Below are 115343 nucleotides of genomic sequence, written 5' to 3' on the forward strand. Positions count from 1 at the left end.
GGCATACCGCGCAAGCGGGTGTTCATGTTGGCGCCTGACACATTGTAGATACCGGTAATATCGATTGTACCGGTGTAATACGTGCCTTCAGGAAAATACATGTTACGATTATTGTCACGGCAAAATTTTGCACATTTGCTAATGGGTGTAGTGTCATCGGTGTCATCACCTTTGGCGCCAAACCATCTGACGTTGACAGTGTCCGTAATGATTCTTTTCCATCGTCCGACTGACGTGTTGGTCTCTTTAATAATGGTACCACAATTCTCTGTGTCCTGGGAAGTGCTGTCCCAGTAAAATTCTCCGCCGCCGCCGTCGCTGGCGGTATAATAGCCGAGAAGGGTTGCCGTAGGGTCATGAGTACCCTGATTCGCTTTCATGTCTGAAATGGATGCAAATACCATGGTTACATTTTTTTTAGGGTTAACTGCGATATGGTTACAGCACAAAGATGCTTATGCATCACGCAAGGGATATGCGTAATGGGGTACTTATAAGAGTATATTCTGGGGTTATTATTTAAAGCCGTTTATTTCGGTATCGGCGTCGTAATATCTATCCTGCTCTTCATCACCTTCTGCAAATTCCTCGCAGAATCCAGATGTGTGTACAACAACGGCAGACTATTACTCGCAAATGACTTTACATCAGGATCTGTGGCATACTTCGCTGCCTTTCCGAAATCCCTGATATCCTTGTTGTAGTCATTCACCGTAAGGTCTACATACGACCTGTCGAACTCAATGCCTTCTTTTTTCAGGAGCCCTTCTTTCTGTTTCTGCTGATGATTGGATATCTCAGCTGGAAGCGTCACATTTTTAGCGGCGGCGAGCTTTTTCAGTTTTGCCTGCGCTTCTTTATGATCCTTAACGATCATTGCACCCAGTTCCTTTACCCGCTGATTACCGGATCGATCCCTTGCTAATTGTCCCATCTCGGATTCCAGCATAACTCCGCTGGCCGTATTCACCAGGAAGTCAGCATCATCCTTTGTCAGAACAATAGCCGATGAATCGTCCGGACGGCTCTCCGAATCAATTCTTCTGGCATTTACTTCTTTTGCGCTTTTTACACTATCGGGAGTTCTGCTGTTGCAGCTAAGGAGGAAGGAAATAACGATAAGACCCGAATATAATTTGGCGAAATTTTTCATGGTCTTTTTTCTATAACCGGATCAAATTGCATGCCACGGAACGGGACAATACGATCTTAGCCATCTTTAGAATGACTTATATCACAGTTAAAAAAACATTAAATGCCAAACGGATATGTTTCCGGCATCTTTTCATCATGGGGTTGCATATGCAACGGATGCAGGGCACTGGTCTCATCCAGGTATATCAAAGCATCATAGCGTTCAGGGAGTATAGAAGGCACATAATTGCCCCTCCTCTCCGCCCCCGGATGATAGACCACACCAATAGCCCGGTGCCCAATACGCATTCCGAATACCTCTTCCTGTTTATCGCTGAAAAGTATATAGCAGTTCCTGCCATACTCATTGTGCAATACGGCTTCTATGCTCTCCTCCCTGGCTTCCGGCACATCCATTTCCTGCATGGGCGCTCCCCATTCAGGACCTGCTATTACGGTCCCCCTGTAACCTGCAAAGCCAGCCAGATAAACCTGCTCTCTACCATAATGATCTCTTGCCAGCTGTCCTATATTCACCATGCCTGCTCTTGCCATATCTGTAGCCCTGGCATCGCCGATATGCGTATTATGCTCCCATATAATCCCTTTGGACAGGACACCATGAAATTCCAGCAGCCGTTCAAGGGTTTCCATCATATGTGTATCCCGTATATTCCAGCTCTCATTACTAAACCCGATCATACTCCTGTAATACTTTTCCGCATTAACGGCTATCAGGGCATTCTGCTCTGTATTAAAGCCGGCTTCTATATCACCGTCCAGGAACTGCGCTTTCAGCCTGATCTCCCGCAACATAGCCAGCACCTCATTACTGCAGTCGTGGTCTGTAAGAGAATAGCGGGCGTATTGATGCTCATCTTCATTAAATGGCTCAAAGCAGGAAATAGCCTTCCTCACCGATTCTGCCGTTTGCCGGTCTTCTTTTTCCAGGTAACGCATGATGGTGTTCATGGAATCCCATAAACTATACACATCCAGCCCATAAAAGCCTACTCTCTTTTCCAGCGGCAGTTTACTGTTATATTCCCTTAGCCAGTTGGCCAGCGCAGCTACTTCCCAATTTGCCCACATCCAGGTTGGCCAGCGGTCAAAGCTCTTCAATATGGCGCTGACATCAGTACCGGCATCAGCATATCCCTTTACATACCGGTTTATACGGTAACAATCCGGCCAGTCGCCTTCTACCGCAATAAACCGGAAACCCTTTTCCTGTATCAGTCTTTTTGAAATGGCAGTACGCCAGGTGTAATATTCATGCGTGCCATGTGATGCTTCGCCCAGCATTACGATACGTCGTTCATCCATATCCTTCAGCAATGGATCCAGACTCTTCATATCTGTGAGAAGATGCATAAGGGAAGGTTTAATGTATGAACAGCCACAATAATTATACCCCGGAACCGGCTGCCCGCTTATGTTCTGCCCGGTGGATACAGGTATGGTAATTGTGGCCTCACAGTATTGTTTCACCTATAAAAACTTCTTTATGGCTATCGTAAAAGTAATTGAGCTCATCGCTTCTTCCGAAAAAAGTATAGAAGATGCTATACAAAACGCAGTTGCAGAGGCATCTAAGACTATACATAACATAGACTCAGTTTTTGTAAAGGATATTAAAGTGCATGTACAGGATGGGAAAATAAGCACTTATGGACTGATCTGTAAAGTATCTTTCAGAATTGATGAGAAGGTGAAGGAACATGAACATGCATAAACGTTGATAATACATCATGCGGCAACTGGTAGATACCGGTTACCGCATGATGATCATATTATGCATTCAATGTTGTACCACAGCTTTCTCCTGCGGTATCATATTTCTTAATCACTTTGGCCATATGGCTGGCATCTGTAAATCCTAATTCATAGGCAATCTCCTTCGCACTCTGATCAGAATGCCGGAGCCGGCTCTGTGCCACATTTACCTTTGACTTCAGCACGTATTCCTTCAGGGTCTCCCCTGTCTTCTTTTTAAAATATTCACTTACGTAGGTAGCGGACAAATGGAATTCGTTCGCCAGCGCTTCTATCCGTAGTTTCTCGTTGTCGAACAAGTTGAACTGGATATATTGCAGAATATCGCTGATCTGTTTATCCGTTGCAGGATGATCGTTTTTGAAGGTCTGCTCAAAATTGCGCCGGAGAATATTCAGCAGGGCGAACATGTGACCGCGGATAATAGAATCCGAATGCTCACGCTTATTGGTATACTCGTCGTAAATACCTCTTATGAGGTGGGCCAGCATACTCTTGTCTGAAGCACTATGGATGATATCTCCCGGCTGCCTGTTGTAACTGCTCAGTATATAGTGCAGGTTCTGAAACCATTCCGTATAATCCATCATCTGCATACTGTCCTTTTTAAAGAACAGGCCATTGAAGCGGATAAAAATGAAGGTGGTCGGTGCTGTTATCTCAAACGAGTGACAGTCATAAGGCGGCAGCAGGAAGATGTTCTCCTGCTGATAGGAGATCGTACTATGATTGATACACTGCCTGCCGCTGCCTTTCTCTATATAAACAAGTTCGAAAAAATTATGTTTATGTGGCCGCTGGTTCCATTCCTGTAATTCCTCTCTCGTAATGAAAAAAGGCTGAGATGAATTTTCTACCTGCATTTATATCGCTGATTTACATTAAAAGTCCTGATTCAGCCGTCAAGTTAATGCAAAAACATATGTCTTTATCTACCATACAGCAAGTATCAGGCAATGGTCAGCACAATCCTTCCCCGGGTAGTACCTGATTCCTGCTGCTGATGAGCCATATCCATCTGGGAGAAATCAAAATGGTTGACATATGGGCTGATAATCCCCTGTTCAAGCAAATCTGCCACGGCTTCCATATCAGGCCTGCTGGACTCGACCAGGAAGAAAAAGGCCCTTACATCCTTTTGCTTTGCAGCTTCCGCCACCTCTTCCGGAACACCGCCGGGAATACTGATAATCATGCCTCCGGGCTTCACTACCGCTATAGATCGTCTCACCGTGTCACCCCCTACACAGTCAAATACCAGGTCTACATCTTTTACCACTTCTTCAAATGGCTGGTTTTTGTAATCTATGTGCTCGTCGGCCCCTAATCCCAATACAAAGTCCTTATTTGCGGCGGAAGAAGTACCGATCACATACGCTCCTGCGTGTTTAGCCAGCTGTACCACAAAATGCCCCACACCTCCGGCAGCGGCATGTACCAGTACCCGTTGACCTTTTTTCAGACCTGCCTGCTGGAATAGGCCCTGGTAGGCTGTCAATGCGGCCAGGGTGCTGGCTGCTGCCTGCTGATGCGTAATACTGGCAGGCTTTTTCGCCAGATGAGCTGCCGGAGCGGCTACATACTCCGCATATGCCCTGCCATGCCCCGGAAAATTAACCATGCCAAATACTTCATCTCCCACTACAAACTCCTTCACTTCACTGCCTACTGCTGTTACCACACCTGAGACATCCCAGCCTAAGATAAGCGGCATCTCATTTTTAATACGGCCCGCAATACCTTTCCCTAGTCTTGTCTTCACGTCTACCGGGTTAGTGGCAATCGCATGCACCCTTACCAGCACTTCATTTTCCTTAATAACCGGTTCTGCTAAGGAAGTATATTCCAATTTGTCTGTGCCGCCAAATTCATTGATAATGATCGCTTTCATTGTTTTTACGTTCTTCGTTTAATATTCAGTTTGACACCCCAAAATTGCGGCAAAGCATTCCCCGGAAAGAGTATTTATTTGGGTAAGACAGGTATTTTTCAAGGTTTGGGGCACGGAAACTATATATATCCTCAAAGAATATATCAGGGGCATAACTGCGGAGATAAAAACTAGTTAATACGTTTATCAAATCCCAAACCGACCAATTCAGTATAGGCTACCCAGACATCCTCCGGTATTTCCTGTGGTATCTGAAATCCTTTGCTGCTGTATGTTTTTATTCTATACAGATCACCTGCCAGCGTATCGAGAAATGTCTCATAGGGAATAATACCGCTGGAGAGATATTCAGCCATTGATATCTGCGGAGATGTTACAGAGATGGGAACTTCTTTAAAATGATTCCTGAAAGTAGCATAGGTACGCCGTTCCATATAAGGCTTGTGTACAAGTATGAGGCTCGATGGATGGATATTGCGTTCCTTCAGTAACTGCATACTGAAAACAACATTTTCGCCTGTATTGGTCGATTTGTTTTCCAGGAGGATAGCCGACTCCGGTACGCCTCTTTTGATCGCCAGTTCTGCAAATGTTTCCGCTTCACTTACTTTCCAGGTCTCCTGTGTCAGATATCCGAAACCGCCTGAGAATACAATCAGCGGAGCAAGGCCTTCCATGAAAATATCCGCAGCTCTTTCTGCAACACTGGTATCATGACTACCTAATGCCAGAATACAATCCGATGCTTTAATCTCCTGGTGCAGGCAAAGATAGTCCCATATTTTCTGGGCCAGTCCGAAAGTCCTGTTGTCTGATTGCATAAGTTAATTCCCGTTGAGAACAATGATCCACTATATCCGCAAGGTATTCATAGAATAGCCTTGCCTGTCGTTTGTAATAATACTAATTATACTATTTATATGCAACCCTCATAGTGGAAAAGGGGTAAGCATCATACCAACCTGATGACCATGGTCATACTGGCACATTTTTAATGAAATCCCTTTGAATGGAAAAACCAGCGTCCATGATATTCACAATCACAATGAACCCAGCACCCGACAAAAGCAACAGCCGGCTACCACTTGCATTACAAGGTGCTATAACGATATAGGTAACAGCTCAGAGAACAGTTTATTTATGCAGATCATTCAAACTTTAGGACTTTAATAAGTGTTATTACCTGTAGCTCCGTGGACCGGGCCAATATGCCAGCTACTTATGTGTGATGATGCGGTCATCAGACTGCCGGGATAGTATCTTTTCCACGGAGGACGTCGCCTAACTTCTGAAAACAACTATGTATGTTGCCACCGTCCAACAGGTAGCAGCATTCATGTGCATTTCAGGTTTCGTATTTGCCTGCACCCGGCCAAGGCCGGGAAGATCATCGCTATGCCACTGGCAAATGAACTGATTGATGCTGATGTTCACATCAGAAGGATCAACCTGGCTGAAAAGGTAATTTTTTGTATTACCTGTCACTGAAAAACATGTGCCATGAAAAAGATACTTGCTGTTATTGATGCCGTTAATTACAAAGAAGAACAACTGGATGCGATAGAATATATTTCCGGTATGTTAAAAAGTGATCTAACCATTGTGATGCCGGAAGATATGGACGGTATCCCTCTTTTTACAGGCCCTGATTTTGCAACTGGCGTACCTGAATACTATGATGAGACAGTTATAAAAGTCTGCGAGGAAAAAGGCAGAATCATCAAAAATAATATAGAAGCCATCCGTATGGCCTGCCAGTCACGCAACCTGTTCTGCGCTTTACATAGTGACAGAGGATCTGCTACAGAAGAAATCATTCTCGAAAGCCGCTTTGCCGACCTCCTGCTGCTGGAAAAAAACGCGTCCCTTCCTCTCCTGTCTGACGCGGCCCCAACAGATTTTGTTAGAAATGTGCTGGCCAGTGCACAATGCCCGGTGCTTGCAATACCGGAAGATATGTCTGTAATAAAAGGAGTTGTTTTCACTTACAATGGCGCATTTTCCTCCATGTACGCTATAAAGGCATTTGCTGATATATTCCCTGAAATCGTAGCCAAAGAAGCAACAGTGATCTATGTATCTGAAAAAGGGGACAACACCATACCTCATGAAAAACTACTGAGGGAATACCTGAGCCGTTATAACAGGAACATTTCCTACAAGATACTGACCGGCAAAGCCGACACATTAATACAGTCTTACCTGCAACAAAAGCAGGATCATATCAGCACCTTCGGCGCCTATGGCAGAAGCAGATTATCCCGTTTCTTTAACAGCAGCTGTGCAGAAAATGTACTGCGCATGGCGAAAGGACCACTATTCATCACCCATCCATAACATAGTGAAACAATGAACCGGTATCTCCATCATTGCAGGAGGATTGCAGATTCCGCCTCTTCTCATCACTTATCCGGAAATGTTTCAATCTCCGACATCTAAAGATGACTATAAACATCTTTTAAGGCAACCATGATCATATTCCAGCTCTTTCTCCTACAGTACATTTATGGCAAAAAGCCGTATGCTGAAAAGAGCCTGTCTGCTGACCCTACTCTTAGGACAATATTTCCTTGTTAACGCCAGACAACAAATGTGCTGGCTACCTGCAAATTGTGCGGAGAACAGGCAGCTACTTTTTAGCTATTTCGAACAGTCTGCATTACTGGGACTTGATCAACGTGATTATGCCTACACACTGGTACAGCAACTGAAAGCTGGTAAAGCGCCTGTAGATTCAGCAGAAACGGATAAACAACTGTCAGCGGCCGCAGTGGCCTTCTTCACAGATGTGACTTATGGTACTAAAGTGACCCGGGTAGAATATGACGGGTTGAAATATACACCGGACTGCATGGACATCCCCAATTTGTTACATCAGGCCCTTTCTGACGATACTTTCGGCCAACTGCTCAACAAACTGGAACCCACCTGCCCCGAATACAGGGGCGTAAAAACTATGATCTCTCAATACACACAGCGTTTACAACATAGCAGTTACCATCCCGTAAAGGTCAGTTCTGACCTCATAGACAGCACTAATCATCCCCTGATAGACAAGCTATTTCAACTGGGTTACCTGGATACTATCTCTTACAATATACAGGAAGATACCTTGCGAAATAAGGTCCGCGCCATGCAACGCCTGTTTGAATTCCTTGAAGACGGCGCCCTGAGACGCGGGGTGCTGGAAGAGCTGAATATTCCGCTTGAAAAAAGACTATTGGAATTAAAACATGCGCTGAATACCTTCCGCTGGCTGAACTGCATACGCAAATACCAGTCAGTTGTTGTTGTGAACATCCCAGCTGCAGGACTTTATCTCTACCAGGGCGACAGCCTGCTGCTATATTCCCGTACTATTGTAGGAAAGGAAAGCACTCCTACCTCTCCCCTTACCAGCAGGATAGACGAGATTATCATGTATCCTTACTGGACAGTGCCTTACCAAATTGCCACCAGAGAGTTGTTGCCAGGCATAAAAGGTAATCCGGTGGCATACCTGGATGCCGGCAATTACCAGGTACTGGACAAGTCGGGAAGAATACTGGATCCTTCTGCCATCGACTGGCAATCGCTCAGCAGGACCAATTTCCCTTATACCATCCGGCAGATGAACGGTTGTGACAACTCATTAGGTATTATTAAGCTGAATTTCTTTAACCCTTACAGTACATACCTGCATGATACGCCCGCTAAAAGCTATTTTATGTTCAACAAACGGTATTTCAGTCATGGCTGCATCCGGGTGGAGGACGCAATTCCCCTGGCCATGCAGCTACTGCCTGAGGAAGCGCAACGTATAGACAGTCTGGCCAGAGTGGCTGCTGCGCCACAGAAAGGACCTGTTGTTATACCTGTTAAACAAAAAACGCCAGTGTTCATACTGTATGAAGTGGCCTGGCCCGATCAACAGGGTACTATCAGATTCTATGACGATGTTTATAACCGGTTCAGATAACAGTTTATAGGAATTATTCAAACATTAGGGCCCTGATAAGTGTTATCAGTTGTATCAATGCTCCGTGGACCGGGGTTAATATGTCAGCTACTATATTTATGAGATGAAGGAGTCATCAGACTGCCGGGATAGTAATTTTTCAACGTGAAGCTGTCACCCAACTTCTGAAAAACAACTATGTATGCCAACACTGTTCCACAGGTCAGCAGCGTTCCTGTGCATTTCAGGTTTGATATTTGCCTGTACCCGGCCAACGCCGGCAGACAGTCGCGTAACATCGCAGGACAGTCTGCAAAAAGCTGCTACAGAGTCTTCAGCTGTATTTTCAGATGCAATGAAGGATACCACACGCTATCAACGGTGCCTTCTTCATCTTGTACATAACAATCCATCGGAGAAGTGGCCTGTATACGGAGCAGTCCCTCCTGCAGGGGCACTGCTTCCGTATCACAGGATAGTCGCTTTTTATGGCAATCTTTATACACCGGCAATGGGGATACTCGGTATACCCGAAGAAGAAATGCTGGCCAGGTTAAAAGAAGAAACAGCTAGATGGCAGCAGGCAGACACCATGATCCCTGTATTGCCTGCATTGCATTACATTGCTGTTACTGCCCAGGAAAACCCAGGCCCCTCAGGTAAATACCGTCTGCGTATGCCGCAGGAAGAACTCGAAAAAATGGTCGCAATGGCCAAAGAGCAGCATACCTTGCTGTTCCTGGATGTACAGGTAGGTCTCAGTACCCTGCAGGATGAACTGCCACTCCTGGAAACATATCTGCAGCTGCCGGAAGTGCATCTTGGGATAGATCCTGAATATTCCATGAAGAATCTGCAGGTACCCAGTTCCAGTATTGGCACCTTTGATGCTGCTGACATTAACTATGCCATTACCTTTTTGTCGGGCATCGTAAAGAAATACAATCTGTCCCCCAAAATACTGGTAGTACATCGCTTTACACAGGCCATGCTAACCAACTATAAGGATATTAAGAAAGTACCTGAAGTACAGATAGTGATCAATATGGATGGTTTTGGCTCACCAGCCAAAAAGATAGATAGTTATACCGGCTTCGTTGCGAAGGAACCAGTACAGTATACAGGCTTCAAGCTATTTTATAAAGTAGATCCGAAAACAGGCAAACGGATGATGCGGCCGGAGGAAGTGCTGGCGTTGTATCCAAGCCCTGTTTATATACAGTATCAGTAAAGTGAATCCCCTTGTCATGTCTGCACAAGCCCTTCCTCCTCCTGTAAGGGGACAATATTCCTGACCAATGGCATAAGTAATCTGAACATGACGACGATCATCTTCGCAGATAACAATGTTCATCTCCGGAACAACTATCGTCATAGGTAAGCGCTTACAAAGGAAATAGCTTTGTTATATCACCCCTCACAATAAAACAAGAAACTATGAAAAAGATACTTGCCGTTATTGATGCAGTTAATTACAAGGTAGAACAACTGGATGCAATAGAATATATGGCCGGCGTGTTAAAAGGCAACCTTACCATTGTTATGCTGGAAGAGGTAAATAGTATCACGCCCCTGATGGCCCCTGACTTTGCAGAAGGCGTACCCGGACGGTACTATGAGATTGTTATAAAAGCTTCAGAAGAAAAAAGCAGAATCGCCAGAGAAAATACTGAAGCCCTGCATAAAATATGTACGGAACGTGGACTTGCCTGTGCTATACATAATGATAAAGGCTACGCTGCAGAAGAAATTATCTTCGAGAGCCGGTTTGCCGACCTGGTACTACTTGGAAAAGAATTATCCTTCCCATTCCTGTTTGATACCGAACCAACGGAATTTGTCAAAAATGTACTATCCAACGCACAGTGCCCTGTACTTGTAATACCTGAAGATATATCTGCAGTGAAGGGCGTTGTCTTTACATACAACGGAACCTTCTCATCGATGTACGCTATAAAAGCATTTGCGGGCATATTCCCGGAACTGGTAGCAAAAGACGCTACAGTGGTTTATGTATGCGAAAAAGGGCATGATACCATACCGCATGAAAAATTGCTGAAAGAATACCTGGACAGCTACAATAAAAATATTAACTACAAGATATTTTCAGGCAAAGCAGATGCTGTACTGCAAGCTTACCTGGAACAAAAACAGGACTACATCACTACATTCGGAGCCTATGGCAGAAGCAGGTTATCGCGCTTTTTCAACAGTAGTAGTGCTGAGAATGTACTCCGTACGATGAATGGACCGCTTTTCATCACCCATCCATAAGATTGCCAATTCAAATACCAAACAAAAAGATAGCGACCGTAATCGCTATCTTTTTTATTGACAATAAGAGAACCGCCGGCCAACGCTAATATGGCAATACCGGCGGTCCTTTTAATAAAGTTCCAAACAGTAAAATGCGGTAATTACTGATGAGCAATAAATACCGGTTGCGCTGCCAGTTTTAATATAGGAGCAGCATGGCTTGGGGTGAAGAGCGTAGAAAAAGCATTCCGGCCATAAGCCCCCATTACGATAAAATCTCTGTTATGCAGCAGCAGGCTGTCCAGCAGACCTGTTTTCACATTACCATCCATAATGATAAAATCCACATCACTATAGTGATCATGCAGCCACTCCTTCAGCTTATATCTTTCTTCCGGAGAAGGTTTATTCTTTTCCTCCATAATGGTAATCACTACAGCTGCATGTTCTTTCAGCTCGGGAAACAGGTAGGTGAATTGTTTAATGGCAAACACAGAGGAAGCGCGTCCGTCATAGGTAAAAACGATCTTGTTGAGCCCTTCAAAGCTCTCGGGCAATATCACGACAGCACATTCTGCATCAGCCAGTACATCCGTCACAAAGCGTGTTGGTACACCTTCCTTTGTCGCAGAGAAGGAAGTCGATGCATCTATCAACACCAGATCAGCGTACCTGCTTTCAATGATCACATCGTCCAGCGGCACTCCCCTGTCGCGGTGAACAATCCCTGTTACGCCCCGTCTTTCACAGCTATCTTTAAACAACTGAATATTGTCGGCCAGGCATTGTTCCTTTAATTCTTCAACATTCTCCGTCTGCACATGTATGCCACCCTCTATTGCGGTCTCCTTTAACATTTTTGCCGGTCTGCTTTCATTCACCAGGTTTTCGAGGAAAACACCCGTCAGCTTCGAATGAGACAGCTCACACAGGTAGCAGGCAAAATCAAGCGACGATGGGTCCAGCTTTACCACATCTGTTACATATAGTATCTTTTTCATGGAATTATTATTTACAGTGATGAGTAATGATAACAATCTTTCAATGCAGCTTCACCTTTGCGTTCGCCGCAGCTGCCTGCTTGAAATGTTCTACATCTTCCCAGTGCCGGGTATTCAATACATTCTCTCTGCTGCACCATCCCCGACGCGCCATGATGATGCCCATCTGCATGTAGTCATAGTGACTGCATAACTGGGCGCTGCTGTTGATGACGATCTTTACCCCTTTTTCAGTAGCTCCCTTGAGAAGGTGATCCGTAAGATCCAGGTGCTGCGGCTGCGCATTTACCTCCAGAGCAGTACCTGTCTGGGACGCTTTCTTAAAGATCTGGGACCAGTCAAGGGAATCTGGTTCCGGCTGACCTATGATCCGCCCGGTTGGATTCGCAATACAATTAATATACGGATGTTCACAGGCCTGTATAAGCTTGTCCCTGTAATGATCTGCATCTGCCCCTGTAATCACTGCTGTTACCCAATCCGCCTGCCGTAGCAGCTCGTCAGGAATAGAAGTACTGCCATCTTCCATAATAGCAACGACAATACCTTTTTTCAGGAAGGAGAAGCCAATGATCCTGTTCACCCGGTCTATTTCGGCAAATTGTTTAGCGTACATGTCAGCCGATAGCTGGTCTGATACAACAATATATTCATAGTGAGGAAATGCATTCAATGCATAATGGGCAATGCAGGGAATATCATCTTCTCCCTTCCCATAGGCAGTCTGAATCCTCATGTCACCTTTGATCTGGCTGGCATTGATCAGTTCCGGCAGCATGTTACGCGCAGCCCGGAACATTTCCCGGCCGCCTTCACGCAGTTCTGGAGGAATATGGGAAAGGCCCAGCCGTCTGTATACATCTTCCTCTGTACGGCCAGCCACCCAGGCCCCGGTTTCTCCATGAAAGAGCCCTTCAGCACTCAGATTAAATCCTTTCTTCTGCGCTCTTTCGCTAAGCTGACTTACATGCTCCAAAGACCCCGTATAGTACAACAAAGTAGCTCCATAGGAATGCCCATCGGCAATCCTGATATCGAGCTGTGTATCATTGTACAACACCACAGAGACCTTTTTTCTGCCGGCGACTGCAAGGCTTTGTACCTGAGGGATCTGCATTAAATGCTGTAAAAAACGTTCCCTGTCCTCTTCTGCTACATCCACTACCATATCGATATCTCCCACCGTTTCCCCACCTCTTCTCAGGCTGCCTGAAAGAGACGCAGCTTCCACTTCCGGGATCAATCTTACCACACGTAGTATTTCATTTCCCTGGAGGATGGCATCCCATAACAATAAGCGGGAGCCTTTGGATTTATAAAGTTTCAGACTGCGTTTCAGCTGATCGATCTTTGCATTGCTGATACCGCGTACCCTTTTAAGCCTACCTGATAAAATGAGCGATTTCAGCTGTTCAATGGTATCGATGTTTAGTTCTTCATGTAGCTTTCTGACCAGGCCTGATCCAAATCCGTTCACATCCAACACTTCCAGTAGCGCAACAGGCACTTTCTGAATCAGGCGCATGTATTTTTTCAATGTGCCCGTAGCTGTAAATTCTGTCAGATCGTTCTTTATATCCTCAGACAGATGAAGCAGCTTGTCACTTTCTGATGCCGTTAAATAACTGCCGATATCATCTTTTACCTTACTCACTTCAATGGCCATTTTTTCATACGTCCGGGATAAGGTTGTACGGCCCTGATACTTGTAACAGGCAGACATATGATAATAGATCTCAGATAAGCTCAATTTACAGTATGATGATATTGCAGGACTAATGGTGGTCATACGATATTAATTTTTCGGATGATTTAATATGTAGAATTGTTAGTGGCCAGGGTATAATCTTCTTCTCCCTCATCAGGAGGAGGCATGCGACAGCCAATATTACCGAACAGGGGAAAGAAGAGCCCGCGCCCAACGGCGCTATTGCGAGCAGGAAAATAATAGCTCCCCCAAGGGCAACTTTCTCTACAGGACCTTTCCACAGCAATGCCAGACCTATAGCAAACTGCCCTGCAGCTATCGAAAGCACAAAACTGGCAATGTGCCTCCCAAAAAATCCGTTAATGAACTGTTCATACGCAGGCAGAGCAGCAATACTGGCATATGTCCTGTAAATCTCCGGATGTGAAATAGAAATAACCGTATTTACCACGGCAGCAGCAATAAACAGCAGGGACATGCACATCCTGCCGAAAACAGGTTTTATTATACAGAGATATGCGATCATCACCGCAACAAAATTTGACAACATATAAGCCTGGGAAAAAATATTGCCTCTCATAACCGGATGTTTTTATAGTGGGGAATGTCTGATAATCTGTTTCAAAGTTATACCCAATACACTGGCTGTCCAATAACCATCATTACTGCATTGGCATATTATAATCACCCTTTGTGATGATGAAGGTCACTGTTCGGGGACCTCCTGCAACTTAATTTTGGTTCACTTAAACTTTATGTTATGAAAAAGAATATGGGTCAGTTTGACCGGATTATCCGGACCGTACTAGCACTGGTAGCCATCTTCCTCATTTATAATAAAATAGTAACCGGCACTGCCATTATTGTGCTCATGGTCTTTGCTGTTGTATTCATGCTGACAAGCCTTGTAGCTGTCTGCCCCTTATACACAGTTTTTGGCATCAGAACATGCCACGCAAAACACGCATAATCCTCTTTTAATATATCCCCTGTCATCACTTTAAAAACCACAATTATGAGAAAAATATTATTATCATTTGACGGCACCCACTACTCAAAAGGTGCTTTTGACTTTGCCCGCAGAATGAATGAAGATGAACCTATTCTGCTCACCGGGGCATTCCTGCCACAGGTAGATTTTGCCAGCTCCTGGAGTTATGCAGACGGCGGCGGCACAGTGTATATTCCCCTTATAGAAGATTATGATGCAGATATTGTTGACGCCAACATAGCAAAGTTTGAGGCCGATTGTGTAAGGCATAATATAGAACACCGCGTACACCGGGATTTCAGATCTTTTGCCTTGCCTGAACTGCAAAAGGAAAGCCGGTATGCTGATCTCATGATATTAGGGAGCCAGCGGTTTTATGAAAACCTGGGTACAGAAAGTCCCAATGAATATCTGCGGGATGCATTGCATGATGCGGAATGTCCCGTGCTCGTGGCACCTGAAGAATTTGAGTATCCTGAAAGCGTAGTACTCGCTTATGACGGCAGTAGTTCATCCGTCTATGCCATCAGGCAGTTTGCCTATCTTTTTCCTGACCTATGCAGGGCCAGTACCATACTGGTGTATGCAGCCAAAAAGCAAGGAAAGGGCATCCCTGACGAAGATTATATCAGGGAACTGGCAGCCCGTCATTTCAGCGATCTGACTTTCTACGAGCTGGAAACAAATCCACTTGACGACTTCTCCACCTGGATGGAAGATCTGGACAGCCCGGTACTTGTAAGTGGCGCCTTTGGCCGCTCCGGCTTCTCGCAGATATTCAAACGTAGTTTCGCTTCCGATGTGATAGCGGAGAATCAATTTCCAGTTTTCATCGCTCATAGATAACAATAATAATAATAAGTAGTCGTTAACACCAAAATGACAAGGTCTGCTATTCAGCAGACCTTCTTCATCAAAACATATAAAACACACAATATCATCATGCAGATTCGAAGCGCCCGCTTACACTACTTAACCTTATCCGGTACACAACAGGGCGTATCTCAACGGGAACATCATCCGCCACATCTCCCTCTATAGCCATATGAGGTAACTTCGCTGTCTCACTTATTTTCAAATGCTTCAAACGGCTTACCAGGAATTTCATTGCATAGTAGCGCTCCCTTTCATCAGTAATTTCTTCATAGGTTCCCTGAGCAATCACACACTTCCAGTTACTGAGATCATAGATCTCATCCACTTCAAAACATACCTCAGGGTTCTTCCGCATCATCTCTATCTTCAACCCTTCCCGGGAATGGGCAATGATGTATTTCTCATTATATGCATAACTCACAGGAACGACATAGATACGATCCCCATCATGGCAACCGATCCGGCCTGTTACATTCCTGTTCAGCAATTCATCCATCTGTTGTTGCGAGAGTGTTCCCAACATATATATGTGGTTTAGATGTAAGCAATAAATAAACAGTACAAAGAGACTATCTTTACAAAGGCAGGACAATGATGACAATCATTACCTGTATTATCCTTCATCATTCTCCCGCAATCACCCCTTCATTAACTTGGCTAAAAACAAACGCTATGAAAGCACTCGTATATCATGGCCCGGGCCAGAAAGCTTTTGAAGAAAAGCCCCAACCTGTAATAACGGCCCCTACCGATGCCATTGTGAAAATACTTAAAACGACCATCTGCGGTACAGACCTTCATATCCTCAAAGGAGATGTCCCTGAAGTTACCGATGGCCGCATTCTGGGTCACGAAGGCGTAGGCGTAATAGAAGAAACAGGCAGCAACGTCACAAACTTTAAGAAGGGCGATCATGTACTGATATCCTGTATCACCTCCTGTGGCAAATGCGAATATTGCCGGAAAGGCATGTATTCCCATTGCGAAAATGGCGGTTGGGTACTTGGACACCTGATTGACGGTACACAGGCTGAATATGTCAGAATTCCCTACGCAGACACAAGTCTTTATCATATACCACCCGGCGCCAATGAAGAAGCATTGGTGATGCTCAGCGATATACTCCCCACAGGTTATGAATGCGGGGTACTGAACGGCCGGGTACAACCCGGTAGTACAGTGGCAATAGTAGGTTCCGGCCCTATCGGACTGGCAGCCTTATTGACAGCAGCATTTTATTCACCCGGCGCTATTATTATGATAGACCTCGACGACAACCGGCTGGAAGTATCAAAGAAATTTGGCGCTACACATACGATCAACAGTTCAAAGGAAAACACGGTGGAAAGGATTATGGCCATTACCGGCAATCGTGGCGTAGATACCGCCATTGAAGCAGTAGGCATCCCCGCTACTTTCGAACTGTGTACCTCTATCATCAGTCCCGGCGGTTGTGTAGCCAATGTAGGAGTCCACGGAAAACCCGCCTCCCTGCACCTGGAAAGCCTGTGGGCAAAGAATATCACGATCACTACAAGACTGGTGGATACCGTTACAACTCCTTTATTGCTGAAAACAGTGGTATCTGAAAAACTGGACCCTTTAAAGCTCATCACGCACCGGTTCCGGCTGACAGACATCATGCAGGCATATGAAACATTCGGACAGGCAGAAAAAGAAAAATCACTTAAAGTAATATTATCTAATGATTAACTGATTTGCCATGTTACCAGGATGGATATGGCTTTCTATCGCCATCGTTATTGCTTTTATTCTTCGCTACAGTTATGTACGTTTCTATAAAATACTGGAAGCAGACCGTGAGACATTATTTATTCAATGCAGCTCACGGCGTCCTGACATACTAACTGAAGCGTCTATCCGGCATCTCCCTCCTGCCGTGCGGCTATGGCTGACACGCAGCGGCGTATTGAACAAAGCCTTTAATAGCACTGTACATCTTTATCAGCAGGGAGAAATGAGGACCGCCACAAACAGCAAATGGATGCCTGTGAAAGCACAGCAATGGTTCAACTCCGCTGCTCCCGGTTTTCTCTGGGTAGCAGATGTAAAAATGTTCCCTTCTCTGTACCTGGCAGGTAAAGACAGTTATGTCAACGGTAAAGGTCATATGCTGATCAGCTTTCTTTCAATGTTGCCCATTGTAAATGCCAAAGGACCTGAAATTGACCAGAGTAGTATGATAAGGTACCTTGCAGAAATTGTATGGTTTCCTTATGCAGCAGTAAGTCATTATATCAGATGGGAGGAAGTAGATGAACTAACAGCCAGGGCCACCATTACCTACGCCGGTATTTCTGCATCAGCCCTGTTCCGGTTTAACGAAGAGGGAGATTTTATCAGCCTCACCGCAAAAAGGTATTATTCGGCAAAAGGCAGGACAACGCTGGAAGACTGGCTGGTGGAAACAGAGCCGGGGGCCTGTCAGATATTTGAAGGCATACGCATACCCGATCGCCTCCAGGTGACCTGGTTGCTCAAAAGTGGCAGATTTACATGGTTCCTGCTGAAGGTAACCGATATAAAGTATCACGAGAACAGGAAATATCAACTCATTCAATCGCCACAGCATGAGTATCTCTGAATAAAATAAGCCTCACGAAATACACTGTTTAAGAAATTCTTACTGTTAGGTGAATAACTCCATACTCCGATGAGTGATCATATCTCAAATACTATAGTAATAAAAGGTCTTCGTACCGCAGATATCGATACCCTGAGACAACGGTACGGCAAAAACATTTTCACGCAGCAGACAGGAAGACGCCTTCCTGCTATACTGAAGAATGTTGTAACTGAACCCATGTTCTTACTACTTGTATTTGCTGCCGGATTATACTTCCTCTTAAACAGCATTACAGAAGGCATGATGATGCTGACAGCAATATTGCTGGTATCCGCTATTTCAGTTTACCAGGAGATGAAAAGTGAGCATGCCCTGGAGGCACTGAAACAATATACGGCCCCCTCAGCAACTGTGATAAGAGATGGAAAGGAAATATCTATCGCAACAACAGAACTGGTACCGGGCGACATCCTGCTGCTGCATGAAGGAGATATGATCCCTGCAGATGCAGTCATCCTGAACGCCAATGATCTTACCGTCAATGAATCTGTGATCACCGGCGAATCTTTTCCGGTAGAAAAGCAGGCAGGGAATAAAGCACCGCTCTACCAGGGCAGTACCATCAACTCCGGCGCATGCACAGCAGTTGTAACCCATACAGGTAATAACACCACTCTCGGAAAGCTCGGTAAAGCCATTACCTCCACACCCAATGAAAAAACCGCACTCCAGCAACAGACGCAGGTCTTTGTAAAACAACTTGCCTTTTTTGGTGTCGCAGGATTTGCCATTGTATTCACTGTCAACTTTATCCGCAGCGGCGACTGGACTGCCAGCCTGCTATTAGGCCTTACACTGGCTATGGCCGCTATTCCGGAAGAGATACCAGTGTCTTTTTCCTCCTTTATGGCGCTGGGCGCCTACTATATGAGCCGTATGGGTATTATACCCAGGCAGGCGCAGATCGTGGAAAACCTGGGCGCCGCAAACGTGTTATGCCTCGACAAAACAGGCACGCTGACCGAAAACAGGATGAAGGTAGTGATGCTGTATGACCATATAAACGGCCAACTGCATAACCTGGAAGAAAACAATCCTCCCGGCAACAACCACCTGCTTTATATTGCTGCACTCGCCAATGAACGGCATCCTTTCGATAATATGGAATGCGCCATTATGGATTCCTTTCTGGCAGACAACAAACAGCAGATCGTCCTTCCGGATATGATACATGAATATCCGCTTGAAGGCAGACCTCCCATGATGACACACGTATACCCTCAGGGAGGAACAATGCTGGCCGCATCAAAGGGAGCCGTAGAACGTATTCTCCGGGTATGTCATGCCGACCGGGCCACCAGAGAAAAGATCACCGCTTACGTCGACGACATGGGCCGTAAAGGGTACCGCGTACTTGGGGTAGCCAGCGCTGTTATAAAAGATGAAATGCTACCGGCAGTGCAGGATAATGCAGACTGGCAGCTGGAAGGACTGATCGCGCTATACGATCCACCAAGAGCTTCCGCTGCAGATGTAATATCCCGCTTGTACAAGGCCGGCATCAGGGCGATGCTGCTGACAGGCGATCATCTCAGTACGGCCGCATATGTTGCCGCAAGGGTAGGCATTGCTGGTTATCACCGGGGCATTACAGGAGATGAAGTAATGCAGATGGACACTGAGACACTTCAGCGTACAGTAAAAGACGAATCCCTTTATGTACGGATGTATCCTGAAGCAAAACGGAAAGTAATAGAAGCATTGAAGGCAAACAACTGTATCGTTGCGATGACAGGCGATGGTGTGAATGACGGTCCGGCAATAAAGGCCGCACATATCGGCATTGCAATGGGTAAAAAGGGCACTGAAATAGCGAGACAGGCAGCAGACCTCGTCATTACTGACGATAATCTTGCGCTGATACCCATTGCTGTTGAACAGGGCCGCAGGATCTACAGCAATCTGAAGAAAGCCATACGTTATATCATTTCCATCCACATTCCCATCATACTTGTTGCCACTATCCCACTATTATTGGGCTGGCGTTATCCCAACATATTTACACCTATACACGTAATTTTCCTTGAGCTCATCATGGGGCCTACCTGTTCATTATTTTATGAAAAAGAACCTGTGGAAGATAATATCATGCAAACGCCTCCCAGACAAACGACCAGCAACCTTTTCAATAATAAAGAGCTTTTCATCAGCATCATACAGGGACTGATCATCACAATCGGGATACTGGCATTATATCGTATTTACATGCAGGAGCACACTCTGGAGAAAACCCGCACAATGGTTTTTACAACACTGATCATCAGCAATATTTTCCTGACATTCGCTAACCGCTCCTTTACAGAGACCTTCATCAAAACAATCCGGTCCCGTAATCCCCTGACCCCGCTTATCATAGGATTATCGGTGTTATTCCTTGCGGTGATACAACTGGTACCTGGCATCAGGCAGGCTTTCGGCCTCACCGCTGTAAATATTTCAGATTATGGTATCTGCCTGATAACCGGATTTGTCTGTGTTGCCTGGTTCGAAATATATAAGCAGTGTCTGCCAGCCCTGAGCAAGCGCTGATACTACTCCTCCTGCCGCCTGTGCCTCAACAGCCAGCTGATACTCTGATAATAAGCAATCGCTTCATCCGCCAGCCCGCTCTCCACCTGCACAGCAGTCTCATTACCATTTTTAAAATCAGCCAGGTATTCATGTATACTCTTCACCGGCGACTGCACCAACAGTTTCCCATCCCGCAGATATCCCAGTCCCTGATAAGTACTGATAAAAGCGCGTTGCTTATCAGCCGGCATATGCAGCACATCCTGTCCGAAGAACTTGGAACGATAATGCAGATGCATCAATCCAAGAATAGTAGGCGCCACATCTATCTGCGCCGTCAGTGTATTCACCTCCCTTGGTTCCACTACCTTTGGCGCATAGATCAGCATGGGAATATGATACCCGGTCACTGGCAACTCCACACTACCCGCACTGCCTGCGCAGTGATCAGCTACAATCACAAAGATGGTACTGTCAAACCAGGGCTTATTTTGTGCATCCCTGAGGAATTTATTGATAGCATAGTCTGTATACTTCACAGCCCCTTCCCTCACCTGCCTGGCAGCGGGAATATCTATCCTTCCATCAGGATAGGTGAACGGGCGGTGATTGCTCACCGTCATGATATGTGCGAAGAAAGGCTTTCCGGCCTTATTATCCTGGTCGAGCACATGTAAAGACAAGTCAAACAGGTCTTCATCTGCTACCCCCCAGATATTCTGATAATGCACCTGGTCCGCCGGTATGGCCGACCTATCGATCACGCTGTAACCATTGTGACCAAAAAACTCCTTCATATTATCAAAATAGCTGTAACCACCATAAATGTATTGGGTAGTATATCCGTGGGAACGCAGCACACTGCCTAAAGAGAACAGATGCCCATTGTCAGGCCGCTTTACGATACTCTGTCCGGGCGTAGGCGGTATAGATAAAGACAGCGCCTCCAGTCCGCGCACTGTCCTCGTACCTGAGGAATACAGATTCGTAAATAACAGGCTATGATGCGCCAGGGAATCCAGATAAGGCGTAATATTCTCATTGCCGCCAAAGGCATGCATGAAGCTCGCACTCAGGCTTTCCACACTGATCAGTACTACGTTCAGTTTCCGCTCCGGCTCTGTATAAGTGATCTCTCTTTCAATATTATAAGGATCATTACTTACAAAATGACTGTTAGGCGTTTCCAGCTGTTTTCTCAATAAGCGGAATGCAGTAACATCGGGTAAGGTCTGATAGAATTTATAAAAATCCAGCTCATTCTGTGTAAAGGCAACAGCAAATTCATACAGGCCGTTACCAGCTAATGAATTGGCATACTCATTCCGGCTGAAATGCCGCCATTTCTCCTGTGTAGCATAATATGCCAGCAAGGGCATCAATAAGAGGCTTATTGCCACCGCAGAACGCCTCACAAAGGGAGATGGGCTGATCACACTGGCCCGGATCTGTTTACGCAGCAGGAATACAATGACTATAGTCAGCACGCCTACAATACTCAATATTGGTACCAGCGGATATGATTCGGTGATATTTCCCAACACCTCCGTAGTATATACAAGGTAATCCACCGCAATAAAATTGTAACGGGTAGAAAACTCCTGCCAGAAGAACCACTCAGCCACAGCATTAAACAATAGCAGGAAAACAACCAGTGTCATACTCATATACAGTATCGCTGTACGCCAGCGTATACGGAAAGAATAAGGCATGAAGAAAAGAAAGAGATAAATAACAAACCGCGCCGCTATATAATATATCAGGATATTATACACGTCGGTATTATAGTCCTTCGGCACTATATTGGTAAACAATAGCAATGCAAGCAGGCCTGCAAAAAACAGGCAGACAAAAGGCATTACACTTCTCCGGTAAATAAAGTTGTTCTGTAACCATACATGTAATACAAAAGGTATGATCGCAAAAGAAGCTACTGACAGATCATATAATATTCCAATGAAAAGTGAGCCGGCAAATTGTGTTACGGACACACCGGAAGCATGTGTACTTAAAAGAAGTATAACGCGGGTAAGCGCAGATAGCGATAAAAGCAGTGCTACAATCAATACAATCACCGAGAACTTCCTGTTCCATTCCTCTTTGGCCATAGGTTGCTGTTTTAATCCGCCTGCAAACTTAATAGCCAAATCTGTCGTAAATTGGAAGAAATTCTGTCGCAAATCAGAAGAGGAATGCTTTCTTCAGAATCTATTCAGAATACATCAATACTTTCAACGGATGAAAATTTTAATAATAGAGGACGAAACAGCACTGGCCAAAAGTATAGGCGCCTACCTGTCAGATGAAAACTATCTGTGCGAATATGCTACCACCTTTGCACAGGCAATCGACAAGATCAATATTCACGATTACGACTGCATATTACTCGACCTGATGTTGCCCGGTGGAGATGGATTAAGGATATTAGAGGAGATCAAGGAACAGAATAAACAGGATGGCGTTATCATCATCTCTGCCAAGAACTCATTAGAAGATAAAATAAAAGGATTGCAGATAGGTGCGGACGACTATCTTACAAAACCCTTCCACCTGCCCGAACTGGCCGCACGCATTTACTCTATTATCCGCCGCAAACAATTTGGCAACGTCAATATCGTAGAGCAAAACGAACTCAGGATCAACCTGCTTGCCAAAACTGTCACCGTACATGATAAGAACGTTACGCTGACCAGGAAAGAATTTGACCTGCTGCTTTACTTCATCAGCAACAAAAACAAAGTAATTTCCAAGAGCGCATTGGCAGAACATCTTTCGGGAGATGTAGCAGACATGTTCGATAACTACGATTTCATCTACGTACATATCAAGAACCTGAAAAAGAAACTGACGGAGGCCGGTTGTGATAACTACCTGAAAACATTGTATGGTACCGGTTATAAATGGGAAATATGAGTAAACTGCTGAACCTTTCATTAAAAAGATTCATGATCTACGCCGGACTGGTACTGGTTTGCAGCATCCCGGTCTATTATTTCATCCTCAGTAAACTATGGCGTTACGAACTGGATGAACATCATATAGAGCTCACTCCGGCCGCAGGAAGAGAAGATCGTTACCTGATCATCATGATCGTCACCACCCTCACCATGTTATTCTTCCTCATGCTGATAATAGGCTTTGTGCTGATCAACAGGAGGATCTCCAAACGTTTATGGCAGCCGTTTTATAACAGCCTGGCAAAGATCAAGAGCTTCAACCTCGACCAGCAGCAAACAGTCATTTTTGAAGATACAGAAATCAATGAATTTGCTGAACTGAATCAAAGTCTCAACAAGCTGATTGCAGGGAATGTCGCTGTATATAAGCAGCAGAAAGAATTTGCAGACAATGCCTCGCATGAATTACAAACACCCTTAGCCATTATACAATCCAAGCTGGACCTGCTGCTGCAAAGCAAACTGCTGACTGATGATCAGTATGAATTGATCGAAGACGCTAACAAGGCATTGTCAAGAGTGGCGCGTATTAACAAGAACCTCTTGCTCCTGACTAAAATAGAGAATAGTCAGTTCATGGACCGGGAGCTTATAGACCTCTCTGGACTGTTGCAAAGCACATTGAACATCTTCTCTAACTTCTCTGAAAACAAGGACCTGGAATTAAAGAGGGATATCCCGGCAGGAATAACAATAGAAGGCAATAAGATTCTTGTCGAGATCCTGCTCAATAACCTGATCACCAACGCTATCAGGTACACGGCTAATAAAGGTACCATCGCTGTTACCCTCTCAGACAAATATCTCTCTGTTGCCAATTCAGCCACAGAAGCCTTACAAAACGACCAGCTGTTCAAACGTTTCGGCACTACCACTTCTTCGATTACACGTGGCACAGGCCTTGGACTATCGCTGGTGAAGCAGATCAGCAGCAGATATGGATGGAAGGTAGATTATACCTTTCATAATTCCTATCATATCTTCTCTATACATTTCTGACTTTAGATTTCCTTTCGAATCAGGTAGTAACTATGCAGAAATAAACTACTGCATGAAAGGGAAATTAGTCCTCCTTATTCTTTTATTGTTCGTAATAGCTGCGGCAAAAGCACAATCACCTAAAGTAACTGTAACAGGTGTCGTAAAAGATGCTGCAGGGAAAAACCCGCTCTCATTTGTCAGTGTTACACTGAAAACCCGCGACAGCGCATTTGTAGCTGGTACCATTAGCGGTGACAACGGACGTTTCTCTTTACCGGATATCAGCAGCGGAAATTATCTGTTGGTGTTTTCTTATGTCGGTTATCAACCCAGGATTGAACAGTTCAACGTAGGACAGCTCAGTAAATTCCAGGATATAGGAAATGTGACTTTGACGCAGAATGCAAAATCGCTTAACGAAGTGACAGTCACCGGCAGACAGGAAGAGATCAGGATGGACAAAAAGACTTTCAATGTAGCTGCTAATATCAGTCAGGCGGGAGGCTCCGTACTGGAAGCCATGAAAAACCTGCCAGGCGTTACTACACAGGATGGGCAGGTGCTGCTGAGAGGTAGCAACAAGGTGATGATCATGATTGACGGCAGACAAACCGCACTGACCGGTTTCGGAAGCCAGACAAGCCTGGACAATATCCCCGCTTCCGCCATTGAAAAGATAGAGATCATCAATAATCCTTCTTCAAAATATGATGCCAACGGCAATGCCGGCATTATCAACATTGTCTATAAGAAAGAAACAAAAGAAGGCTTTAACGGTAAGGTAGGTCTTAGCGGAGGCTTAGGCGCCCTGTGGGTGAAAAAGGAGAACTATCCGACTATCAGGCCCCAATATGAACGTACGCCCAAGATCAATCCTTCCCTGTCATTGAACTACCGGAAGAATAAAATCAACTGGTTCCTCCTGGCGGATGACCTTTACACCAAAACACTGAACAAAAACGAATTTGTAGACAGATTTTATAATAATGGCGATACCGTCAGACAACAGACCAAAAGGAACAGAACGACCAACTTTTCAACGGTGAAAACAGGACTTGACTGGGCAGTTAACAGTAACAACCTCATTACAGTGTCCGGCCTCTTTGGCACTGAAAAGATCCTCGACAGAGGTGACGAGCCCTTCTTTAACGGCAGCCTGACTGAACGACAACGCCTGTGGCAGTTCCTGGAAGATGAATTGAAAACGACCGCCACCTTCTCTGCTAACTGGCAGCATAGTTTCAAAGAACCCGGCAGAACGCTGAACGTAGGACTGAATGCCACCTTCCACCGGGAAAATGAAAAATACTTCTTTACGAATATAATGCCTGAATATACCGGCCTGGATTCGTTCAGGGTACTGTCTGACGAGCATGTTACAGATCTGAACGTCGACTATGTACATCCCCTGAAACATGGCCGTTTTGAAGGTGGATTGAAATTCCGGTACAGGTATATCCCCGTGACGATGGACTTCAAGCCAGGTATCCACTCCGTACTGGATGCTGATGCCGGCGGCTGGGCAAAGTATAAGGAAATCATTCCGGCGCTTTACGGCAATTATGTGTACGAGAGCAACAAGGTGGAGATAGAGGCCGGTCTGCGGATTGAATATGTGAACCTCGCGTACAAAGTCAATCCCACACATCCTGTTTACAAAAGCGATGGCTACAACTATACACAGCCCTTTCCAAACCTACGACTGGCTTACAAGCTGTCTGACAATAACAAGTTGTCATTTTTCTACAACCGCAGGGTAGACAGGCCTAATGAAGGTGATATCCGCATTTTCCCCAAGTATGATGATGCGGAGATCATTAAAGTAGGCAATCCTGCCCTGCGTCCTCAATTCACCAATACCTTCGAACTGGGCGATAAGACCAGCTGGAACAATGGCTACCTGTTCTCATCCGTATATCACAAACGGATGGATGCCACTATCACCAGGATCGCCAGCACCGTTCCGGGCAGCACGCTGATCTATAACATCTTCCAGAATGCCGGTAAGAGCTACAATACAGGTATTGAACTGGTCATCTCCCAGAAGGTATCCAATTGGGCAACCTTCAATCTGAATCTGAACGGCTACAGGAATATCATTGACTCCTTCTCCGTAGTGAATAAATATCCGGTTGAAAATGTGTTCAGTGCCTCCAGGGAAGATCTCTATTCCGGTAATATTAAGCTGAACGGCCAGTTCCATTTCCCCCGACAGGTGGAAGCGCAGTTAACGGCTATTTACCAGGCACCGGATCTGGTACCACAGGGAAAGACCTTCGCCCGTTTTGGCGTGGACGCAGGTATTAAAAAGGGCATTCAGCAAGGTAAAGGTGAGGTGTTCATCAATGCGACAGATATCGCCAATACGCTGCGGATAAAGAAGGAGATCAAAGGAACGGATTTCAGATACACCAGTGTTGACTACAATGAAACACAGGTGATCCGCATAGGATACAGCTATAAGTTCTGATAGCTGATATTTGCGGCCTCCACTATATTGTACCACGATTACCTATTTTTGCAGGGAATTCAGATCACGCTGCGCATATCAGCTGCGTAATCGCTGTTTTATCTTTGCAAAAAATATCTGATGAAAATATTGCATACTGCGGACTGGCATATCGGGCAAACCTTTTATCAGTATGACAGGACGTATGAGCACCAGCAATTTCTGAACTGGCTGGTGAATACCATTAAGGAAAAAGACATTGAGCTGTTGATTATCAGTGGTGATGTGTTCGACGTAGCAAATCCTGCTGCGGGCTCCATTAAACTATTTTACTCTTTTCTCAATAATGCCGTAAAGGCACAACCTGACCTGCAGGTTATCATCACAGCAGGTAACCATGACTCTGCTGCCCGCCTGGAAGCGCCTAAGCCCCTGCTGGAATCATCCAACATTCATATTGTCGGTATGATAGAGCGCCGCGAAGACGGCAGCATCGACTACGAAAAGATGATCATCCCTGTGAAAGACAAACAGGGTAATACCGTTCTTTGGTGCCTGGCCATTCCCTTCCTGCGTATGGGCGACTATCCCTCGGTAGCAGAAAGCGCGGCCCTTTATGCCGACGGCGTATCGGCCCTGTATAAGGAAGCCTATGAATATGCGCTGACTAAAAAGCAGGATGGTCAGGGTATTATTGCCATGGCACACCTGCATACACTGGATGCAGAACTGTCAGACCACGACAAAACAGAAAGAGTGATCATGGGAGGGATAGAATTTGTACCGGCAAAGGCCTTTCATGAAGACATCCTCTATACAGCCTTAGGTCACATACATAAAGCCCAGAAAATCGGCGGAAAAGAAAATATACGATACAGCGGTAGTCCGCTGCCCATGTCATTCTCCGAAATGAACTACCGGCACCAGGTAGTCACCTTCGATATTACGGAAGGTAATATCAGCGATATTGAGTTGTGCGAAATACCTGTCACTACAGAACTGCTTCGCGTGCCATCCAAACCACTGCCGTTACCGGAAGTGCTGGAACAATTGTCGCAATTGCCAGAAGCAGGGGAAGATATTGATATCGCGCCCTATCTGGAGGTACGGGTATTGCTGGAAGGCCCTGAGCCAGCCCTTCGTCATAAGGTGGAGACGGCCCTGGCCGGCAGGCACGCACGACTGGCAAAGATAGACGTTTCGTATCCTTCCGGTAAAGCAGAAAATGGAACAGAGACGACCATCAGCGCCAATCAGCTGCAGGAACTGAATCCGCTGGATGTTTTTAAGCAGATCTACCGGGCCGATTATAACAGCGACACCCCGGAAGAACTGGTTGCCCTGTTCAACCAGGTATTACAGGAAATCACTACAAAAGAGCAGTAAGGATGAGAATATTAGCCATTCGTTTTAAGAACCTGGCTTCACTGGAAGATACCAACGAAATAGACTTCACGAAAGAACCGCTTAGTCAGGCGGGTATCTTTGCTATTACCGGGCCTACAGGCGCAGGTAAATCCACCTTACTGGATGCCCTCTGCCTGGCGCTCTACGCCAAGACACCACGCTACCAGCAGGCCAAAGAAACCGGTATCGAGATACAGGACCTGGCCGGCAATAAACTGAACCAGGGCGACATCAGGGGCATCCTGCGTGATGGTACGGCCGACGGATTTGCAGAAGTGGAATTTGCCGGTACCGATGGCAACAACTATAGGGCTACCTGGTCTGTCAAAAGGGCCCGAAACAAGATAGACGGGAACCTGCAGACAGACACCGTTGACTTATTCAATCTCAGCGCCAATATTGCTGTTCCCGGAAAGAAAACAGAAACCCTGAGGGAGATAGAACGACTGGTAGGACTGAACTTCGAACAGTTCACCCGCTCAGTATTGCTTGCACAGGGCGACTTCACCGCTTTTCTGAAGGCAGACAAAGACGCCAAAGCTTCCCTGCTGGAGAAACTCACAGGTACTGATATCTATTCAGAAATTTCAAGAACTGTATTCGATAAATACAAACTGGCTGACCAGGAGCTCAAAAATCTGAACAACCAGGTAGCAGGCATTGTCAGCCTTACAGAAGAACAGCAGCAGGAACTGAGCGCACAGCGGGAGGAGCTGCTGAAAAAGACAGAAGAACAGGAAAAGATCCTTGCCGGCCTGACGAACGAGATCAACTGGCACCAGTCACTCGCAGGATTGATCGCCAGCAGGGATCAGGCAGCACAGCATTATCAGCAGGCGCTGACAGCCATGGAAAATGCTGGTGAAAGGATCCGCACCTTCACCCTGGTGGAAAATGTGCAACCCGCAAGAGGACTGATAGCAGCTAAACAGGCATCGGCATCTCAACTGGCAGATAAAGCTACTGCATTACAGGAACTGTCCTCCCGTATACAACATACCACAGAAAGCCATCAGGCAGCCCTTAAACAGCTGGATATCGCCAGCCAGGAACTGTCCACCAGACAGCAGGAAGCAATGCGCTATCAGCCGGATATTGACACGGCAAAGAAACTGGATACACTGATCGTTGAAAAAGGTAAGCAGGTACAAACAGCGGAAGCTGAATCAAAGACTGCACAACAACAACATGATGCGCACCTGGAAGCGCTGGTAAAGAAGGAACAGGAGATCAATACGGTAAATGCCGGCATCGCCCGACTGGAGGACTGGCAGAGAGAACATGTAAGCAGACAGGATATTGCGGAGAACATCATCGAAATCACTACCCAGCTGGGGCACGCCTCCAAATGGCTGCCCATGCAGCAACGGCTGACAGAGAACCTGCAAGCTACTACAGCATTCATTACTGAAACGGATAAAACGATCGCTACCCTGCAGGAGCAGGTATCTAAATACCAGCAGCAGGCAACAACCCTGCATACCGCTTATGAGCAAGTGAACACTACACTGGCTGCTATACCAATTGCTGAAATAAAAGCCCAAGAAAGCAGTCTGGCCAGCAATATCCGTGAAGCAGATGCTGCCAGGGCTCACTGGGCATTGCTTTTTACGAACCTGCGTGAAAAAGAACACACTGCGCGTCAGCATGATACCTGCCAGCAGGAACTCACCGCAAAGACGACCACACTGCAAGGGAAACAGGAGCTACTGAAAGAAGCACAGACAAAAAAGGAACTGGCAGACAAACTTGCGCATCAGGCGAGACTGCAGGTAGCAGAGAATGTAGAATCCCTGCGTGCGCAACTGCTACCCGGCGAACCTTGTCCCGTATGTGGCAGCAAGGAGCATCCCTTCTCTGAAGAGAATCCGCTGGCACATAGCATTCTCAAGGGACTGGAAGACGAAAGCCTGGCAGCCAACCAGGCATATAATGCCCTTTCAGGTGAGATCAGCAGTCTGAAGCAATTGATCAGCAGGTTACAACAGGAAGTCACTACGCATGAAAATGCGCTGGCAGACAGAAACCAGCAGATAAGCACACTGGAACAACAATGGCAATCCTTCCAGCTGGCTACAGCGAGTGCATCAGTGTCCATAGCAGAACGGGCAGCCTGGCTGGATGCACATGTACAACAACTGTTATCCGCTCAACGGGAGAATAATGCGCAGATCACCTCTCATGAAGATAAAAAGCGGGAAGCCGATCAACTGAAATTGCAGCTGGATACGTTGAACAGTAATCTATCTACCGCCAGTGAGCAGCTGAAAGATAAACAGTGGGAAAAGGCCGGCAAACAGGAAGCACAAGTACAGATACAACAGCAGCTCGATAACATTGCACAGGACTTAGAAGTAATGACAGAACAGCTGGCGCCCCACTTCAACAATCCCGCCTGGATCGATAACTGGAAGAAAGATCCGCAGGGATTCGATGACAGCATCCGCTCCTTTGCCAAACGTTGGAAAGAGAATGTGCAGGCTATTACGGACAATACCGGGCAACTACAGGTGCTTCAATCTGCATTAGGCGAAATGCGCAGGCAGGCGCCTTCCATTGCTACGGATGTCACCAATAAGGTCAATGCGCTCAATGGCCTCAAAGACCAGTTACAGGCACTCAGCACCGAAAGGAACGGCCTGCTGAACGGAGAAGAAGTCAACAGCTTTGAAACTAAACTCAAACAGGCCTGCGACACGGCTGCCACTGTACGACAAACAGCTCATGAAGCAGTAACTGCCCTGAAGGACGAACTACTCACGTATACAACTAATAAAACACAGACAGAGAAAGACATCACCCAGCTCCGGAGCAATATTGACAAACAACAGCAGGAGATCGCTGCCTGGATCGCAACATATGCGACAGAACATGGCATGCCGCTGTCTGAAGAAGAGCTTACACAACTCCTCACCTACACCACCGCATGGATAGACAAAGAAAGGAAAGACATCCAGGCAATCAGACAGGCGGTTACCACCAGCAAGGCTACCCTTGACGAAAGGACCCTGCAGGTAACCAATCACACCAACAAACGCATTACCGACCGCTCACTGGAAGAAGTGATGGCGCTTTCAGACGATACACGTAAAGTACTGAGAGACATTACCAACGATAGGAATAACATCGAATACCAGCTCCGCCAGGATGCAGAGAACAAGTCAAGGATCGGCGACCTGCGCGCAGCTATCACCGCTAAAGCTGCCATACACGAGAACTGGAGCAAACTGAATGAACTGATCGGATCAGCAGACGGTAAGAAGTTCAGGCAGATCGCACAGGAATATACGCTGGACATGCTGCTGGGATATGCCAACATGCACCTGCAGATGCTGACCAGTCGTTATAAACTGTTAAGAATACCAGGCAACCTCGGATTACAGGTGCTGGATAAAGATATGGGAGACGAACTGAGAACGGTGTTTTCCCTCTCCGGAGGCGAATCCTTCCTTGTATCCCTCGCACTGGCATTAGGATTAGCATCATTATCCTCCAGCAAAATGAAAGTAGAATCGCTCTTTATTGATGAAGGTTTCGGCGCACTTGATCCCGATACCCTGAACGTAGCCGTAGATGCGCTGGAACGCCTGCACAACCAGGGACGTAAAGTAGGCGTGATCTCTCACGTACAGGAAATGACAGAACGTATACCCACACAGATAAAGGTGATCAGGCTGGCGAATGGAAAGAGTAAAGTAGAAGTGGTGGGCGGCTAAGATCCTCTCCGCTCCCACTGCTTATGCGTCCACAGCCAGTATTCGGGGGCATGCATGATGTCGTGTTCAAGGTACCAGGCGAAAGTCCTGGTGATCTCGTATGACTCCACATCCACAGGATCTTCTGTGATGAGCGAGAAGTATACATCCCAGCCTGTTCCTGTTGCACGTTTTCTTACAGAAGCATAGATAACCACTGCATCCAGCGACTTAGCCAACTGTTCTGCACCAGTAAATAAACCCGTCGGCTGATGCAGAAAGTCTGTCTCATACTTTGCCCTTACCGACGGCGACTGATCTGCAATGAAAATATACGCATTAGGGTGATCCCGGTGCGACAACATGAAACGCGCCGTTTCATTGATAGCCAGCAACTTGATACCAAACCTTGAGCGGATACGGTATAAGAGCTTGTTGATGAATTGACTGCGTTCAGGCTTATACACCGCATATACGTCGAAAGAAAGATACTTTGGTAAAATATTCAGGCACTCCCAGTTACCATAGTGCCCCAGCACAATAATGATATTCCGTCCCTCCTGGTGACAATGTTCCAGCACTTCAGGATTATGGATGTGTACCTGTTTGCGATGCTCTTCCTCTGACATAGACAACAACTGCAATGTCTCGATTGTCAGTTCACTTAAATGCCTGTAAAAGAGTCTTGTAATGGCCTGTATCTGCCTGTAACTCCGTTTGGGGAAGGAACGGGAAAGATTCTGCACCACTACATCATAGCGATACCTTGCCACTTTGTACAGTGACCAATACAGTAATTTCCTTAAAATTTTCAATATACCTGCAGGCAACAGACTTATCAAATACACAAGAACAAATAACAACTCATAAAGCAGATTGCGGCGCCGGACCACAGTTGTATCTTTTATTTCGTGGCGGGCAAATCCTGCGGGTCTCTTCATAGAATTAGCAGCGTCATACATAGGCAGTTCTCTTTGACCTTTTGAGGGCTCTATACCGGGCGTCCTCCCCATTTAGCAATCATTATCCGGACTATATGTACAATCCTGATAGTCCATTAACGCAAATTTAGAACCGATTTATATGAAATATCAAATCTTAACTTTTCTTTGCATAGCAGATGTTTACCCGATACAGTTATCCTATTGAACATCAGTAGCAAGAATAAAAAGAGATGGAGTCTTACTATCGAAAAAATGAGTAAAGGATGTCGTAGTAAATACACAGACTGTACCGGAGGTATTTGCCGGTGAACAATTCTAAAGAGAATCTAAACAATAACATACAGGATAATGTGATCATCCACGACAATAGGACTTCGCGTAGGAGTCCCGTTGTTTGTAACGGGTTGTAACCCCGTTGTTTGTAGCCTGTGGTCCCCCCGGAATTCGAATTGAATCATTCGCATTAAATCATCCGCGACAATAGGACTCCGTAGGAGTCCCGTTGTTTGTAATGGGTTGTAACCCCGTTGTTTGTATCCGGGTGCAACCCAGTTGTTTGTAGCCTGTGGTGCAACCCGGGAATTCGAATTGAATCATTCGCATTAAATCATCCGCGACAATAGGACTCCCTAGGAGTCCCGTTGTTTGTAGCCCGGGGTTTTTAAACCCCGGGGACGGCGTGCAACCCGGGGACGGCGTGCAACCGCGGGTGGGGTAGCCGGATGCCCCGGGTGCGCCCCGGGATTAATCCCCCCCAAACATCACGCATTAGGATGTTTACAATCCCGCCAGTAATCCAATATCTGCTTCACCTGTCTCTCCACCTCACTCATTACATTCTTTTTGACAAAATAACCTTGCACGGTTAATTCATACACTTCCTCAACCACCTCTTTTGATTCGACAGTACTCAGGAAAACAAAAGGAATACTCTTTCTTCTCAGGAACTCGTCAGCATCTATCTGCCGTCTCAATTCGAGACCGGTCATCCGGGGAAGGTTGATATCAGACAGAATAATAAATGGTTGTTCACGCGTTACCTGTAAATAGCGAAGCAGGTCGTCCCCTCCTTCAAAGAACCTGATCTCATTTTTAACACCCAGCGAAGCCATTATTGTCTCATAGATCTCCCGGTCGTCCTGATCATCTTCCAATATTAGAATGGGGCCTGTTTTAGCCATAAGAATAGGTTTATTGGTGAAACAAAATACCCGCATTAGTCATGCCAGTTTTGGCATCACTTCATTACACCAATTCACATATGGAAAGCGACATTTAGTGATCAGGCAAATATCCCGGCCAGGTTAACCATATCCATGGTATTGACAGCTATTTCACAGCAGCGCTGCCATTACTGCCTCCTCCAAGGTTCATGGTAGGTATTGGCAGTCTGAAACCGATGAACACATAGTTCGCTCCCTGGAAAAGATTATACGCCCATCCTACCTGCAGATAATCCTTCAATGCAGACGCTACTACGCCAAGCCCCAGTTCCGGCACATCATCCTTATCAAAATCAGGTGAAGAAACATGCAGACCAAAGTTCAGGTCCAACAGATTATTAGGTAATGAGGAATTCCTTTTCCATTGCTGGCTCATACCAAAAATACCTTTGAACAGCACATTGTAATAAGGCGCCATCTGCACATCCTTTTCTATTTTGGTAGCAGTGAGCGGATGCGCAAAAATAACCCCTACCGTGGCTTCCAGGTGAGGCAGAATGCGGTATAATGTCACGCTATGCGTTTCTTCCAACAGACTCTTTTTGGTGCTGGTATTGGTCACCACCATTTTGATCACTACCCTGTCGCCCGCCTGGCGGAAACCGGCATATAAGAGATCGGTAGTTGCTTCAGATGGTATGTCTCCTAATGCCAGCGAATACACTTTATCAGAAAAACTCAAGGCCAGTCCCTCAAGACGTCTGCGTTCCTGACCAAAACGCAACAGGTCATCCGGTATCAGCAGGTTAGCCAGTTCTGTGACCTTACCACCAGCCATTGTTATCAGATTAGCACATTGCGTTCTTACTTCAGCAGTGGCAGCCGGAACATGCGACTGGAAAGCGGTGAGCAGTGCTTTCATTTCACTGAACTCACCATTGATGGTAGTGACATCGGTCTGCAGGCGTGATATAAAAGCAATGCCATCAGCAGGCAGTGTATTATTCGAAATCGCCTGATAATATTTCACCTTCTCTGTCAGCAGTGTTTTTATCTGGTCACCCTGCGCCAGTATCTTCTTTACATCAGTAACAATCTGCTGATCCTGTAAGGTAGCCAGCACCTTCTCCCCTTCTTTCTTAAAATCTTCAAAATCGGTCTTTAGTCTTTGCTCCAGGATGCCAGTGAACTGTCTTACATACTCACCGCGTAATATTTCATCCACATTCAGTTCCCGCTGCTGACTATTCTTCACCCATTTCTGAATATCTTCCAGCTGCGCTGCCTGTGCATCTGTAAGCGTAAACTTCCAGCGCTCCACTTCATAATATTCTCCCAGCGGATTCTCGTCAAGACCATTGAAGTGCAGGGGCGACGGCTGGTTATTGTGCATCAGCCATCCACCGATCTGGACGCGGACGTCATTGTAGACAGGGCTTTGAGACAATTGCGCATCAAGATCAGCGAGCCTTTTATTGAGCGCATATAAAAGGCCTTCCCAGGTCTTGCTGTCGTCACCAAAATATTCTTCATGGCCATTAAAAAAGGCTTCGAAATAATCACGGGTTTGCTGATCACGGTCAAAGAGTGCGGCAATTTCGTTCGTAATAGCAGAAGTACGTTGTATGAACGTGTTCAGGCTGGCTTTATCCCCCCTGACATAGTTCTTAATCGCATCCTCCATTCCTTTCGACCATCCGTCTACTTTCTGCGTAGCATCGTAGAGGACATTGAGCAGGCTTACAGCATCAGCAGGTAAAGGACTACCCATACCGGAGGTATTTACTTTCCTGATAAAGGCCGCACGATCAAAGAGAACTGTCAGCCGGCTATTGATGTCGGCATTCGCTTTATCATCGTATGGTTTATTATTCTGATCAATTTCCCTGACCTTAATGATGGATTGGGAAAAGACAGGACACACAGTACACAACAGGAACAGGATAGCACATGGCAATATAAAGAGTCGCATATTATATTTCGCATTAAGGTAAAACGGGAGGATCATCCATTGGCAAAAGCCAGCATCACAGCAGTATTCATACTGCCGCTGCCCTTCATAAAACGGGCTTTGGTAACGCCTTCAGAAATAATATTCCTGAACGGAGAAATAGAAAGGAGTACAAAATCGTTATAATCCGCAAGCGTTACCCGCTCATGGATCTTCAGTGTTTTCAGCAATGGTAGAATAGTCATTGGGGCAGTTACCTTTACGAATACCACTATATCGAACATGCTGACCCCGTTCTTTCCTATACGTGAACGGATAAAATTAGCGGTATCCGTGGCTTCATCTGCTACGTCATCGTCCCCCAGTATCAGTAAAAGCAGCTGATCCGGCTGATCCAGCAGCTCCTGCAATACTTTTTGTGCCTCGGATCCTTCTGTTGGTAGTGCTACGAAGTTTTGCATTTGCATCTGTTATAAAGTGTCAGAAGTAGGCAGAAAAAATATGAAAGTACTCAATTATAACTGAATTCCAAGATTATAGCATAATTTTATTAATATATAAATACTACACATGGTTAAAGTATACAGACAAGGAGCGAAGGGCGCATTGCTTGATGAATATGAAAAAGCGATCACTGAACTGCAAAACCTTATTGCAGATATTTCAGATAAAGACCTGGTCACTATTATAGACACAGTAACTACTGATGAAAATTGCCGTTCAATACAGACCATACTATCGCATGTAGTCAGCTCTGCTTACAGCTATGCCATTTACATTATGCATTATTACGGCTATCAGATGGTGCGGCCCGAGAAGACCTTTCATACTACCGTCAAAGACTATGTCAGAGATCTGACGGAAGCCTTTCAGTTTACAGAGACGGTATTCAGGGATATCAAAGACAGCGAACTGGAACAATTAGAACAGGAAAAGAAAATTGCCGCCCGCTGGGGCCAGTCATACGACATAGAACAGATGATGGAACATGCCATTGTACATATCCTCCGCCACCGGCGACAAATAGAACGATATCATTCTCCATCTATCCCAAACACCATTAACAAAACATAATAGGACTCCGCCAGGAGTCCCATTGTTTGTAGCCCGGGGTTTTTAAACCCGGGGGGCCCGGGGGATGGGTGCAACCCCGGAACCGGTACGGAGATGGGGTGTGGCCCCGGGATGTTTCCCCCCGGGCACACCCGTCGGATATTTGCATCAATATTCATCCAACCTCGCCACAATCCCCCATCCAAAAAAGCTATTCGCCACCCCGATCAGCAATTCATTATCCCCTTCCTTCAGCGGAACACTAAAAGAAGAATTCTCAATAGAACAACGCCCATCAGGGAACTTAGACAATGGCTGACCATACAGGTTCTTATCTACATATACATACTTTCCGTTGATGAACACCCATACTTCATCACTGAAGCCCAGGTTCAATTTGCGTGACTGCTCCTTCATCGTATGAATGTTAGCCTTCAGCCATACAATACGGCGCTCCCTGCTTGGGCCGAACTTCCTCGTCAGATCCACCAATCCTCTTCTCTCTGCCCAAATGCCTTCCCAGGCGGCATCTTTACCAGGCATAAAACTATTACTGAAGTCAACATCCTTCGTGTCAACAGGCTGACTCACCTTCCACTCCCTGAGATAACGGGGATCATTGTCGGTAGGATCAGGACCTTCCAGTGGAGAAAGCCCTTCTGTCTGTCCGGGTTTGATCACCAGGTTAGAAAAGATAGCGCCCTTTCCTTCAAAGGAGATACTGCCATGTGTTGAATTACCTTCCAGGTGGGGAACTTTCAGTGCCGGGCGGGACATATCGTTGACATACACCCACATCTGTTTACCGGAGATCACCAGCTTGACATGATTCCATTTTTCGCGCTGGAAACTGGCATTTCCCTGGTAATAAGGAAGCATATCCCACATGTTGACACTCGCGATGTAAGGCGCATACTGAATAGCGTCTATCGCAGCATCATTACCGGCAACATAGGTGCGGAAGTAAAAGCACTCTCTTTCTTCAGGAGAAGCCTGTCTAAAGAAAATGGTGGCAAAGCCGTTTTCAACAGGCTCCATATCATATTCAATGGTACCGTCTGTAAAATCAACATCCTTAAGTACTGCCGATCCTTTTCCTCCCAGGCCTTTCAACGCCGGAACGGAGCGCCAGGTGGTGAGCTCCGCTACAGTGGGAGCGATATCCCAGTTATCTGCTGTCATGGCTACAGTAATAGTAGCAGGTGTTGACATGGATTTGCCGGGACGTTTTCCGTCTTTCTGCTGTGCCATCAGGTGTATGGAAAACAGGAGCAGGCTAAGGAGGGTGAATGTCTTGTACATGGTCTGTTGTTTTAAGTTTTCAAATGATAATGGGGCAAAACTGAATAATAAGTAACTTGATGGCAATTCAGCGGGAGTTCAAGTTGGTGCAAGTCTGTGCAGAAAGCTAACAAACTCATTATCAAATGGAAAACAATTTAGAAACAGATTACATACAGCGATGCCTGAAGCTGGCGGAAATACGGTTTGACCGGGGAACGAACAGCGAGTGGAGCAGCTACGATTTTGAAAAACTGAGTGAAGCCATCCATGAGGCAACTGGTGTTGTACTAAGCGTTACAACATTAAAACGGCTTTGGGGGAAATTATCCTACACCAATACCCCTGCCATCACCACTTTAAATACATTGGCGCAATATGCAGGGTACGAGGACTGGGGCAATTTCAGGCGCAAAATATCTGCCGGGAATAACAGCCTTGTTACACAACCTTCCGCCGCAGATCAGACCACCGGTGTGACTAATATCACCAGCATAAACAATGACAATGGTAAGGCGATCGGGGAACAATTACTGACTACCTCACAGTCAGCCGCCACCTTAACCAGTGAGGCAGGCGGCATTGCCCTTACAGGCAAACCCGAAGAAGTTTCCGGTAGCGGTGCTGCATCTGCAAAAGGCAAGGTAAGCCGCTCCCGCAAATGGCCGTATTGGGTACTAGGTCTCTTATCATTAGCCATCATACTCTATGTAACGCTGTTATCCAACGGGCGCTCGAAGCAGGCCTCCATGGACCCTGCAGCATATCAGTTCAGTAGCAATAAAACCGTCCTGGCAGGCGTACCCAATTCTGTGATCTTTAAATACGATGCCAGGGCTGCCGGTGATGACACGGTATTTATCTCGCAGTCATGGGATATCAGCCGGAAATTTGCTGTCCCGAAAGATAAACGGGAGTACTCCTCCATCTACTATCATCCGGGTTATTTCCGGGCAAAACTGATCGTAGGCAAACAGATCGTGAAAGAACATGACCTCATGATCAGCTCCAACGGCTGGCTGGCAGCAATAGAACAGGATGATGTACCGGTATATTTCAAGCAGAAAGAATTCCTGAAGGGACACAACGTAGAAGTCGATAAGGCTACCATGGAAGCCTATAACATCTCCTTACAACCCACAGTTCCCAGTCTGCGCTTCTATAACGTACAGGACATGGGCAACCTGCGTACAGACAATTTCAGCTTTGAAACAACCATAAAGAGCAATTTTAACCAGGGTTCCGCTGCCTGTCAGCGGGTACAGATATTGATCCTCTGCAAGAATGACGTATTTATTATTCCCATATGTGCGAAAGGTTGCGTAGGGGACCTCAACCTCTATGCCGGCGGAAAATTCATGGAAAGCAAAAATACCGACCTCTCAAAGTTTGGCCGGGATATGAACCAATGGGTACCATTAAAAGTGGAAGCGAAAGACAAACATATCCGGATACTCGTAGACGGTGAGGAAGCGACTGCATTCACCGGGGAATACGAACCTTCGGATATCGTAGGCGTACAATACCGCTTTGACGGTCCGGGAGCAGTGAAAGATACCCGTTTTACAAAAGGAGATAAAGTGATCGCTTTATAATTTCCGGAACACTTTATGCTGTCTGTTACCGGGGGTATCCTTTAGTACACCGCTGAAAGGTGCTCTCAGCGGATTACATTATTTTTAGCCTTTCAGCCCGCCTGTGCGGACTGCCTGTTTGTAAACCCGGTAACAATCCGGGTATACCTCATACATTCACATTTAAACCCTTTCACGCTATGTTGACTACCGATGAGATTATCCACGCGCTTTCTTCCTTCGAGCCCAATGGGCGCTCCGACGATGAGAACATCTCATATTTCTACGACCTGATGGAGGATCTGAAACATCATCCCGACAGGGAAAAAGCCATAGAACCTATCTTCCGGCTCATTGAAAAATATCCTCATCTCGATTATGGATCTCCGGGACCGTTAGCGCATACACTGGAATCCTTCCATGATATTTACCATGACTACCTGTTTGCATCACTGGACAGGATCCCCACACCCTTGACGGTTTGGATGCTGAACCGGCTTACGAATGCAGATCAGCGTTATCTTGAGCACAAGGCGTTGACCGAAAAGATGCATGCCTTATTAAAACATCCTTTACTGGATGAAGAAACCAAAGGGGCTATCGAAGACTTTGTAGATTTCCAGGATCATCCCGGCGAGGAATAAATACGGAAACTGATCAGAAGATAAATTCACTATATCCCTCTTTTTCTGTTATGATGCCCATCACTAAAACACCAAGAAAGTGGAGGACAATCATTTCCCATTGCATTCTCGTATTGCAGATAGGATTTCTTATCTACTACCAAAGGTAACAAAACAACGGCAAAGGCAATCCATACCTACTTATTATACCGAATTTAAAGGACAATAAAAAGACTTTTATTTTCCCCTGCATTTTTATTTTATCCCAACCCTTCCTAATTTAGGTAATACGAGTCATGTAATGTTCCACTCACTGAATAAAAGAATGTTCCCCTGAATAACGCCAGATTCATGAAAAACTTTTTATACCACTCCTCTTACCCATTCCGTATTCTCATTTCGTAATGTTTATTATTTCACCCAAAACTCCACACTTATGGCAGATGGTTATATCGGCGAAATCAGAGCCTTTGCTTTCAATTTTACCCCCCGGGGATGGCTGCCCTGTAATGGTGCGGTCTATCCCATCCAAAGCAATTCCGCGTTGTTTGCCATACTGGGCATCCAGTACGGCGGTAACGGCACTACGAACTTTGCAGTCCCCGACCTCCGCGGCGTAGCGGCGCTGGGCATTAATCTTATGCAGCCAGGCTATAATACGCCCGGCAGTACGGGCGGCTCGGAAACCGTTACTTTAACGACGAACACCATGCCCGCACACATGCACAATGTAGAAGCGGTGGTCCGTACAAGTCAGCCGCAAACAGCCGCCGCTATTTCACAACCCGGCAGCAACGCCTATCTGACCAATGGCTATTCTATTACTGCCAATAAAGGCATTGTGGTCTATTCCAACAACAAAGGGAATATCACACTGAACCCGCAGACAATAGGCGTAGCCGGCAGCAGTACACCACATGCAAACATGGATCCTTATTTGTCAATGACCTATTGTGTCTGTTCAGAAGGTGTCTTCCCTCAAAGACCCTGATCTTTAAACCTTATTTTTTTACCTTATCTTATCTCAAATCATTATGGAAAATTATCTCGGAGAGATCCGGTTATTCCCTTATACACAGATCCCCAGGGGATGGGTAGTCTGCAGCGGACAAACACTGCCTATCGCGCAGAACCAGGCATTGTTCTCCCTGCTGGGTGTCTACTACGGTGGCAACGGTACCACTACTTTCATGCTGCCTAACCTGAACGGCAGAACAATCGTCGGTACCGGCACCAGTAAAAGCGGTAGCAGCTATCAGATCGGCCAGGCGGCCGGTACTGAAACGGTTACACTCACTACTCCCAATCTGCCTGCACATACTCACCTGGTGAGCGCAAATACATCGTACGACACAGGTAGTCCTAACACCAATTATTTCGCTAATCCAAATACGCCTACCAGCCCTTCTCAACCCGGGCAGAACACAGGCACTGTTAACCTGTTTGCTCCAGCCGGTGGCCCGCTGGTGAACATGGCTCCCTGCATTACCAATACCGGTGGCAGCCAGCCTCACACCAACAGGATGCCCTACCTCGCCTTGAACTTCTGCATTGCAACACAGGGCATCTACCCATCAAGATCATAAACGCTATTTGAAAACATCTAAAGCTCTTATATGGATAATTATTTAGGCGAGATCAGGATATTTGCCGGCAACTTCGCTCCTGTAGGATGGCAGCTCTGCAATGGCGCCCTGCTCGCCATCAGTCAGTATGAAGCATTGTTTACACTGCTGGGTACACAGTATGGCGGCGACGGACAGACTACGTTTGGATTGCCCGACCTGCGACAAAGAATTGCAGTAGGCACAGGGCAGATATCTCCCTCCGGCGGTTCGCAAACCTATATGCTGGGACAGGCGGCAGGTACTCCCAATGTAACACTGCTGCAAACCAATATACCCTCGCATACCCACAACCTTGTTGCTACCAATACCACCGCTACAACCGGCGATCCTACCAATAATCTGCTCGGCGTCAGCAACGGCAACAACAATACAGGGCCTACAGCATATCCTGACGTAAACCTGTACACGACCCTGCCATTACCTGCAGGAGGCACGACCGTTCCCAACGCCTTACTGGACCCGGGCACAATAAACCCTTCCGGCGGCACACAACCACACGACAATCAGATGCCCTATGTGGTCATCAATTATATCATCGCTACAGAAGGTATTTATCCTTCTTCTTTTTGAGTAAACAGCATGCGTATAGGAATTATCTCCAACAGCGATCAGTTTATTCCAATGGCATACACACTTGCAAACCAGGGTTTGCAGGTGTGTATCTTTTATGCCCCTTCAGAGGATATGATCGCCAACCAGAAAGTAACAGGTTTTATACAGGCCACCAGACTGCATCTCACGCAGGAAATAAATCAGGCAGACGATGTATATCAATGGCTGGAAGATGTAAAACCGGACACAGTATTTGTATATGGGTACCGCTATCTGCTGGATGTACCCCGCTTTAATGGCATACCTGCTTTTAATATTCATCCCGGCCCGCTTCCCTCCTTCCGCGGACCATCACCTGCGTTCTGGCAACTGAAAACGGGACAGCCTACACTGGGTTTTACTATTCATGAGCTGTCGCCCCGCTTTGATGCAGGAAAGGTGGTATGGACAAGAAGTATCGCTAATCTGCCGCAGTACCATTACGGCATGGTTCAACAGTTATGCAGTCAGTTATGTGTAGAAGGAGTGGCTATTATCTTAAACGCCATACAGCAGCTGGCGCCATATCCCGAAGTAGCAACAACAGGTGTTCGGGCAGCCTATCACAAACGGCCGCAACTGAAAGATGTACTGATCGACTGGGATAAAATGGATGCAATAGAAATATGTAACCTTATCAGGGCTTGCAATCCCTGGAATAAAGGAGCGCTTACTGTCTTTCAGGGACAGGAAGTAAAGCTGATGGATGGCATGGTAACAGAATTGCAGACAGCCCATCCACCAGGTACCATGATGGTCCGGGGAGATGGGTTGTACATTGCATGTGCCGGCGGCAAAAGTATTAAATCCAATATGCTGTATATGCATGACGGCTACCTGCCATCCTATCATACAAGTATATACGGACTAAACCATGGCGCCAGACTGGGCGCCTGATCAGGGAGCGCTGATTTCAGAACCGAAGTCAGTACCTGCGGCACCGCCACCTAAAGTAACTTCGTTCACTGCAAGGATTGTCATACCTGGAGTTTCCCAATTGGGCTTGGATTGCATTTGCTCGTTTTTCATGTCTGGATATTTGAATTTGGAGTTTGGAATTTTGAGTTCGGAGCTACAGTTTATAATATATGAGTAACTGTAAGTTAAGAAAAATTATTATCAAAAACATATCCCTTTTTTTCTAAAGCAGCCACTACCACACTACTGATTACTCCCTGTGTCATTCTGATCATAGCCAGTTCATCCTTACTAACGCAGGCCTGTAAACTATCCCGGCACAGATAATATCTGAAGCCGGTATCATAATCATTTGACGCAAGAACAGCTGTTACATTCTTTCTATTGTTTTCAATACGACTGAAAAAATCAGGTGAATACATCCCTTTATCAGTTCTCCACTGTACCTCCGGAGGCAACACACCCTCCATGGCATGCCGCAGCAGGCTTCGTTTATAGCCCCCATGCACAAACAATTGATGAGGCACATCCATCATAAACTCCAGCACATTTTTACTCAATAAGGGAACGGCTGAACGCATCCCATATGCCTCATTGCGATTAGCCAGCATGGAGGGAAATAATCCCGTACGCCCGCTGCTGATATTCCTGAGCATAGAAGCTGTAATGTTCTGTATAGATCCGAAAACCAGTGTGTCCCGGTATTTCCTGTAGAAATCATCCTGCAGACCAAGACCAATATAATTGGATGGGGCCTTATTCCTTTTTTTATACCAGGGTGTATGACTGATATATTCCCTTTTCACAAGCGGCCAGAGGCTCTTCCCTTCTGTCTTTGAAAAGGTCTTTAATAAACGCCAGGCACTGCCCAGGGCGCCTTTTTTAATCAGGTTATATATAACAGGGTTCCCTTTCCAGGATACCCAGTGATCGCCTCCATAGCCGGTAAAGAGAACACCGATACCTTTACTCCGGGCTGCTTCCAGGATGGCATGATCCATATAGTAAAACACATTGGGAAATACTTCGTCTCTTTCAAATGCATACAATGTATCCTGGAACGGTCCGCTATCTTCTGCGTGTATATATGTCTGTATGATATTGGGACAGACCCTCCCGATAATATCAATATACTTTCGCTCGTCCTCCCCCTCCGCATCTTCCTGCAATACGGATGAAAAAGCATACAACGGCTTGTTTATCTCAGCCAGCAGCGGAGCCAGTATACATGCCACAGAGGAAGAATCCAGTCCCCCGCTCAGCGTAATGCCCACCGGCCTGTCCGTCCGGATCCTGTTCCTGACCGCCGCCCTTAGCAGATCCTGCAGACAGGCGGTCCATTCATTGAATTGCTTAAAATGATATTTGCCGGGAGCCGGCGTCCAGTACTTTTTAATATTGACAATATTATTATCCAGCATGAGTCTATTACCAGCGCATAGCGCATACACGCCTTTCGTGTAAGTAATAGCAGGATCTGACTGGCGGAAATAATATTCGATCAGGCTTTCTTCATTGAATACATGCGGACCGGGTTTGACGGCCAGTACGCCTTTTTGTTCAGAACTGAAAATGAATAGCTCCGGGGAATCATAATAATACAGGGCCCGGCATCCCATATGATCTGTAGCGATCAGCAACTGCTGCTGTCGCTTATCCCATATACAGAATACGAACTCCCCTTCCAGGTGCTGCACGCAATTACTTCCCCATTTGCGATAAGCGTGTAACAATAACAGTTCGTCTGATACCTCATCCTGCATACCAGTCTGCCGCAACAGGTAATGCCTGTTGTCGAATTGGACATCTGCAGCGATAATAACATCTTCCGCAATTAAAGGCATCATGTAGGTATCGCCAGTCAATAGTCGCAGGGTACACTGGCCAATGAACACGTTACTTTTCCCCCATGCATGCAGGCCATCTATAGCGCGGTGTTGCATGGCATGGCTGATCCGTTCCTTAGTTGTATGGTCTACCGGCTGGCCGGTCTTATTGATTATACCGAATATGGCGCTCATCGGATTAACTTTGAAATCGTGCTATAACAATAAATTGATCGGCCTCTCTTCCCCCGGTGATGATCACGCCTTCGCTTTCCAGCCAGGCATGGGCCTTCAGGTCATCACCCACTTTATTGATACCAAAGAAAACAATGCCGGACATATGCTTGTAAGTGAGCATCATCTTACCGGCCAGCGCCTGTTCAAAACATTTTGCCCGCCAGGGTGAACAGGCAGCCGCTCTCCTGATGGCTGCCCGGATCCTTTCAGGACGGGATGATCTCCTGGTACTGAAAGGGTCTACGGCAGCAACGCTTTTACCCAGTAAGGGCGCTATCTTTCTGAAGGGCATAAAGACAAGCATACAGCGGGCAATGGCGATACAGACCCACGCCTGTATAAAGAGCAACAGCGCTGAGATTTTCCTTTTCATTATAATATTGACGTTACTACATCCAACAATGAATCAGGCTCACATACAGCGGGGCGGGTGATCTGATATACTTCTGAGCATTTTACCATTTTGGTGATCACATCGAAACATAGTGCACGCATAGCAGGTTGTCTGAATAAAACGGCTTTATAAACATGCTGCACCACGCCTGCAAAGGCCTCGCTTCCCCACAATTGTTTCTGACGGATCTTATCAGTTTGTCCCGCTTCCAGCAGGATAATCCGCTCAACAGGATATTGCTGTGTATCAAAAGCCCCATGAAAGAAAAACCCATACTTCTCGAAACCCGGCATAACCGGGAATGAGCGGTCATCCAGCTGTAAGGTTTGCAGGGATTGCTCCCATAATTTGATCATCGGGTAAGAAGCCACACCACTGATACGGTCATCATCAGGCAGTTCTTTCAGCACGGTGATGTCATCACTGAAGATCCTGTATTGCCTTTGCTTCAGCCCCGCCAGTGTAGTAGATTTACCAGCACCCGATTGTCCGGCAATGAGCGTCAGCCTGTCATTCACAATAACAGCGGATGTATGCAGAGGCACCTGTCTTCTTTGCTGCAGGATACCCGCTATGCCAGCACCGAGTAAAAACAGGCGGATCACCCTGTCTTCCACATTGGCCCTATGACGATGAATAATGATCTGCTTACCATCGGCAACATAATAGCTGGCAACATCCTGCACGGAGAAGACCAGCTCATGATCGTTCACCTGGTAGGAAATATGGCCGATGTCGAAGGCTGTATCAGCACTGATGGCGGGTACTTCACCGAGGGTAATGCTTACATCAGAACACTTAAAATCGAATGGCAACAATTCAGGGAATTCAATTCCGGAAGTAATATGCAGGCCAAAGCCCCAATATTTATACATGGATAGCGAACTATTTGACGTTTAATAATGTTACAATAATTATACACTCAAGTCATCACTAATGTTTAAACATATGTCAGAAAGCGTACAGATTTCCCTATGCAGAGAGACCATCGTTCGGAGGAACGAACGAAATTTCCTGATCAGTCATATCGGAGAAGAAGTTGTATTAATGGATATTCATAATGGTCAGTATATCGGTCTCAATGCCATAGGCAGTGCCATATGGGAGAAATTGGAGCAGCCTGTGCCTGTTCATGAAGTGATACATGCACTGACAGAAGAATATGCTGTCAGCATGCAATTATGCGAACGGGAAACCCTCCTTTTTCTTGAAAAAATGATGCAGCATCAAATGTTGATCGTCCAGTAATATATGCGCCAACCTGAGGTTACTATTCTATTGTTATGTTGCCGGGTATACCTGCAAACTAGTTCCATTTCTACGCTCAGCACTTTTATATCCGGCCATTCTATTGACTGGCAGGTATTATATAAGTTGTGTGTAAGGCACCGGATAAGGCCTGTGGTTTATGCTGTATTAAACAGGTTGAAGGGCATTGTGCCACCGGAAGCCCTGCAGCTGTTCAAAGCTTATTGCAGGGAATTCTCCGTGTTCGCCTTCGACAGGAAGATGGTGACTGAATACATCATTGACCGCTTAGGACAACAGGGCGTAACAGCTCGCTTCTATAAAGGCATGGACTTCGCCCAGCTGGTGTATGGCGATATTGCCATGCGGGAATTTACTGACATGGATATTATCATCCCGGAAGATCAGGTATCAACAGTCGTGTCTGTCATGCAGGCCGAGGGATATGAGATGCACCAGGAACAATATTTCAGCAGTTACCCCAACCACTTCAAAGATCATATCAAGGAAGTAGTTTTCGGTAAACCCTGCAGCCGTGGCAAGTGGCTGAGTTTTGAATTTCACTACCGGCCTCCCGAAACCCTGACATCTGCTCAATATCAGTTTGACCAGCTGCTGGGTCGTGATTATTTAACAGGTGTACCTTTTACGCATGAAGATTATTACCGGCTGATGCTGGTAAACAACGGGGCCAGCGACTTCTACCCCCATCTGCGTTCTTTACTGGATATGGCCTTACTCTACCGTCAGGGGCCTCATAAAGTACCTCCCGAACTACAGGGATTTGAAGACCTGTGGATGCAACTGGCGGCTGAGCTGCTGGGCGTTCCGGCCATCGCAGGCCGACCCGTACCCGGGAAGACCTGTCAGCTGCTGATGAAGCGCTTACTCCAGGAACCTTCCCCGGCAGAAAACAAGTTCCTGCAACTGGCATTCATCCGGCTTTCCTTCATGACAAGCCTGAAAGCGAAATATGCGGTCTTCATCCAGTACATCGGCTTCCTGCTCAGGCCCAACGGAGAAGATATCATGAGCCTTCGCCTCCCCTGGTTCTTCCTCTATTACTTTACCAAACCTTTCCGGCTAACACTTGGCTTGTTCAGAAGGTCAAGATAAGCATCAGGATATGCTTTTGTTTACATTTCTCAACTCCACCTCAAAGCCATGGCAAAGCCGTACCAAAGCCGCTCCTAAGGCCAGGGGAAGCCTGCTTTTCTCCCTCTGTTACCCTCAATTTGGTCTTATCAGGTTAATACACGCCAATAGACCCCGCCAGCGGCCTTATTGTTTGTAGCCGGGGTTTTCAACCCCCGGGGGCGAACCATATCTAACCTTCCGCCCAGGCACAACCCGTACCACAGGCGTCCCCCAAAAAGCCGGCATCTTGTTACGCAATTTCTTCCTCCGCCTCTCCTTCTTAACAACTACCACCGGCGCCTGCACACTAATAACATCCAACGCCGATGCCATGTTGCTCTGCGACAAACACAACTCACCATTCACCTCATAATACGCCTGCACCTGCAACAGGATACAGGTAATATCCCCACTGCTGGCATTCAATGTAAACGTCACCCCACGCCTTTCATCACGTTGAATGATAACCGCTTCGCTTGCCGTCTGCTGACAGGTAAGCCCTGCAAAATCAACAGACAATGCAATAGCCCTGATACCCAGATGTGTAATACCATTAAAAGCTTTACGCTTACTGAAAACTATCTCAGGTAAGGAAACAGTCACACGGTTCTCTTGTCTTGTAATCACCGGCCTTGTATTCACCAGTCTTTCAATATTCGTTTCATGATTGAAGCAGAAGCCTTCCAGCAAATGCATATGCTGCGCCAGCACCTGTCGCTGGCCGGGTGTGTGATTATCATCAGCGCGTACCACTTCTCCCATTACTTTATTCAGACTGTTGATCAGGGTACCGCTATCATATAACTGCGTATACTCCTTCAGTGCATGACGCATCACTTTCGCACACCTGCTGGCAGTGCCGAAATCTGACGCCGTCCTTTTAGTAGCGGTAGTCTGCTTTACTTCATCAGGGGCCTGTCGGACGAAGTAGTTTATCCTGCCGCGTTTATCTTTCCGGAAGTAATAGATCTTGTCTCCCAATTTTCCGGACAAAGGGAGGAATCCTTTTTGTCTTGCCATTTGTGTTGTTATTTTGAGAAATATTAATTTACGAAAAAAAAATATGATCCGGATTCACACGAACCTCTTTGTTGGAAATACTGCGGATTGTGCATCACACACACCCGATCTGGCAGTCATACATGCCTGCAAAGAGCCTTGTCACCGGAAGGCGCTTGGTTATAAAGGAAATTTATCCTCTGATCACCCCCATTACCTGGTGCATGAAGCAAACAATCACCTCTATCTGAATATGGTGGATATGGAGCATGAACTGGCGCCACATTTTACCGACCCCATTATGCTGCAGGCCATGACCTTTATTGAAAGAAATATAACAACCAGGCCTGTACTGGTGCATTGTAATCAGGGATGGTCACGTTCGCCTTCGATTGCATTGTTATATATGGCGCGCAAGGGTTATATAGGGAATCAATCATATACTATAGCCGGAAACGATTTTAAGGCCATTTATGCACCGTATAACCCTGGCAGAGGTATTGCTGCATACCTGAACCGCAATTGGGAGAAATTGCTGGCTTTTTAATTCTATTTTTCTTCAAATTATCAAAATATATTACCTTCGTTATCAGATAGCTATTTACAATCCCCAATTAACCACAATGCTTCTTTTTTGAATTGACAGGTAATCAACATTAAGAATGGAATACACCTTTTATCACTCAATGACCAAAATATTTTCATGAAAAGCTGATTCTTATTGTTCAGGTAATCTCAATTAATCATTTATTTCCATATCCATGAATGAACATCATGCGCTGTGAGAGTTGTGCCCTTTCATCACCAGAAAGGATTGCACACAGGCATCACAGTGATCATCGGCAGGCCTGAAAGTAGTACCATGGCCATTATGGAAAACTGATTACTTTGATAGTTCCCTTCATGTGAATATTTAATTCCCATTCCGGTTCCCACAGAAAACGATTCAACATTATGCTGTATCATTTCTGTTATAAGCAGAATGATAATCCTGGCAAAAAGAGCATGTACCTGTTTATCCCTACCAGCAACTATTTCAGGGGCGCGTGGCTCAGGATATATATAACGAGGAACTAAAGATGGGAGCCGTTAATGGAATAAAGTATCCTCCTTAATGAGAATGCAATAAGTATATTGTGCGCAGCATGTACAGGCACATTTACGCAACCTGACCTAACCTCCGGGCAACATTCCCGGTCTGCAACTTTTTTACCCTGACAATCTTAAAAACAACAATATGAAAAGAACATTTATCCTTTTCGTTGCCTCATTAACACTGGTATGCCTGGCAACCAGCACACAGGCGCAGGAAACCGCTTCGGCTACCGCAACAGCCACCATTGTGACTCCCATCAGCATTACCAAAGATGTTGACATGAACTTCGGGAATGTGGCCGTAAGGTCTTCTGCTGCAGGTACAGTAGTATTGACACCCGCCGGTACCCGCTCAGCTACCGGTGGAGTAACATTACCCAACACCGCCGGAACAGTGACTGCTGCTTCCTTTACGGTAAGCGGTACTTCCGGCTATACGTATACTATTACCCTGCCAAGTACTGCATTGAACATTACCAGTGGGTCCAATACCATGACCGTTACCAATTTCACCAGTTCTCCTACTCCCACAGGTACACTGACGGGAGGATCAGAAACATTGACTGTTGGCGCTACGCTGAATGTAAGTGCAGCACAACCAGCCGGTACATACGTATCAGCTACTCCCTTTAATGTAACTGTCAACTATAACTGACCCTTAGCTCATTTTATCCCAGAAGGCCCTCCCGGTAAGTATTTCATATACCGCCGGGCGGGAACTTATTGGGGCAGTCCTTAACTCTGTTTATGCGTCGATTTTATTATCTGATATTCATTACTATTCTATCGCCCCTCTTTTCGCCTGCTCAGGGCAATCTGCTGATTACGCCCATGAGGGTTGTTTTCGAGGGACAAAAGAAAGTGCAGGAACTTAATCTTGCTAATACCGGGCAGGATACCGCCCGGTACCTGATCTCTCTTATTGAGATCCGCATGAACAGCAACGGCTCCTTCGAAACAATCAGTGAACCGGATTCAGGACAATTGTTTGCAAGCAAATTCCTCCGCCTCTTCCCCAGAAGTGTGACCCTCGCCCCCGGCGAAGCACAACTGGTGAAAGTACAACTCACAAAAACAGGACAGTTACAGGAAGGCGAATACCGCTCACATATCTATTTCAGAGCTGCTCCTGACATTAAGGTGCAGGGAGAGTCTTCCCGCAATAGCGACACTTCGACTATCTCGGTAAAGCTGACCCCTGTTTTCGGCATCAGCATCCCCGTGATCATCAGGACCGGCCCAGCGGAACTAAAGGTAAGCCTGACAGATATCTCACTCGAAACAAAGGAAAATGTTCCTCCCCATCTGAAGATGACATTACGCCGTACAGGCAATCATTCATCATATGGCGATATCAACGTTGACCACGTTTCAGAAAAAGGAAAAGTAACCACTATAGCTACTGTAAAAGGACTCGCCGTTTATACCCCGACTCCGTACAGGCAATTCGATATGGAACTCGAAAAGAAACCAGGCATTAACTATCACCACGGCAAACTAAGGATCACATATACTGCACAATCGAAAGGAACAGTGTCCGATCCATTGGCTGAAGCAGAATTACAACTACATTGATCAGTCGCGGGTGTTTATCCGGCATACAATGACAATGCCGTCAGATAATATTCGAATACATGAATACTGATAGACTATTTATACGTGTTTGTTTTACACTCCTTATCTTATTGTCAGGCCTGCCTGTTTCCCTATGGGGACAGACAAGCTGGAAAGGTACTGTCAGTACTGCATGGAACAATGCGGCCAATTGGACGGCAGGCATTCCCACGGCGACTGTTGATGCGGTGATCGGAGACGCCTCTTTCACAGGCTCCTTTCAACCCACCATCAGCGCCAGCGCCAGTTGTAATTCCCTAACACTGGTAACAAGTGCTCAGAACCCCGTATTGACCGTTTCCAAAGGCCTGACGGTATCCGGTACGCTCACCATCAATAGCGGCTGTACGATCTCACAAAAAGGCGTTACACTCACTGTAAAGGGCAACTGGGTGAACAATGGCACCTACACTTTTACCAGCAATAACTCAAAAGTCATCCTGGGCGGTACGACCCAAACAATCAGTGGTACTGCTACTACTGCTTTCAGACGGCTCACTATTGCTGCCGGCGCCGCCGTTACCCAGAACGTGAACTTTTCTGTAGCAGGTATTTTTACCATAACCGGCACTTTTATACCATCAGAAAGTACTACGCCCATAGTTTCAGGGGGTGGTTCCACCACTGTCAGCTCCACCGGCATACTGCGTGTAAATGCCAGTACCTTTGCGGGCAACTACACCATATCAGGTTCCATCACACTCTCCGAAGGCAGTACAGTCGACTATAGTGCAACACTCATCAATCAGACTGTCCGTAATGACCTTACTTATTCCACGCTCAGGATCAGCGGGGCATTGGTGAAAACGCTGGGTGGTAACCTCAATGCGCTCAACTCAACTACCAGTGCAGCGGGTCGGATCAACGTAGTGGCGGGTACGCTCGACCTGTCTACTTTTACGGCCAATCGTGGCACAACGGTGGCGGGTGGAACCTTTACCGTAGCTAATGGCGCCACCCTGAAGATTGGCGGAACGAATACTTTTCCTTCCAACTACGCCACACATTCGCTTTCCCTGACCAGCACCGTGGAGTACAACGGCGCTGCACAAACAGTATCTGCAGACACATATGGCAATCTTACCCTCTCCGGCTCCAGCGGCGCTGTAGTAAAAACAATGTCTGCTACCGCCTTTACAGTGGCAGGCACCCTTACCAGTACTGTGGGAACAGCCACCAGTGTGAGTTATACAGCAGCGTCCAATCTACTCATCAGCGGCGGCGTTAATATCGGCGCTTCCACCACATTTAATGGCGGCAGCTTTACACATCAGGTAGATGGTAACTGGGTGAACAACGGCACATTTACCGGATCCACCAGCACCATTAATTTCGGCGGTCCCGGTTCATCTATCAGTGGTACCGGTACACACAATTTCAATAACATAGGCTTCCTGGTTACCAATATCACAGCTGCCGCTACCAGTGCCCTAACGGTATCAGGCAACCTTTCCACTTCCGGACCAGGTACCTTCACCCATCTCACCGGAGGTACGCTCACCATGACGGGAACATCAAAGACTATTACAGGTACGAACTTCATCTTTGACAACCTCACCATCTCCGGTAGTGTCAGTGTCGGCACCAGTATTATCGTAACGGGCAATTTTGCTGTCGGCGGCACCTTTAATGGCCTCGGAGGCACTGTTACCATGCAGGGAACGTCCAAGACCATTTCCGGCGCAGGAACCATCAGCTTCGGTACACTGATCATTTCCGGTACTGTCTCTACAGCAGTATCCTTCTCTGCTATCAATACTTCACTTGACGTCAGCGGTTCCCTTACCGCCACCGCTGGTACTGTCACCTTTACCGGTACCAGTACATTAAACGGAACGGCTAACCTGTTCAATGTTACACTGAACGGAACATCCCTGCAACTGTCGGCCAACTCTGTACTGGGCATAGCCGGTACATTCACCGTTACCGCCGGTACACTGAATGTTACGTCCACACCGCCTAACACCGTCAACTTCAACGGCACAGGCGCACAGACCATCAATGCCCTTACCTACGACAGATTAGTGTTATCCGGCGGTGGTACCAAAACGGCCGCAGGCGCTGTTACTACCAACTATTTTACGCTCTCCGGTAGTACTACCTTTGCCGCAGGTTCCTTCACCCACCAGGTGCAGAACGACTTTGTCAACAACGGTACGTTCACAGCTGGCAGCAGTACAGTATCCTTTACAGGCGCCAATCCATCCAGCATTACCGGTGCAACCACCTTTAATATCCTTACACTGAATAAGACCGCAACAACAACACACGTCGACATCAATAACAACGTTCAGGTGGCCACAATCAACATGACCAGTGGCACCATGAATACCGGCAGCAATACGCTGACTATGACGGTAGACAGGACCGGAAATGGCATCATACTAGGTAACGTTCGCAGATCACACTCTTTCAGCCTGGGCGTTGCCTATACATTTGAAAGTCCCAACACTTCAGTAGCCTTTTCACTGGCGGTACCACTGACCACTTCTATCACTGTTTCTGCAGCTGTGGGACCTGTAAGCGATTTCCCCCGGGGCGGCGCTATTAACAGGGTATATACTGTAAGCGGCGTTTCAACATTGGGCCTTGTCGCGATACGCCTGCATTATGAAGATGCGGAGCTGAATGGTAACAACGAATCTACCATGGGACTATGGTTCAATGGCGGCAGCAGTTGGGGCGCTTCAGGAAAAACAACTAACAGCACTACTTCCAATTATGTGGAACTGGGTGCCCAAACAGCGCTCGATGGACGATGGAGCATCTCAGACAATGCCAATGTTGTACGCTGGAACGGATCTGCCAGCAGTAACTGGTCAACCGCGGCCAACTGGACATCTGTTGCAGGTACTCCTTCCCTGCCTCCGGGCGTCAATGACATCGTGGAGATTGGTACTGCGGCATTCACCAATCAACCTACCATCAGTAGTGCAGTCAACGTAAAGGCTATACAATTTGGTAGTACACAGGCAGCTACCCTCACGCTTACAACAGGTGGCAGTCTTACTACTCAGGGTAATATCAGCGGCTCCTGGTCTGGCAATGCAACACATACCATTAACACTGGCAGTCAGACGCTGACAGTAAACGGCGACCTTGTACTGAGCGACGGTACCAGCGGTCATGTAATCAACCTGAATGCAGGCGCAGGTACCCTCACTGTTGCAGGCTCCCTCACAGAATCAGGCGGCGCTAACGTCACTTTCACCGGCGCGGGCACGCTCAATATAGGCAGCAACTATTCTTATACCAGTGGTACCTTTACAGCCGGCAGCTGCACCATCGTTTACAATGGCGCCAGTACACAAACGGTAGCAGGACTGGCCTATAATCATCTCCAGGTGAATAAGACAGCCGGAGCTGCATCCATGAGCAGCGCAGCAACAGTAGCCGGCGATCTCACTGTTACTGCAGGAACGCTTTCACTGAACGCTGCCATGACCGTAAGCGGCAATGTCAATATATCTTCCGGCGCTATTATCAACAGCGATGCCGTTACATTAACAGCAGGCGGTAACTGGAGCAACAGCGGCACATTCAACGCGTCCGGTGGTACTGTTACACTCAATGGTTCCGGCGCCCAGAGTATTTCAGCCACTACCTTCAACAATCTTGTTATTGACAAAACCGCGGGTACAGCCACGCTTAGCGGCAACTGTCCTGTGAATGGCAATCTTACAATTACCAACGGCACCTTAGATCTTTCAACCTTCAGCGCCAGCAGATCAGCGACAGGTGGTATTTTAACGATCTCCAATAGTGCTACTTTACTCGCCGGCGGAGCGAATAATTTCCCTTCCGGATTCTCCACCTATACACTCAGCAGTACCAGTACGGTCAACTATAATGGCGCTGTTGCACAGACGGTGGCAGGCGTCTCTTACGGCCACCTTACCTGCAGTAACGGCAGTACCAAAACACTGGCTGCTACCTGTACTGTAAACGGAGATCTCACCATAGGAAGCGGCGCTACTTTCAATGGGTCTACATTTACCATCAACCTTTACGGCAACTGGGTCAACAGCGGTACTTTCACTCCCGCCAGCAGCACTATAACACTAAACGGAACCAGTAAAACCATCACCGGTACCACCACATTTAACAGGATGACCGTATATGGGAGCTATGCAGTGAGCGGCAGCGATATTACTTACAATGGCCTGCTCACTATTGCCACCGGCGGTTCCTATGATGGTGGCAGTGGTAATGCAACAGTAAACGGGGATCTTACCAATAATGGTTCTTTGATCAGTAATGGTGTTACAACCTTCACTGGGACTGCTGTACAGACGATACGCTTTATAAACGCTGTTGTCTCCAATTCAAGCGGCGTTATTAATTTCAACGGTACTGTTCCACCTATTCTGAATTCAACCAGTACACCCACTTACGCTACCCTGAATATCAATAATACGGGAGGTGTCACTGCCAGCGTGGGCTGGAGGGTTATCATCGCATTCAATATCAGCAACGGCGCTACTTTCAATGGAGGTGTCTCTACCCACAATATATTCGGATCTTTTACCAACAATGGTACGGTGACCAGCAGTGGTAGCATAAACTTCACGCCGACGGCTGCACAAACCATCCAGCTCGCCGGCACCGGCTTTACAAGTACCGGCACTGTTACCTTCGGCGGCAGCGCTGCAATGGCAGTAACCGGTACGCCTACTGCCCTGAACAATGTTATTATCAGTAATACTGTCGGCGTTACACCATCCTCCAACTGGACAGTGAATGGCGATTTTGCCATCACCAACAGTGCCATATTCAATGCGGGCAGCTTTACTTACACCATTGCGAAGAATGTTGAATGTAACGGTACATTAAACGGAGGAACATCAACTTTCACTATGACAACAGCAGATGGAACACTTACCGGCACCCCGAATACAACGTTCTATGACCTGACCATTACCGGAACAGTAGCCGCATTATCAGATTATCGCGTCAGCCATAATTTTACCAACAACGGCACTTACGACGGTACCATCGGTACGCTGATCATGACAGGCAGCCAGGCATCCACCATTACAAGTTCAGCCGCTTCATTCGCCCTTTCCCAGGTAACGAACCAGAAAGACGCCGGTGTAACCACTACACTGGCTAAGGCAATCACCGCAGTAGATGATATCACCATTACCACCGGTATATTTGATGCAGCAGGTTTTGCTATTACACCTTCCGGCACCAGTTCATTAACCATTGAGGATAATGCAAAGCTTGTACTCAAAGGCACACAAACACTGCCAGCATTCACGACGTATGCACTCGATACTTTAAGTACGGTTGAATATGCAGGAAGCACACAGGCTGTCTCCTCCGCTACATCATACGGCAACCTGGTGATATCTGCCACAGGCAGTAAAACAGCGTCCGCCATATTGAAAATACTGAACGACTTTACCCTGACTAACGGCACCTTTGTACAAGGTAGTTTTACAGATACTATTGGTGGCAACTGGACCATGTCCAGCGGTACTTACACGAACACCGGCGCTACCGTTTACTTTAATGGCACGAGTACACAAACCATCACATCCACCGGTGCCTTTAATAATCTGACAGTAAATAAAACGGCGGGAATCGTTGCCCTGGGTTCCAATATCACGGTGAATGCTGTGCTGAGTTTCGTACTGAATAAAATACGTACCGGCACTACATTCGCCGTCATTCTGCCATCAACGGGTTCCGTTACCGGCGCCTCCCAGAGTACCGGATGGGTATCCGGAAGACTGCAAAAAGCGGTAGCCACCGGTAGTAACGTAACGAGGACTTATGAAGTAGGCGACGATCAGTATTATACACCGGCTACTGTTACCATGCCGAGCGTTACCACTGCCGGCAATCTGTTGACAGGCGTTACAGCAGGCGATCATCCCAACATTAGCAACTCAGCCGTCAACCCCGCTAAAAGTGTAAACCGTTACTGGTCATTTACCAATACCGGTACAGTTTTCACCACGGCCTCCGTTACGCTCAACTGGAATGCTGCTGATGTCGATGCGGGATCTACTACTGCTAATTTCAAAGTTGGCAGCTATGACGGCAGTACATGGACAGCGCCTACCACTGCCAATCCGCTGTCCACCTCCATACAGGCCACAGGACTCACGAATATGAGTGTTGCACTGGCAGTAGGTGAACTGGTTTCGAATAATACCTGGACCGGCAGTGTAAGCACCAACTGGTTTGTGACCGGTAACTGGTCTACCAACGCGGTGCCCACCAACACCATGAATGTTATTATACCAACAGGCCTTAGCAATTATCCATCTGTCAGCTCAGGCACTGCCACTACTGCCAATGTCACTATACAAACAGGCGCCTCCCTTACAGTAAGCGCCGCCACATTGCAGATCTACGGTACGATCAGCAACAGTGGCACATTCACCGCTACCAACGGCACAGTGGAGATGGCTGGTAGTACAGCGCAAACTATACCAGCAAATACCTTTGCGACGAATACGATATTAAACCTTACTGCCAATAACAGCAGTGGTGTTACCCTATCCGGTGCACTAAATGTATCCGGCGTACTGAAAGTTACAACAGGAACATTTGCAGCAGGCAACAACCTGACGCTGCTTTCTACCGCAACGCGTACCGCATTGATCGATGGCAGTGGCAGCGGCACAGTGACCGGCAATGTAACCATACAACGATACCGGCCTACAGGTTTTGGTTATGTCTATCTCAGTTCTCCGTTCCAATCAGCAACAGTGAATGAGTTCTCAGATGACATTAATCTCAGCGCCACCTTCCCTACTTTCTATTATTACGTAGAGAACCGTACCTCTTCCGGCTGGACTTCCTATACTGCCACTTCAGGTGCGCTCACGCCGATGGTAGGATATGCAGGGAATCTGGGCACTTCTACTTCCCCGGTAACACTAGATATGACGGGCGTTGTTAATAACGGCACTATCGTCTCTCCTACCCTTACAAACAACAACCGGCCTTATACTCTCGGCTTCAATCTGGTGGGCAATCCATATCCATCACCTGTAGACTGGGACGCCAGCGGCGGATGGACACGCAGCAACGTGGATAATGCCGTCTATTACTTCAACGCCGGCGTTACCAATCAATATACAGGTACCTACAGCTCTTATATCAATGGCGTTTCCAGCGATGGTATTGCCACCAACATTATACCGGCTATGCAGGGATTCTTTGTACACGTTACCAATGGCAGTTTCCCGGTATCAGGCTCCCTCACGGTCAACAATACTGCGCGGGTAAATAACCTGACACCTAACTTCCACCGCGAAAGACCGTTGACAGAACCCTTGTTACGTCTGGGCGCCGGCTTCACTGACGAAGGACACCATTCAGACGCAGCAGTCATCTACTTCGGCAGTACCGCCTCCCGTGATTTTGAACAGGAAACGGATGCCCTGAAACTCCTGAATACAGATCCGACAGTCCCCAGCCTCTATGTGCTGGCAGGTAGTCAGCGGCTTTCCATAGCCTCCTGGCCGGATAATGTAGACAGTACAGAAACGATCCCTCTTGGTCTGACTACTGAGCAGGATGGCTACGTCAGCTTCACAATGCCACTTATCGAGCGTATACCCGCAGGATGGCATTTTTATCTCTATGACAAGGAGGCTGCTATCACCCATGATCTGCATACAACAACACCTTACAGATTATTATTACGGAAGGGTATTTATGATAAAAGATTCTTTCTGGTGTTCAAAGCCGATGATGATGTTGTTCCGGGCAATACGGCCTTCTATCATGCATTCTATACAGGCAATAACCTGTATGGACAATTTGACAAGGTACCCGGTGAGCAATGTACCATCACCGTCAGCAATATAGCAGGACAGGTCATTTTCCATAAAGACTTCAGGGGCAATGGCCGTTACCTGCTCGGATCACAATATAGCGGCGGTATCTACCTTGTTACATTCCAATCGGGTAAGGACAGAATATCGAAGAAAGTGTTTATAAGCAATCAATGATCATTACATGCGATCAGCGCGCTCAAAATATTACCTCCTTTGTATGGGCCTGATGGTCCTGCTGCTCCATGTCACGTCATCAGTGAAAGCACAGGAACCTCCACCACGTCCCATATCAGTGTATGTGAATCCTGCACAGGGACTCATCTTTGGCGCCTTCTTCCAGGGCGTAACAGGTGGCACGGTGACTGTTTTCCCCGATGGCTCCCGTTCCGTTACAGGCAGTATTGTACAGGCGAATCTTGGCTTTCCTTTCTCTCCGGCTATTTTCGAAGTAGATGCAAATCCGGGTACCCTGATCCAGATCCTGAACGGCCCCGATGTAACACTGACAGGCAGCAATGGTGGAACGTTATCCCTGCACATCGGATCATCAAGTACAGGAAGTCCTTTCGTTGCCACGGCCACCTCTCCTGCCAGGACACTGGTGCGCATCGGTGGTACGCTCACGGTAGGGCCTCCACTGGCGAATCCTTCAGGGAGTTACAGCGGTTTATTCTCAGTCACATTTATCCAGGAATAACAATTAATGACAGGCCATATCACACATATCACTTCTTTACTCCGGTACTGCTGCAAGGCGGTCTGTATTTTACTACTGGCCTGCTGTGTGAGTCCTGTTTTTGCAAAAGACGGAGACAAGGATGGCGACAATGATGAAGAGCCGAAATTTGATGAGACTTCCATCATGGTGATCCTCCAGGGTGTAGGTGGTACAGAGATCCCAGCAGTAGTGAAAGATCAGACAGCCTATCTATCCATCACGGATGTATTTAATTTCCTGAAGATCCGGAACTCCCTGTCAGAAACCATGGATACCGTTTCCGGCTTCTATATCACCCAGGATGCGGTTTTCCTGATCGACAAAAAGAACAACAGGATACAGTTCCGCGATAAGGTATTCAACCTGGGGCCGGAAGATTTGGTTAAGATGGAAACTGGATTATACCTGCGTACAGACTATTTCAACAAAGTATTTGAGCTGAATTGCCGGTTCAACTTCCGCAGCCTGTCAGTGAATGTAGTATCCAAAGCTGAACTACCCGCTATCAGGGAAATGCGGCAACAAACTATTTACCGTAACCTGAATAAACTGAAAGGACATATCGAAGCAGATACTACCATCGGAAGAAGCAAACAACTCTTTAAATTCGGGATGGCCAATTGGTCAGTAGTATCCACCCAACGCCTGCAGAATGTCAATGATACCTGGTTCAACCTCACCATGGGCGGCACACTGGCTGGCGGCGAAGCTACCGTATCATTGAACTATAACAATTTCGCAAAGCAGCAGTTGTCCGGCACTCACCCGGACAGTAATATCGTCCGCCCGTTTGATCAGCGGCAGCAATATTACCGTTTACGTTTTGTGAACAACGACAGACCCTGGTTACGGCAGATCATTCTCGGAAAGATATTTACCCCTACTATTGCATCCCTGTTCGCTCCTATCGTAGGCGTACAGATCACCAATACACCTACTACACATCGCCGTACCTACGGTACTTATACACTGAGTAATTTCACGGATCCCGGCTGGACGGTGGAACTTTACATCAATAATGCACTGGTGGATTATACAGTAGCAGATGCCGCCGGCTTTTATACATTCCAGGTACCTTTGGTATATGGCAATTCACAGATCAGGCTCCGGTTCTATGGGCCATGGGGAGAGGAACGTTTCCAGGAAGAGAGTATCAGTGTTCCTTTTAACTTCCTGCCCACCGGCGAGTTTGAATACACCGCAAGTGCAGGTGTAGCGGAAGATACCATGCATAGTAAACTGGGAAAGGTACAGCTTAATTATGGCGTCTCCGGTGGACTTACTATCGGCGCAGGTCTCGAATATCTTTCTTCTATCCGGTCGGCCAATACACTGCCTTTTGTAACGGCCTCCATGCGTCTTGTATCAAACCTGTTGCTCTCCGGAGAGTATACATACGGCGTCAGGGCTAGAGGTATCCTTAGTTATCGTTCACGTTCAAATCTGCAGGCAGAGCTCAATTACACGAGATACCGGAGGGATCAGAAGGCGATTATCTATAACTGGCTGGAGGAGCGCAAAGCGATCATCTCGAAACCATTCTATACGAAGAATTCTTCCTTGTTCACCAGATTGACAGTTGACCAGATCATATTACCCGGCTCCTACTATACAACCACAGAATGGCTAATATCAGGCGCCCTCTATAAAGTGGGCGCCAGCCTTTCGACTTACTCCATCTTTATAAAGGATGAAAATCCCTTAGTATACAGCAACCTTGCACTGACATTCCGCATACCGGGTAAGATTATGTTGACGCCGCAGGCGCAATATGAATACAACAGCAACCGTTTTATCGCCATGCGTTGTGAGGCAGGTAAGTACCTCTTTAAAAATGGCTATCTGAATGTCTCTTATGAAAAGAATTACCGTACTGATATTACCAACTATGGTATCGGACTGCGGTATGACTTTTCCTTTGCACAGATCGGCTTCTCAGTATGGAAGAATAACAACCTGACTACGCTGGTGGAATCAGCCCGTGGCAGCATGATCTATGACGGGAAAGCAGGTTATACCGGCGTCAGCAACCGCAGCGTTGTTGGCTCCGGAGGCGTTGTATTTGTACCATTCCTCGACATCAACAACAATGAACGCTATGATAAAGGCGAACCACGGGTAGAAGGATTGCAGCTGAAACATAATGAAGGAAGACAGATCCGTAATCTGCGGGACACCAGCATAGCGATCCTTGATATGGAACCCTATGCCGACTATCTGTTTGAACTGGAACCGAATGGTTTTGAAAGTATTTCCTGGAAGATCATGAAGCCTGCTATCCGCGTGATCATTGAGCCCAACCAGTTACGTAGAATTGACGTGCCTGTTGCTGTCATGGGTGAAGTCTCAGGCGTCGTATATCTGAAAGAAGATAGCCTGCGGAAGGAACAGGCCGGTATCAAGATTTGCATCTACAGATCAGACAGTACACTGGTTAAATGTCTCATTACAGAGACTGACGGGTATTTTAACTATATGGGACTGCCTCCGGGCGATTACGTCATCCAGCCCGATCCTGCCCAGCTGAAGAAACTAAAATTAAAAACATTGCAACCCGCCTATAACCTGCATATCAGCAGTCGGAAAGAAGGCGATGTGATCGATGATATTGAGTTTGTACTGGAGAAGAAATAACTGTAAAAAAGGACAACTTAAGAGGCCGTCTGACGGACTGATGCTTGACTTTTCTACCCAAAAAAGCGTTATAACACAAAAATTATGGCGGACATGGCAGCAATGTTTTGCAAGCTAACAAAAGGTAAGTTTATTAACATGAAGATGGGATAGTGATCTGACAACTTAGACAAATAGTAGAAAATTTCCCTCCCAATTCACGCCGAAGTCAGACTGTGCCATACTTTGATGACCTCGCCAGTATTATTTTTTTTCAGCACTGAAATATCCCCACACTCATTTTTTTTCTAATTTCGTTTAAGAGTCATGTATGTAAACGCCGGAGAACCCTGTTCGCTGAGCAAGTCGATAAATCTTATTTAAATTGTTTTTTAGGGAAAAGAGAATGTGAATTATTCCTGTGAAATAATGAACCTTTTTCTGTTACCGATCCGCGATGAAAGCATTATATATATATTGTTTGAAAACTTTAACCATATAAACTATGAACCGTTTTGTCAGGTGGTGCCTACAACCCATTCTGAAGTAACTCTTCAATTAATAATTTAAAAAAGAAAAGAATGAAAAGAACAAAAATGCTTTTCGTTGCCTTGTTTGCGATGGCATGCTGGGCAACCACAGCCAGTGCACAGGAAACAGCGTCGGCAACGGCAACGGCGACCATTGTAACACCTATTGCTATCACTAAAGATGTTGACATGAACTTCGGTAACGTAGCCGTTCAATCAACAACAGGCGGTACCGTAGTATTGGCTCCGGCAGGTACACGTACGGCCACAGGAGGTGTAACATTACCAGCCACCGGTGGAACAGTAACAGCTGCATCCTTCACGGTAACGGGTACATCAGGATACACCTACAGTATCACGTTACCGACCACTGCACTGACTATTGCCAATGGCGCAAACACTATGACTGTTACAAACTTTACAAGCGATCCATCAGGAACGGGTACACTGACCGGTGGTACTGAAGTGCTCAACGTAGGAGCTACACTGAACGTTAGTGCAGCACAGCCTGCAGGCACATACGTATCAGCAACTCCCTTTGATGTGACTGTTAACTATGACTGATTGCGAGGCTTTTTTCACCCGGTGATTCCTTCCGGTGACAGATACACCGGAAGGAATCGTCGGGAGTTTTAAAATTGTTAAACCTATTATGCGTTCAAATTTTTACCTGACTATCTTTTTTATTCTGTTACCCTTATTCTCCTTTGCACAGGGCAATCTTCTGATCACCCCAATGAGAGTAGTGTTTGAGGGACCCAAAAAAATACAGGAACTTAATCTTGCTAATACAGGGCGTGATACAGCCCGGTACCTGATCTCGTTCATCGAGATACGAATGAACAGTAATGGCACTTTTGAAAAGATCAGTGAACCTGATTCCGGACAGCTGTTTGCCAGCAAGTTCCTGCGTTTCTTTCCCAAAAGTGTTACCCTCGCTCCCGGCGAAGCACAACTTGTTAAAGTACAGCTCACAAAGACAAGCCAGTTGCAGCAAGGTGAATACCGCTCACATATTTATTTCAGAGCAGTGCCCGATACAAGGGTACAGGGAGAACCGGAAAAGCTTAAAGATACATCCAGCATCGCTGTCAAACTTACACCTGTCTTCGGTATCACTATACCTGTGATTATCCGGACAGGACCTTCGGATGTACATGTCAACCTGAGCGACGTTTCTCTTGAGTTAAAGGATAGTATTAAACCCCGCCTGAACATGGTGTTGCAGCGTAGCGGCAATCGCTCTGTTTACGGTGACATCACTATTGAACACGTTTCTGAAAAAGGAAAAGTGACAACAATCGGCAATGTAAGAGGACTCGCTGTCTATACACCCAATCAACTTAGAGAATTCCATATGGAACTGGACCAAAAACCAGGTGTCAACTATCACCACGGCAGATTAAGGATTACGTATACAACTGCATCGAAAGATGCTTCACCGGATCTGCTGGCACAGGCTGAGCTGCAATTGCACTGATAACAGATTTATATCTGCGATGCACTGTGCACAGGATATAACATTTTAAGAAATGATAACCAACGGGAAACCTGTAACTGTTCGTGTAACACTTTTTATCATATTGTTTTCCCTGCCTGCCACTGTATGGGCACAGGCGCAGACTAGCTGGAGGGGCACATGGAGCTCTGCATGGAAGAACTCCTCCAACTGGACGAATGGCGTTCCTAATGCTTCGGTTGACGCAGTAATAGGTGATGCCGCTTTTACGGGCCCATATCAACCAACCGTCACTTCATCTGCCAGCTGCAGATCACTGACGCTCCTGACGAGCGGAAGAAATCCGCTGCTGACAATATCAAGAAGTTTAACAGTATCCGGCACGCTGACTATCAATAGCGGCTGTACTGTTTCCCACAGAGGAGTTACGCTGACTGTAAAAGGGAACTGGATCAACAACGGTACCTATAGTACAACCAGCACCTCCTCTCAGACAACATTTACGGGCACATCCCAATCCATTGGAGGAACAGCTACGAGCGCTTTCAGACGCCTTACCATTGGCGCGGGAAGCACCGTTACGCAAAATGTCAATTTCTCCGAGAGTGTTTCCTTTACCGTCAACGGTGTTTTCATACCTGCAGAAAACACTACGCCCTATCTTGTATCAGGAGCCGGCCCTTTAACAGTAGGTTCTACGGGCATACTGCATGTTAAGGCAGCCACCTTCAATGCCAACTACGGCATGACGACAATAACACTGAATGCAGGAAGTACCGTTGACTATAGTGCAACACTTACTAATCAGACAGTCCGTAACAACCTCACTTATTCCACACTCAGGATAAGCGGAGCGCTGGTAAAAACGCTGGGAGGTAATCTTAACCTCCTCAACTCTTCAACAAGTACAGCAGGCAGAATAGAGGTAGCAGCCGGCACACTGGACCTGTCTACCTTTACCGCCAACAGGGGTACAAGCATCGTAGGAGGGTCCGTTTCTGTCGCTAATAATGCCACACTCAGGATAGGCGGATCTAATAGTTTCCCTGCCAATTATAGTTCGCATTCGCTTTCATTAACGAGCACTGTAGAGTACTACGGACTGACGCAAACGGTAACGCCGGAGAATTATGGCAATCTTACCCTGTCGGCTTCCAGTGGAGCAGTTGTAAAAACAATGCCTACCGCCGACTTTTTCATCTATGGAGACCTGAAGAGCATTGTAGGATCGGGAACAAGTGTAAGTTTCACAGCAGCCTCCAATATTCATATCGATGGTAATGTAAACATTGGCGCTTCCACTACATTTAATGGCGGCAGTTTCACTCATGCAGTGGATGGGAACTGGGTGATCAATGGCGCCTTTACAGGCGCTTCCAGTACCATCAGTTTTGGAGGTCCGGGGTCTACATTGAGTGGCACAGGGGCACATAACTTTAATAACGTCAACATCCTTGTATCGAATATCACTGCGGCAGGCAACAGCCCTATCACCATAGCAGGCAATCTGGCCACTATCGGATCGGGAACATTTACGCATTCATCCGGTGGCACACTTACTATGACGGGAAGTACAAAGACCATCACCGGTACGAATTTCATCTTTGATAACCTGACCATCTCAGGTTCCGTCAGTACCAGCACCAGCATCATCGTTAATGGTAATCTGAATGTCAGCGGCGGCTTTACAGGGACTAACGGGACGATCACCATGCAGGGTACTTCGAAAACGATATCCGGTGCAGGCACGATCGCTTTCGGAACTCTCTTTGTTCCCGGCACTGTTACTACCAGCAGTTCCTTTTCTATCAACAATGCGCTGAACGTTGACGGCACATTTACCGCCAGCGCAGGTGCGGCTACTTTCGCAGGCAGCAGTACACTGAACGGTACTGCTAACCTGTTCAATGTAACATTAAATGGTACCTCCCTGCAACTGACTACCAACTCAGTATTAGGCATTGCAGGTGCCTTAACCATTACAAGTGGAACACTGAATCTATCTTCCACCGCACCTAATACAGTCAATTTTAATGGCACAACAGCACAAAATATCAACGGACTGGCCTACAACAATCTGCTATTATCAGGTTCTTCCGTGAAGACTGCCGTTGGCGCTGTTACCGCTACTAATTTTACACTCTCTGCCGGCACTACTTTTACAGCAGGTTCCTTTAATCACCAGATACTGGGGGATTTTTCCAACAGCGGAACTTTCAATGCAGGTTCAGGTACTGTTACCTTTGCAGGCAACGGTAGTTCTACAATAACAGGCGCGACTACCTTTAATATACTGACGCTGAATAAAAGCACAACAACCAACAATATTGATCTTGCAAGCAGTATCACGGCAGCTGTGGTGAACATGACCAGCGGCGCTATCAACACCGGCGCCAATACAATCACTATTACGAATACCAGGAATGGCAATGGTATTATCCTTGGAAACATCCGCCGGCAGCACACCTTTACAGCAGGTACAGCATATGCTTTTGAAAGTCCCAATAATACTATAACTCCCGGAACCAGCGCTACGGGAAGCATTACCGTCTCTGTAACTGTTGGATCAGTGAGTGGCTTTCCACAGGGAGCATCCATCAACCGCTTATATACCATCACTACCCCACTGGCACTTGGCACGAGCCCCCTCCGGCTACATTACGAAGATGCAGAGCTGAGTGGTAATATCGAATCTACCATGGCCCTGTGGCGTAACACAGGCAGCACCTGGGCACTGGTCGGTAAGACAGCTAACAGCACCACCAGCAATTATGTGGAACAATCGGGGCTTTCTTCAATTACAGGAAGCTGGACATTATCAGATAATTCAAACGTTGCCCGTTGGATTGGTTCGGTTAGTAGTGACTGGTCCAACCCCGCAAACTGGACCACGGTTGAAGGTGTACCTTCTCTCCCTCCGGGTGTCAATGATATTGCTGAAATAGGCACAGTAGCATTTACCAATCAACCAGTGATCAACAACGCCGCTTCAGTGAAATCAATCATACTGGGCAGCACACAGGCCGTTACCCTTACACTTGCAACGGGCGGTAGCCTCATCACACAGGGAAATATCAGAGGCGAATGGTCTGGCAATGCCACACACACTATCAACGTAGCAGGCCAGACACTAACCGTAAACGGCGATCTTCCTCTCAGCGACGGTACTGCGGGCCACGCTATCAACCTGAACGTCGGCACAGGAACGGTAACAATTGTTGGATCACTCACACAGTCAGGAGGCGCCAACGTGATCTTCAGCGGCGCGGGAACACTCAACATCGGTAATAATTACAATTATACGAATGGTACTTTTACATCAGGCACAAGCACTGTCAATTATAACGGCGCCGGCACACAAGCCATGGCAGCAATCCCCTACTACAATCTCCAGATAAACAAAGCCGGAGGCAGTGCCCTGCTTTCCGCCACAACCACTATAGGAGGTAACATGAGCGTTATACTCGGGACCCTGAACCTCGGTGGCAATACCACAATAACAGGAGCTGTTACTATTTCCTCCGGCGCCGCCTTAAACAACGGTGGTATTATCTTAAGCGTCGGCGGCAACTGGAATAATAGCGGGACCTTCATTTCCTCCGGAGGTACGTTTCAATTAAACGGCGCCGGCACACAAACGATATCATCAACAAACTTCAACAACCTTATTATCAATAAAACCGGTGGGACAGCTACGCTTACAGGCAACTCTACCATCAATGGTAATCTCACTATAAATACCGGTACGCTGGACCTCTCCACATTTACTATCAACCGGTCGTCCGCAGGTGGTACCTTTACACTAGCGGATGGCAGTACCTTGCAAACCGCCGGAGCAAATAACCTGCCTGCCGGATTTTCTACCTATAACATCAGCCCGACAAGCACCACACACTATAACGGGAATATACCACAAATGGTGGCAGGCGTACCTTACGGAAACCTGATATTAAGTGGAAGCGGTGTAAAAACAGTGACCGGGCCTACTACTGTAAACAGCAATCTGACTATCAACAGTGGCGCTACATTGAACAGCGACATTTATACGATCAACCTGTATGGTAACTGGATCAACAATGGCACCTTTGTGCCTTCCAGTGGCACAGTAACGTTGAATGGCGCCAATAAAACCATTACCGGCAATACTACATTTAACCGGTTCACCGTCTATGGCAGCTATGCTGTAGCCGGCAGTGATATTACATATGACGGACTGCTGACCATTGCCACCGGTGGTTCTTTTGACGGCGGCAGCGGTACTGCTACTGTCAACGGAGACCTTACCAACAATGGTTCCCTTATCAGTAATGGCGTTACCATCTTTTCCGGTACCCGGGTGCAGACCATTCGTTTTGTGAATGCAGTTGTTTCCAACTCCAGCGGTGTTATTACCTTTAATGGCACTGTCCCTCCGGTACTCAACTCAACCAGTTCACCCACATATGCCACACTCAATGTCAACAACACAGGTGGTGTCAATGCGAGTGTAGGCTGGCGCGTATTTGTTGCCTTCAACATCGGCAGCGGCGCCACCTTTAACGGAGGTCCCTCAACACACGATATATTTGGATCGTTCACCAATAACGGTACTGTAACAAGCAGTGGTACCCTCAACTTTTCACCTGCCACTGCCAAAACAATCAAGCTGTCAGGAACAGGATTCACCAGTACAGGTATTGTAAATTTCGGAGGTAGCGGCGCTATCAGCGTGACAGGTACCCCAACAGCGTTAAACAACGTTGTGATCAGCAATACAGCGGGTGTCACCTCTTCATCCAGCTGGCCCATCGGGGGCGACTTTGCTATTTCAGATAGCGCTATCTTTAATGCCGGCTCCTACACTTATACAGTGAATGGTGACATCGAAGCCTATGGTGCACTAAATGGAGGGACTTCTACCTTTACCATGACGTCTGCAACTGGTGAGTTAACCGGAAGCCTTGACGCTACTTTCTATGACTTCACTAATACGGGTAGTATTGCAGCATTGTCAGACTTTAAGGTTAGTCACAATTTCACCAACAATGGGACCATCGATGCAACGGTCGGTGCATTGACCATGACAGGCTCGCTCCCCTCCCTTATCACGGGATCAGCCAACTCATTTGATCTTGCGCAACTGACCATCTTAAAAGACACTGCCGCTACCGCTTCACTTGGTAAAGCTATCACCGCTGTGGACGACATCACAATCACCAGCGGTAAGCTGGATGCTGCTGGTCTTTCCATCACTCCCTCGGCTACCAGTATGCTCACCATTGAAGATGAAGGAAGGCTGATTTTGAGAGGTACATTCTCACTGCCAGCCTTCAGCGACTTTGAACTGGATACCCTCAGTACCGTCGAATACGGCGGAAGCACGCAAGCTATATCCGCAGCCACCAGCTACGGCAACCTGGTAATCTCTACAGCTGGTACAAAAACAGCGACTGCCGTACTGAAAATACTGAACGACTTTACACTGTCAAACGGCACCTTTGTACAAGGCAGCTTTACAGATACTATCGGCGGTAACTGGACCATGATCAGCGGTGCATATACTAGTACCGGAGCGACAGCCTATTTCAATGGAACAGGCGCCCAGACTATCACTTCTACGGGCGCATTTAATAACCTGACAGTAAATAAAACGGCCGGTATTATTTCACTTTCATCCAACATCACGATCAATGGTGTACTTAATTTTACGCTGAATAAAATAAGGACCGGTAGCACTTATGCAGTGATCCTGCCTGCAACCGCTACGCTTACAGGCGCATCGCAGACTACCGGATGGGTATACGGCAGATTGCAGAAAACAACCAGCACAGGCAGTATAACAAGGACCTTTGAAGTGGGCGACAGTCTCTACTACACACCGGTAACAGTGGCAATGCCGGGTGTAAGCACTGCAGGCAGCCTGCTGGCAGGAGTTATTCCCGTTGAGCATCCAGCCATTAATAGTTCAACAATAAATCCGGCGAAAAGTGTGAACCGCTACTGGTCATTTGTCAATACCGGTACCATATTCACGACAGCTACAGTCACGCTGACCTGGAACGCGGCCAACATAGACGCGGGCGCGAATACTGCCAATTTCGGCGTAGCTGCCTATAATGGCAGTACCTGGACAACGCAAAATTCAACAAGTCCGCAGGCTACTTCTATACAGGCCACCAACCTTACTGCTATGCCCCTGGCGCTGGCAGTAGGTGAAATGGTGGGAGTAAATACCTGGACAGGCGCCATAAGCGGCAACTGGAACGTAACCGGCAACTGGTCGGCCAATACCGTACCTGCCGGTACCACCAATGTGACGATCCCTACAGGTCTCACTAACTATCCCGCCATCAGTAGCGGCACCTCCGCAGTGGGCAGTATTACCATTCAGACAGGTGCCTCGCTGACTGTCAGCGGAGCCACCTTACAGATAGCAGGCATCATCACCAACAGCGGAACCTTCACCGCCACCAACGGTACTATTGAAATGAATGGCAGTACCGCACAGACTATACCAGCAGGCACATTTGTCAACAATACCATCCTTAATCTCACAGTGAATAACACCGCTGGTGTGACACTTGGCGGCACACTGAACGTATCCGGTATTGTAAAGGTGACAACCGGCCAACTGCAATCAGGTGGCAATCTGACGCTGCTGTCTACCGCCACAAGAACAGCACTGATCGATGGCAGCGGTGCCGGTGCTGTATTGGGCAATGTTACCGCGCAACGTTACCGGCCTACCAGTTTCGGATATACTTATTTCAGTTCTCCTTTCCAGGCAGCCACCCTCAGTGAGTTTGCAGATGATATTAATCTCAACAGCACCTTCCCTACCTTCTACCGTTACGTAGAGAATAAGGCATCCTCCGGCTGGACCGCATATACCGATCCCGCAGGCGTGCTTACACCGATGGTGGGTTATGCGGGTAACCTGGGTACTAATACTGCTGCGATAACGATAGACATGACTGGTGTAGTGAATAACGGTACAATTACAGCGCCTACGCTGACGAACAACAACCAGCCTTATACAAAGGGCTTCAACCTGGTGGGCAATCCTTATCCCTCTCCTGTAGACTGGGATGCTGCAGGCGGATGGACAAGGACCAGCGTTGACAATGCCATTTACTACTTCAATACCGGTACAACAGATCAGTACACAGGCACCTATAGCTCTTACATCAACGGCGTATCCAGCGATGGCGTTGCCACCAATATCATCCCGGCAATGCAGGGCTTCTTTGTACATGTAACTAATGGCAACTTCCCCGTATCCGGAACACTGTCAGTGGATAATACGGCGAGGGTGAACAATCTCACACCTAACTTCCACAGGGAACGACCATTAACGGAACCCTTGTTACGCCTGAGTGCAGGGTTTACAGACGATGGTCATCCTTCCGATCCTGTGGTTATCTACTTCGAAAATCATGCACAGCAGGATTTCGAGCAGGAGCTGGACGCTTTGAAAATAATGAACACAGATCCTGCCGTACCTAACCTGTATGTGCTGACGGGCGGCCAGCGACAATCTATCGCCGCATGGCCAGACGATGTGGATACCAGTACCAGCATCCCACTGGGCCTTACCCTGGAACAGGAAGGATATCTCAGTTTCACCATGCTTACGCTGGAAAGAATGCCTGCCAACAGACATTTTTACCTGTATGATAAAGAAGCAGATCTAACATATGATCTGCATAGCGCAACGCCTTACCGCTTGCTGTTAAAGAAGGGCTCTTATGAGAACAGGTTCTTCCTTGTATTGAAGCCCCTTACAAACAACAATCCATCAGGCGATGCGCCGGTATATCATGCATACAGCACCGGCAATAATCTATATGGTCAGTTTGACAAGGTACCGGGAGAAAAGTGTTCCATCACTGTTACCAGTTTTGGCGGACAGGTTATTTTCCGCAAGGACTTTACAGGTAATGGACGTTACCTGTTAGGTTCACAATATACCAGTGGCATTTATATAGTCACCTTCCTGGCAAACAAACAGCAGGTGTCTAAAAAAGTATTTATAGGAAATCAATAATTATTCATGAGATTATTTTTCACGAAATATCTCCTTTATACAGGTCTCTTGCTACTGTTGATACAGGTAGCCCAACCGGTGCATGCGCAGGAACCGCCTCCGCGTCCCATATCCGTTTATGTGAACCCTGCGCAGGGCCTGATCTTCGGCGCCTTCTTTCAGGGCGTAACAGGAGGTACCGTGACTGTTTTTCCCGATGGCTCACGAACCGTTACAGGCAGTATTGTACAGGCTAACCTGGGATTACCTTTCTCTCCCGCCATTTTTGAAGTGGAGGCAAACCCAGGCACACTCATTTCAATCATGAATGGGCCTGACGTAACACTGACAGGCAGCAACGGAGGAACCTTATCCCTGCATATTGGCACGGCCAGTACAGGCAGCCAGTTTATAACAAACACTACACCTCCAGCCCGTACACTGGTACGTATTGGCGGTACGCTCACGGTAGGTCCTCCGCTGGCTAATCCTGCCGGTAGTTATAGCGGTATATTTTCGGTCACATTTATTCAGGAATAAACAGATGAGCCGCTGTACCATCAATATTACCCGCTTTCTCTTCTCCTGTCGCAGCATAGTTATGTGGCTGCTACTGGGGCTCGGCTACGTATTGCCCGCCAGCGCCAACGATAATGACAATGATGAAGATCCGAAATTTGAAGAGACCTCCATCATGGTAACATTACAGGGAATCGGCAGCACAGAAGTACCAGCGGTCATAGATGAAGAAACAGCCTATCTCTCTATTACAGATATCTTTAACTTTTTGAAGGTCCGCAACCAGCTTTCAGATAGCCGGGATACGGTGTCAGGCTTCTTTATCACTGAAGATGCTACTTTCCTGATCGACAGAAAGAAAAACCGTATTCAGTTCCGGGATAAGGTATTCAATCTCGAACCCGAAGTGCTGGTAAAAACAGAGACAGGCTTATACCTGCGGACAGACTATTTCAATAAAGTGTTTGATTTCGACTGCCAGTTCAATTTCCGCAGCCTGTCGATTAATATCGTATCCAATGTAGAATTGCCTGCTGCCAGGGAAATGCGCCAGCAACTGATGTATCAGAATCTCAGTAGATTGAAGGGCACTGTCAGGGCAGATACTACCATCGGCAGAAGTAAGGCGCTCTTTAAATTTGGTATGGCCAACTGGTCGGTCGTATCTACACAAAGACTGCGGAATGTCAATGACACCTGGTTCAACCTGACCATGGGTGGCACCTTTGCCGGTGGTGAGGCGACCGTCTCCCTCAATTATAACAACTATGCACAGCAGCAGTTGCTGCCTACACACCCGGATAGTAATATTGTGCGTCCTTTTGATCAGCGGCAGCAATATTACCGCCTGCGTTTTGTTAATAATGACCGGCCCTGGCTCAGGCAGGTCATAGCAGGGAAGATCTTCACGCCTACCATTGCTTCTCTCTTTGCACCTGTAGTGGGTGTACAGGTTACTAACACACCCACTACCTACAGGCGTTCATATGGCTCCTACACCTTAAGTAACTTTACGGACCCTGGCTGGACGGTGGAATTATATATCAATAATGCGCTGGTAGATTATACGGTAGCAGATGCCGCAGGTTTCTATACTTTCCAGGTACCGCTTGTATATGGCAACTCTCAGATCAAACTACGCTTTTATGGTCCATGGGGAGAAGAACGCTTCCTGGAAGAGAATATCAATATACCATTCAACTTCCTGCCCAAAGGTGAATTCGAATATACCGCAAGTGCAGGTGTAGCAGAAGACACGGTAAACAGTAAATTAGGCCGGGTACAATTCAATTATGGCGCTACTAACAATATTACCGTAGGAGCAGGTGTTGAATACCTTTCAAGCATCAGGGGAGCGAATACATTGCCATTCGTTACCACATCCATGCGCATCGCATCCAACCTGCTATTCTCGGGAGAATATACATATGGCGTGCGAGCGCGAGGGATACTCAGTTATCGCAGTCGCAGCAATCTGCAGGCGGAAATGCAATATACCAGGTACAAAAAAGACCAGAAGGCGATCATCTATAACTGGCTGGAAGAGCGTAAAGTGATGGTGGCGAAACCTTTCATGACAAAGAACTTTTCGCTGTTCAGTCGCCTGACCCTGAACCAGATCATTCTGCCAGGCTCCTACTATACAACTACAGAATGGTTAATGTCAGGCGCCATCTTTAGAGTAGGCACCAGTTTATCTACCAATGCGATCTTCATAAAGGATGAAGATCCCTTTGTTTACAGCAACCTGGCACTGACCTTCCGGATACCCTGGAATATCCTGCTCACGCCTCAAACGCAATATGAATACAATACACACCGCTTTATGGCAGTACGTTGCGAAGCAGGTAAGTACCTGTTCAGAAACGGCTATCTGAATGTATCATACGAAAAGAACTACCGGAATGGTATCACCAACTATGGTATAGGATTGAGGTATGATTTTTCCTTTTCACAGATCGGCTTCTCCATCTGGAAGAACAACAATCTCACCACCCTGGTGGAATCTGCAAAAGGTAGCATTATCCTTGACAGTAAATCAGGATATACCGGCGCCAATAGCCGTAGCAGCGTAGGTTCAGGAGGTGTTGTATTTGTACCTTTCCTCGATCTCAATAACAATGAACGTTATGACAAAGGGGAGCCAAGAGTGGATGGTCTGCAACTGAAACAAAGCACGGGACGCATGATCAGAAGTCTGCGGGATACAAGCATTGCCATCCTTGATATGGAACCTTATTCCACTTACCTGTTTGAACTCGAGTCAAAGGGATTTGAGAGTATCTCCTGGCAGATCAGGAAACCGGCTATAAAGGTCATCATAGAGCCTAATCAGCTGCGGCGGATCGATGTACCTATATCGGTGTTGGGTGAAGTATCTGGCATCGTTTATCTGCAGGAAGATTCCTTACGGAAAGAACAGGGAGGTATTAAGATCTGTATCTACAAATCAGACAGCACACTGGTAAAATGTATCCTGACAGAATCGGACGGGTATTTTAATTATATGGGACTTGCTCCGGGCGGCTATGTCATACAACCCGACCCTGCCCAACTGAAGAAATTGAAATTAAAAACACTGCAACCGGCATATGACCTTCACATCGGCAATAAGCGGGAGGGAGATGTCATTGACGACATTGAATTTATATTGGAGAAAAAATAACCGTTCGCTCAGTCCATGTGAAACACCTTCACCAACGGGGTTGTTACAGGGGAATTGTCATCATTCGTATCCATGATATCGGCCATATAAGCCCACCAGCGATGCACAACGGGTAATGTGCCCAGGTCCTGGGAAGACTGTTCTCCTGCCTGTTGCTGCACCGCAAACAGGATATTCGTTTCTTCATCCAGGAAGATGGTATAGTCGCTCACGCCATTATCCTTCAGCAGCTGTTTCAGCTCCGGCCAGATCTCATCATGGCGTTTACGGTATTCTTCTTTGCAGCCTGGTTTCAGGCGCATTTTAAAGGCGATCTTCATAACGGGAAAGTGTATCTAAGCCTTAGGGCTATAGAGGAAGACAGTCAGGCTTTTAGCACCATGAGCGCCCAATACCAGTGACTGCTCAATATCTGCTGTTTTGGAAGGTCCTGCAATGAAAACACCAAAGCCCCCTCCTGGTTGGGCAATACGTTCTGCATACGCATCATGCATTGTCGGTACGATGTCCTGTGAAGAAACAACAATAGCGAGGTGCTGGGTAATGAAAGGCAGCACTCTTTCTTTTATTTCAACATCAGTGATCCATATAGCCCCATTCTCTGCTACACCGAACTGTCCGGGGATGATAGCCAGGTCTACATGCTCATACTGGCGGCCACCGTCACCGGTTTCCCATTCAGTCATTGCACCAGGCAGATAGCTTTCCTGCAGTGAGATGATCTTCTGTGCATCAGGTTGATGCTCCGCAATGAGCGGCTGTATCTCAGCATATGAACTGATCTCGAAAACCTGTCCGCCAAGCGTTTCTATTACTTTTCTGAAAGCAGCAGGATCGCCGGGACCTGTACGTCTGAAGGCGTTCAGATCTGGCAGTGCCTGTTGCTCCGGTTGATTCTTTTTTATGGCGGCGAGAATGCTTTCGCGGGACATATATTGATTTTGATATTGTTGAGAGGCTGACTAACAAGTAAAATGAAGACGTTCAGCATTGCGTAAAAGCAGTTTCGTCGCCATCACTTACCCGAGAGTACTCTTTTTTCAGCCCCGAAATGTTGTTGTTGTAGAAACGCCATTATAACGTTCGTATAAATGCTATACAGGCGGCATTGTTGTTGTTGATTGTTATTCCCATCGTTGTATAACCGGAACACACAATATTACAATCCGCCTGTGCGGACTGTTGTTATTGCTTTCTGTTCTTCTTATACCAGTCTGCAAATGATTCCTTCGGAGGTTCCGGCATTTCACGTTGCCTGAACCATGGGTTCAGACCATTGTTCACAACAGCAGGGAATGTTCTCATTACCCAGCGCCCTATACCTCCGGCGGTCTTATACAAACCAGGCTTAGACAAAACGATGTTCATAGCATGCATGCCCGCCGCTTTGGTCTTTTTGGTATATCCTTCCCGGGTAATTACCTGCCTCCATTTATATAACTGCTGATGAATATCAATCTTCACCGGACATACATTGGAGCAGGAGCCACACAAGGTAGATGCAAACGGCAGGTCTGCATATTCCTTCATATCCAGGTTAGGCGCCAATATAGCGCCTATCGGTCCGGCAATAGCGTTATGATAACTATGTCCGCCACTACGACGGTATACAGGGCAGGTATTCATACATGCCCCACATCGGATACACTTCAATGAATTGCGGAAATCTTCACGCCCTAACTGACGACTACGGCCATTATCTACCAGTACAATGTGTAACTGTTGTCCTTTTTTAGGCGCACGGAAATGGCTGCTGTAAGTAGTAATCGGCTGACCGGTAGCACTCCTGGCCAGTAAGCGCAGGAAAACACCCAGGTGTTTCCGCTGAGGAATGATCTTTTCGATACCCATACAGGCAATGTGTACATCTGCCAGGTGAGCGCCCATATCAGCGTTCCCCTCATTTGTACAAACCACCATCTCCCCTGTTTCTGCCACGGCAAAGTTCACGCCCGTAATCGCTACCCGCGACTGGATAAACTCCGCTCTCAGGTGCTGACGGGCAGCGGCAGTCAGGAATTTAGGATCTGCATTACCGGCAGGTGTGCCCAGGTGTTCATGAAACAGCTCTCCTATCTCCTCTTTCTTTTTATGGATACAAGGCAATACAATATGACTTGGCGGCTCTTTCGCCAGCTGTACGATACGCTCTCCCAGGTCGGTGTCGATCACTTCAATGCCATGTTCAGCAAGGTATGGATTCAAATGACATTCTTCCGTAAGCATGGACTTACTCTTCACCATCCTTTTCACTCCCTGCTCCTGTAACAGTTGCAGCACTATCTTATTATGTTCAGCTGCATCAGCTGCCCAGTGTACTACCGCACCATTCGCCTGTGCATTCTTTTCGAATTCAAGCAGGTAATCGTGCAGGTTACCCAGCACGTTATGTTTGATGCGGGAAGCAGCTTCCCTCAGATCTTCCCACTCCGGAATAGTCCAGGCCATTTTATCCCTCTTCTGACGAACCCACCAGAGAGTTTCATCATGCCAGTTCACACGGGGCTCATTGGCGTTAAATTCTTCCGCGAGCAGTGAGTGTTCTTTATGTTGATGTTCCATACGCTTCAGCTTCCCTGTTAAATTGAACTATTCAATATCTCCGCAATATGCAGCACTTTCACATCACTCTTCTGGCGGCGTAAAATGCCTTCCAGGTGCATGAGACAGCTCACATCATTACCTGTGATATATTCCGCGCCGTTGTTCACATGATCAGCAATACGATCTTTACCCATTTTAACGGATACCGCTTCTTCAAAGACACAGAAGGTGCCTCCGAAACCACAGCATTCATCTGTGCGTTTCAATTCCACCAGTTCCAGCCCTTCTACCATCTGCAACAGTCGCTGCGGTTTGGAGAATGGAGCAGCCACCAGTTCACTCATCTGGGCAAGTCCCAATCCACGTTGACCATGACAGCTCTGGTGTATACCTACTTTATGTGGGAATTTCGCTTTCAGATGATCTACCTTCAATACGTCTGTCAGGAATTCTGCCAGCTCGTATATACGCTGACGGATGTGGGTAGCCGCCTGCTCTTTCCCTTCCACATGCAGATGGTCTTTGATATGCAGCACGCAGCTGCCTGAAGGTCCTACGATATAATCAAGCCCCTCAAAATGATCTACGAAAAGTTCATTGCAACCGTGGGTCAGGTGTTCAAAGCCGGAGTTGGCCATGGGTTGTCCGCAACAGGTTTGTCCCTGTGGATATACCACGTCACAACCCAGCTTTTCCAACAACGATAACGTGGCGATACCTACCTGCGGATAAAACTGGTCTATGTAACAGGGTATGAAGAGTCCTACTTTCATCTTTTTCAAATATAAATCGAGCCGTGGCTATAATGTCTCATCTCTACGAGGTCCGCCGGTAAAGGCAGTGTATTCCAGTGGCGATGAATAGCGAGGGCGGCGCCTATAGCCGTAGCCTGTGCTACTGAGGCTGCATAGATCTCCATCTGAGGGAAAGCCGCTGCCAGCAAGTGCATATATACACTGTTCCTGCTGAATCCACCATCCACAAAAATACGTTTTACCGGTGTACCATTTATTACCAGCGATGAAGAGAACTGCTGCTGCTCCATGATGTCCATCAGTAAGCGGTGATAGGCAATCTCATAGCTGGTAAACTCGTTCAATGATCTTTCTGCAAAGCGGGACGCCTGCAACAAGCCCGTACCGGGTACCGGCTGTTCCTGTTGCGGAGATACCGCGAGCAACCTGGCAAATATAGCGGGGTCGAAGCCTACTTGCTGGTAGTAATTTACCGGTGTTTGATAATATTCTGCCAGCCTTTTCACCTGCTGCTCATGCTCATTGCCGGCAAAGAGCCTTGCGGCCTTTACAGGGCGGTTTTCATAGGTCAGATAGCAGAGACAGTCAGATGCCAATTCTGAGGCCGTTAAAGGGCTGTTATTAAACGGATTAAGGGTAATGCACCAGGTACCTGTGGAAATCAGCGCAAAGGGTTCTGAGAAACTGGCAAGATAAGGGATCAATGCGGCGGAACTGTCATGCAGTCCTACACCCGCTATACAGTTATAGCCATCAATAGCGGCAGGCAATACATGATCGCCCGGGAAAACAGGCGGCAGCTTCTCTGCCAGTCCTTCCCGCAGCACCCATTCATGGTAGCGTTGTTGGGTAAAGTCCCACAGCATCGTATGACAGCCAATGCTGGTAATATCAGACAGGGGCTGCCCTGTCACCAGGAAACTGATATACTGCGGTAAATGCAGGGCATATTTTACCCTGTCGAAGACCGCAGGCTGCAATTGCTTTAATCTGTAAAACTGCAGGCCTGCATTCAGACTACCCAATGCCGGAGAGGCAGTGTCAGCACATAGCTTTCCTGCTCCGCCAGCCGCATGATGAAGTGCCTCCTCCATACCTGGAGGATAAGGCTTCAGGTAGTTATACAACGGTGCCAGCACCTGCCCCTGTTCATCCAGGTATACAAGGCTGGCGCCATAGGTACTGAAATTAAATGCTACAATAGCGTAATCGGGTAACCGCAGCAGTTCACGGAGACTGTCTTTCACCCAGTTTGTCAACAGTTCAATATTCTCACAGGCGTCGCCATCTTCGTCGACTGTTTCGTCAAAGCAGGCGCCTCTTTCCCATACGATCCGGTAGTGCTCGTCGATCAGGAATATCTTCTTATTAGTCTTGCCAATGTCGAGTATTGCAATACAGCGCATCCGTTGGAGAATTAGAAACTACAATCCCGTTGCTACGGTTTTCAGACCTCTTTCCTTTATCAGCTGCTCTCTTACCTTGAACTGCCTGTAAAAAGCAACCGGCTGTAAAACACCTCCTGCCTGCAGGCGCGCCTGGGCTACCAGCGGACGAACATCAGTACGGTAAGCATATTGCAGTATTTCCTGTGCAGCCACCGCATCATTGTTCTGCTGGGCTGCCTGCAGTGCCTTGGTATCTACCAGTAAAGCCTGTGCATAGGCGATCATGATCGCTTCTACGGATTGTAACAGGTCTTCCAGTGGATCCTTTACATTGTGAGAGGCATCTATCATCCAGCCCAGATCATTGGCATGGTTCATACCACGGGCATCCATGCCTTCCACCAGTTCATTAAAAATGAGGAAGAGCTGATAAGGATTGATGCTGCCTACGGTGAGATCATCATCCCCATACTTGGAATCGTTGAAATGGAATCCTGCCAGTTTTCCTTCCATTAACAGCAATGCTACGATCTGCTCAATGTTGGCATTAGGCAGATGATGCCCCAGGTCTACGAGTGTATACGCTTTTGGACCCAGTTTATTGGCGAAGAGTAATGACTGTCCCCAGTCGCCTATGGTAGTAGAATAGAAATTAGGTTCATATGCCTTGTACTCGATGTACAGTTTCCAGGCATCAGGCAGCGCTGCATATACTTCCTGCAGACTATCCAATGTACGTTTGAAGGCACCCCTGAAATTCAGCTGACCGGGAAAGCAGGAACCGTCTGCCAGCCAGAGGCTCAATGCATTGGAACCCAGCTCCACACCATATTTGATTACCTCAATATTATGCTCAATCGCCAGCTTCCGGACGCCTTTATCGGTATGATGCAGGGAACCGAATTTGTAGCTCAACGCCTGATCTGGCTGGTCCTGGAAAGTATTGGAATTGACAGCATCAAAACGGATGTCGTGCTGCGCTGCCAGGGCTTTTATGTTAGCAGCATTTTCAGGAATGTCCCAGGGAATATGCAGAGAGATAGCACCGCTGCTCCTGTTAAGGGCATGCAGGATACCTATATCGGAGATCTTTTCCTCGAGATTACGAGGCTCTCCTCCACCGGAAAAACGACCGAAGCGGGTACCACCTGTACCTAAAGCCCAGCTGGGAATCGCTACCTGGAAGTCCTGTAATTTCTGCAGGATATCCGCTACATGCGGGATAGTTCCTGCTATATATTCAAAGCTGCGCTCGTGCGCCTGCCTGTGAGAATCATTGAATTCAGCTACCTGGAATTTCTCAATATTCATAACGGGTACGTTGGGTTATTAGTAAATTATGAAAAGTTTTTCGTTAGTGGCACGTGCCTCGGCACATTATCAACACATGCCGGCCTGGCCGGAGCCAGGAGCATGTGTTGATCACGTTACAGCTTGCTACTTATCTCACAAAAGCAGCAGCAACACCGCCATCGACGTTGATCACGTTACCGGTCGACTTACCCAGCAATCCTCCTGTAACGGCGAAACATGCATTGGCAATATCTTCCGGCAGGATCACCTGATTCAGTAAGGTACGTTTTGCATAATAAGCAGGCAATTCTTCCACGGTAACGCCATAAGCCTTGGCACGGCCAGCAGCCCAGTCGCCCTCCCATATCTTACTGTCGGCAATCACCGCATCCGGATTTATCACATTTACACGGATACCATCCTTACCCAGTTCTGCTGCATTCAATCGGCTCAGGTGCAGTTGTGCGGCCTTTGCAGAACCATAACCAGCATTGTTCGGTCCACTCATCAGGGCATTCTTACTCACAATGTTGATCACATCACCTCCCAGGTCCTGCTTGCGCATTACTTCCACACCCTGTTGGGTAACCAGGAACTGGCCTTTTACCAATACATCATACAACAGGTCCCAGTCTTTTTCTGTATGTGCCTCCAGTGGTTTGGAAATAGACAAACCTGCACAGTTAACCACCATATCCACGCCTCCAAAAGCCAGGCTGGCTATATCATATGCTTCTTTTATATCACTGCCCTTTGTAACATCCAGGACAGCGGTTGCGAAAACATCCTGTCCATATTGTTTGGAGAATTCATCTTTTGCAGATTGCAGGCGGTTGGCGTCGTTGTCGTTGATCACCACACAAGCGCCTTCATCAGCAAATTTCTTTGCGATCGCTTTTCCAATACCACCGGCGCTCCCAGTGATCAGTGCAATACGGCCGGATAGCGCCTTCGGCTTAGGCATACGTTGCAGTTTCGCTTCTTCCAGCAACCAGTATTCTATATCAAAAGCCTCCTGGCGTGGCAACGCAGTATATTCAGAAATGGCTTCAGCGCCTTTCATGACATTGATCGCGTTGGTATAGAACTCTGCCGCTACTCTTGCAGTCTGTTTATCTTTTGAGAATGTAAACATCCCAACGCCCGGATATAGGATCACCACCGGGTTAGGATCACGTAATGCAGGACTGTTCGGATGACGACAGGTATTGTAATAGTCAGTATACATCTGCCTGTAGGCAGCAAATAAAGGCTCCAGTTGTTGCTTTACCGCAGCGGCATCATCGAGTGAAGCCTGAGGATCGAGTGGCAACACCAAAGGACTGATCTTCGTACGCAGGAAGTGGTCCGGACAACTGGTACCCAGTGGCGCCAGCCTGTCAAGATCTTTGGAGTTGATGAACTCCAGCACGCGTGGATCATCCGTAAAGTGCCCCACCATGCGGGTGTGAGCAGAACATAATCCGCGCAGTACAGGCGCCAGTGCCGCAGCCTGCTTCCGCCTTACTTCAGGAGCCGGAGAAGAAATGCGTGCTCCGCCGAAAACAGGTCCTTTCTTGCCGTAATGCTCTTCAAGATAAGCAGCACAACGCTCAATGACTTCCAGCGTATTCATATAACTCTCATAAGCGGTATCGCCCCAGGTAAATAATCCATGGGAGCCCAACATGATACCCCTGATACCCGGATTATCGCGCAGGCATTGTCTTAGCTGTAAGCCCAGATCAAAACCGGGACGCTGCCAGGGTACCCAACCGATAGTGCCGCCAAAGAGTTCTTTAGTAATGCGCTCACCATCCTTTGCAGCAGCAATAGCAATAGCGGCATCAGGATGTAAGTGATCAATATGTTTAAATGGCAGGAAACCATGCAATGGCGTATCAATAGAAGGCGCCTTGGAACTGAGATCAAAAATACAGTGATTAAATAGCTCCACCATCTCATCTTCCTGTTCAATACCCTTGTAGATATTCTCCAGGCTGTGCAGTCGCTCTACATATAATGCCGCCAGACCGCTACGTTTCAATGTGCCCAGATCACCACCTGAACCTTTTACCCACATTACTTCCGTTTGTTTACCCGTCAGTGGATCTTTCGACATTACCTTACAGGAAGTGTTGCCGCCACCATAGTTGGTAAGCCGGAGATCAGCACCCAGCAGGTTAGAACGGTAGATCAGCAATGCTACCTCATCACCTGCCAATGCAGCAGCTTTCTGCTCGTCCCAGAGATAACTTACATGTTTGAAATTTGTTAAGGAAGAAACCGACATATGTTCTTGTTTAAATTAGTTATAATGAATTCCCGTAGCCTACCAGCATCACAGACGCCATGATTGTCGCTACACCAAGTATGATCGTCCCAAATGTTTTACGGCTCACTCCTTTCCATTCTCTCAGTGTGATACCCCATAGACTTGAGATCATGATAATAAACGCCATGTGCAATATCCAGGAACTGGCCCCGTTACCGAGTTTACTTTCGCCCATGCCATAAAAGAAGAACTGGAAGAACCAGGTGGTACCAGCCAAAGCAGCAAAGAAGTAATTGCCCGCCAGGGGTGTTTCTTTATTGACATAATCACCGAATGTTTTGTTCCGGAAATTCAGCAGCAAACACCACAGTAGGTTTGTGGTCAATCCGCCCCAGAGTAATACAACGAATATCACATTGTTCTGAAACAGCGGATTACTTCCCTGCTCCACAGCAATAGCCGCCATAGGTTTTCCAGCCTCTATCCCGAAATTGAAACAGGCGCTCAGGATACCAGATACTGTTGCTACTATCAGCCCTTTTTTAAGGTCAAATTCCTGTATGCTTTGCTTTTTCTGATCTTCAGATAACTCACGTTCCTTCATCACCCCTGCAGCACCGCAAATGGCAATACCCAACAGACAGACTACAACACCACTCAGGACTAATAATCCCCCGGGACTTTTCAGCATAGCTGAAAATGTGTGTGTAGTATCAGAAGTGAAAAGGTCCCTGTAGATGGGAGGAATGAGCGAGCCGAAGGCGGAGGTATATCCCAGGGCAACAGACATTCCCAATGACATTCCCAGGTAGCGCATAGCTAATCCGAAAGTAAGACCACCGACACCCCATAATACGCCCATAAAATAGGTCCAGAAGATAGTAGAACTGTCAGTTTTACTGATGATGCTCAGGAAATCGGGCACGGTGATCCAGGCTGCCAGGAAGGGCACTATCAACCAGGAAAAGAAACCGCCCACTATCCAATAACTTTCCCAGGCCCAGTTCTTTACTTTTTTGAAAGGGATATAAAAACTACCGGAAGCGAAGCCTCCTATGAAATGAAAAAAGACACCTAAAATAGCTTGCATAATTGTGGAATTATGTGTTCAATCGTGGAATCTTTCAAATTTAAATAAAGGCAGCGGGGCAACTGTCCTACACATTCCTATTGGGGTAAAATTAAGAAAGGCCGTCCGCCAACAGCGAACAGCCTTCTTTTCTCTGCATAAATATCTTAATATCAGTACATTACTTTCACATCAGCAACGATATAGTCTGTTGTTATCGCTTTCACCTTGATAATCCCCTTCTTTGCAAACCCATTCTGGAAGAATATTAACAGCGGCATATCGGATGAGCCAAAACTTTCATTATCTGTAGCAATGGTCAGCTTTTTGAGAGTAGAGGCATGTGCGATAGTATCGAAAGCATTAACATTGAAAGTATCTGAAGGCACCTTGTTACGCACCAGGGTAGTCAGGGTACCAGGGATCTTCAGGTCAAAACTCTCATCATTAGGGCTGGTAAAGAACATAGAGAAGGCGCCGAAGTTATTGAACGCTATATCTATATACTTACCCACCGAATCAGGAATATCGCTATCTACGTATACCTTCCCTTTAAAAGAGGAGAAAACGCGGCCATAGCTTTCACTTGCCGGTGTTAAGGAAAATTTCACATCTGTAAATGTAACGACGCTATCTGCTTTGTTGCCGGATCCGGATCCAGGTGTGGTAGTAGTATCACCGGGATTGTTTGTTCCACCGCCGATACCCGCCTCTTTGGTACAGGCAGTATAAGTCAGTGCTATGACTGCTATTACTAGCAGCAGGAAGTATTTTCTCATAGGATAGGATCAGTTATTTCCAGCAAAAATATAAAAAAATATAATCAAGTGTATACGGTAAGATAACCGTAACGATAATACATGTTCTTTATCCGGTTGCCGCGTCAATAATATCCTGATACCGTGAGGGTTTCTGGTAAATGATACATCACAGTAAAACATATCACTATGCCCCGACGGCAATCATAGTTTCTGATGGATAACTTCCACAGCTATTTATTACTCAATTGTTTATAAGATGTATCAACACTCCGGTACCTGTCATAGTTTTCTGACGGATAACTTTCCAGGCTATGTATTACTCAATTATTTATGAGATGTATCAACACTCCGATACCAGTCATAACTGAATGAATGATAACGTTCACTGCAAGACATCACAATAAATCTGAGATAACATAACACCGGCGAACCAGTGATAATTCCCGACCGGCAACACGTCACAGCAGCATACCAGTCAATTACTTATGAAATATTACGAGGCTCCAGATGGAAGATCTCAGCCAGCAATTCATATGACCGGAAACGGTCTTCTGCGCGTTCTGCCATGGTAGCAACAACAATCTCATCTACATCATAGTCGTCTGCCAGTTGCAACATACGTTGTTTTACCTGTTCAGGTGTACCGGCAATCATACGTCCTCTGTTCGCCAATACACGTTGCAATTCCATATCTGAGTATTCATAATCCCGCACTTCTTCGTAGGAAGGAAATTCGTCAAACCTCCCTTTCTCAAAGCTCAGCAGGCGGTAGTCCATCATGGCCTGCAATTCGTCTGCTTTTTCCTGCGTATCTGCACAGAAAACGAAGATCCCTACGCTGGCGGCAGGTTCATTCAGGAACCGGGAAGGCTTGAATTTCTCACGATAAGTTTTTACTGCCTGCGGCCCTCCAACCGGGTAAATGAAATGCGCGAAAGATAATGCCCAGCCCTGGCGCGCAGCCAGCAGGCCACTTTCTCCGCTGGAAGTCAGCATCCATAGTTCGGGGGCTGTATCTATTTTGGGTATGGCGATTACTTTCTCATGTATGGTGCCGGTTTCCCGGGAATCGGACAGATAACCTTCCAGGTCATTGACCTGCTGCACAAAGTCTCTGGGTTCGAAGGTATTGGAAGGGTTCAGCACGTGAGCGGTCAGGCGGTCGCCTCCAGGCGCCCTACCTATTCCCAGATCAATGCGTCCGGGATATAGCGCCTCCAGTAAACGGAAATTCTCCGCTACCTTCAGGGTACTGTGATTAGGTAACATTACACCACCTGATCCCAGGCGTATATGTTTCGTAGCTGCTGCCAGCCTTGCTATTAATATTTCAGGAGATGCCCCCGCCAATGAACGGGTATTATGATGTTCTGAAAGCCAGTAACGGGTGAAGCCAAGACGGTCTGCCAGCTGTGCCAGCTTAATGCTTTCCTGTAGTGCCTCTACGGCATTGCTTCCTCTGCGGATGGGTGATTGGTCTAGTACGCTGATTCTTAATTTCCTGTCGGCCATTGGTAATCCTATTTAGAATGTTCGTTCCAAAATTACAAAAGAATTACCAAACAATCAGCATTCAGCGTTTTTTCAGGCCATCCAGTTCGAAGTTTCTTTAATCTGATACCAAGGCCTTCCATACATTGACTCCCCACAATAAACCTATACTTATCTGCGCCTACTCAACTTGAAGTTTCTCCAATTCGGCACCGGGTCTTTTTCTATGCATCGATTCCCACAATAAAGCTATACTTCTCTACTCCCTACTCAAAAAGTAGTTTCTTCCTATTCACTATGCAATTGTCTCTATTCCATTGTCTTCCGGTAATGAGCCTGCACGGCCCTGATTTCCGCCCAGGTAGCAGTCTCCCCCAGTCTTGCCTTTATTGGTGCTGAAGCAGTAGCCCCCAGTTCTTTCACGACCGGTAATATAAGCGCAATCTTTTTCTCATCCATAAAGCGGTTCAGCTGCAATTCATCGTTCGCCACACAATCTGCCAGGTGACTTTCTACTGTACTCATCGCCAGCCCACGCTCCGTAGCAATTTCCTGCAGCGTTTTACCAGCAAGGAATAATTCCAGTGTTCCTCGTCGGCTATCCCCTGCCTCCCGGCTCTTCTTCGCGGGTTTTTCCTTTGTTTTCTCCTCTGCCGGAGGCCGGCGTAAGGTTTCATAATCCGGCAGTCCCTCATTAAACTTCACATTGCCATAACTGGCATGTGCAAAGAGCTCTAAGCGGTTCCACAGAAAATGTTCCAGCCCGGACAACTGCAATACGTATTTCTTTATCTTAGGAATGTCCTTTACAATGTCTCGTTCCCGGCGCACCGGCTGTATGAAAGATTCATATATCTCATTCGTAAAATAAGCCACCGCCTTACCAACACGCTCGGTTAAAGTGATGACATTACCTGTTTGCAACACCTCCTTCAATAAAGGATCCAGCTGTTGCCTGAATTTCAATCCTACTTCATGTAACTGGGCCGCACGTTGCTGTAGATTACGACTCAGCGTCACCGCGCTTTCCATCCCGATCATCTTTTTATCGCGCAACCAGGCAGCATGTAACTGCAATTCCGCGAGGATCTTTTCTGCACTGAAAAGCTTCAACAGCTGTTCTGCCCAGAACACCATTTTTTCCCCTTCCAGTAACATTTCCAGTTCATCCTCTTTATGAAAGCGGGACGAGAATGCCAGCACCTGTTCATCCGTGCGGATTGCTCCCGGATGAATCCGCGAGTGTAACACCAATCCTTCCAGGGAGGTACAGCGGCTCAATGCCACATATACCTGGCCTGGCGCAAATGCATTACCTGCATCGATAATGGCTCTTTCGAAAGTAAGTCCCTGGCTTTTATGTATTGTAATAGCCCATGCCAGCCGGATAGGATATTGCGTGAAACTACCCATCTCTTCTTCATCGACCGTTCCTTCCAACTTGTTCCAGGAATAGCGGATATTACGCCAGGTTTCTTTCTCCAGCACCAGCGTTTCCTCACTGTTGGCAAGTGTCACCACGATCTTATCATCAGGCAGGATTTCCTTAACAATAGCCAGCTTTCCGTTGAAATAACGGCGGGGTTCCGCCACATCATTTTTGATGAACATCACCTGCGCTCCTTTTTTGATACGCAGATCCATGTCTGTCGGGAGTGCTTTGTCACTGAAATCACCCTTGATCTCTCCCGTGAATGTATGAATGCCACCCGGCATAGCAGCCAGCCGGGCATTATTGATCTCATCTGCTCTGCGATTATGGGTAGTGAGCACGATATACTGATCACCCTCACCGGTGAAATGCGGCAGGTAACGTTGGTTCAGGGTCTCCAGGTCGTCCCAGTCCAATGTACTGTTACGCACACCGTTCAGCAGGTTAATGAACGTCGCTTCATTCTGTCGATAGATCTTATTCAACTCTATGAACAATGGCGGCGCCTGTTGCATTACCCTTGCATGAAAAAAGAATACGCTTTCATAACAGTCTTTCAGCAACTGCCATTGTTCATCCGGCATAACAGGTGGCAGCTGGAAAAGATCTCCGATATACAATACCTGTACACCACCGAAAGGCAATAACGGCTGGCCACGAAAATGCCGGAGTATCGTGTCAATTGCATCCAGCGTATCTGCCCGTACCATACTGACCTCATCGATGATCAGCAACTCCATTTCACGCAGCAGTTCTTTCTTGTCGTGGTTAAAGCGAATGTTCCGGAACAGCGCATGTGCATCAGTTACGCCGTTATTTACACCAAAAAGATGTGCGCCCGATGGCACAAAAGGACCAAAAGGCAGCTGGAAGAAGGAGTGCATAGTCACCCCACCTGCATTGATGGCAGCAACACCTGTAGGCGCCACCACAACAGTATTTTTAGTGGTATGTTGTCTGATATATTTCAGGAAAGTAGTTTTCCCTGTACCGGCTTTACCGGTCAGGAAGATATGGCGGTTGGTATGATTAATATAGTCTGCCGCCAGATGAAACATCCTGTTGTTACTATCCGGTTGTGACATCTGAAAAATGTAAGATTAAATAAATGCAAACATCGAAATTAGATAAAAATCAGCACTATTTACTGACTGTTACACTCCATTCCGGCCCGCTTTTCACATGATGATTAGAAGAGAAATCTCCCATATTTACCGCAAATGACAAATTCAGCAGGCTATTCAGATAAGCCAGTTCCTTCCCTTCAGGAACAGCTGCAAATGTATTCGCAAATGGTATGACGCCACTGTACACCGGTTCATTGCCTTTGTAAATACTTACTTTCAGCAGATCCCCCGCTTGTACATGCAGCTTGTTGAATGTCTGCTGATCAATATTCGTCCAGATATTGCCGTATTGCACATCCAGTACCGGGATATTTCCCTTTACAGTGTCATTGACAAATACCGGCGCCTGAAAAGATATACTTACTACAGAATCAGCCATCTTCGGCCCTACCTGCTGGAATGTGATCTTCCCGGCAGCCAGTTTACCGGCTGTATAAGCATACACATCTCTGCCATGAAAGGTATAGGATGCGCCGGAATTCTTTCTGCGGTTTACCGCTTCATCAATCTCCCTGATCTCTGCAATGCCCATTTGCCTGGCCACAAGAGTAAGTGTACCATTGTCTGGTGTGACAAAATAATGCCCGGTCTTTGTTTTCAGCACCACTGATTTACGCGCAGAGCCTACCCCCGGGTCTACTACAGATACGAATACAGTACCTGCAGGCCAGTAAGGAGCAGTCTGCTGTAAGCGATAGGCAGCCTCCCAGATGTTATATGCCGGTATTTCATGCGTCAGATCGAACATCGGTATATCGGGAGACAGGCTGTATACTACGCCTTTCATTTCTGCTACGGCCCCGTCTTTTAGTCCGAAGTCTGTCTGAAAGACCAATGCATGCCGCTGTGCAAAAGCAGAGAAGCAAATGAAGATCAAACAATGGAAAACGAATGTATGTTTCATCTACGCAAATTAGCAAATTCTTCCACAATATTTGCTGAGTGTGCCTGTTCAAATTTGTACGGTATTTGGTACAGTGTATCTGAAAACGCTTCATTATTTAACCCACCAATACTTAAACACATGAACGGTTATCATTTTTTTAAGGATTGTATCGACTACTGTTTGCGTTGCGCCGCTGTCTGTAACCACTGTGCAAGCTCCTGCACGCAGGAAAAAGATGTCACCATGATGGCCCGTTGTATCAGGCTGGACATGGAATGTGCAGCTACCTGTTATGCTACGGCACAATTAATGAGCCTGGGAAGCAGCTATGCTATACAGGTGTGTTCCGTTTGTGCCGATGTTTGTGAAGCCTGTGCTGCAGAATGCGGTAAACATAGCAACGAACATTGCCAGGAATGTGCGGAGATCTGTAAACAATGTGCTGATGCCTGCAGAAAAATGCTGGTTTCTTAATGAACATACTTACTGATATTGAAGAATTTGCCCGTCAGTCCCATGGGGACCAGCAACGGAAATTTGCTGATGAACCTTATATCGAGCACCCCATCCGGGTCATGCAACTATGTAGAGAATATACATCGGATCTTCCGGTATTATCAGCTGCTTTGCTGCATGATGTACTGGAAGATACCGCTGTCACTAAAGATGTGCTTTCCAACTATCTGCGGGACGTTATGAAACCGGAAGACGCTCAAAGGACCCTTGCTCTCACCATAGAGTTAACAGATGTCTACGTTAAAGAGAACTATCCAAAATGGAACAGGCGGAAACGCAAGGATGCGGAAGCTGCAAGACTGGGTAATGCCAGTGCCGCTGCGCAAACTATCAAGTATGCTGATATTATTGACAACAGTCTTGACATCAGCAATTCCTCTTCTGACTTTAAACCCCGGTTCCTGCATGAATGCCGGGCCCTGTTAAAGGCAATGGATAAAGGTAATCCTGCACTCAGGCAAAGAGCTATTGCGACGGTTAATAGCTTTCTTCAAAAATAAAACAAGCGTTCCCTATTCATACCGCAACGCCTCTATAGGATCCAATCTCGACGCCTTCTGCGCGGGATAATATCCAAAGAAAACACCTGTGAGCGCACATACCATAAAAGACAGCACAATAGAAGACTCCGACACCAGTGTCGGCCAGTTCAGGAAATAAGTGATAAGCTGGGCTGAGGTAATTCCCAGCACCACTCCTATCAGCCCACCGGTAATACTGATCATAATCGCTTCTATCAGAAACTGCATCAAAATATCAATACCCCTCGCGCCGATGGACATACGCAGTCCGATTTCCCGTGTACGCTCTGTAACAGATACATACATGATGTTCATAATACCAATTCCTCCAATAATGAGAGAAATACCGGCAATAGCTGTCAGCAAAACTGTCAGCAGATTACTGGTCGAACTCAATGTGTTGATCAGTTCCGCCATTGTCCTGACCTGGAAGTCATTTTCATCAGCATCCCTTAAGCGGTGGGTTTTCCGCAAAATGGTCTCAATCTCCTTGGTAGCAGCATCTGTAGCAGCTTCGCTTACTGCGGAAACGTAGAGTGTACGGAAATAAATGGTAGCCAGAATACGCTTCTGTACAGTAGTATAAGGCGCCAGGATCACATCGTCCTGGTCCTGACCGAAGGAACTTTGTCCTTTAGCTGCCAGTACACCTATCACCTGGAAAGGAATATTATTGAAGCGGATGATCTTTCCTACCGGGCTTTCTCCGTTAGGAAAGAGATTACTGACTACCGTCTGTCCCAACAGGCAGACTTTGGCAGAAGCCCTGACATCTTCCTCTGTAAAGGGAACACCATCCTGCAGGGTCCACTTACGGATATCCAGATAAGCTGGGCTCACGCCCTGTATGCTGGTAGGCCAGTTGAATGCCCCACTGATGGATTGTCCGGTGGAAGTAGCTGCCGGAGAAATAGCACTGATATTAAGCGCCTGTTTCTGTATGGCTTTTACATCTTCGATGGTCAGCGTTTGCACACTCGCCCCTTCCAGCCTGGCGCCTCCGGCTACGTTACTGGCAGGCAGGATAGTGATCATGTTAGATCCCATACTGGAAAGCTGCGACTGAATACTCTCCTTGGAGCCCTGTCCGATAGCCACCATGGCAATAACCGCTGCCACGCCGATGATGATACCCAGCATGGTAAGGAAAGCCCTCAGTTTATTCCGCTGTAAGGCTTTCAACGCGATCCTTATGAGGTTGAATATATTCATAATCAGTAATCATCTGCCGGCGGCAATGCAGCCAGCGCTTCTTTTGCGGAACGTATATTTTCATTGACAGTATCCTTTACCACCTTCCCGTCGCGCAGCATCACCGTACGGCTGCTGAAGGCTGCTATATCCGGCTCGTGGGTAACGAATACAATGGTCTTTCCCTGTTCCCTGTTCAACTCCTGCATCAGCGCCATGATCTCGTAAGAGGTCCGTGTATCCAGGTTACCTGTGGCCTCATCTGCCAGTATCATCACCGGTTCATTGACCAGGGCTCTTGCAATGGCCACACGTTGCTGCTGCCCCCCTGATAACTGGTTGGGTGTATGATCCAGTCTTTCTCCCAGTTTCACAGCCTCCAGTGAGTGTATCGCTTTCTGCCGGCGTTGTTCATGGGTAATTTCCATGTTATACAGTAATGGCAGCTCTACATTCTCCAATGCGGAAGTACGGGGTAAGAGGTTATAGGCCTGGAATACAAAACCGATCTTCCTGTTACGTAAACGCGCCAGTTCATTACGGGACAGCTCCCCTATATTGACCCCATCCAGCAGGTAGGTTCCATCCGTAGGTTTGTCCAGGCACCCGAGTATGTTCAACAGCGTGGTTTTACCGGAGCCACTGCTACCCATAATGGTCACAAACTCGCCTGCGAACACGTCGAAGGAAACACCTTTCAGTGCGCGTACGATCTCCGTGCCCATACGGAACTCCCGTTTGATATTCTGTATTTCGAGGATCTTTTTGCTCATCGTCTTCTTCTTTGCGGCATGAATGGACTGGCCTGTCCGCCACTACCTGCTGCCTTCTTATCAGTTACTTCCTGCATACCTGTTATTACATCGTCATCCGGAGAGAGTCCTGACAATACTTCTGCCCGGGTATTATCATTCAAACCGATCTCCACTTTTCGCTGCAACAGGGTATCCCCTCTTTTCAACCATACATAGTTCAGGGCTTCAGCCATTTTTCCTTTATCAGGCCTTACGCGCCGGGTAGTATCGCTGCTGCCACCGGTGACTGGCATTGCCCTTTTATGGCGTTCCGCTGCCGGGGGCGCTATGGCAATGAGCGTAAATTTCTTCGACAATGCCGAATCAGGCCTGAACATCAGTGCTTTTGCCGGAATAAGCATGGCATGGTCCTTTTCTGCCGTGTAGATAGTCACTGTTGCGGTCATACCTGGTTTCAGTTTCATATCCTCATTGGATGCGCTGATCATTGTGGTATATGTTACCACATTGGCAGACACTGTAGGTTTTAGGCGGATCTCCTGTACCTTTCCTGCAAATTCCTGATCCAGGTAGGCATCCACGGTAAATGATACCCGCTGGCTATCACGCACATTCCCTATATCAGCTTCGTCAACATTTGCCTGTACCTGCATTTTGGTAATATCCTTCGCCAGTACAAAGAATGTTGGAGTATTAAAGCTGGCGGCCACCGTTTGTCCCACGCTTACGTTCCTGTTCAGTACAACACCATCTATAGGAGAATAGATGTCGGCAAAAAACAGGTTCCGCTGAGCCGTCTTCAGGGAGGCCTGCGCACTTTCAACACTGGCGATTGCCGCCTTATACAGGTAATTTGTGTTGTCATAATCCGCCCTGCTGATAGCGCCTACTTTATACAGCTGTTCCTGCCGCTTAAACTGAGCCTCCTGGTATATCTGCTGACTTTGTGCATTTGCCAGCAGGCCCTTATTACGGTCTACTTCTGCCTGCAGCAATACCTTATCCAGTTCTGCCAGTAATTCTCCCTTTTTGACCTTGGAATTGAAATCCGCGTAGATGTATTTCAGTATTCCGGATACCTGTGTACCTACTGCCACGGTATCCACGGGTTGTACCGTACCCGTAGCTGTTACACTGGTGGAGATATGCCCATAAACGGGCTTCTGTGTGCTGATCACCACAGGATTCTCTTTCTTTCGGAAAAAGAAGTACCAGACTGCCACCAGTGCCACCAGCACCAATATTGTAATTACAATCTTCCTGTTCATCCGTTGTTATTTTATGCTATAATTTAACAGGTACTCCCCTGTAGAAATCATATATCCTTACGTATAAAGCCGCGCTGTATTTCGCCTGGATGTATGCCTGCATGGATTGTACATAGAGGTTCTTCTGCTGTAATACTTCAACGGTATTGGCTGCACCGATCTTTAACTGTTCATTTGCTATACGGTAGCTTTCCTGCGTATACCGAAGCTGTTCTACGGCCGCATCATACTGGCCCTGGGCGTTCAGCACATTAATATATGCCCGTTCCACTTCCTGGGAGAGGTTAATGCGGGTATTCTGCAATGTCAGTTCTGCCTGTCCCACGCCGATCTTCGCCTTTTCCTCATTCACACGATTCGCCCTGCGGCTGAAGATGGGGACAGATAAGGTCAGTCCTACCTGCTGATAAAAATTATTATCCATCTGCTTCAGAAAGGTATTGTAATCCCCCTGCGCATAACTGGTGCCTATTCCTGCACCGGCCGTCAGCGCCGGCAGATAACCAGCCCTTGCCTTCTTTACATCCAACTCTGCCACCTGTACACTCAGCTCACTACTTTTCACTTCCGGGCGGATAGCCAGGGCAGTTTTCTGTGCTTCCAGCAATGGAGTAAGCAGGGCATATCCCATTAAGGTATCCGGTTCTACTATTTCGAAGGGAGTTTCTGTGGGCAGCTGCAACAGCTGTTTTAATACCAGCACATTCTGCCGGTGGGTATTCTGCGCTGTCACCAGTGTATACCTATCATTGGCCAGTTGCGCCTTTAATTGTATAAGATCTTTCAATGCCACTGAACCCACATCGTAGAAATGCTGCTGTTGCTGTACCTGCGCTTCAGAAGTAGCAACTACATCCTTTACATATACGATATTCTCTTTAGCGAGCAGAATGTTGAGGTACGCCTGGGTGATCTGGAGTGTAATATCATTTTCCGCCGCTGCCAGGTCCAGGCCCGCCACCTTTACCAGCAAGTCTTTCTGCTGAATATCATTTCTCAGGTATCCTCCATTATATAATGTAACGGAAGAATTCAGCGAGGTATTTCCAGATACCCTTAGGCGTGACCGGAAATCGCCGGTAGTGGTATCTATTTCTTTGCCATGTGTTAAAGAAGGTGAAATACTCGCAGAAAGATTGGGTAGTACGGCCGATTTTGACAACAACAGATCTTGTTCGCTGCTAAGACGGCTTAACCGGTAGCTGTTGAGGGTAATATTATTAGCCCTGGCATAATCCAGACAGGCCTGCAAATCCCACCTCGAAGGCAATTGCCCGGGTAACGCGGTACTATCCTGTGCATGTAAGGAAACTACCCTCAACATGAATATCAAAAAGAGAACCCAATGTATGTATCTGCTGACCATATACTTGCTTTTCTGGTAACCCCGGTCCCTGATAAAGACTAAAAAGTATGCCATAGCGGACGTAGCCGGATTAAAGATGCCTTAAAATCCATTGACGCCCCTTTCTGCCCGATGATCAGGCATATAAAAGCAAAAGCATTATGAATTATCGGAATAAACTAACCTTGCCGGGTGTAACAAACTATATAATAATAAAACTAAAGCCTGTTCTGGATATCAATACTTTATTGGAATTAACTACGCTTTAACGCTTCTCTCCCTTTGTTCCTTTCTCTCTTTTAATGTCTGCCGGATCAATTACTGGCAGTATTACTTTTCCTATCAGATCATTTTTCCCTCTTTCAGATAACAGCCCCCTTGTACTATTATAAGAAACATCGATCAGAAAATCCTCCAGATCCTTGTCAACATCAATTTCGGATTGCTTCTTTCCTACCCGAACCTTTTTCCATTCATTCACTGCTGAATATATGGTCACGGTTTCGATATAACCTGCAGGTGTCATACGCGAATTTCCAGCCCCCTTCACATATACTTCTGCCTTCATCACGACAGCAATGTTTTTCTGTTCCGTATTCACGCTTACAGATGCCAGGAGCTTCAATTCCCCACTGTATGTCTTCTTTTCCTCCAGCGGGTTATAAGCCTTATACTCTCTGATTTCAAGGGTTTCAATTGTGATGTTGAATCTGGGCATATTTGACGATTACTAGTTCCTGTTTAAAGTAAAAGGCACTGTTGCCTTCCTGTCGCCAATCTCCTTATATAAAGACCATTGCTGTGAGGTATCATATAACCCAACAGCAGGCTTTAGCGATTTTATGGCAACCACTGTAGGATCTGACTTGGCCAGGCGGCCGTCCAGCTGCTTTACAGATCTTTCTTTCGGTACGTAAATTAACTTTGTGCCCAAAGCTGCATTAATCTTGGCAATGGTTTCGAAAGTAAAATTGTGTGCACCGCGCATCCATTTGCTGATCTCGGATTCTGACTTGCCAAGAGCCTGTGCCAGCTCTTTATGACTCATTCCTTTCTTTTCAAGGATGGCATGGATACGGTCTGCCACTTCAAGGCTCATGGCTGCCCTTTCCAAGCTATGTGCTGGTAATGCGTTTATCGCATCTTCAAAAATCTTACTCATAACAATCTCCTATTTTAAAGTGTAAATTTCCTTCAAGTTGCCTGTTATATATTCTAAGCTCTCCCTCCACCATCCTTTGTGTAATATGCCAGCTTAATTCATTCATGAATTCAAAATGAAACAGGCAATCCTTACTTTGCTGTGCCTTCTGCGTTGTTTTGACACAGCCATTTCCTAATATTACAATATCGGTATTGACCCTGCAGCAATAGAGCCTTACATCTCCTGACCTGTAAGGCGGAGGCAGTGCTTCTGCTGCTCTTTCATGCCTGAAATAATGTTCTTCTGCGCCCGTATACGCCCCCATATGCCTTATTACAGACATGATGTTTTCATAATCGTCCTTATAGGCAGGGCTATTAAACCTGGTTACAAACTTCTCTACTTCACAAAGATCATCCCCCTCAATATGGAATGAATAATAAGTAATCTTATTCATTCTCATTATCCGTTTTAATTTACCACTGTAACACTTCACTTTTAAGTTAAGTTCAAAGTTAACAAATAACGTTGTGTCTTTCCAAAAAAACCAACATTTTTTCCTTAACTCTTTGAAGGCATAAAGTTATGACACAAAAGAAGCCGCTTTACATTCGTAAAGAAGATTCAATTTCAGTATCATCCAAGGTGACCGCCAGATATGGCATTTAGGGGAGATGTGGATCAACAATCAATAACATTCACACCACCAATTTACACATTTTTTTTAGTCTCCAAATTTTTTTCATCTCTTTCAATAAAAAAAACGCATGCACAAAAATGCATGCGTTTTTTCTCATTCAAAATATATCCTTATCTGTAAGGTATTGTAATCACATTTAAAGAATTTGCTGCTGCCACAACATCCACATTATTTTTACCCGGTTTCAGTTGCTGTTCTACCGGCTTCACTACTGCCGGATTATCCAGTGTATTGAAATCACCTTTATTCTTTGCCGTCAGCACCTGTTGTGTACTTATATCTTTCGTAGTAACAGCTCCATCCAGTGCCAGTTTGTAATTCACTGCCTTAGCGGAAGCATTCACGATTTTCAGCAGTATCTTATGTGCCTGCTGATCAATCGTTGCACTGGCATAAATACTATCTTGTCCCGTCAAAGGCTGATCATTCAATGTGACAGGAATTGTATGCGTGCCTTTGTTATTGGCAAAAAGCTGTTGTACATAATAATTAGGCGTTCCTACTGATCGCAGGTTATCAAACCATATCAGGTCAGGACGCCATTGCCAGGCCTCTACGTGCGCCAGCAAAGGTGCATAAGAACACATCTGTACCACATCGGCATTCCTTTCCAGTCCGGTCATAAAAGCAGCTTCCGCCAATGCGCTTTCCCAGGTGTTACGCGTCTCTCCTTTTTCACTGTCATTTTCCTTTGCCACCCTTATATGAGCGGCGTATTCACCTGCGAAGATCTTTGGTCCTTTTCTGTCATATTTATCGTAACGGGTAGTATTTTTCAGGAACCATTCCGGCGGCATATAATAGTGCTCATCTACAAGGTCTGCCTTTGATGTCCGTAACTTTGACCACAGATATTCAAACTGCTTTCCACTGGAAAAAGGACCAACACTTGACACCAGTTTAATTTCCGGATGTTTCGTCTTCAGTTCCTGTTCAAAACGCTGATACCTGGCGATATACTGACTGTCCCACTGTTCATTGCCCACACCGATCATCTGTAGGTTAAATGGTTTAGGATGCCCCATTTCTGCCCTTAACTGGCCCCATTTAGTATCGGTGCCACCATTGGCAAATTCAATAAGATCCAGTGCATCCTGTATATATACAGCTACGTCTTCATCAGCTGCTACCTCACCGGTATTAAACTGGCAGGCCATGCCGCAATTGAGGATTGGTAATGGCGACGCACCTATATCTTCGGAAAGCAGGAAATATTCATAAAAGCCCAGTCCATAACTCTGGAAGTAATCGCCCGGAGCACGATGAGCAAATTCAGTATTCCAGCGGTTGACGATCAGGGTGCGGTCTTCCACTTTTCCCACTGTCTTTTTCCATTGATAGCGGTTGGCCAGATCACGTCCTTCAACAATGCATCCGCCTGGGAAACGTACAAAACCAGGATGGAGATCTGCCAGTTTCTGTACGAGATCGCTTCTCAAACCGCCGGGACGCTTTTTCCAGGTATCTTCGGGAAATAATGAGATCATATCAATATCCAGACTGCCATTGCCGGAAAACTGCAATTGCAATCCTCCTTTGGCCACCGTACGTGATGCAATTACAGAGGCGGTATACTTCTTCCACTCCTTCCCGGTTGCCGGAATAGCTACCTCACCGATAGATTCACCCTTTTCATCCAGCAATACAAGTTTTAATGCTGGATTGCCTATAGTATTTCCAGCCCGGAAGGAAAAATCATACCGCAGGTCCTTTTTAAAACCCATTCCCCGGAATCCTTCATTAAACAAGCCATAGGTACTATCGCCAGCCTGCACTGTTACATGTGCATACCGGGGATTAGCTGCATGTTCATTTCCCCGGTTGACGATCAGTATCCTGCCTGCCCCTGCTTTCCCTGTCTCCTTCCAGCCCATTAATGGGTCTGTGAATTCAAAAGAACGGTTCTTCACCAGTTCCGCATAAATTCCTCCGTCAGCAGAAAAATTAATATCCTCAAAAAAGATCCCCCACATAGCAGGTTGTACGGCTGCCTGTGGTTTGTTCACTTTCAACGTAATTGTCTGCGCAGAAGATATGCCTCCCGTCAGCGACAGCAGTCCTGCTGCAATGAGATTAATTATTGTTTTCATAAAGGGAATTGACACAACAATATACATTCAAAAATGAATATCCAAAACATTTGCAGCTACTTTTTGTGTTAAAATGACATTTAATTATCTGTCCGGTCAGAAATGTACAAAATTCGTTATCTCAGAAGCATGTAACTGACAAACGCAACGTTTACACATAAATATTTGCCTGACCGTCAGTAGAACATTTATCTTATATCATTCATAGTACACCTCTCAGGATGTACTTATTCATTATTCATAATTGCATTGATGAAACAGTGAAAAAGTGGGAAAGCGTGTGCCCGGCACTGTTACTTATGGTCAACAAATTGCCATTTGCTCTTCCTTACTTTTCTCAGTAAGGTTTAATCCCTCACCCGAAACTACTCAAATAAGAATAACTGTACAATATAATGAAAATCAACTAGTTAAAAAGATTTAAAATCGATTTAACATTTCGTTAGAGTATTCTCGCAAGGTTTTAGCTAAATGGTATGCAACCATCTTTTATTGAGATCTTTTATTTTTTAACCAGTTAAAATTGAAAAACCATGAAAAAGCAATTATTGAGATTTGGCCTCATGGCTGGCCTGGGAGCATTCGCACTGACACAAACAAACGCAGTAAACGCAATGACAACTAAAGCCGACACCGCTAATTTTGTATTGGACACTGCAAGTTTCGTCAGAGATACAGCAAACTTTGCACCCGACACAGCTAACTTTGCAATGGATACAGCCAACTTCACAATGGACACGGCTAATTTCAAAGCAGACACCGCCAATTTCTCACTGGACACAGCTGCTTTTACAACAGACACTGCTAATTTCAAATCTGACACAGCAGCGTTTGTAAGAGACACAGCTGCCTTCACAAAAGACACTGCCAGCTTCAGCTTCGCAAAAGACACTGCATTCTTTAAAGACACAGCCAGCTTTGCTTTTAAAGCAGACACTGTAGCTTCTAAATATGCAGACACTGCCGCTGTTAAAGCTGACACTGCTACCATGAAGGACACGGCCAGTTTCGTAGCGAAACTGGATACTGCCACCGCAGTAGCTGACACTGCCGCTGCAAAAAGTGACACAGCAGTAACAAAGAAAGATACTGCTGCAAAAACTCCGGCTGATACTTCCGCAGCACGGAAGTCGAAAGCGGTGAAAGTGAACAAAAAGTAATTACAGGTCTAAGATGTAAAAAGGCCGTCTCAATACATGAGGCGGCCTTTTTCATTTCAGACGCATATCCGCGGCTCACGAATCCCCAGTATGTGGGACAAAAATGGCCCGCGATACTACGCTTTAAGTATGCCTTTACTATACTTTTGCCATACCTTGATAATGACTTTGAAATAACTTACCTTTTAATTTTACCTGCATACCTCCATATGACCTCGTTCTGAACAGGTACAAGTATCGAAGATAGATCCTGGTTATATACAGGCTCAATGAACGACCGCACCAATAAAAACCGAAAAAGCCGTCTCAAGTTGTTGAGACGGCTTTTCTATTAAAAAAAATTGCAATCAATTAGAAGTTATAACCTGCTTTCAGACCGAAGAAACCACGGTTATCATTCTTAAACCATACCTCGTATTTAGCCTCTACATCCAGTCCGAGGAAACGGATACCTAGACCTGGGGCAAAAATAGCCGCAGTACCTTTGTAGTTGTCTCCATCTCCACCTACGAAAGTAGCAGTACCACCTTCAGCCTTCACATACAGCAGAGGAAAACCGAATTTGTACTTCAGACCAACTCTTACCGGCAAGGCTTTCAGGGATTCTGCCTTTGCGGTAAGCTCAGTGCCGCCTCCGCCAAAATAGGTGTAGGTTTTACCCGGGAAATACATAAAACCTGCAGAACCGGTTACGCCAAATCCTGCAATCAGTTTGATATCAGCATTCAGGCCTCCACCAAAACCAGTGTTATGTGTGTCCTTAAAGTCCCCAACCGGGGTACCGGCTTCAACATATGGACCAATGCTGAATCCTTTCAATTGAGCTTTAGCCGTATTGCCAAACATACAGGAAGCGGCAATAAACAAGCCTGCGGTGTACAAGGTCTTTAACATAGAGGATATTTTAAAATTTCCACAAATGTAAGTAATTCACATTAAATCAAAACAATTGGAGAAAAAGGGGTTATTGTGGACGGACTTTGTAAACGGAATCCATACGCAGACTATCAACTGATGCAACTTTTTTTGCATCTGTCTTAGCCGGCATACCTACGTTAACTCCTCCCGAGGGTGCAGGAGGAGGAGCTGCATTAGGTTCTCCCGTAGGATATCCCATCTTTGCCATTTCTTTACGGGTCTTTTTATCGAAAAGATATTGAGGTTTCTTCTCTCTGCGTAAGCCTTCTTCGAAACGGTATTCCGCGCCCCCTCTCAAATCGGGGTCATAGCCACGTTCCGTTCTGCAGCAGCCAAAGGTCAAAATGCCTGCCAGCAAAAGGCAACCTGATACTATGCTGGCAGGCTGTTTAAATTCTTTCCAGGTGAAGTTTAACATATGCCTGGGTTTACTGTCCGGTTTAATAACGTCATTGCTATGCAATTATTATACCGCTCATCTATTGGCATTTAATTGTAACACCGTGAGCCTATATAAAAAAAACGGGCCGGCAATAGCCAGCCCGATAAAACACTAAAAAACTATCCCTGATTATAACTTTTCGGCTTTATAACCGGCCTTTTCCACGGCGCGGATAATTTCTTCTGCAGCAACCTTGTCTGCGGATATTGTCAGTACCTTCTCGGGTACAGCGGTATCCACTTTCCAGGCATTCTCACCTGCTACTTCATTCAGAAATGGTGTTACAGTTGCGATACATCCACCGCACTTAATATTCGTCTTAAATTGTTGCGTTTCCATACTTGTGTATTATTAAATTTTTGACCATTTTAATCTTAAACTATTGCTGACTACAGACACAGAGCTCAGTGCCATTGCAGCTCCCGCTATCATAGGATTCAGCAGGAACCCATTTACCGGGAATAATACGCCTGCCGCCAGCGGAATACCGATCACGTTGTAAATAAAGGCCCAGAAAAGATTCTGCCTTATCGTATAGACCGTTTTGCGGGATAAGCGCAGCGCTTTGGGTATCGTATTCAGATCGGATGTGATCAGCGTCATTTTAGCGACGTCCATCGCTATATCCGATCCTTTACCCATGGCGATGCTAACATCTGCCTGCGCCAGGGCATGACCGTCATTAATACCGTCTCCTACCATGGCTACTACACGGCCCTTACTCTGTAATTCCTGGACAAATGCCGCCTTTTCAGAAGGCAACACGCCCGCTTTGTAATGGCGAATCCCCACCTGTCTGGCTACAGCGGCCGCAGTTTGCTCATTATCGCCGGTCAGCATGTAGACTTCTATTCCACTATTCTGCAGGGATCTGATCGCAGAAGCGGATGTTGGCTTGATTTCATCTTCAATCGCGACAATTCCTAACAAACGGCCATCAGCGGCAAATGATATAACAGTTCTGGCAATAGCTTCCCATTCACTGATTTTACGCAGTACAGCGTCTTCCATACGGATGCCGTTATCAGTCATCAATGTCGTATTGCCCGCCAGGTACAACGTTTTGCCATGAACAGCCTGTATTCCTTTACCGGTAATGCTTTCTATTTTCTCCAGCTGCCCTGTGGCAAATGGTGCAATACCTTTCCCCTGCAACTCTTTTACAATGGCAGCCGCCAAAGGATGCTCCGATTGCATTTCCATCGTGAGCAGTATGCGTTGCAGTACTTTCAGATCTTTATTTCCCGGCAGAAAATAGCTGTCGGTCACAACAGGCTTTCCTTCCGTAATAGTGCCTGTTTTATCCAGGATGATCGTATTTACTTTATGCGCCAGTTCCAGGCTTTCAGCATCCCTGATCAGGATATTGTTCTCTGCTCCTTTACCTACTCCAACCATGATAGCAGTTGGTGTAGCCAATCCAAGCGCACAGGGACAGGCAATCACAAGTACGGTTACTGCGGACAGCAAACCATGTGTGAAGGCATTCTCCCCTCCCACCAGCATCCATACTCCAAAGGTGAGCAGCGAGATGCCTATTACTACAGGAACGAATATCCCTGCGATCTTATCGACCAGTTGCTGTACAGGAGCTTTACTCCCCTGTGCTTCCCTTACCATACGGATGATCTGGGCCAGTACGGTATCGCCTCCTACTTTTTCAGCCCTGGAATGGAAACTGCCTTTCTGGTTGATTGTGCCAGCAAATACTGCCGCTCCCGCTTCTTTCAATACCGGAACAGGCTCACCGGTGATCATGCTTTCATCTACCCAGGACGAACCCGTCTCCACTTGTCCATCAACCGGAATGCGGGCGCCCGGCTTTATCACAATGAGATCTCCCACCTGTACCTCACTGAGAGGAACTTCTTTTGTATGTATACCATCTGACGCTACCACAATGGCAGTAGCGGGCTGCAAACCCATTAATTTCTTCAGCGCAGCTGAAGTATTTGATTTTGCTTTTTCTTCCAGTAATCTGCCCAATGATATGAATGCCACTACTACTGCAGCTGCCTCAAAATATACATGCGCATGTAATCCACGTGCATGCCAGTAACCAGGGAATAATGTATTAAATACGCTGAACATCCAGGCAATACCGGTACTTAACGCTACCAGCGTATCCATATTGGCTTTGCCATGTGATGCCTGTTTCCAGGCATTGACAAAGAATTGTCTTCCGAGATAAAAAATAACTGGCGTGGATAATGCCAGCATAATCCAGTTGGCATAAGGCATGTCCATCAGGAACATACCGATCACAACGACTGGCGCTGATAATATTAGTGCTGCAATTGTTCTTTTTTTCAAAGCCCTGTAATGATCGAGCTGCGCCTGTTCCTGTACCTGCTCACGGTTATGCTCATCTATTACAAGATCATAACCGATGCTGCGGATTACATTCCGCAATGCCTCAGGTGTAACACTGTCCCGGTCGTATGTTACGCGGGCTGTCTGATCAGCATAATTTACTGATGCCTCCTCTACTCCCGGCGTAGACTGCAGCATGGTGGCCACGCTGACAGCACATGATGCACAGGTCATCTCTAATACGGGAAAAGTTTCTTTTGTTATATGTCCGGTTATTGTAGCCATGTCCAATCTTTTCACAAAGCTACTACCGTCTCAAAAAAGGGTTGTTATACAATGATGGGGAATATGTATAAAATTATGATCTGTGCATTGCCGTCATACTTTATCAAGCGGTTTCCGGTTGTTCTCTTTTAGCTGCCTGTAGCCTGTTGGCGTCAGTCCGGTAACCTTTTTGAACTGCTGCGACAGGTGCTGTACGCTGCTATAGCCAAGGCTGTCAGCTATTTCGCTGAGGTTCATCTCATCGTACTGCAACAGTTCCTTTACGCGTTCGATGCGTTGCAGAATTACATATTTCTCAATAGTAAGACCTTCAGTAGAAGAAAACAGGGTTGAAAGATAATGATAATCAACCTGTAAAGATTCCTGTAAATAAACGGACAACTTTGTATTGAGTGTTTCGTTCTCGTTACCATGGATCAGACGGATGATAGTGGTTTTCAGCTTTTCCACCAATGTAGTTTTCTTATCATCCAGCAGTTCAAAACCCAGGGCATGTAATTGTTTTCCAAGGGCCTCCAGTTTCTCAGGAGCGGGCGCGCGCTCCATTTCAACGTCTCCCAGATCTATTTTTGAGTAAGGGATATCCAGTTTCTCCAGCTCTTGCTGTACCACAAGGATACAGCGGTTACAAACCATATTTTTTATAAAAAGATGCATTGATCGGAATTAAAGGGGCAAAGTTACGTGATAAAATGAACTTATTTATATTTCCCATATCTTCGGGGAAGGGACAACGCTTTGCAATTTTAGATCCACAATCACTTTACGTTTGAAAAGATTACCATTGTTATTGTTCCTGCTATCTTATTTTACAGCAGGAGCACAACATTCATTATCCCAGAGCCGCCGCACCAGTGTGCATGATTATCTCTATGAGCTGCGCAACGAAGAAACATTACAGATCCATGCCTATGGCATACATAAGGTTGATTCTTCATTTCTTCATACGCTAAATGACTCATTCCCACATAACAGTAAACTCCCGGAACGCATTCCTCCCGGCAACTACCTGAGAGTATACGCGGAAAATGATAAGCTGCAAATAATATTTATTCCCATTCCCAATGCCTATCCAAAACTACTCAATAATGCAAGAGACCTTATAGTGATACTGCATGATCAGAAAGGAAATCTCATCAAAGATGCAGAAGTACGAATAGGAAAATATGCGGTACCATATGATGCACAGGCCAATTCATGGCGATTGGAAAAATATGAAAAGGGAGGAATACTGGAGGTATATCACAAAGGCGTATTAAACTGCACCATTTTAAAAAGAAGCACCCCTTCCAGGGAAAAAAAATTCTGGCAAGACATCCGGAAAATGACACATTCCAGCGTCTTTTCCCGGAAAAGGGAGCGTAAAAAAATCAGCAGGTATTGGTCACAGGACGACTATTATACCTCAGCACATGAAAAACGTTACCTGGGATACCTGGTATCCAATAAACCGAAATTCAAACCTGGGGATACCGTTAAACTAAAAGCCTTCATTACTGATAAAAAGGGTAGGCCTGTCAATAAACCGCTCTTATTGAGATTATCCGATAGGGCCTTTATTACGGATACGATTCTTACAACTCTTATGCCCTACTCACCCGGAGCTTATACTTATGAATTTGCTTGCTCTCCAAAAATGAATTTGGATCTGGACGAAAATTACAGGATTACCCTGGAAACAACTGATAGCCGTAAGTATGACCTTAATACCTATGAAGGTGATCTGGATGAAGAAGAATATGTGGCCAAGCGAAAAATACTGGCAAGAACGGGATTCCGATTGGAAGAATATGAATTGCATGCCCTTAGCTTTAAGGCGAGAACAAAGAAAACAATATTTGACGACAAAGAGCAAATTGCGATTTATTGCCAGGCGAGAGATGAAAATGACCTGCCTGTAATGGACGGTACCATACAATTATCCATCACTACTGATGAGATAGAGAAATATTATGAAAATGACATGCTTATCCCGGATACTCTCTGGCAATATTCGGGACCAATGGACGCTATTGGAGAGACGAAAATAGTGCTGCCAGACAGTATATTTCCTAAATTAGATTTTCAGTATAAAATTGATTTTACTTTTACAAACAGCAATTACGAACGTCGTACATTAAAATTATTGAGGCACCATTACTATGGTGGCGGTTCTTTCTCTTTTGAGCTTAAAAGCGATAGCCTTTACATTACGCAGAACGGCAGTTGTAAACATGAACCAACCAATATTTATGGTATCACTACTAACAATGATACCATTGAGACGTTTTCTGTTATTATTCCGGCAGCAATAAAAATAAACCCATTTATATCCACATATAAATTTAAAAGTGAAAACATTGAAGACCAATATACATTTCACAAAGACAATGACCTATTTCACGATGGCACTGCCCCCATTAACTACAATATATCATGGAGCAATGACACAACTACTGTCAAAATAGAAAATCCTCAGAAACTATTTTTCTGGTATTATATTTTTGAACATAGTAAGATCGTGTCGCGAGGTTATGGAAATACATTAACATGGAGTGGGCCTACGGATGACAAACAACAATACGAGCTTCGTATTAGTTACATATGGGGAGGAAAGTTGAAAGAACAATTTGTATCTTTTGCTGATCCGGGACATCCGTTAGCGGTATCACTGGCCGTACCTCCTAATGTCTATCCCGGCCAAACAACAGAAATCACTGTAAATGTAAAAGACAAATATCAACGACCTGTAGCCGGAGCCGACCTGACAGCCTATGCATACACCAGTAAATTTAAAGAGGAAGATGATCCTAGAATATCTTTCTATCAGACTCCCATCTGGAAAAGAAAGCTGTATTATTCCCCTCATACTGCCTCTTTAAGTGACCTTTCTCATACATTGACGCTTGACTGGAAACAATATAAAAATAAAATGGGTCTTGATAGTCTTTTATTCTTCCGGTTTACACATCCTTCTCCTTATTTCATTCATACAGAGCCGGCTGCTGATACAATCACTCAAATAGCCCCGTTTGTTTTTTCAGGAGGCAGCATACATCCGGTTCATATCCTGTCAGTTGATGAAATACCTGTGTATTGTAGTCTTGCTGATCCATTACAGGCATACAGTGTAAGGGTCACTCCAGGGGACCATTGGATCTGCTTACGAACATTACATCAGCGGATCTCATTCAATCTCAAAGTTTCTCCGGGTCTAAAGACTTTCATCAGCATAGATAGTGCAATCAGATGGCCGGACATTCGCGTTGAAAAAGTTCCGGAAGAACTAACAGAAGCTGAATTGCGGCAAATAAATCGATATATGTTGCACGTACGGAACACATTCAGCAGTCGTCCGGCATATATCATGCAGGATGGACACCTGCATTGGCTGAATGGCGGCAGAGTAAGCAAAGTCGGTTATCGAGCCAATTATGTAACCGGACCACTTACCGGCAAAACCGCTTCACTGGTCGTGAAAGACTATCTATCGCAGGATTTCATGCCAGAGCCAGGATACGCTTTCGAAATCAGGCAAGGGTTAATCAAACAAAAACAGATCGGCGATCTGCTACGAACGTATAAATACCTTAACGTATATCGCACAGACACCTCTCTTTCAGCAATGGTATGGTCCCGACAGATGGCTGACAGCCTGTTATATCAGCAGGAGCTCGATGAACTAAGGGAAACAAATGTCCTGAATGAAAGATATTCTCATAATAACAAAAACAAATTAATTATTGACCTCAGCCAATCAGGAATTTCATCGTCCAAAGATGTACTTCAATATTTCTTTTTCCGTGGCGATGATCCATCTTTCGCCAGATCGTACGGAGGTTCAACAAACCACTTTTCGGGATTGGATAGCGGTTACTATAAATTATTGGTATTACTTAGAGACCGGCGATATTTTATAAAAGACAGTATTTTATTTAAAGCAAATACGCTGCATTATTATGCGCCCAACCATATCAATATCCTGCCGGCGGATAGTTCGAGTATTGAGCTGGAGAAACGGCTCCGAAAAATAATATCCCCTGATGTTGCCAATATACCGCAAGAGCGAACAGAGATTGCAGAGGACTTCAATAAAAGGAATTTCAATACGGAAAACCTCACACGAACAATTTATGGATTAATAGTAAACGGCAGAGGACAACCGATACCAGGAGCCTCTGTTGTATTAAGAGGTACCCCATCTGCATGCAGAACCGATGCCAAAGGCTGGTTCCAATTGCGGACAACAAGCAAAGGCTTTTTGATGGTCTCAAGCATTGGCTATCAATCCATAGAATCTCCTCTAACTAACAATGATACCTATAAAATAACTTTAACAGATATCATCAACCAGCTAAAGGAAACAGTCGTTGTTGCTTATGCTACAACGACACGAAGATACAATACCGGCAACATAGCACGTATTAAAACCGACATGATATCAATGCCCGGTGGTCTCTTTCAACCTCAAATAAATGGTGTAAACAGCATTACCTCTACCATAGAACCGTTAATCATTGTAAACGGCGTTCCTTTTGCAGGAAAGCTAAGTGAGCTCCCACCAGATGAGATCAACAGCCTTAGTATGTTGAAAAATGCGGAAGCTACCGGGATCTATGGCTCCAGAGGAGCAAATGGAGTCATTCTTATAACCACCCGGCCGCGAAACCAAAACGGGAAGGATGATCGGCTGCAGCTACCTGCCGTAAACACCCTTCGCACCAACTTCCGGGATGATGCCTTCTGGCAACCCAGGCTTAGAACGGATGAAAGCGGCAATGCATCTTTTAAAGTTACCTTTCCGGATGATATTACCAGCTGGGATGCTTATGCCATTGCCATGACAGACAAAAAACAGGTAGGCATGAGAAAGATACAGATCCGCTCTTTCAAAGCATTAAGTGGTAATCTCGCGCTACCCTTGTTTGCTGTAAGGGGAGATTCTATTCACATTATCAGCAAAGCACTAAACTATACGCCCGACAGTATCAGGGCAATCCATACTTTCAGTATGAATGACAGCATATACAAAAGCAGGACTGTAGCCTTTAAGAATACGTTTATTGATACCATACCAGTTTTCATACAGGGAACTGATAGCATAAGCTTCAAATATACTCTTGATAAAGAAGGGTATATCGATGGGGAACAACGCAAAATTCCGGTTATAGAAAGAGGCGCCGAAGAAACTAAAGGATTCTTTACAGCACTGTATAATGACACCGCTTTATCATACGTACCGGCGCGCCAGGAACCTGTCATGATGCATGCAGAATCAGCGATTTTACCTGTTCTACTGGACGAGATTACGCAAGTACAACAATATAAATATCTTTGTAACGAACAGCTGGCGTCCAAGCTAAAAACCTATCTGCTGGAAAAGAAAGTGTTTTCTTATCTCAAAAAGGACTTCAAAAAAGATTCAAATGTTAAGGACATTCTCAAACAGCTGGATCAGCAGAAAAAAGACGGCCTCTGGGGATGGTGGGAAAACTCTCCGGTATCCCTTTGGACATCCCGTCATGTGATAGAAGCGCTATTAATGGCGGAGGAACAGGGACAGAAAACGAATTTTAACAAACAGATCGCTATTGACCATTTTGTTTATGAATTAGATAGCGACAGAGAAAGTGACCGCGTGGGCTGCCTGCAATTACTTGCCCTCCTCGGCGCAAAGATTAACTACCGCTTATACATCGACAATCTGATAGCGCGGTCAGGCAAAGGTGGCTATGATACCATCGGATTGGCTGTTCTCCAACAAAAAGTTGGGTTATCCATTAACGTCACCCCCATCCTCTCACGTGAGAAAAACACCGCAATGGGCAATTCTTACTGGGGTACGGAAGGCTATGATCTCTTTGACAACAGCATACAGAAAACATTACAGGTATACAAACTGCTACGTCAGGCAGGAGGTTATGAAAGCCTGCTACAGAAGATCCGTGGTTATTTCCTGGAACAACGGAAAGACGGACATTGGCGGAATACGTATGAGTCTTCGCTCATCCTGGAAACGATCCTCCCAGATATACTGGAAGATGAATCAAAAGGACCGGTTTCACTGAATATAAACGGAACAACTATCTCTCAATTCCCTTACACAGATACACTGACACAGGCAGAAAAGATCAGCATCAGCAAACAGGGGAAACGGCCTGTCTATTTCACCGCCTATCAACAGTTCTTTAACAGGCAGCCTGAAAAGGTCTCCGGTCTGTTTGCTGTATCGTCCGTTTTCAGTAACAATGATGCTGTACAGCAGGATCTAAAAGCAGGTGTTCCCGTAACGTTAAAAGTAGAGGTAACAGCTCAGAAAACTGCCGACTACGTACTGGTTGAAATTCCTATTCCTGCCGGTTGTTCTTATAATAGCAAATCCCAGTCATGGGCCAGCCATGAAGTGCATAGGGAGCATTTCAAGGATAGGGTCAGTATCTTCTGTAGTCAGCTGAGTCCTGGAAAACACACTTTTTATGTTTCCTTATTGCCCCGTTATTCCGGACGTTACTACCTGAATCCGGCTAAAGCGGAAATGCAATACTTCCCCATATTTATGGGAAGGGAAGCTTTGAAAAAAGTTAATATTCACTAATTTTAACGACCATGAAAAATTATGCATACTTCCTATTAGCGTTTGCCTTCGCGGGTTGCGTGGAAAACAAACAGCAGGAACAACAGGCCGATAGTACGGTTCAGACGGTAGAGAAAAACAATGAACCTGCTCCGGCAGCTCCGGTAACACCGGATGCTACACCGGAAAAGATCATCAGGGAAAGAGCACAGGGTACCGTCACGCTCCTGGATTCTGCTAATGGTCGTCCTATTGTACAGGTGAATGACAACGTGCAACTGGAGGCGGGTATCCCAAGAAAAGGCTGGGCATCTACACTGGTTACAACAGAACTGAATGACACGCAGACAGAAGGTCAGCTGTTGAAAAAAGGCTCCCCTATTATCGCGGATGGCAAAACAGTAGGAAAGGTACTTGAAGACGTAGAGATCGAAATGACATTCAAGAATGATAAAGGAGTTAATACAGGCGTATTTCATGCCGCTGTACAACAGAACAAGATAAAGACAGGTACAGTGATTGAAACGGTGCTTGCAAAATACCTGCAGGAGCATACGGGCAGAACATTGCCAGACATGCAGTCTTTTATCAAACAGTTCCAGCTGGAGGCGCTTAATATCAATAAGCCTTACAAGGAGTATTACAATTATGAAAGTGCTGCAGATGATCCGTCTCCCGGCTACCGCACGGTATTGGTATTCCACCAGGATAAACTGATCGGTGTGGTAGATTCCAGGACATTACAACTGGCTGGTGCAAAACACTACCAACTTGACAGGGACTATCATGGTTATTTCTTTACAGACACGGATGAGAAACTCCGGAAAGAATATATCACGAAGTTTAACCAGTTTGTGAATTCAGCAGACTAAGTTAGAACAGGCCGGGAATTAGGAACTAAAGACAATGTGTTCTTAATTCCCGAGCTTTACTATTTGTTCCTCCATTAATCGTATTACAAGCAGGGATTCTTCCTGCATGGATGCCATCAGAAAACCGAAATCCGGTTCCCGTTTGACCGTCAGCGTATCCAGCTGCTCGGCTATATGGGCCAGCTTAATCAGGCCAATGATCTGTGAAGTACCCCGTATCTTATGCCCGATACGATTGATCTTACGGATGTCCACAGCTGCAGCTGCAGATTGCAGTTCTGCTATAGAAGACTTCAGCTCATCTATGGTCAGTTTTAATAATTGCTTAAGTACTGATTTATCTTCTCCTACCAGATAGGCTTCTAATGTACCCATTTCAAAATGTGTGTCCTTTGCTTCCTGTTCAGTAGTAAGGGTAACAGGACCTTCTTCTATAACAACTGTCAGCCATTTACGGAAAAGCTGTAACAGCTTTTGCTGTACCAGTGGTTTACCTATGAAGTCGTTCATACCGGCCTCTATGCATTTTTCTCTTTCACCTTTCAGATTACCGGCTGTCAATGCAATAATAGGTATACGCTGTCCGCCAGTCATTTCACGGATCTTTTTAGTAGCCTCATACCCGTTCATCACCGGCATCTGCACATCCATCAGTATCAGGTCGGGTGTCTGTCCGCGGCAGATACGCAGGGCTTCCGTGCCATCCTGGGCCTCATAAATGCGTGCGTCATGAGCGATCCTTCTTACGACGGTAGTGGCCAGTAACATGTTCACCGGATTATCCTCTACTATGAGAATATTCAGTTTGCCACCAATCCACTGCTCCTCCTTTTCCTGTTTATGACGCTTTGCTCTTTTTTCTTTTCTGATCAACATAGAAAGACTGTTGTACAGCTCATTGATCTTAATCGGTTTCACCATCCGCAGACCGATATCCAGCTGATCGCAGACCCTGATGATCCGTTCATCATCAGAGGAACTATGTAGCAGGATCACGCCCTGTTCACCTGGTAACCGGCCGAAATGATGCCTGATCTTTTTTACCGTTTCCAATCCATCCATATATGGCATGTGGTAGTCCATGAGGATGACATCATAGCGATCGCCCCGGGCCAATGTATCTAACGCTTCAAATCCGCTACGGGCTTCTGTACAGGAGATGTCTCTCAGCGACAACATTTCCTTGAGGATGGTACGGTTGTTATCGTTATCGTCTACGATCAGCACCTGACGGATCTTTTCCAGGCTCTCCCATCTATCAGCTGGAGCTTCGGCGGTGGCCAGGTCTATATCGAAATAGAAGGTACTGCCTTCATTGATATTGCTCTTTATCTGCAGATAGCTTCCCATCAGGGCAAGCAGCTTGTTGGAGATGGTAAGTCCGAGACCTGTTCCACCATATTTTTTTGTAGTGGAAGCATCTTCCTGGCGGAAGGCCTCAAAGATCTTGTATTGTTTTTCCGGTT

The 115343-nt window shown here is 46.4% G+C and carries 87 protein-coding genes (2 of these 87 cut by a window edge); 40 read left to right on the forward strand and 47 right to left on the reverse strand.

Annotated elements, in window-relative coordinates; all coding sequences use genetic code 11:
• From BLR32_RS09725 to BLR32_RS09735, 3 genes are all read right to left on the reverse strand, one after another.
• Positions 1-404, reverse strand: partial view of a hypothetical protein gene (locus BLR32_RS09725; RefSeq protein ID WP_143011417.1) — the 5' end (the start) only. 1945 nt of this gene lie to the left of the window's left edge; only the first 404 of its 2349 coding nucleotides appear in the window; its start codon is at positions 402-404; its stop codon lies off the left edge, out of view.
• Positions 405-529: 125 nt separating this feature from the next.
• A complete protein-coding gene (locus BLR32_RS09730; protein WP_089831074.1) occupies positions 530-1153 on the reverse strand; it encodes a DUF4142 domain-containing protein in 624 nt (207 codons plus the stop codon).
• A gap of 98 nt (positions 1154-1251) precedes the next feature.
• Entirely contained in the window at positions 1252-2508 is a 1257-nt protein-coding gene (locus BLR32_RS09735; protein ID WP_089831076.1) for an erythromycin esterase family protein, read from the reverse strand.
• A 133-nt stretch (positions 2509-2641) separates the two neighbouring features.
• On the opposite strand from BLR32_RS09735, the gene BLR32_RS09740 reads away from it, so the two are divergent.
• Positions 2642-2869 carry a dodecin family protein gene (locus BLR32_RS09740; protein ID WP_089832114.1) on the forward strand — a complete coding sequence of 76 codons (228 nt, stop codon included), beginning with the start codon at positions 2642-2644 and terminating at the stop codon, positions 2867-2869.
• 58 nt (positions 2870-2927) lie between these two features.
• Here BLR32_RS09740 and BLR32_RS09745 read toward each other — a convergent pair whose 3' ends face one another.
• The 3 genes from BLR32_RS09745 to BLR32_RS09755 form a co-directional block, all read right to left on the reverse strand.
• Positions 2928-3773 carry an AraC family transcriptional regulator gene (locus BLR32_RS09745; RefSeq protein WP_089831078.1) on the reverse strand — a complete coding sequence of 282 codons (846 nt, stop codon included), beginning with the start codon at positions 3771-3773 and terminating at the stop codon, positions 2928-2930.
• Positions 3774-3859: 86 nt separating this feature from the next.
• Positions 3860-4801, reverse strand: coding sequence for an NADP-dependent oxidoreductase (locus BLR32_RS09750; protein WP_089831080.1), 942 nt, complete (start codon positions 4799-4801; stop codon positions 3860-3862).
• A 170-nt stretch (positions 4802-4971) separates the two neighbouring features.
• Entirely contained in the window at positions 4972-5622 is a 651-nt protein-coding gene (locus BLR32_RS09755) for a YdcF family protein (RefSeq protein ID WP_089831082.1), read from the reverse strand.
• Between the two features lie 679 nt (positions 5623-6301).
• On the opposite strand from BLR32_RS09755, the gene BLR32_RS09765 reads away from it, so the two are divergent.
• From BLR32_RS09765 to BLR32_RS09785, 4 genes are all read left to right on the forward strand, one after another.
• Complete coding sequence (locus tag BLR32_RS09765; RefSeq protein ID WP_089831086.1) at positions 6302-7138, forward strand: hypothetical protein; 837 nt, start codon at positions 6302-6304, stop codon at positions 7136-7138.
• Between the two features lie 169 nt (positions 7139-7307).
• A complete protein-coding gene (locus BLR32_RS09770; protein WP_089831089.1) occupies positions 7308-8759 on the forward strand; it encodes a L,D-transpeptidase family protein in 1452 nt (483 codons plus the stop codon).
• 181 nt (positions 8760-8940) lie between these two features.
• Positions 8941-9969 (forward strand): hypothetical protein, encoded by a 1029-nt coding sequence (locus BLR32_RS09780; protein ID WP_143011418.1) that lies wholly within the window; start codon positions 8941-8943, stop codon positions 9967-9969.
• Positions 9970-10175: 206 nt separating this feature from the next.
• Positions 10176-11012: a hypothetical protein gene (locus tag BLR32_RS09785; protein ID WP_089831094.1), complete on the forward strand. Its 837-nt coding sequence runs from the start codon at positions 10176-10178 to the stop codon at positions 11010-11012.
• A 143-nt stretch (positions 11013-11155) separates the two neighbouring features.
• Here the strand turns inward: BLR32_RS09785 and BLR32_RS09790 are convergent, their stop codons facing one another.
• From BLR32_RS09790 to BLR32_RS09800, 3 genes are read right to left on the reverse strand one after another with little or no spacing between them, the layout of a single operon-like run.
• Positions 11156-11995: a universal stress protein gene (locus tag BLR32_RS09790; RefSeq protein ID WP_089831095.1), complete on the reverse strand. Its 840-nt coding sequence runs from the start codon at positions 11993-11995 to the stop codon at positions 11156-11158.
• A 40-nt stretch (positions 11996-12035) separates the two neighbouring features.
• Positions 12036-13784 (reverse strand): hypothetical protein, encoded by a 1749-nt coding sequence (locus BLR32_RS09795; protein ID WP_089831097.1) that lies wholly within the window; start codon positions 13782-13784, stop codon positions 12036-12038.
• Positions 13771-14283, reverse strand: a complete 513-nt coding sequence (locus BLR32_RS09800; protein WP_089831099.1) for a hypothetical protein — start codon at positions 14281-14283, stop codon at positions 13771-13773. Before BLR32_RS09800 ends, BLR32_RS09795 begins: the two co-directional genes overlap by 14 nt.
• 180 nt (positions 14284-14463) lie before the next feature.
• Between BLR32_RS09800 and BLR32_RS09805 the strand changes: the two genes are divergently transcribed.
• Together BLR32_RS09805 and BLR32_RS09810 are read left to right on the forward strand one after the other, a co-directional pair.
• The gene (locus BLR32_RS09805; RefSeq protein WP_089831100.1) at positions 14464-14673 is read left to right on the forward strand and encodes a YgaP family membrane protein; all 210 of its coding nucleotides are present in this window, start codon (positions 14464-14466) and stop codon (positions 14671-14673) included.
• 45 nt (positions 14674-14718) lie between these two features.
• Positions 14719-15540: an adenine nucleotide alpha hydrolase family protein gene (locus BLR32_RS09810; RefSeq protein WP_089831101.1), complete on the forward strand. Its 822-nt coding sequence runs from the start codon at positions 14719-14721 to the stop codon at positions 15538-15540.
• A gap of 94 nt (positions 15541-15634) precedes the next feature.
• Here BLR32_RS09810 and BLR32_RS09815 read toward each other — a convergent pair whose 3' ends face one another.
• Positions 15635-16093 (reverse strand): pyridoxamine 5'-phosphate oxidase family protein, encoded by a 459-nt coding sequence (locus tag BLR32_RS09815; protein WP_089831103.1) that lies wholly within the window; start codon positions 16091-16093, stop codon positions 15635-15637.
• Positions 16094-16242: 149 nt separating this feature from the next.
• Between BLR32_RS09815 and BLR32_RS09820 the strand changes: the two genes are divergently transcribed.
• The 3 genes from BLR32_RS09820 to BLR32_RS09830 all read left to right on the forward strand — a co-directional run bounded on the left by BLR32_RS09820 (position 16243) and on the right by BLR32_RS09830 (position 20746).
• Entirely contained in the window at positions 16243-17283 is a 1041-nt protein-coding gene (locus BLR32_RS09820; RefSeq protein ID WP_089831105.1) for a zinc-dependent alcohol dehydrogenase family protein, read from the forward strand.
• 10 nt (positions 17284-17293) lie between these two features.
• Positions 17294-18175: a DUF6544 family protein gene (locus BLR32_RS09825; RefSeq protein ID WP_089831107.1), complete on the forward strand. Its 882-nt coding sequence runs from the start codon at positions 17294-17296 to the stop codon at positions 18173-18175.
• Between the two features lie 69 nt (positions 18176-18244).
• Positions 18245-20746, forward strand: a complete 2502-nt coding sequence (locus tag BLR32_RS09830) for a cation-translocating P-type ATPase (RefSeq protein ID WP_089831109.1) — start codon at positions 18245-18247, stop codon at positions 20744-20746.
• 2 nt (positions 20747-20748) lie between these two features.
• On the opposite strand, the gene BLR32_RS09835 is transcribed toward BLR32_RS09830, so the two are convergent.
• Entirely contained in the window at positions 20749-22836 is a 2088-nt protein-coding gene (locus BLR32_RS09835; RefSeq protein ID WP_089832116.1) for an LTA synthase family protein, read from the reverse strand.
• 130 nt (positions 22837-22966) lie between these two features.
• Here BLR32_RS09835 and BLR32_RS09840 point away from each other — a divergent pair, with 130 nt between their 5' ends.
• The 5 genes from BLR32_RS09840 to BLR32_RS09860 all read left to right on the forward strand — a co-directional run bounded on the left by BLR32_RS09840 (position 22967) and on the right by BLR32_RS09860 (position 32238).
• Positions 22967-23641, forward strand: a complete 675-nt coding sequence (locus BLR32_RS09840) for a response regulator transcription factor (RefSeq protein ID WP_089831111.1) — start codon at positions 22967-22969, stop codon at positions 23639-23641.
• Entirely contained in the window at positions 23638-24684 is a 1047-nt protein-coding gene (locus BLR32_RS09845; RefSeq protein ID WP_089832118.1) for a sensor histidine kinase, read from the forward strand. Before BLR32_RS09840 ends, BLR32_RS09845 begins: the two co-directional genes overlap by 4 nt.
• A gap of 52 nt (positions 24685-24736) precedes the next feature.
• Positions 24737-27136, forward strand: a complete 2400-nt coding sequence (locus BLR32_RS09850; RefSeq protein WP_089831114.1) for a TonB-dependent receptor — start codon at positions 24737-24739, stop codon at positions 27134-27136.
• 120 nt (positions 27137-27256) lie between these two features.
• On the forward strand, positions 27257-28501 hold the full coding sequence (locus BLR32_RS09855) for an exonuclease SbcCD subunit D (protein WP_089831117.1): 1245 nt from the start codon (positions 27257-27259) through the stop codon (positions 28499-28501).
• Positions 28502-28503: 2 nt separating this feature from the next.
• The gene (locus BLR32_RS09860) at positions 28504-32238 is read left to right on the forward strand and encodes an AAA family ATPase (protein WP_089831120.1); all 3735 of its coding nucleotides are present in this window, start codon (positions 28504-28506) and stop codon (positions 32236-32238) included.
• Here the strand turns inward: BLR32_RS09860 and BLR32_RS09865 are convergent.
• The 4 genes from BLR32_RS09865 to BLR32_RS09880 form a co-directional block, all read right to left on the reverse strand.
• Positions 32235-33158, reverse strand: coding sequence for a lysophospholipid acyltransferase family protein (locus BLR32_RS09865; protein WP_245705392.1), 924 nt, complete (start codon positions 33156-33158; stop codon positions 32235-32237). The genes BLR32_RS09860 and BLR32_RS09865 overlap by 4 nt on opposite strands.
• Before the next feature lie 764 nt (positions 33159-33922).
• Positions 33923-34342, reverse strand: coding sequence for a response regulator (locus BLR32_RS09870; RefSeq protein ID WP_089831122.1), 420 nt, complete (start codon positions 34340-34342; stop codon positions 33923-33925).
• A 148-nt stretch (positions 34343-34490) separates the two neighbouring features.
• Positions 34491-36296 carry a hypothetical protein gene (locus tag BLR32_RS09875; protein WP_143011419.1) on the reverse strand — a complete coding sequence of 602 codons (1806 nt, stop codon included), beginning with the start codon at positions 36294-36296 and terminating at the stop codon, positions 34491-34493.
• Between the two features lie 32 nt (positions 36297-36328).
• On the reverse strand, positions 36329-36736 hold the full coding sequence (locus tag BLR32_RS09880) for a hypothetical protein (protein ID WP_089831124.1): 408 nt from the start codon (positions 36734-36736) through the stop codon (positions 36329-36331).
• Positions 36737-36845: 109 nt separating this feature from the next.
• Here BLR32_RS09880 and BLR32_RS09885 point away from each other — a divergent pair, with 109 nt between their 5' ends.
• Complete coding sequence (locus BLR32_RS09885; RefSeq protein ID WP_089831127.1) at positions 36846-37349, forward strand: DinB family protein; 504 nt, start codon at positions 36846-36848, stop codon at positions 37347-37349.
• A gap of 147 nt (positions 37350-37496) precedes the next feature.
• Here the strand turns inward: BLR32_RS09885 and BLR32_RS09890 are convergent, their stop codons facing one another.
• Positions 37497-38630: a hypothetical protein gene (locus tag BLR32_RS09890; RefSeq protein ID WP_089831129.1), complete on the reverse strand. Its 1134-nt coding sequence runs from the start codon at positions 38628-38630 to the stop codon at positions 37497-37499.
• Between the two features lie 125 nt (positions 38631-38755).
• Between BLR32_RS09890 and BLR32_RS09895 the strand changes: the two genes are divergently transcribed.
• The 6 genes from BLR32_RS09895 to BLR32_RS09920 all read left to right on the forward strand — a co-directional run bounded on the left by BLR32_RS09895 (position 38756) and on the right by BLR32_RS09920 (position 43922).
• Positions 38756-40204, forward strand: coding sequence for a hypothetical protein (locus BLR32_RS09895; RefSeq protein ID WP_089831131.1), 1449 nt, complete (start codon positions 38756-38758; stop codon positions 40202-40204).
• A gap of 179 nt (positions 40205-40383) precedes the next feature.
• Positions 40384-40827 (forward strand): hypothetical protein, encoded by a 444-nt coding sequence (locus tag BLR32_RS09900; protein WP_089831133.1) that lies wholly within the window; start codon positions 40384-40386, stop codon positions 40825-40827.
• 415 nt (positions 40828-41242) lie between these two features.
• A complete protein-coding gene (locus BLR32_RS09905; RefSeq protein ID WP_089831135.1) occupies positions 41243-41797 on the forward strand; it encodes a phage tail protein in 555 nt (184 codons plus the stop codon).
• 43 nt (positions 41798-41840) lie between these two features.
• Positions 41841-42392, forward strand: coding sequence for a phage tail protein (locus tag BLR32_RS09910; RefSeq protein WP_089831137.1), 552 nt, complete (start codon positions 41841-41843; stop codon positions 42390-42392).
• Between the two features lie 30 nt (positions 42393-42422).
• Positions 42423-43004 (forward strand): phage tail protein, encoded by a 582-nt coding sequence (locus tag BLR32_RS09915; RefSeq protein ID WP_089831139.1) that lies wholly within the window; start codon positions 42423-42425, stop codon positions 43002-43004.
• A gap of 9 nt (positions 43005-43013) precedes the next feature.
• Positions 43014-43922, forward strand: a complete 909-nt coding sequence (locus tag BLR32_RS09920) for a methionyl-tRNA formyltransferase (RefSeq protein ID WP_089831141.1) — start codon at positions 43014-43016, stop codon at positions 43920-43922.
• On the opposite strand, the gene BLR32_RS34485 is transcribed toward BLR32_RS09920, so the two are convergent.
• From BLR32_RS34485 to BLR32_RS09935, 4 genes are all read right to left on the reverse strand, one after another.
• Positions 43923-44054 (reverse strand): hypothetical protein, encoded by a 132-nt coding sequence (locus tag BLR32_RS34485; protein ID WP_262487407.1) that lies wholly within the window; start codon positions 44052-44054, stop codon positions 43923-43925.
• Positions 44055-44128: 74 nt separating this feature from the next.
• A complete protein-coding gene (locus tag BLR32_RS09925) occupies positions 44129-45964 on the reverse strand; it encodes an asparagine synthase-related protein (RefSeq protein ID WP_089831142.1) in 1836 nt (611 codons plus the stop codon).
• A 4-nt stretch (positions 45965-45968) separates the two neighbouring features.
• Complete coding sequence (locus BLR32_RS09930) at positions 45969-46379, reverse strand: lasso peptide biosynthesis B2 protein (protein ID WP_089831144.1); 411 nt, start codon at positions 46377-46379, stop codon at positions 45969-45971.
• A complete protein-coding gene (locus tag BLR32_RS09935; RefSeq protein ID WP_089831146.1) occupies positions 46379-47275 on the reverse strand; it encodes a phosphoenolpyruvate carboxykinase (ATP) in 897 nt (298 codons plus the stop codon). The genes BLR32_RS09930 and BLR32_RS09935 overlap by 1 nt, the downstream gene beginning before the upstream one ends.
• Before the next feature lie 73 nt (positions 47276-47348).
• Between BLR32_RS09935 and BLR32_RS09940 the strand changes: the two genes are divergently transcribed.
• Both BLR32_RS09940 and BLR32_RS09945 read left to right on the forward strand, forming a co-directional pair.
• Positions 47349-47648 (forward strand): PqqD family peptide modification chaperone, encoded by a 300-nt coding sequence (locus BLR32_RS09940; protein WP_089832123.1) that lies wholly within the window; start codon positions 47349-47351, stop codon positions 47646-47648.
• A gap of 3 nt (positions 47649-47651) precedes the next feature.
• A complete protein-coding gene (locus tag BLR32_RS09945) occupies positions 47652-48764 on the forward strand; it encodes a nucleotidyltransferase family protein (protein ID WP_089831148.1) in 1113 nt (370 codons plus the stop codon).
• A gap of 165 nt (positions 48765-48929) precedes the next feature.
• On the opposite strand, the gene BLR32_RS09950 is transcribed toward BLR32_RS09945, so the two are convergent.
• Positions 48930-49805 carry a hypothetical protein gene (locus tag BLR32_RS09950; protein WP_089831150.1) on the reverse strand — a complete coding sequence of 292 codons (876 nt, stop codon included), beginning with the start codon at positions 49803-49805 and terminating at the stop codon, positions 48930-48932.
• A gap of 43 nt (positions 49806-49848) precedes the next feature.
• Here BLR32_RS09950 and BLR32_RS09955 point away from each other — a divergent pair, with 43 nt between their 5' ends.
• The 11 genes from BLR32_RS09955 to BLR32_RS10005 all read left to right on the forward strand — a co-directional run bounded on the left by BLR32_RS09955 (position 49849) and on the right by BLR32_RS10005 (position 76804).
• A complete protein-coding gene (locus tag BLR32_RS09955; protein WP_089831152.1) occupies positions 49849-50331 on the forward strand; it encodes a dual specificity protein phosphatase family protein in 483 nt (160 codons plus the stop codon).
• A gap of 690 nt (positions 50332-51021) precedes the next feature.
• Complete coding sequence (locus BLR32_RS09960; protein WP_089831154.1) at positions 51022-51534, forward strand: DUF4402 domain-containing protein; 513 nt, start codon at positions 51022-51024, stop codon at positions 51532-51534.
• Between the two features lie 92 nt (positions 51535-51626).
• The gene (locus BLR32_RS09965) at positions 51627-52454 is read left to right on the forward strand and encodes a fimbrial biogenesis chaperone (RefSeq protein ID WP_143011420.1); all 828 of its coding nucleotides are present in this window, start codon (positions 51627-51629) and stop codon (positions 52452-52454) included.
• A 59-nt stretch (positions 52455-52513) separates the two neighbouring features.
• Entirely contained in the window at positions 52514-60469 is a 7956-nt protein-coding gene (locus BLR32_RS09970; RefSeq protein ID WP_143011421.1) for a hypothetical protein, read from the forward strand.
• A 43-nt stretch (positions 60470-60512) separates the two neighbouring features.
• Positions 60513-60992, forward strand: a complete 480-nt coding sequence (locus BLR32_RS09975) for a DUF4402 domain-containing protein (protein ID WP_176842223.1) — start codon at positions 60513-60515, stop codon at positions 60990-60992.
• A gap of 6 nt (positions 60993-60998) precedes the next feature.
• Positions 60999-63647 (forward strand): hypothetical protein, encoded by a 2649-nt coding sequence (locus BLR32_RS09980; protein ID WP_089831163.1) that lies wholly within the window; start codon positions 60999-61001, stop codon positions 63645-63647.
• A 560-nt stretch (positions 63648-64207) separates the two neighbouring features.
• The gene (locus BLR32_RS09985) at positions 64208-64720 is read left to right on the forward strand and encodes a DUF4402 domain-containing protein (protein ID WP_089831165.1); all 513 of its coding nucleotides are present in this window, start codon (positions 64208-64210) and stop codon (positions 64718-64720) included.
• Positions 64721-64808: 88 nt separating this feature from the next.
• Positions 64809-65636, forward strand: a complete 828-nt coding sequence (locus tag BLR32_RS09990) for a fimbrial biogenesis chaperone (RefSeq protein WP_089831167.1) — start codon at positions 64809-64811, stop codon at positions 65634-65636.
• Between the two features lie 52 nt (positions 65637-65688).
• Entirely contained in the window at positions 65689-73641 is a 7953-nt protein-coding gene (locus BLR32_RS09995; protein WP_089831169.1) for a hypothetical protein, read from the forward strand.
• Between the two features lie 6 nt (positions 73642-73647).
• The gene (locus tag BLR32_RS10000; protein WP_089831171.1) at positions 73648-74160 is read left to right on the forward strand and encodes a DUF4402 domain-containing protein; all 513 of its coding nucleotides are present in this window, start codon (positions 73648-73650) and stop codon (positions 74158-74160) included.
• 4 nt (positions 74161-74164) lie between these two features.
• A complete protein-coding gene (locus BLR32_RS10005) occupies positions 74165-76804 on the forward strand; it encodes a hypothetical protein (protein ID WP_143011422.1) in 2640 nt (879 codons plus the stop codon).
• A gap of 8 nt (positions 76805-76812) precedes the next feature.
• On the opposite strand, the gene rhaM is transcribed toward BLR32_RS10005, so the two are convergent.
• The 12 genes from rhaM to BLR32_RS10065 form a co-directional block, all read right to left on the reverse strand.
• Positions 76813-77124 (reverse strand): L-rhamnose mutarotase, encoded by a 312-nt coding sequence (rhaM, locus tag BLR32_RS10010; RefSeq protein WP_089831175.1) that lies wholly within the window; start codon positions 77122-77124, stop codon positions 76813-76815.
• Between the two features lie 15 nt (positions 77125-77139).
• Positions 77140-77736, reverse strand: a complete 597-nt coding sequence (locus tag BLR32_RS10015) for a LutC/YkgG family protein (protein WP_089831177.1) — start codon at positions 77734-77736, stop codon at positions 77140-77142.
• Between the two features lie 253 nt (positions 77737-77989).
• Positions 77990-79366, reverse strand: coding sequence for a lactate utilization protein B (locus tag BLR32_RS10020; protein ID WP_089831179.1), 1377 nt, complete (start codon positions 79364-79366; stop codon positions 77990-77992).
• Between the two features lie 17 nt (positions 79367-79383).
• A complete protein-coding gene (locus BLR32_RS10025; protein WP_089832125.1) occupies positions 79384-80121 on the reverse strand; it encodes a (Fe-S)-binding protein in 738 nt (245 codons plus the stop codon).
• Positions 80122-80126: 5 nt separating this feature from the next.
• Positions 80127-81509: an FGGY-family carbohydrate kinase gene (locus BLR32_RS10030; protein WP_089831181.1), complete on the reverse strand. Its 1383-nt coding sequence runs from the start codon at positions 81507-81509 to the stop codon at positions 80127-80129.
• Between the two features lie 18 nt (positions 81510-81527).
• Positions 81528-82802 carry a sugar isomerase gene (locus BLR32_RS10035; RefSeq protein ID WP_089831183.1) on the reverse strand — a complete coding sequence of 425 codons (1275 nt, stop codon included), beginning with the start codon at positions 82800-82802 and terminating at the stop codon, positions 81528-81530.
• A 130-nt stretch (positions 82803-82932) separates the two neighbouring features.
• Positions 82933-85056 (reverse strand): bifunctional aldolase/short-chain dehydrogenase, encoded by a 2124-nt coding sequence (locus tag BLR32_RS10040; protein ID WP_089831185.1) that lies wholly within the window; start codon positions 85054-85056, stop codon positions 82933-82935.
• Positions 85057-85075: 19 nt separating this feature from the next.
• Positions 85076-86128, reverse strand: coding sequence for an L-rhamnose/proton symporter RhaT (gene rhaT, locus BLR32_RS10045; RefSeq protein ID WP_089831186.1), 1053 nt, complete (start codon positions 86126-86128; stop codon positions 85076-85078).
• A 152-nt stretch (positions 86129-86280) separates the two neighbouring features.
• Positions 86281-86886: a hypothetical protein gene (locus BLR32_RS10050; protein WP_089831189.1), complete on the reverse strand. Its 606-nt coding sequence runs from the start codon at positions 86884-86886 to the stop codon at positions 86281-86283.
• 465 nt (positions 86887-87351) lie between these two features.
• Positions 87352-88380 carry an LLM class flavin-dependent oxidoreductase gene (locus BLR32_RS10055; RefSeq protein WP_089831191.1) on the reverse strand — a complete coding sequence of 343 codons (1029 nt, stop codon included), beginning with the start codon at positions 88378-88380 and terminating at the stop codon, positions 87352-87354.
• Positions 88381-88668: 288 nt separating this feature from the next.
• On the reverse strand, positions 88669-90876 hold the full coding sequence (locus BLR32_RS10060; protein WP_089831193.1) for a helix-turn-helix domain-containing protein: 2208 nt from the start codon (positions 90874-90876) through the stop codon (positions 88669-88671).
• 55 nt (positions 90877-90931) lie between these two features.
• The gene (locus BLR32_RS10065) at positions 90932-91822 is read right to left on the reverse strand and encodes an SAM hydrolase/SAM-dependent halogenase family protein (protein WP_089831196.1); all 891 of its coding nucleotides are present in this window, start codon (positions 91820-91822) and stop codon (positions 90932-90934) included.
• 120 nt (positions 91823-91942) lie between these two features.
• Between BLR32_RS10065 and BLR32_RS10070 the strand changes: the two genes are divergently transcribed.
• On the forward strand, positions 91943-92278 hold the full coding sequence (locus BLR32_RS10070; protein WP_089831198.1) for a four-helix bundle copper-binding protein: 336 nt from the start codon (positions 91943-91945) through the stop codon (positions 92276-92278).
• Entirely contained in the window at positions 92278-92820 is a 543-nt protein-coding gene (locus BLR32_RS10075; RefSeq protein WP_089831200.1) for an HD domain-containing protein, read from the forward strand. The genes BLR32_RS10070 and BLR32_RS10075 overlap by 1 nt, the downstream gene beginning before the upstream one ends.
• A gap of 12 nt (positions 92821-92832) precedes the next feature.
• On the opposite strand, the gene BLR32_RS10080 is transcribed toward BLR32_RS10075, so the two are convergent.
• From BLR32_RS10080 to BLR32_RS10115, 8 genes are all read right to left on the reverse strand, one after another.
• Positions 92833-94053, reverse strand: a complete 1221-nt coding sequence (locus BLR32_RS10080) for an ABC transporter permease (RefSeq protein ID WP_089831202.1) — start codon at positions 94051-94053, stop codon at positions 92833-92835.
• Between the two features lie 2 nt (positions 94054-94055).
• The gene (locus BLR32_RS10085; protein WP_089831204.1) at positions 94056-94805 is read right to left on the reverse strand and encodes an ABC transporter ATP-binding protein; all 750 of its coding nucleotides are present in this window, start codon (positions 94803-94805) and stop codon (positions 94056-94058) included.
• A complete protein-coding gene (locus tag BLR32_RS10090; protein WP_089831206.1) occupies positions 94802-96055 on the reverse strand; it encodes an efflux RND transporter periplasmic adaptor subunit in 1254 nt (417 codons plus the stop codon). The genes BLR32_RS10085 and BLR32_RS10090 overlap by 4 nt, the downstream gene beginning before the upstream one ends.
• A 16-nt stretch (positions 96056-96071) precedes the next feature.
• Positions 96072-97475: a TolC family protein gene (locus BLR32_RS10095; RefSeq protein WP_245705393.1), complete on the reverse strand. Its 1404-nt coding sequence runs from the start codon at positions 97473-97475 to the stop codon at positions 96072-96074.
• A 190-nt stretch (positions 97476-97665) separates the two neighbouring features.
• A complete protein-coding gene (locus BLR32_RS10100) occupies positions 97666-98118 on the reverse strand; it encodes a hypothetical protein (RefSeq protein WP_089831208.1) in 453 nt (150 codons plus the stop codon).
• Positions 98119-98130: 12 nt separating this feature from the next.
• The gene (locus tag BLR32_RS34340; protein ID WP_245705394.1) at positions 98131-98562 is read right to left on the reverse strand and encodes a helix-turn-helix domain-containing protein; all 432 of its coding nucleotides are present in this window, start codon (positions 98560-98562) and stop codon (positions 98131-98133) included.
• Positions 98555-99001: a hypothetical protein gene (locus tag BLR32_RS10110; protein WP_089831210.1), complete on the reverse strand. Its 447-nt coding sequence runs from the start codon at positions 98999-99001 to the stop codon at positions 98555-98557. The genes BLR32_RS34340 and BLR32_RS10110 overlap by 8 nt, the downstream gene beginning before the upstream one ends.
• Positions 99002-99354: 353 nt before the next feature.
• Positions 99355-101334 carry an alpha-L-arabinofuranosidase C-terminal domain-containing protein gene (locus tag BLR32_RS10115; RefSeq protein WP_089831212.1) on the reverse strand — a complete coding sequence of 660 codons (1980 nt, stop codon included), beginning with the start codon at positions 101332-101334 and terminating at the stop codon, positions 99355-99357.
• Positions 101335-101867: 533 nt separating this feature from the next.
• On the opposite strand from BLR32_RS10115, the gene BLR32_RS10120 reads away from it, so the two are divergent.
• Positions 101868-102494 carry a hypothetical protein gene (locus BLR32_RS10120; protein WP_089831214.1) on the forward strand — a complete coding sequence of 209 codons (627 nt, stop codon included), beginning with the start codon at positions 101868-101870 and terminating at the stop codon, positions 102492-102494.
• A 351-nt stretch (positions 102495-102845) separates the two neighbouring features.
• Here BLR32_RS10120 and BLR32_RS10125 read toward each other — a convergent pair whose 3' ends face one another.
• The 5 genes from BLR32_RS10125 to BLR32_RS10145 all read right to left on the reverse strand — a co-directional run bounded on the left by BLR32_RS10125 (position 102846) and on the right by BLR32_RS10145 (position 107109).
• Complete coding sequence (locus tag BLR32_RS10125) at positions 102846-103388, reverse strand: hypothetical protein (RefSeq protein WP_245705395.1); 543 nt, start codon at positions 103386-103388, stop codon at positions 102846-102848.
• A 70-nt stretch (positions 103389-103458) separates the two neighbouring features.
• Positions 103459-103830 (reverse strand): hypothetical protein, encoded by a 372-nt coding sequence (locus BLR32_RS10130; protein WP_089831217.1) that lies wholly within the window; start codon positions 103828-103830, stop codon positions 103459-103461.
• A gap of 153 nt (positions 103831-103983) precedes the next feature.
• Positions 103984-104193 (reverse strand): heavy-metal-associated domain-containing protein, encoded by a 210-nt coding sequence (locus tag BLR32_RS10135; RefSeq protein WP_089831219.1) that lies wholly within the window; start codon positions 104191-104193, stop codon positions 103984-103986.
• Between the two features lie 12 nt (positions 104194-104205).
• On the reverse strand, positions 104206-106452 hold the full coding sequence (locus BLR32_RS10140; protein WP_089831221.1) for a heavy metal translocating P-type ATPase: 2247 nt from the start codon (positions 106450-106452) through the stop codon (positions 104206-104208).
• Between the two features lie 93 nt (positions 106453-106545).
• Entirely contained in the window at positions 106546-107109 is a 564-nt protein-coding gene (locus BLR32_RS10145; RefSeq protein ID WP_089831223.1) for a helix-turn-helix domain-containing protein, read from the reverse strand.
• A gap of 112 nt (positions 107110-107221) precedes the next feature.
• On the opposite strand from BLR32_RS10145, the gene BLR32_RS10150 reads away from it, so the two are divergent.
• Together BLR32_RS10150 and BLR32_RS10155 are read left to right on the forward strand one after the other, a co-directional pair.
• The gene (locus BLR32_RS10150) at positions 107222-113026 is read left to right on the forward strand and encodes an alpha-2-macroglobulin family protein (RefSeq protein ID WP_143011423.1); all 5805 of its coding nucleotides are present in this window, start codon (positions 107222-107224) and stop codon (positions 113024-113026) included.
• A gap of 11 nt (positions 113027-113037) precedes the next feature.
• Positions 113038-113877 carry a hypothetical protein gene (locus tag BLR32_RS10155; protein ID WP_089831227.1) on the forward strand — a complete coding sequence of 280 codons (840 nt, stop codon included), beginning with the start codon at positions 113038-113040 and terminating at the stop codon, positions 113875-113877.
• Between the two features lie 42 nt (positions 113878-113919).
• On the opposite strand, the gene BLR32_RS10160 is transcribed toward BLR32_RS10155, so the two are convergent.
• On the reverse strand, positions 113920-115343 hold the 3' portion of the coding sequence (locus tag BLR32_RS10160; protein ID WP_089831229.1) for a response regulator. Its footprint extends 1309 nt past the window's final position; the window shows 1424 of its 2733 coding nt (coding positions 1310-2733); its start codon lies off the right edge, out of view; the stop codon is at positions 113920-113922.

The sequence above is a fragment of the Chitinophaga filiformis genome, from assembly GCF_900102545.1.
Lineage (GTDB): Bacteria > Bacteroidota > Bacteroidia > Chitinophagales > Chitinophagaceae > Chitinophaga > Chitinophaga filiformis.

Excerpts from the sequence above, each read along its gene's own strand:
- BLR32_RS09730 (WP_089831074.1), bottom strand. The coding sequence starts at position 1,153 with ATGAAAAATTTCGCCAAATTATATTCGGGTCTTATCGTTATTTCCTTC.
- BLR32_RS09735 (WP_089831076.1), bottom strand. The coding sequence starts at position 2,508 with ATGCATCTTCTCACAGATATGAAGAGTCTGGATCCATTGCTGAAGGAT.
- BLR32_RS09740 (WP_089832114.1), top strand. The coding sequence starts at position 2,642 with ATGGCTATCGTAAAAGTAATTGAGCTCATCGCTTCTTCCGAAAAAAGT.
- BLR32_RS09745 (WP_089831078.1), bottom strand. The coding sequence starts at position 3,773 with ATGCAGGTAGAAAATTCATCTCAGCCTTTTTTCATTACGAGAGAGGAA.
- BLR32_RS09750 (WP_089831080.1), bottom strand. The coding sequence starts at position 4,801 with ATGAAAGCGATCATTATCAATGAATTTGGCGGCACAGACAAATTGGAA.
- BLR32_RS09755 (WP_089831082.1), bottom strand. The coding sequence starts at position 5,622 with ATGCAATCAGACAACAGGACTTTCGGACTGGCCCAGAAAATATGGGAC.
- BLR32_RS09765 (WP_089831086.1), top strand. The coding sequence starts at position 6,302 with ATGAAAAAGATACTTGCTGTTATTGATGCCGTTAATTACAAAGAAGAA.
- BLR32_RS09770 (WP_089831089.1), top strand. The coding sequence starts at position 7,308 with ATGGCAAAAAGCCGTATGCTGAAAAGAGCCTGTCTGCTGACCCTACTC.
- BLR32_RS09780 (WP_143011418.1), top strand. The coding sequence starts at position 8,941 with ATGCCAACACTGTTCCACAGGTCAGCAGCGTTCCTGTGCATTTCAGGT.
- BLR32_RS09785 (WP_089831094.1), top strand. The coding sequence starts at position 10,176 with ATGAAAAAGATACTTGCCGTTATTGATGCAGTTAATTACAAGGTAGAA.
- BLR32_RS09790 (WP_089831095.1), bottom strand. The coding sequence starts at position 11,995 with ATGAAAAAGATACTATATGTAACAGATGTGGTAAAGCTGGACCCATCG.
- BLR32_RS09795 (WP_089831097.1), bottom strand. The coding sequence starts at position 13,784 with ATGACCACCATTAGTCCTGCAATATCATCATACTGTAAATTGAGCTTA.
- BLR32_RS09800 (WP_089831099.1), bottom strand. The coding sequence starts at position 14,283 with ATGAGAGGCAATATTTTTTCCCAGGCTTATATGTTGTCAAATTTTGTT.
- BLR32_RS09805 (WP_089831100.1), top strand. The coding sequence starts at position 14,464 with ATGAAAAAGAATATGGGTCAGTTTGACCGGATTATCCGGACCGTACTA.
- BLR32_RS09810 (WP_089831101.1), top strand. The coding sequence starts at position 14,719 with ATGAGAAAAATATTATTATCATTTGACGGCACCCACTACTCAAAAGGT.
- BLR32_RS09815 (WP_089831103.1), bottom strand. The coding sequence starts at position 16,093 with ATGTTGGGAACACTCTCGCAACAACAGATGGATGAATTGCTGAACAGG.
- BLR32_RS09820 (WP_089831105.1), top strand. The coding sequence starts at position 16,243 with ATGAAAGCACTCGTATATCATGGCCCGGGCCAGAAAGCTTTTGAAGAA.
- BLR32_RS09825 (WP_089831107.1), top strand. The coding sequence starts at position 17,294 with ATGTTACCAGGATGGATATGGCTTTCTATCGCCATCGTTATTGCTTTT.
- BLR32_RS09830 (WP_089831109.1), top strand. The coding sequence starts at position 18,245 with ATGAGTGATCATATCTCAAATACTATAGTAATAAAAGGTCTTCGTACC.
- BLR32_RS09835 (WP_089832116.1), bottom strand. The coding sequence starts at position 22,836 with ATGGCCAAAGAGGAATGGAACAGGAAGTTCTCGGTGATTGTATTGATT.
- BLR32_RS09840 (WP_089831111.1), top strand. The coding sequence starts at position 22,967 with ATGAAAATTTTAATAATAGAGGACGAAACAGCACTGGCCAAAAGTATA.
- BLR32_RS09845 (WP_089832118.1), top strand. The coding sequence starts at position 23,638 with ATGAGTAAACTGCTGAACCTTTCATTAAAAAGATTCATGATCTACGCC.
- BLR32_RS09850 (WP_089831114.1), top strand. The coding sequence starts at position 24,737 with ATGAAAGGGAAATTAGTCCTCCTTATTCTTTTATTGTTCGTAATAGCT.
- BLR32_RS09855 (WP_089831117.1), top strand. The coding sequence starts at position 27,257 with ATGAAAATATTGCATACTGCGGACTGGCATATCGGGCAAACCTTTTAT.
- BLR32_RS09860 (WP_089831120.1), top strand. The coding sequence starts at position 28,504 with ATGAGAATATTAGCCATTCGTTTTAAGAACCTGGCTTCACTGGAAGAT.
- BLR32_RS09865 (WP_245705392.1), bottom strand. The coding sequence starts at position 33,158 with ATGAAGAGACCCGCAGGATTTGCCCGCCACGAAATAAAAGATACAACT.
- BLR32_RS09870 (WP_089831122.1), bottom strand. The coding sequence starts at position 34,342 with ATGGCTAAAACAGGCCCCATTCTAATATTGGAAGATGATCAGGACGAC.
- BLR32_RS09875 (WP_143011419.1), bottom strand. The coding sequence starts at position 36,296 with ATGCGACTCTTTATATTGCCATGTGCTATCCTGTTCCTGTTGTGTACT.
- BLR32_RS09880 (WP_089831124.1), bottom strand. The coding sequence starts at position 36,736 with ATGCAAAACTTCGTAGCACTACCAACAGAAGGATCCGAGGCACAAAAA.
- BLR32_RS09885 (WP_089831127.1), top strand. The coding sequence starts at position 36,846 with ATGGTTAAAGTATACAGACAAGGAGCGAAGGGCGCATTGCTTGATGAA.
- BLR32_RS09890 (WP_089831129.1), bottom strand. The coding sequence starts at position 38,630 with ATGTACAAGACATTCACCCTCCTTAGCCTGCTCCTGTTTTCCATACAC.
- BLR32_RS09895 (WP_089831131.1), top strand. The coding sequence starts at position 38,756 with ATGGAAAACAATTTAGAAACAGATTACATACAGCGATGCCTGAAGCTG.
- BLR32_RS09900 (WP_089831133.1), top strand. The coding sequence starts at position 40,384 with ATGTTGACTACCGATGAGATTATCCACGCGCTTTCTTCCTTCGAGCCC.
- BLR32_RS09905 (WP_089831135.1), top strand. The coding sequence starts at position 41,243 with ATGGCAGATGGTTATATCGGCGAAATCAGAGCCTTTGCTTTCAATTTT.
- BLR32_RS09910 (WP_089831137.1), top strand. The coding sequence starts at position 41,841 with ATGGAAAATTATCTCGGAGAGATCCGGTTATTCCCTTATACACAGATC.
- BLR32_RS09915 (WP_089831139.1), top strand. The coding sequence starts at position 42,423 with ATGGATAATTATTTAGGCGAGATCAGGATATTTGCCGGCAACTTCGCT.
- BLR32_RS09920 (WP_089831141.1), top strand. The coding sequence starts at position 43,014 with ATGCGTATAGGAATTATCTCCAACAGCGATCAGTTTATTCCAATGGCA.
- BLR32_RS34485 (WP_262487407.1), bottom strand. The coding sequence starts at position 44,054 with ATGAAAAACGAGCAAATGCAATCCAAGCCCAATTGGGAAACTCCAGGT.
- BLR32_RS09925 (WP_089831142.1), bottom strand. The coding sequence starts at position 45,964 with ATGAGCGCCATATTCGGTATAATCAATAAGACCGGCCAGCCGGTAGAC.
- BLR32_RS09930 (WP_089831144.1), bottom strand. The coding sequence starts at position 46,379 with ATGAAAAGGAAAATCTCAGCGCTGTTGCTCTTTATACAGGCGTGGGTC.
- BLR32_RS09935 (WP_089831146.1), bottom strand. The coding sequence starts at position 47,275 with ATGTATAAATATTGGGGCTTTGGCCTGCATATTACTTCCGGAATTGAA.
- BLR32_RS09940 (WP_089832123.1), top strand. The coding sequence starts at position 47,349 with ATGTCAGAAAGCGTACAGATTTCCCTATGCAGAGAGACCATCGTTCGG.
- BLR32_RS09945 (WP_089831148.1), top strand. The coding sequence starts at position 47,652 with ATGCGCCAACCTGAGGTTACTATTCTATTGTTATGTTGCCGGGTATAC.
- BLR32_RS09950 (WP_089831150.1), bottom strand. The coding sequence starts at position 49,805 with ATGGCAAGACAAAAAGGATTCCTCCCTTTGTCCGGAAAATTGGGAGAC.
- BLR32_RS09955 (WP_089831152.1), top strand. The coding sequence starts at position 49,849 with ATGATCCGGATTCACACGAACCTCTTTGTTGGAAATACTGCGGATTGT.
- BLR32_RS09960 (WP_089831154.1), top strand. The coding sequence starts at position 51,022 with ATGAAAAGAACATTTATCCTTTTCGTTGCCTCATTAACACTGGTATGC.
- BLR32_RS09965 (WP_143011420.1), top strand. The coding sequence starts at position 51,627 with ATGCGTCGATTTTATTATCTGATATTCATTACTATTCTATCGCCCCTC.
- BLR32_RS09970 (WP_143011421.1), top strand. The coding sequence starts at position 52,514 with ATGAATACTGATAGACTATTTATACGTGTTTGTTTTACACTCCTTATC.
- BLR32_RS09975 (WP_176842223.1), top strand. The coding sequence starts at position 60,513 with ATGGGCCTGATGGTCCTGCTGCTCCATGTCACGTCATCAGTGAAAGCA.
- BLR32_RS09980 (WP_089831163.1), top strand. The coding sequence starts at position 60,999 with ATGACAGGCCATATCACACATATCACTTCTTTACTCCGGTACTGCTGC.
- BLR32_RS09985 (WP_089831165.1), top strand. The coding sequence starts at position 64,208 with ATGAAAAGAACAAAAATGCTTTTCGTTGCCTTGTTTGCGATGGCATGC.
- BLR32_RS09990 (WP_089831167.1), top strand. The coding sequence starts at position 64,809 with ATGCGTTCAAATTTTTACCTGACTATCTTTTTTATTCTGTTACCCTTA.
- BLR32_RS09995 (WP_089831169.1), top strand. The coding sequence starts at position 65,689 with ATGATAACCAACGGGAAACCTGTAACTGTTCGTGTAACACTTTTTATC.
- BLR32_RS10000 (WP_089831171.1), top strand. The coding sequence starts at position 73,648 with ATGAGATTATTTTTCACGAAATATCTCCTTTATACAGGTCTCTTGCTA.
- BLR32_RS10005 (WP_143011422.1), top strand. The coding sequence starts at position 74,165 with ATGAGCCGCTGTACCATCAATATTACCCGCTTTCTCTTCTCCTGTCGC.
- rhaM (WP_089831175.1), bottom strand. The coding sequence starts at position 77,124 with ATGAAGATCGCCTTTAAAATGCGCCTGAAACCAGGCTGCAAAGAAGAA.
- BLR32_RS10015 (WP_089831177.1), bottom strand. The coding sequence starts at position 77,736 with ATGTCCCGCGAAAGCATTCTCGCCGCCATAAAAAAGAATCAACCGGAG.
- BLR32_RS10020 (WP_089831179.1), bottom strand. The coding sequence starts at position 79,366 with ATGGAACATCAACATAAAGAACACTCACTGCTCGCGGAAGAATTTAAC.
- BLR32_RS10025 (WP_089832125.1), bottom strand. The coding sequence starts at position 80,121 with ATGAAAGTAGGACTCTTCATACCCTGTTACATAGACCAGTTTTATCCG.
- BLR32_RS10030 (WP_089831181.1), bottom strand. The coding sequence starts at position 81,509 with ATGCGCTGTATTGCAATACTCGACATTGGCAAGACTAATAAGAAGATA.
- BLR32_RS10035 (WP_089831183.1), bottom strand. The coding sequence starts at position 82,802 with ATGAATATTGAGAAATTCCAGGTAGCTGAATTCAATGATTCTCACAGG.
- BLR32_RS10040 (WP_089831185.1), bottom strand. The coding sequence starts at position 85,056 with ATGTCGGTTTCTTCCTTAACAAATTTCAAACATGTAAGTTATCTCTGG.
- rhaT (WP_089831186.1), bottom strand. The coding sequence starts at position 86,128 with ATGCAAGCTATTTTAGGTGTCTTTTTTCATTTCATAGGAGGCTTCGCT.
- BLR32_RS10050 (WP_089831189.1), bottom strand. The coding sequence starts at position 86,886 with ATGAGAAAATACTTCCTGCTGCTAGTAATAGCAGTCATAGCACTGACT.
- BLR32_RS10055 (WP_089831191.1), bottom strand. The coding sequence starts at position 88,380 with ATGGCCGACAGGAAATTAAGAATCAGCGTACTAGACCAATCACCCATC.
- BLR32_RS10060 (WP_089831193.1), bottom strand. The coding sequence starts at position 90,876 with ATGTCACAACCGGATAGTAACAACAGGATGTTTCATCTGGCGGCAGAC.
- BLR32_RS10065 (WP_089831196.1), bottom strand. The coding sequence starts at position 91,822 with ATGAAACATACATTCGTTTTCCATTGTTTGATCTTCATTTGCTTCTCT.
- BLR32_RS10070 (WP_089831198.1), top strand. The coding sequence starts at position 91,943 with ATGAACGGTTATCATTTTTTTAAGGATTGTATCGACTACTGTTTGCGT.
- BLR32_RS10075 (WP_089831200.1), top strand. The coding sequence starts at position 92,278 with ATGAACATACTTACTGATATTGAAGAATTTGCCCGTCAGTCCCATGGG.
- BLR32_RS10080 (WP_089831202.1), bottom strand. The coding sequence starts at position 94,053 with ATGAATATATTCAACCTCATAAGGATCGCGTTGAAAGCCTTACAGCGG.
- BLR32_RS10085 (WP_089831204.1), bottom strand. The coding sequence starts at position 94,805 with ATGAGCAAAAAGATCCTCGAAATACAGAATATCAAACGGGAGTTCCGT.
- BLR32_RS10090 (WP_089831206.1), bottom strand. The coding sequence starts at position 96,055 with ATGAACAGGAAGATTGTAATTACAATATTGGTGCTGGTGGCACTGGTG.
- BLR32_RS10095 (WP_245705393.1), bottom strand. The coding sequence starts at position 97,475 with ATGGCATACTTTTTAGTCTTTATCAGGGACCGGGGTTACCAGAAAAGC.
- BLR32_RS10100 (WP_089831208.1), bottom strand. The coding sequence starts at position 98,118 with ATGCCCAGATTCAACATCACAATTGAAACCCTTGAAATCAGAGAGTAT.
- BLR32_RS34340 (WP_245705394.1), bottom strand. The coding sequence starts at position 98,562 with ATGAGTAAGATTTTTGAAGATGCGATAAACGCATTACCAGCACATAGC.
- BLR32_RS10110 (WP_089831210.1), bottom strand. The coding sequence starts at position 99,001 with ATGAATAAGATTACTTATTATTCATTCCATATTGAGGGGGATGATCTT.
- BLR32_RS10115 (WP_089831212.1), bottom strand. The coding sequence starts at position 101,334 with ATGAAAACAATAATTAATCTCATTGCAGCAGGACTGCTGTCGCTGACG.
- BLR32_RS10120 (WP_089831214.1), top strand. The coding sequence starts at position 101,868 with ATGAAAAAGCAATTATTGAGATTTGGCCTCATGGCTGGCCTGGGAGCA.
- BLR32_RS10125 (WP_245705395.1), bottom strand. The coding sequence starts at position 103,388 with ATGTTAAAGACCTTGTACACCGCAGGCTTGTTTATTGCCGCTTCCTGT.
- BLR32_RS10130 (WP_089831217.1), bottom strand. The coding sequence starts at position 103,830 with ATGTTAAACTTCACCTGGAAAGAATTTAAACAGCCTGCCAGCATAGTA.
- BLR32_RS10135 (WP_089831219.1), bottom strand. The coding sequence starts at position 104,193 with ATGGAAACGCAACAATTTAAGACGAATATTAAGTGCGGTGGATGTATC.
- BLR32_RS10140 (WP_089831221.1), bottom strand. The coding sequence starts at position 106,452 with ATGGCTACAATAACCGGACATATAACAAAAGAAACTTTTCCCGTATTA.
- BLR32_RS10145 (WP_089831223.1), bottom strand. The coding sequence starts at position 107,109 with ATGCATCTTTTTATAAAAAATATGGTTTGTAACCGCTGTATCCTTGTG.
- BLR32_RS10155 (WP_089831227.1), top strand. The coding sequence starts at position 113,038 with ATGAAAAATTATGCATACTTCCTATTAGCGTTTGCCTTCGCGGGTTGC.